The organism is Burkholderia sp. MSMB1078WGS (assembly GCF_001528895.1).
GTDB lineage: Bacteria > Pseudomonadota > Gammaproteobacteria > Burkholderiales > Burkholderiaceae > Burkholderia.
In genome coordinates this window covers 1-110447 of the sequence record NZ_LPDI01000006.1, presented here as the reverse complement: position 1 = coordinate 110447, position 110447 = coordinate 1, and the positions used below count along the sequence as shown (strand labels likewise).

Below are 110447 nucleotides of genomic sequence, written 5' to 3'. Positions count from 1 at the left end.
TCCTTCAACTGGCCAAGGTTCACCGCATCCTTGTCAGCCTTACCCGCCGCTACGTTCGACAGGATCGTGCCGCCCGCGCCCGCGAGCGTGGCCTTGCCGTGGTTCGGCGTGCCGTCCGCGTTCTTGTCGTACGTCACTGCCGCACGCGTGTGACCATCACCATCCACCAGGCCCGTGTTCGTGAACGCGTTCTTGATGTTCGTGATGTCACCCGTGTTGCCCGCAACCCGACCGTCCAGGTTTTCCAGTGCGTCGCCGACGTTGCGATACGCGACTTGCTTCGAGCCGTCCGCGGAATCGGTCAGGTTGTACGTCGGCGCGGATACCCCGCCGTTCGCATCCACCGACGAACCGCCGCCCAGCGCATTCGCCACGCTCTGCGCCGTGCCATGCAGTTGACCGCCGTTGATCGCGTCCTTGCTGCCCGCGATGACCTGGCCGGCCTTCACGTTCGTGAGCGCCGTACCTTCCGTGCCCGCCAGCGTCACCTTGTCCTTCTGCGCGCTGTCGTAAGCCACCGCGTTCGGATCCGTGCCGCCCTGGCCTTGACCAGCTGCCGCGAGCGCATCGCCGACGTTGTTGTAGACCTTGTCCCCGACCTTGTACGACGGCGCCGTGATCGTGCCGTCGCCGGCGATGGTCGTGCCACCGCCCAGCGCGTCCGTCACGCCCTTGAGCTGACTCAGGTTCACCGCGTCGGTACCTTGCGTACCCTTCGCGACATTGACGATCTGACGCTGTACCTTGTTCGAACCGACCGAAAGCGCATTGCCGCGGTTCGCGACCGAGTCGGCACCCAGCGCCACACCGCCCGCGCCGGCCGCCGTCACGCTCGCGTTGGCGCCCAGTGCCATCGCATCGCTGACGTTCTGCATGACCGATGCGGACTTGCCCATCGCGATACTGTTTCGCGCGCCGACCATCGTCTTCGCGCCATCACCCACGGCTACCGAACTGTCGCCGATCGCCGAGACCTTGTTGTTGCCGAGCGCAACCGAATTGTCGCCGTTCGCTTTCGCTTCGGAGCCGACCGCGATCGCTCGCACACCGTTCGTCGTCACCATGCTGCCGATCGCGACCGAATATTCCTGATCGACCCCGGTCTGCGCGATGCTGCCGATGCCGACCGAATGGTCCGACCCCGCCACCGACTGCAAGCCGACCGCGACGGCGTTGACCCCGGCCGCAGCCGACGACACACCGACCGCCGCAGCCGTACCCGACAGCGGATCGCGGCCATTCATCGACGCGATGTTCGGCAAGCTGCCGTCGTCGCCGAGACCTTCGATCGCCACGAAGCTGCCGGGCTTCGAAGTGACGTCACGCGTCTGCTGCGACATGGCTCCGCGCGCGGATACCATGGCCCGATTGTCGGCAGCGTGAATCGCCTCGCTCAGTTGCTTCATGTTGACGGCGTCGTTATCGTCGATACCGTCACTGATGTTCACGATCCTGCGCGTCGCACCTTCGTCGCCCACCGACACGGTATTCGGCTGCATCGCAATCGAATTGACGCCGAGCGCGATCGAATTGATGCCCGACGCGCGCGCGCCGGAACCCACGGCCAGCGCATTGATGTTCGTCGCATTCGCGTTCGAACCAATCGCGATGGTGTTCTTGCCCAACGCATTCGCCTGCGTGCCGTTCGCCTTGACCTTGATGTACTTCATGTCGAACGACCCGTCGCCCAGGCTCGTCGCGATATCGCTCTTGACGTCGTTCAGACCGGTCGCGAGTTGCTTGACGTTGACGGCATCCGTGTCCGCGACGCCGGTCGCGACGTTCTTCAGCGCGACCGGGGCCGCACCGGCGCCGCCCAGCGTCACGCTGGTCTTGGCCGCGCCGTCATACTGCACGGCATTCGAATTCGCGCCGCCGCCGCTGCCGCCGGTCGATGCCGCGGCCTGAATCGCGTCCCCGACGTTGGTATACGTCTGATCGCCCACCTTGTATGCCGGCTTCGATACCGTGCCGTCCGCGTTGACAGCCGAGCCTCCGCCAAGCGCGGATGCGACGCTCGACGACACGCCATGGAGCTGCGCGCCATTGACGGCATCCATGCTCGACGCCGTCACCCGGCCGGCTTTCACATTACCGAGCGTCGTGCCGCCCGTGCCGGCCAGCGTGACACTTCCCTTCTGCGCGCTGTCGTACGCAACCGCCAGCGACGCACCGGTCGACGGATCGATCACGCCGCCGTCGGTCAGGGACTGCTGCAAGTCGCCGACGCTCTTGTTCGTCGCGAACAGTTGCGCGCCGTTGACCGCGTCCGTGCTTGTCGCGGTCAGCCGGCCGGCCTTCACGTTGGTGAGCGCGACGGGCTGCGCGCCCGCGTTCAACGTCACGCGATCCTTCTGCGCGCTGTCGTAAGTGACTGCCAGCGATTCGCCGGTGCCGGGATCGATCAGGCCACTTCCCGTCAGCGACTGCTCGATGTTGGTCACGCGATTGTTGGTGGCGAACAACTGCGCGCCGTTGACGGCATCCGTGCTGCCCGCGGCCAGCACGCCCGCACGCACGTTGGTCAGCTTGGTCGCCGTCGCGCCCGTGCCGCCGAGCGTGACCGTGCCTTTCGTTTCGTCGTCGTACTGCACGGCGTTGCCGGCTCCACCAGCCTGCGAAGCGGCTTGCAATGCCGAGCCAACGTCGTTGTAGACCTGATCGCCGATCCGATAGGACGGCTTCGTGATGCTGCCATCGGCCGCGACGCCGGCGTTACCGCCCAGTGCGACGGTCACGTCCTGCAATTGCGCGACGTTGACGGCATCGGTCGCCTGGCCGCCACGCGCCACATTGACGATCTGCCGTTCGAAACCGGCCGAGCCGACCGATACCGTCTGCTCCCGATCCGTTTCGGAATACGAGCCGATGGCCACGCTGTCCGCCGCCCGCGCAGCCGCATTCGTGCCGATCGACAGCGCACTCTCCGACGAAGCGGCCGCTTCCCGGCCGATCGCGATCGCACCGACTTGCGACGCCACGGTCGAATCGCCGATCGCGAGGCCCGACTCGGCCGTGGCCTGCGCCTTGCGGCCCAGCGCGAATGCGCCCCAGCCGGTCGCCTTGGCCTCGTTGCCCACCGCGATCGACGACTTGCCCGCCGCATTCGTGCCAGCCCCGAGCGCCACCGAGCCCTCATCGCCCAGCGCCGACGCTCGGGCGCCTACCGCGACGTTGTTGGCTGTCGCGCTCGCCGCGCTTCCCACCGCTACCGCGCCGCCGGCTCCGGTCGACGAAGGCCGCGTGCTCGCGTTGCTGCCGATCGCAATCGACTTTTCGCCGAGCGCCGACGCATTGTCCGTACCGTTGCCGTTCGCGTCGATCTTCACGTAGGGGCTGTTGTCGGTCACGATCGCCCGGGTGCCGGCCGCCGGACTCATGCGGGCCGCGAGCGCATCCTGCTCGTCCGCGCGCCGGGTTTCCGGCGATGCGCTATCCGACAGGCGCAACGGCGTATCGGCCGGCTCTTCCGGCGCGGCAAACGCGGAACTCATCGACGCGGCGACCAGTACGGTCGCCGCAGCGATACGCGCAGCGGACGACGACGATGTCTTCGAGCGCCCACGGGTAATTTCGGAGGCCGCGCACCAAGTGCTGGTGGAGTGGTTCCATACGACACGATATGTCTTGTTCATTCGAACACTTCCTCTGGTGATAGGCCGGCCCGCTGCGGCGTGTATGCGACGTCGATACCGATATGGCGGATCCGCGGCGGTGGCCCGTGATGACGAGATGCCAGCGCTTGCGATTACTCGGGAGAAATGGCGATGCGTCCGTTCAGACGCCCGTATGACCGAAGCGGCCGAATGTGCGTCAAGGCGGGAGGGGATGCGTCATTCGCAACCGGCAACTGAAAGCTGCTCGAAATTCTATTTACTCGTCTTCACCAAAAAAACGGGACGTGTACTAGATTGAGACGCCACCTAAATAGTACAGATACGAATTAATTTAGAGAAATAGCCAAATTCTTGCCAATTGACAAACTTGACAGTTGAACACTGAAATCTGTCACCTCAAATCACGGCGCGATCTATTTTTCAGATGGTCGCCGGCGGGAACCGTTCGCCACGCCATCGCCTCGACGGGCACGCTGCCGCGCGGCTCGGCGGCACATTGCGCACGCGTATCGCTACAACCGGAGCAGATTGGGCCATCCGGAGTCCCGGATATTTTCAACCCGTACAATCCCCCCCAAAAAAATATAAAAATCAATAGCCGACACTAACTGCATAAGTCGACCGAACCCTCATATCTTTAAAAATCTCGTTTGCGTTATGCGCATCAACGAATTCCAACCCGCCAATTAAGCGAGATAAACAATCGCAAAATATCGGCCCAACCAATATCGCGGTTTCATCCGTTTCCTGCTGTCGCAATATCCCCGCGGCGCGACCGCCGCCCGGCGGCCGTCCCCCAGCGACCGTCCAAACATCCCGGTGCGCCATCGTCCAGACTTCGCTATACTTTGCCGACTTGCCGCCCGTTGGCGGCAGGTCGGAAGCGCGCCGATTTGCTGACTCGATTGCGGGCGCGCGAACCGGCCGGGGCCTTGATGCATCGTGCGTCGTTCCCCGGCGGTTCACTACAAATGCGGCTAAAGAGGTCGTCAGCCGCGCATCTCCGACTCCGCGCCTCGCCGACACCGTTTAGCCGCCCAGTCATAAGGCGGAACGAATGGAATCGATCGGCATCGTCGCTCCACAGACCATGCATTTCGCCGAACCGCTGCGCTTGCAAAGCGGCAGCGCGCTCGGCAACTATCAACTCGTCGTCGAAACGTACGGCGAGCTCAATGCCGCGCGCTCGAACGCGGTGCTCGTCTGCCACGCGCTGAACGCGTCGCATCACGTCGCCGGCGTCTACGCGGACGATCCGCGCAGCACCGGCTGGTGGGACAACATGGTCGGCCCCGGCAAGCCGCTCGACACCAACCGCTTCTTCGTGATCGGCGTGAACAACCTCGGCTCGTGCTTCGGCTCGACCGGCCCGATGAGCATCGATCCGTCGACCGGCAAGCCGTACGGCGCGCGCTTCCCGGTCGTCACCGTCGAGGACTGGGTGCACGCGCAGGCGCGTGTCGCCGATGCGTTCGGCATCGAGCGCTTCGCCGCGGTGATGGGCGGCAGCCTCGGCGGGATGCAGGCGCTCGCATGGAGCCTGATGTATCCGGAGCGCGTCGCGCACTGCATCGACATCGCGTCGACGCCGAAGCTGTCCGCGCAGAACATCGCGTTCAACGAAGTCGCGCGCTCGGCGATCCTGTCCGATCCCGATTTCCACGGCGGCGACTACTACGCGCACGACGTGAAGCCGAAGCGCGGCCTGCGCGTCGCACGGATGATCGGTCACATCACCTACCTGTCGGACGACGACATGGCCGAGAAATTCGGCCGCGCGCTGCGCCGTGCGGACGGCGCGCTCGACGCGTACAACTTCAGCTTCGACGTCGAATTCGAGGTCGAGTCGTACCTGCGCTACCAGGGCGACAAGTTCGCCGACTACTTCGACGCGAACACCTACCTGCTGATCACGCGCGCGCTCGATTACTTCGACCCGGCGAAGGCGTTCGACGGCAACCTGACGGCCGCGCTCGCGCACACGCAGGCGAAATACCTGATCGCGAGCTTCTCGACCGACTGGCGCTTCGCGCCGGCGCGCTCGCGCGAGATCGTGAAGGCGCTGCTCGACAACAAGCGCACGGTCAGCTACGCGGAAATCGACGCGCCGCACGGCCACGACGCGTTCCTGCTCGACGACGCGCGCTATCACAACCTGATCCGTGCGTATTACGAACGAATCGCCATCGAGGTGGGAGCATGAACCAGCAAGCGCTGAATTCCCTGTCCGCGCGCGCGGACTTCCGCACGATCGCCCGCTGGGTCGAGCCGCGCTCGACCGTGCTCGACCTCGGCTGCGGCGACGGCTCGCTGCTCGCGTTGCTGATGGAGGAGTTGGACGTCACCGGCTACGGGATCGAGCTGAACGACGCGGGCGTGCTCGCGAGCGCGAAGAACGGCATCAACGTGATCCAGCAGAACCTCGAGGACGGCCTGCGCCTGTTCGAGGATCACAGCTTCGACATCGCGATCCTGTCGCAGACGCTGCAGACGATCCACCAGACGGCCGCGATCCTGCGCGAAACGGCGCGCGTCGGCCGCGAGTGCATCGTGTCGTTCCCGAACTTCGGCTACTGGTCGCACCGGCTGTCGGTGCTGCAGGGCCGCATGCCGGTGTCGAAATCGCTGCCGTACCAGTGGCACAACACGCCGAACGTGCGCGTGCTGACGATCAAGGATTTCGAGGCGCTCGCGCCCGAGGTCGGCGTCACGATCCTCGACCGCGTCGTGCTGCACGAAGGCCAGCCGATTCGATGGGGAGCGAACTGGCGTGGTAGTCTTGCTGTCTATCGCGTCAAGCGCAGCTGAGCCGGGGAGCCGTTGACGGAAGATCCGGCCGGCCCGCGTGCGCGGCCGCCCCTCCTGTGCCGTCCGCGCCGCCTGCGCTGCCGCCGCCATCAGTCAACGCTACCCAGTTCCATTCCATGTCGAAAACGCCACACGAGGCGCCCGCACTCACCGCTCACGAGGATCACCCCGGCTGGCGCGCCTATCTGAACACGCACATGCTGATCTGCGTGTTCCTGGGCTTCACGTCGGGGCTGCCCCTGTTCACGCTCGTCTACCTCGTGCAGGCATGGCTGCGCTCCGAGGGCGTGAACCTGAAGGAAATCGGCCTGTTCGCGCTGATCCAGTTCCCGTATACGTGGAAGTTCCTGTGGGCGCCGCTGATGGACCGCTACGTCCCGCACCTGCCGGGCTGGCGGCCGGGCCGCCGGCGCGGTTGGCTGCTGCTCACGCAGCTGCTGGTCGCGGGCGCGATCGCCGCGCTCGGCTTCGTGTCGCCGCGCGACTCGATCTGGACGGTCGCCGCGCTCACGACGCTCGTCGCGTTCTTCGGCGCGAGCGCCGACATCGTGATCGACGCGTATCGCCGCGAGCTGCTGCGCGACACCGAGCAGGGGCTCGGCAACGCGGTGCACGTGAACGCGTACAAGCTCGCCGCGCTGATCCCCGGCTCGCTGGCGCTGATCCTGTCGGACCACCTGCCGTGGGACGCCGTCTTCGCGATCACCGGCGCGTTCATGCTGCCGGGCATCCTGATGACGCTCGTCGTGCGCGAGCCGGAAGTGGCCGGCGCGCCGCCGCGCAATCTGCGCGACGCGATCGTGCTGCCGTTCCGCGAATTCATCCAGCGCGACGGCTGGGCCGGCGCGCTGCTCGTCATCGCGTTCATCTTCCTGTTCAAGATCGGCGACACGATGGCCACCACGCTATCGACGTCGTTCTTCCTCGACATCGGCTTCACGCGCACCGAGATCGGCATCGTCGCGAAGACCACCGCGCTCGTCGCGAGCGTCGCCGGCGGCATCATCGGCGGCATCTGGCTCGTGAAGATCGGCATCGGCCGCGGGCTGTGGATCTTCGGCGCACTGCAGATGGTGTCGACACTCGGCTTCGCGTGGCTCGCGCAGTTGGGCCCCGGCTCGCCGGTGCTCGCGGTGCTGTACGACTTCACCGTATCGACGAGCCATGCGATCGCGGCCGCGCTGTCGGTGTTCGGCATCGCCGTCGCGCCGCAATTCAGCCCGATGACGGTCGCGCTCGCGCTCGTCTACGGCTTCGAAACCTTCACGACCGGCCTGACGATGGCCGCGTTCGTCGCGTACATCGCGAGCACGACCGACCCGCGCTATACGGCCACGCAGTTCGCGCTGTTCACCAGCCTCGCGTCGGTGCCGCGCACGCTCGCGTCGGCCGCGAGCGGCTTCGTCGTCGCGAAGATCGGCTGGTACGACTACTTCATCGTGTGTACCGCGCTTGCGATTCCCGGCATGTTGCTGCTGTTCAGGATCGCGCCGTGGAACGGTACCGCACGCAACGGCGAGGCCAGCCGTGCGCGGTAACCGCCTGCATCGTCTCGCCCACGTGGCGGCTTCGCTGAGCGTCGGCGCCGCGGCACTCGCCGCGCACGCGACCGACACCGGCGCGACGGCAGCGGGCTCCGCACCGGCCGCGGCGCAGGCGGCGCCTCCCGGCCCTGCCACGTCCGCCGCGCCCGTCCCGCCGTCCGCCGCGGAAGGCGCGCAGCCGACCGGCGCCGCGGCGCCGGCGAAGGCCTATACGCCGACGCCGCAGCAGGTCCGCTACGGCAACGCGATCGCGTTCCGCACGCTGATCCCGTCGCCGCTGCTCGAGCAGCTCACCGCGAACGAATACGCGCAGATCGTGCAGACGGCCGCCGACAGCAATCGCCTGCTGCCCGCGAACCAGCCGCGCGTGAAGCGGCTGCGCGCGATCGTCGCGAAGCTCGCGCCGTATTCGGTGAAGTGGAACGACCGCGTGAAAAGCTGGGCGTGGGACGTCAACGCGATCCGCTCGCGCGACATCCGCCTGACCTGCCTGCCGGGCGGCAAGGTGCTCGTGTACGGCGGCATGCTCGAGCGCGTGCGCCTGAACGACGACGAGCTCGGCGTGCTGCTCGCGCACGGCATCGCGCATGCGCTGCGCGAACACGCGCGCAGCAATTTCAGCATGACCTCGCAGACGTCGCTGCGCGCGGCCGCGCTGCCGCCGCTGTTCGGCGTCGGCGATCCGCTGCCGCAGGCGCTGAACTTCGGCGAGCGCCTGCAGTCGCTCCACTACGATCCGACCGACGAGACCGAGGCCGACGTGATCGGCGGCGACATCGCCGCACGCGCGGGCTTCGATCCGCGCGCGGCGATCACGCTGTGGGACAAGCTCGCGGTCGCGACGCGCGCGAACAAGGCGTCGGGCTTCATCTACACGCACCCGTACAGCAGCGCGCGCCGCCAGGATCTGCTGAACCGGCTGCCGGACCTGATGCCGCTGTACGCGAAAGCGACCGGCAAACGCGTCGAATCGCTGCCCGACTACGCGGGCATCAGCGCACAGCGGCGCAAGATCGTGCGGCGCTGAGCCGCCGAGCGAAACGGCGGACGCTACGCGTCCACGTCGGCCATCGCCGGGCGCACCCCGCTGTCGCGCATCCAGCGCACTTCGTCTCCGGGGCTGCGGCCGAACAGCCGCTTGAACTCGCGGCTGAACTGCGACGCGCTCGCATAGCCGACCCGCGCGGCCGCCGCGCCCGCACCGACACCGTCCTGCACCATCATCAGCCGCGCCTGGTGCAGCCGCGCGGCCTTCACGTACTGCATCGGCGACGTCGCCGTCACGTGCTTGAACTGCGCGTGGAACACCGCGACGCTCATCCCGGCTTCGCGCGCGAGCGTCTCGACATCGAGATCGGCCCTCAGGTCCGCATGGATGCGGCGCAGCGCCTTCGCGACGCGGCCGAAATGATGCTGCTGGACGAGCGCCGCACGAATCGCGTCGCCCTGCGCGCCGGTCAGCACGCGGTACGCGATCTCGCGCATGATCGCGGGCCCGAGCACGCGCGTGTCGTGCGGCGACGCGAGTGTTTCGAGCAGGCGCACCACCGCGTCGGCGAGCGGCGCATCGAGCGGCGTCGAATAGACGCCGTGCGGCTCGCTGACAGCGGCACCGAGCGTCTCGTCGAGCAGGATCGCGAGCTCGGCGATCACCGCGAGATCGACGCGGATCGAGATCGCGAGAAACGGCTCGTCCATGGTCGCGAAGGTTTCGCATTCGAACGGCAGCGGTACCGACAGCACCAGATACTGCTGCGCGTCGTAGACGAACGAGCGATCGCCGAGATAACCGAGCTTGCGGCCCTGGCACACGACGATGATGCTCGGTTCATACAGCACCGGCATGCGCGGCACCGGACGGCTCACGCGAATGAAGCGCACGCCGTCGAGCGCCGCCAGCGTATCGCCTTCATTCGGCGCGAGACGTGAATGCAGCTCGATCATGCGGCGCCGCACACGGTCGCCCGAGTCGTCGAAAAGGGGCTGGAAGCTCATCGGCTTGGTCCTGTCCGGCAAGAGAATCTGGCTCGCAATGTAGCACCGCTAACGCATTTTGACGGCTGTTCGCGGGCAATTCGAGAGGAATAGGCAAATCTTCCAGACCTTCGGGTATTTCACCGCGGCGGTGCGCTCCTTACGATAGGCACCTGTCTCGCCGCATCGCCACACGATGCGACGGCAGTCTGTTTCGCCGGATCTTTTCCGGACAAGGAGCCCACCGCATGAGCACAACCTATGCCTACGCGGCGACGGATTCGCAGTCGCCGCTCGCCCCGTTCGAATTCCAGCGTCGCGCACTGCGCGACCTCGACGTCCAGATCGACGTCCTCTATTGCGGCGTCTGCCACTCGGATCTTCATCAGGCGCGCAACGAATGGCGCAACACGATCTATCCGGTGGTACCGGGCCATGAAATCGTCGGCCGCGTGACCGCGACCGGCCCGCAGGTGTCGCGTTTCAAGGTCGGCGAACTGGTCGGCGTCGGCTGCCTCGTCGATTCGTGCCGCACGTGCGCAAGCTGCGCGGAAGGTCTCGAACAGTATTGCGAGAACGGCTTCGTCGGCACCTACAACGGCCAGGATCGCGTCACCGGCGACATCACGTACGGCGGCTATTCGACGCAGCTCGTCGTCGACGAGGCGTTCGTGCTGCGCGTGCCGGACACGCTCGACCCGGCCGGCGCCGCGCCGCTGCTGTGCGCGGGGATCACGACCTACTCGCCGCTGCGGCAGTGGAACGTCGGCCCCGGCAAGAAAGTCGGGATCGTCGGTCTCGGCGGCCTCGGCCACATGGGCGTGAAGCTGGCGCGCGCGATGGGCGCGCACGTCGTGCTGTTCACGACGTCGCCGTCGAAGATCGAGGACGGCAAGCGGCTCGGCGCGCACGAAGTGGTGATCTCGAAGGACGAAGCGCAGATGAACGCGCACCTGAACAGCTTCGACTTCATCCTGAACACGGTCGCCGCGCAGCACGATCTGAATCCGTTCCTGCACCTGCTGAAGCGCGACGGCACGATGACGCTGGTCGGCGCGCCGGAGCATGACCACCCGTCGCCGCAGGTGTTCAACCTGATCTTCAAGCGGCGCCGCCTCGCGGGCTCGCTGATCGGCGGCATCGCGGAAACGCAGGAAATGCTCGACTTCTGCGCGGAGCACGGGATCACGTCCGACATCGAAACGATTCCGATGCAGCAGATCAACGCGGCCTACGAGCGGATGCTGAAGAGCGACGTGAAGTACCGGTTCGTGATCGACATGGCGTCGTTGAAGCAGTAAGCGTCGCCCCATGCGAAACGGGCCGCCTGTCGGAACAGGCGGCCCGTCTTTCATCCGGCGACCGGGATGACTCGCCCGGCGGCTGCGCGCGCGGCGCAGCGCCGACCATCACTTCTTGTAGTCGTAGTCGACCGTCAGCGGCGCATGATCGCTGAACTTGATGTCCTTGAAGATCGACGTGCTTTTCGCGGTACCGGCCACACCCGGGGTCGCGATCTGGTAATCGATCCGCCACCCGACGTTCTTCGCGTACGCCTGGCCGCGGTTGCTCCACCACGTGTACTGCTCGGGACGCGGGTCGAGCGTGCGGAACACGTCGACGTAGCCGACATCGTCGAACAGCTTCGTGAGCCACTCGCGCTCTTCCGGCAAGCAGCCCGAGTTCTTCTGGTTGCTCTTCCAGTTCTTGATGTCGATTTCCTTGTGGACGATGTTCACGTCGCCGCACAGGATCACCTCGCGCCTCTTCTTCAGCGCGGCGAGATGCGGCATGAATTCGGCCATGAAGCGGTACTTCGCCTGCTGGCGCTCTTCGCCGCTCGATCCGGACGGCACGTACACCGACACGATCGACAGCTTGCCGTAGCGCGCCTCGACGTAGCGCCCTTCGGCATCGAATTCGCTGCTGCCGAAACCGATGATCACGTCATCGGGCTCGCGGCGGCTGTACACGCCCGCGCCGCTGTAACCCTTCTTCTCGGCGTGGTGGAAATAGCTCTTGAAGCCGTGCGGCTCGACGAATTCGGCCGGCAGGTCGTCGGCCGATACCTTGATTTCCTGCACGCACACGCAATCGGCGTTCTGCTCGCCGAGCCAGTCGAAGAAGCCCTTCTTCGCGGCGGAGCGGATGCCGTTCAGGTTGGCGGTAATCACTCGCATCATGTCGGGTTCCGTTCAGTTCGATGTTTTTACAGGGTGGCAGCTTAACGGATCTTCACGCCTTCGAGCTCGGGCTTCGGCGGCGGGAATTCCAGCTTCATGTCGGTCATCGTGCGCAGCAGCAGCTCGGCGATCATCACGTTGCGGTGCGTCTTCGAATTCGCGGGGATCACGTACCACGGCGCGTGCTCGGCCGACGTCGCGGCGAGCGCGTCGCGGTACGCGGACTGGTAAGCGTCCCAGTGCTTGCGCGCGTCGAGATCGGAAATGTCGAATTTCCAGTGCTTGGTCGGGTCGTCGATGCGCGCCTGCAACCGCGCGCGCTGCTCGTCCTTCGAGATGTGCAGGAAGCACTTGACGATGGTCGTGCCGTTCTCGAACAGCATCGTCTCGAAATCGCGGATCTGCCGGTAGCGGCGCTCGCACTCCTTGTCGCCGATCGTGCCGAGCACGCGCGGCACCAGGACGTCTTCGTAGTGGCTGCGGTTGAAGATCGCGAGTTCGCCCGCCGCCGGCACCTGCGCATGCACGCGCCACAGGAAATCGTGCGCGGCCTCGATCGGCGTCGGCGCCTTGAACGGCACGATGCGCAGGCCGAGCGGATCGACCTCGCGAAACACCGCGCGCACGGTGCCGTCCTTGCCGCTCGTGTCCATCCCCTGCAGCACGAGCAACACGCGCTTCTTCTGCTGCGTGTGCAGGCGCTCCTGCTGAACGTCGAGCTCGGTCGACACGACCGACAGCCGTTCGCGATCGGCCTCCTTCGAGCCGGACGAAAACGGCTTCGCGGCCGGGTCGAACGCGTCGAGCTTGAATGCGGCGGCTTCCTTCTCGCGCGTGCTGTAGGGCACGCGAAAATCGTCGAGCGACGGTTGTTTCGCCATTCGTTCCTCCGTTGGACGGTGCGATGCATACGATAACGCATCCACCAAACGCAACGGGCCGCCCCGAACTGGTCCGGAGCGGCCCGTCGTCAAGCGCGGTTCAGGCGCGCGCGCATGCTCAGCCGAGCTTCTTCTTCAGCAGTTCGTTGACCTGCTGCGGATTGGCCTTGCCCTTCGTCGCCTTCATCGCCTGGCCGATCAGCGCGTTGAACGCCTTTTCCTTGCCCGCGCGGAACTCCTCGACCGACTTCGCGTTCGCCGCGAGCACTTCGTCGATGATCGCTTCCAGCGCGCCGGTGTCGGAGATCTGCTTGAGCCCCTTCGCGTCGATGATGCGATCGGCCGCGCCTTCGTCGGTCGCCTTCTCGTCCCAGATCGTCGCGAAGATTTCCTTCGCGATCTTGTTCGAGATCGTGCCGTCGGCAATGCGCTGCAGCAACAGCGCGAGCTGTGCGGCCGACACCGGAATCGCGTCGATCTCGATGCCGTCGCGGTTCAGTTGCGACGACACGTCGCCCATCAGCCAGTTCGCGGCGATCTTCGCGTTCGCCGCGCCGGCCTTCGCGACCACCGCTTCGAAGTACGCGGCCATCGCCTTGCTCGACGTCAGCACGCCCGCGTCGTACGCGGACACGCCGTACTCGTCGACGAAGCGCTGCTGCATCGCAGCCGGCAGCTCCGGCATGCCGGACTGCACGCGCTCGACCCAGTCCCGGCCGATCACGAGCGGCATCAGGTCGGGATCGGGGAAGTAGCGGTAATCGTGCGCGTCTTCCTTGCTGCGCATCGAACGCGTCTCGCGCTTGTCCGGATCGTACAGGCGCGTTTCCTGCACGACCTCGCCGCCGTCCTCGATCAGCTCGATCTGGCGGCGCACTTCGTAGTTGATCGCTTCCTCGAGGAACCGGAACGAGTTGAGGTTCTTGATTTCCGCGCGCGTGCCGAACTTCTCCTGGCCGACCGGGCGCACCGACACGTTCGCGTCGCAGCGGAACGAGCCTTCCTGCATGTTGCCGTCGCAAATGCCGAGCCACACGACGAGCCCGTGCAGCGCCTTCGCGTACGCGACGGCCTCGGCCGCGCTGCGCATTTCCGGCTCGGTGACGATCTCGAGCAGCGGCGTGCCTGCGCGGTTCAGGTCGATCCCGGTCATCCCGGCGAAGTCTTCATGCAGCGACTTGCCTGCGTCTTCCTCGAGGTGCGCACGGGTCAGGTTGACCGTCTTCTCGTACGCGGGCTTGCCGGCCTTTTCGTTGGCGGGCACCTGGATCGTGATCGAGCCGCCCTGCACGACCGGAATCTCGTACTGGCTGATCTGATAGCCCTTCGGCAGATCGGGGTAGAAATAATTCTTGCGCGCGAAGATGCTGCGCGGCGCGATGGTCGAGCCGATCGCGAGGCCGAAGCGGATCGCCCGCTCGACCGCGCCGCGGTTCAGCACCGGCAGCACGCCCGGCAGCGCCAGGTCGACCGGGCACGCCTGCGTGTTCGGCTCGGCGCCGAACTGCGTCGACGCGCCCGAGAAAATCTTCGAGACGGTCGACAGTTGCGCGTGCGTCTCGAGACCGATAACGACTTCCCATTGAGTCATGCTTACACCCCCGCCGGAACTTGCTTGTGCCAGTCGGTCGCGCGCTGGAACGCGTCGGCGACCTGCAGCATCCGGGCTTCGTTGAAATAGTTGCCGATGATCTGCAGACCGACCGGGCGCTTCGCGTTCGCGCCGGCGCCGAAGCCGCACGGCACGCTCATGCCGGGCAGGCCGGCGAGGCTCACCGACAGCGTGTAGATATCGGCGAGATACATCGCCACCGGATCGTCGCCCTTCGCGCCGAGATCCCATGCGACCGTCGGCGACGCCGGGCCCATGATCACGTCGCAGGACTTGAACGCTTCCTGGAAATCGTTCGCGATGATGCGGCGGATCTTCTGCGCCTGCAGGTAGTACGCGTCGTAGTAGCCGTGCGACAGCACGTAGGTGCCGACCAGGATCCGGCGCTTCACTTCAGGCCCGAAGCCTTCGGCGCGCGACTTCTTGTACATGTCGAGCAAATCGCCGTATTGCGCGGCGCGGTGGCCGAAGCGCACGCCGTCGAAACGCGACAGGTTCGACGACGCCTCGGCCGGCGCGATCACGTAGTACACGGGGATCGACAGTTCCGTCTTCGGCAGCGACACCGGCACGAGCGTCGCGCCGAGCGCTTCGTATTGCTTGAGCGCCGCGTCGATCGCCGCGCGCACGTCGTCGGCGAGGCCGTCGCCGAAATACTCGTTCGGCAGCCCGATGCGCAGCCCCGCAAGCGGCTTCGCGGCGTCGTTGCCCGGCGCCCACGGTTGGCCGAGGTGGCGCGTGAAATCCTCGTCGTCGCGCTCGAGGCTCGTCGAGTCGCGCTCGTCGAAGCCGGCCATCGCGTTCAGCAGCAGCGCGCAGTCGGACGCGCTCTGCGCCATCGGGCCGCCCTGGTCGAGCGACGACGCGAACGCGATCATCCCGTAGCGCGACACGCGGCCGTAGGTCGGCTTGATGCCCGTCACGCCCGCGAACGACGCGGGCTGGCGGATCGAGCCGCCGGTGTCGGTGCCGGTCGCGGCCGGCGCGAGGCGCGCGGCAACGGCGGCCGAGCTGCCGCCCGAACTGCCGCCCGGCACCGCGTTCGTGTCCCACGGGTTCTTCACCGCGCCGAACGCGGAATTCTCGTTCGACGAGCCCATCGCGAACTCGTCCATGTTGGTCTTGCCGAGCGTGACCATGCCGGCCGCCTGCAGGCGGGCGACCACGGTCGCGTCGAACGGGCTCTCGTAATTCGCGAGCATCTTCGAGCCGGCGGTCGAGCGCCAGCCGCGCGTGACGAAGACGTCCTTGTGCGCGATCGGCAGGCCGGTCAGCGCGCCGCCCGCGCCGCGCGCGAGTTCGGCGTCGGCGGCTTTCGCCTGCGCGAGGGTGAGGTCGGCGTCGACATGGACGAACGCGTTCAGGTCGCGCGCGGCGTCGATCCGTTTCAGATAGTGCTGCGCGAGCTCGACGGCCGAGCATTCCTTGGCGGCGAGCGCGGCGCGCAGTTCGGTCAGGCTTTTTGCGTGCATTGAGTGGTTTTCCTGGGAATTCTGGGTGGCGCGCGGCGCCGGACGGCCGGCGCGCTTGTCATCGAATGCTTACTCGATCACCTTCGGCACGAGATAGAGGCCGTCCTGGACGGCCGGCGCCGGACGCTGGTTGTCGTCGCGATCGACGACTTCCGTCACGGCGTCGTCGCGCAGGCGCTGCGCGACTTCCTGGATCTGTTCGATCGGGTGGGCGAGCGGCGCGATGCCGGCGGTGTCGACCGCCTGCATCTGCTCGACGAGGCCGAAGAATTCGTTGAGCTGGCCGAGCATGTGCTCGGCGTCGGCGTCGGCCATTTCGAGTCGCGCCAGGTGCGCGATGCGTTTCACATCGGTCAGGGTCAGGGCCATGCGATCACCGGAAAAACAAGACTGCGCAGTGCGTCGAAAGCAGCACTGCGGCGGGGGGTTGGAGGGTGCGATCCCACCCTCAAAAATCGGGGCCGAAGCGGCAAAAATACCGCCCGTTTCGATTCAAATACCGAGAAATTATAAGGTATCATTACGCGTTCGACCCAAACCCGGCAGCCTTTTCCCGCACCGTTTCGCCCCTCTTCGGCAAGCCGTGCGTGCTTCGTGCGATCCCCGGTAGACATCACTCGCAGCTTCGTGCGCCGCGGCGGCCGCTTCCGCCACGCTTCCCGAGGCTGTTATTTTTTCCGCTGCCGCCCTCAGCGCTCGCTATGCAGGGCCGGCCCAGAGCGAAACAGGATTCTGAATGTTCGGTTTTTTGCGCAGCTACTTCTCCAACGATCTCGCGATCGACCTCGGCACCGCAAACACCCTGATCTACATGCGCGGCAAGGGCATCGTGCTCGATGAGCCGTCCGTCGTGTCGATCCGCCAGGAAGGCGGCCCCAACGGCAAGAAGACGATCCAGGCGGTCGGCAAGGAAGCCAAGCAGATGCTCGGCAAGGTGCCGGGCAACATCGAGGCGATCCGCCCGATGAAGGACGGCGTGATCGCCGACTTCACCGTCACCGAGCAGATGATCAAGCAGTTCATCAAGACGGCACACGAGTCGCGCATGTTCTCGCCGTCGCCGCGCATCATCATCTGCGTGCCGTGCGGCTCGACCCAGGTCGAGCGCCGCGCGATCAAGGAAGCCGCACACGGCGCCGGCGCATCGCAGGTCTACCTGATCGAGGAGCCGATGGCGGCCGCGATCGGCGCGGGCCTGCCGGTGTCGGAAGCCACCGGCTCGATGGTCGTCGACATCGGCGGCGGCACGACCGAAGTCGGCGTGATCTCGCTCGGCGGCATCGTCTACAAGGGTTCGGTGCGCGTCGGCGGCGACAAGTTCGACGAGGCGATCGTCAACTACATCCGCCGCAACTACGGGATGCTGATCGGCGAGCAAACCGCCGAGGCGATCAAGAAGGAAATCGGCTCCGCGTTCCCGGGCTCCGAAGTCAAGGAAATGGAAGTGAAGGGCCGCAACCTCTCGGAAGGCATCCCGCGCAGCTTCACGATCTCCAGCAACGAAATTCTCGAAGCGCTGACCGATCCGCTGAACCAGATCGTGTCGTCGGTGAAGATCGCGCTCGAACAGACGCCGCCGGAACTCGGCGCCGACATCGCCGAACGCGGGATGATGCTGACGGGCGGCGGCGCGCTGCTGCGCGACCTCGATCGCCTGCTCGCGGAAGAAACCGGCCTGCCGGTGCTCGTCGCGGAAGATCCGCTGACCTGCGTCGTGCGCGGCTCCGGCATGGCGCTCGAGCGCATGGACAAGCTGGGCAGCATCTTCTCGTACGAGTGATCGCCCAGTGATCGCCTAGGCAGTCCCGTTTGATATGACGCACCCGCGGCGTGGCCGGATCGCTCGTTCAGAACGAACCGCCGCGCCGTTTGCGCGTCTGAGCATTATTTAACCGATCACACGCGCCCGGCGCCGACCATGGAATACAGTCCGCCGCCCCTCTTCAAGCAAGGTCCGCCCGCGCTCGCGCGGCTCATCTTCTTCGTCGCCCTCGCCATCGCGCTCCTCGTGTCGGACGCGCGCTTCAGCACGCTCGAAATCGTCCGCGGCGTGCTCGGCACCGTGCTCTATCCGCTGCAACGCGCGGCGCTCGTCCCGCGCGACCTGTTCATGGGCGCGGCCGACATCGCCGTCACCGGCGCGTCGCTGCGCCACGAGAACGACGACCTGCGCAAGCGCAACCTGCAGCTGTCCACGCAGGCCAACCAGGCCGCCGTGCTCGCGCAGGAAAACGCGCACCTGCGCGCGGTGCTCGAGCTGCGCCAGCACATCGCGACGCAATCGACGCCGGTCGAGATCCAGTACGACACGAGCGATCCGTTCACGCAGAAGATCGTGGTCGGGCAAGGCTCGCAGCAAGGCATCCAGGACGGCTCGCCCGTCGTCAGCGAGGACGGCGTGGTCGGCCAGGTCACGCGCGTGTTCCCGCTGCAATCCGAAGTCACGCTGGTCACCGACCGCGATCTCGCGATTCCCGTGCAGGTGCTGCGCACCGGCCTGCGCAGCGTGATCTACGGCACGCCGAAGGGCGATTCGCTCGACCTGCGCTTCGTGCCGACGAGCGCGGATCTCGTCGCCGGCGACGAGCTCGTCACGAGTGGCCTCGACGGCGTCTATCCGCCCGGCCTGCCGGTCGCGAAGGTCGTGCGCGTCGACAAGCTCGCCGATACCGCGTTCGCCCGCGTGACGTGCGCACCGGTCGCGGCCGTGCGCGGCGCGCGCCAGATGCTCGTGCTGCATTACCGGAACGACATCCCGCCGCGCCCGGCCGAGCCCGATCCCGCCGCCGACAAGAACGCGAAGGGCAAGAAGGGCGCGAAAGCCGCCGCGAAGGCCGAGAAAGCCGAGAAGGCCGACGCGAATGCGAAACCGGCCGCCGCGGCCCAGCCCGCCGTTGCGAAACCGGCGCCGGCCGCCCCCGCCGCGCCGGCCAAGCCCGCCGCCGGGCAATCGGGAGCCCAGCGATGAACCGCCCGCAATACATCCTGCAGCCGGTCAATCCGTACTTCATCGTCTTCAGCCTCGCCGCCGCGTTCCTGCTGAACCTGATGCCGTGGGGCCGCCTGCCCGGCGTGCCCGATTTCGTCGCGCTCGTGCTGCTGTTCTGGAACGTCCACCAGCCGCGCAAGGTCGGGATGGGCGTCGCGTTCGCGCTCGGCATCCTGATGGACGTGCATGACGCGGGGCTGCTCGGCGAGCACGCGCTCGCCTATACGCTGCTGTCGTACGGCGCGATCACGATCCACCGCCGCGTGCTGTGGATGCCGATCGGCGTGCAGGTGCTGTACGTCACGCCGCTGCTGGTCGGCGCGCAGCTCGTCCCGTTCGTGATCCGCCTGATGATGGGCGCCGCGTTCCCCGGTTGGCGCTATCTGGTCGACGGTTTCGTCGAAGCCGCGCTGTGGCCGATCGCGAGCCATCTGCTGCTGATGCCGCAACGCCGCCCGGTCGACCCGGACGATACGCGCCCGATCTGAGCCGGACCGACCTTGAATACCCGCCGCCCCCACGCCCGCCGCGCGCCGCGCTCCGGGGCGGCACCTCGCCTGCGCCTGCGCGCGGGCCAGATTGCCCTTAAATGACCGAATTCAACGACACCCAACAGCAGCTCTCGAGGTTCCGCCTGCGCGTCGCGGCGGCGGGCGTGTTCGTGTTCGTCTGCTTCGGGCTGCTCGCGAGCCGCTTCTTCTACCTGCAGCTGATGCAGCACGGCAAATACGCGCTGCAGGCCGAGGAAAACCGTATCTCGGTCGCGCCGATCGTGCCGAACCGCGGGATCATCACCGATCGCAACGGCGTGATCCTCGCGAAGAACTACTCGGCGTACACGCTCGAGATCACGCCGTCGAAGCTCGACGACACGCTCGACAACACGATCGACAAGCTGTCCGAGATCGTCCCGATCGACGCACGCGACCGCCGCCGCTTCAAGAAGCTGCAGGAAGACTCGAAGAACTTCGAGAGCCTGCCGATCCGTACGCGCCTCACCGACGCGGAAGTCGCGCGCTTCACCGCGCAGCGTTTCCGGTTCCCCGGCGTCGACGTGCGCGCGCGGCTGTTCCGCCAGTACCCGCTCGGCATGACGGCCGCGCACGTGATCGGCTACATCGGCCGGATCTCGAAGCGCGACCAGGATCGCATCGACGCGATGAGCGACGACAACGACAGCGACCAGGAACACTACGATCCGCGCCGCGACGCGAACAACTACAAGGGCACCGATTACATCGGCAAGATCGGCGTCGAGCAGAGCTACGAAACCGAGCTGCACGGGCTGACCGGCTTCGAGGAAGTCGAGGTGACGGCCGGCGGCCGGCCGGTGCGCACGCTGTCGCGCACGCAGGCGACGCCCGGCAACAACCTCGTGCTGTCGCTCGACATCGGGCTGCAGCAGGTTGCCGAGCAGGCGTTCGCGGGCAAGCGCGGCGCACTCGTCGCGATCGAGCCGAAGACGGGCGACGTGCTCGCATTCGTGTCGTCGCCGAGCTTCGACCCGAATTCGTTTGTCGACGGCATCGACCAGCAGACCTGGGACGAGCTGAACAACTCGCCCGACAAGCCGCTGCTGAACCGCCCGCTGCACGGCACCTACCCGCCCGGCTCGACGTACAAGCCGTTCATGGCGCTCGCCGGCCTGACGCTCGGCAAGCGCACGCCGGGCTGGGGCTTCCAGGATCCCGGCTACTTCACGTTCGGCGGCCACACGTTCCGCAACGACGTGCGCTCGGGCCAGGGCTGGGTCGACATGAACAAGGCGATCATGGTGTCGAACGACACCTACTTCTACATGCTCGCGCGCGACCTCGGCGTGAACGCGATCGCGAACTTCATGAAGCCGTTCGGCTTCGGCCAGATCACCGGTATCGACATCCAGGGCGAGGCGCGCGGGATCCTGCCGTCGACCGACTGGAAGAAGAAGGCATTCAAGAAGGCCGCGCAGCAGAAGTGGTTCGACGGCGAGACGATCAGCCTCGGGATCGGCCAGGGCTACAACTCGTTCACGATCCTGCAGCTCGCGCACGCGACCGCGACGCTCGCGAACAACGGCGTCGTGATGAAGCCTCACCTCGTGAAGGAAGTCGAGGATCCGATCTCGCGCGCGCGCCACCTGACCGTGCCGAAGGAAAGCGACGTGATCCCGCTGAAGGCGGCCGACATCGACGTCGTGAAGCGCGGGATGGAGAACGTGATCGAAAACCCGTCCGGCACCGCGTACAAGGTGTTCCGCGGCGCGCCGTACCTCGCTGCCGGCAAGACCGGCACCGCGCAGGTGTTCTCGCTGCAGGGCTCGAACTACAAGGGCCACCTGCTCGCCGAACACCTGCGCGACCACGCGCTGTTCATCGCGTACGCGCCGGTCGACCACCCGCAGATCGCCGTCGCGCTGGTCGTCGAAAACGGCGGCTGGGGCGCCCAGGCCGCCGGCCCGATCGCGCGTCGCGTGCTCGACTACTATCTCGTCGAGCGCCAGAACCCGAAAAACGAAGCTGCGGCCGTGGCCGCCGCGGCGTCGGCCACCGAGCCGGTGAGCGCGCCCGTGGTCGGCGACACCTCGAAGCCCGCCACCATCGCGGCCGGCTTCACCGCGCTGCCGCAGCCGGTCGTGCCGTCGGCGGCCAGCGCGGCCGAGGCGGCATCGGCCGCATCGGCGGCCTCCGGTACGGCCGGCGCCGGCGCCACTGCCACGCCGCCGGCCGACGCGAGCGCCGCGGCGCCAATGGCCGCAAGCCTGCCGCCGATCCGGCGCCCGCACCGGCCGCGCCGGCCCGCGAGCGACGCGCAACCGCTCGTCGCCGCGCCGCGGGACGACAACCACCGTGCGACGGCCCCCGCGAAAGCGGCGGACGCCGGCACCGCTCATTGACGGAGAAAGGCATGCAATTCGACAAGCGCGCCTGGCTCGACAAGATCAAGCAGATGTTCGCGGGGTTCGACCGCCCGCTCGCGCTCATCGTGTTCCTGCTGCTGTGCGTCGGCATCGTCACGCTGTACAGCGCGTCGATCGACGTGCCGGGCCGCGTCGAGGACCAGCTGCGCAACATCCTGCTGACGTTCGTGCTGATGTGGGTGATCGCCAACATCCCGCCAACCACGCTGATGCGCTTCGCGGTCCCGCTCTACACGTTCGGGGTCACGCTGCTGATCGCCGTCGCGCTGTTCGGGATGACCAAGAAGGGCGCGAAGCGCTGGCTGAACGTCGGCGTCGTGATCCAGCCGTCGGAAATCCTCAAGATCGCGACGCCGCTGATGCTCGCGTGGTACTACCAGCGTCGCGAAGGCGGGCTGCGCTGGTACGACTTCGTCGCCGCGTTCGGGATCCTGCTGGTGCCGGTCGGGCTGATCGCGAAGCAGCCCGACCTCGGCACGGGCCTGCTCGTGTTCGCGGCCGGCTTCTTCGTGATCTACCTCGCCGGCCTGTCGTTCAAGCTGATCGTGCCGGTGCTCGTCGCGGGCGTGATCGCGGTCGGCTCGATCGCCGTGTTCGAAGAGCGCATCTGCCAGCCCGAAGTGCAGTGGCCGCTGATGCACGATTACCAGAAGCACCGTGTGTGCACGCTGCTCGATCCGACGTCCGACCCGCTCGGCAAGGGCTTCCACACGATCCAGGCCGTGATCGCGATCGGCTCGGGCGGCGTGCTCGGCAAGGGCTACCTGAAAGGCACGCAGGCGCACCTCGAATTCATTCCGGAGAAACACACCGACTTCATCTTCGCGGTGTTCTCGGAGGAATGGGGGCTCGCCGGCGGCCTCGTGCTGCTGACGCTGTACATGGCGCTGATCGCGCGCGGGCTCTACATCGCCGCGCAGGGCGCGACGCTGTTCGGCCGGCTGCTCGCGGGCTCGCTCACGCTCGCATTCTTCGTCTACGCATTCGTCAACATCGGGATGGTGAGCGGCGTGCTGCCGGTCGTCGGCGTGCCGCTGCCGTTCATGAGTTACGGCGGCACCGCGCTCACGACGCTCGGCATCGCGATCGGGATGATCATGAGCGTCGGGCGGCAGCGGCGGCTGATGAAGAGCTGAGCGCGCGGCCCGCACCGCGGCACACGAAAACGGCGCTCCGGCGCCGTTTTCATTGGGCGCGGGTACTTACTGCGTCGGCGCGTGCGGCTTGCCTTGTTCCGCGCCGGCACCCGACGCCGGCATCGGCGCCTTCAGCCGCGCGCTCAACTCCTTGAATTTCAGCTCGGCCGTCTCGTCGCCCTGCGCGGCTGCCGCCGCGTAATACGCGCGTGCGATGTTCAGGTTCTGCGCGACGCCGTCGCCGCCGCGCTCGTAGAACGACGCGGTCACGTACTGCGCGATGGGCTCGCCCGCGTCGGCGGCCTGCTTGTACCACGCGAACGCCTGCCGGTTGTCGCGCGGCGTGCCGCGCCCGTCGAGGAACTGGTTCGCGAGCGACAGCTCGGCCTGCACGTGCCCCTGCTTCGCGGCCCGCAGGAACCAGCGATGCGCTTCGGCCGGGTTGCGCGCGACGAACTCGCCGTCGTCGAACATCCGGCCGTATACGTACTGCGCATGCGACATGTTCGCGTCCGCCGCGCGCTTCAACCAGCGCAGCCCTTCGTCGACGTTCGCCGTCACGCCTTCCCCCGTCAGCAGCATCATCGCGTAGTTGAACTGCGCGAGGCGATCGCCGCGCTCGGCCGCATCGTGGAATTGCACCAGCGCCGCGCGATAGTCGCCGGCGTTGTAGTCGGCGACCGCCGATTGCGTCTCGTGCGACGGATCGGGCTTCGCTTGCGGTGCGCCCTGTGCGACGGCCGCCGCACACACGGCCCACAGGCCGACCATCGCCCCGAGCCGCGCGCGCCGGCGGCACCCACCGTCTGCGCCGTTCATGACCGCACCTCCTGCAACGCCTGCCGCGTCGCGCGCAGCAGCCAGCTCACGTCGGCCGACACCGTGATCATCCGGTAACCGGCCTCGCGATACTGGCGCGCGGCCGCCGTGTCGCCGGCGAAGATGCCGACCGCGACGCCGGCCTGCTTGCCGGCCGCGAGCACGCGCGCCATCGCGGTTTCGACGTCCGGGTGACGGATATCGCCGAGATGCCCGAGGCTCGCCGCGAGATCGGCCGGGCCGACGAACAGGCAATCGACACCGGGCGTCGCCGCGATCCGCTCGACTTCGTCGACGCCGCGTGCCGATTCGACCTGCACGATCACCGCGACCTGCGCATTCGCCGTCTGCAGGTAGTCGCGGCGCATGCCGAACGCCGCCGCGCGCACCATGCCTGCGACCCCGCGCAGCCCGTCGGGCGATTCGGGCGACGGAAAGCGCGTGAGCCGCACCGCGTGCGCGGCGTCGTCGGGCGTCTCGATACACGGGAACATCAGCGTGCGCGCGCCGGCGTCGAGCGCGCGCTTCACGAGCCACGGCTCCCGCGCCGGCACGCGCACGACCGGTTCGCTCGGCAGGTGCGCCGCGGCGAGCGCGCGCAGTTGCGACGCCACGTCGCGACTGTCGTTCGGCGCATGCTCCATGTCGATGCAGAGCCAGTCGTAACCGGCATGCGCGAGCGCTTCCGCGGCCGAGTCGCTACCGAGCGACAGCCACAGGCCGTACAGCGGCTCGTCGCCGTCGCGCAGGCGTTGTTTGAGGGAATTGGTGAGCGTGCTCATCGATACGGCCTCCGGAACGGAACGGCAATCGAACGGGACAAGCAACAGGCGAAGCGAAACGCGCGCCGCCGGGCAATCGAAGCATGGCGGCGGCGGATCGCGCGCCGGAGAACGTGAGTCGGATCGGGCCGGCCGATCTGACAGCGCGGGCCGCGAAATCGCTCACGCGAGCGTTTTCCGGTGCCGCACGACGATCATAGCGCGGCGGGGTGCTCGATGCGGGAACTGACGGGGAAGCCGTACCGGCACGGCGCGGAGGAAGGCGAGCCGGCGGCGGCAGCGACGAGGCGGCCCACGCTGGACGGCGGGGCTGCCTCGCGGGAGGGCAGGGTCAGCGGCCGGGCTGGCGCTCGACGTCGGCCCAGCAGTTCGGCGTCTCGTACAGGCGCACGCGCTCGAGGCGCAGGTTCACGCCGTAGTGCGCGTCGTACACGTTCGCGAGGAGGTCGAACGCGATCGCCGCGAGGTTCTCGACGGTCGGGATCCGGTCGAGCACGACGGTCTTGTGGTCGGCCATCTGCTCGAGGAACGAGCGCACGACCTCGTCGCGCGCATAGACCAGGAACGCGTGGTCCCACTTGCTGACGAGATGCTCGACCGCGAGCGCCTTCACGTCGGCGAAATCCATCACCATGCCGCGGTCGGGCGCCCCCTCGGTATCGACGAGATCGCCGCGCAGCGTGATTTCGAGCACGTAGCGATGGCCGTGCAGGTTCCTGCACTGGCTGCGGTGATCGGGAATGCGGTGGCCCGCGTCGAATTCGAGTTTTCGGGTAATCAGCACGATGTCAAAAGCCGTGGCTCAGGGAATGTTCAGATATTTATGGGTCTGCATCGACAGCCGCCACTGCGGATGACGCTTGCACCAGTCGATCGCGAGCTTCGTGTTGAGGTCGCGCGACGGGCCGTCCATCGGCTGCACGAGAAAATACTCGAAATCGAGCTTCGCGTAGTCGGCCAGCCGCTGGTTGTCCTGCGGAACGACGACCTTCAGTTCGTTGCCCTTCGTGACGACGAGCGGCGCGTCGGCCTTCGGGCTCACGCAGATCCAGTCGATCGATTCGAGCACCGGCAGCGAACCGTTGGTCTCGATCGCGATCTCGAAGCCCGCCGCATGCAGCGCGTCGACGAGCGGCTGGTCGAGCTGCAGCATCGGCTCGCCGCCCGTGCAGACGACGAAGCGGTGCGCTTCGTCCTCCGGCCACCGGCCGGCGATCGTCGCGACGAGCGCCGCGGCGTCCTTGAACTTGCCGCCGTTCTCGCCGTCGGTGCCGACGAAGTCCGTATCGCAGAAGCGGCACACGGCCTCCGCACGATCCTCTTCGCGGCCCGACCACAGGTTGCAGCCGGCGAACCGGCAGAACACGGCCGGCCGGCCCGCATTCGCGCCCTCGCCCTGCAACGTGTAGAAAATTTCCTTGACCGCGTAAGTCATCGTGCTTCGTCCGGCTTGCGCCGCTCGTTGTCGATCAGAATCTGTTAGTCCATCAAGCGCTGCCCGCGCAGCCGCGTCACAGCGGCGCTTCGGTCACCCGCTCGCCCTTCAGGTAAGCCTCGTAGCCGCGCTTGCGCAGCTTGCAGGCCGGGCATTCGCCGCAGCCGAAGCCCCAGTCGTGCAGTTCCGCGCGCTCGCCCACGTAGCACGTGTGCGTCTCGACGCGGATCAGTTCGACGAGCGCCTCGCCGCCGAGCTGTTCGGCGAGCTGCCAGGTCTGCGCCTTGTCGAGCCACATCAGCGGCGTCTCGAGCACCATGCGCGTATCCATCCCGAGATTCAGCGCGACCTGCAGCGCCTTCATCGTGTCGTCGCGGCAGTCCGGATAGCCCGAAAAGTCGGTCTCGCACATCCCGCCGACCAGCACGCGCAGCCCGCGGCGATAGGCGATCGCGGCGGCGATCGTCATGAACATCAGGTTGCGGCCCGGCACGAACGTGTTCGGCAGGCCGTTTGCCGCCGTCTCGATCTCGATCGTGCGCGTCATCGCGGTATCGCTGATCGCGCCGAGCACCGACAGGTCGATCATGTGATCGTCGCCGAGCCGGTCCGACCACGCGGGAAACTTGCGCTTCAGCGCTTCGCGCACGCCTTCGCGACACTCGAGTTCGACGCGATGGCGCTGACCGTAATCGAAGCCGAGCGTCTCGACTGTCTGGTAGCGTTCGAGGGCCCATGCCACGCACGTGGCCGAGTCCTGCCCGCCGGAAAACAACACGAGCGCGCCGTCTTTAGCGTCTGTCCGAATCACCGTGATACTCCGTGAATGTGTAGGCTCGCGTCGCACTGCGCCCCGAGGCCGGCTGCCGCCGGGCGGCCCGACGCGGCCGGCCTGCGCCGGCTCGACCAGTATAGGCAGCGCGGTCGGCCGCGAATGCGGCGGCGCGCTTATACCGCTCATCGCGCGGCATCGTTGCCGCGCGCCACGGCAGGCGCACTGCGGGCGGCCTACCATGCGCATGAAGCGATGCGCTAAGTCATTGAGCGGGCACGGATTTTATCATGCTCCGGCGAATGCTGCCGGGCCCACCGCCCACGGCACGCAATACCCACCACAAACGAAAAACCCCAAGAACCTTCCGATTCTTGGGGTTTTAAATGCTGGTGGCCTGGGACGGAATCGAACCATCGACACGCGGATTTTCAATCCGCTGCTCTACCAACTGAGCTACCGGGCCAACGAAGAATGAAAGTATATCGAGCTATTCGCCCCCGAGCAAGTGCTTTCGCAAAATATTTTACAGCGCGCCTTCGGACGGCTTCTTGCCGAGCTCGACGCCGAGCTGCTTGAGCTTGCGATACAGGTGCGTGCGCTCGAGGCCCGTCTTCTCCGCGACGCGCGTCATGCTGCCGTTCTCGCGCGCGAGGTGATATTCGAAGTACGCGCGCTCGAACGCATCGCGCGCTTCGCGCAACGGGATGTCGAACGGGATCGCGGCCGTCTGGCCTGCGAGGCCGAGCGCCGACGCCATGTCGTCGCCGAGCGTCGGCAGCGCCGCCGCCGACGCGACCGCCGCCGGCCCCGCGGCCTGCCCGCCGCCCGCCTTCGCCGCCGCGTTCGCGGACACCGGCGCCGCGCCGCGTGCGAGGCCGTGCTCGACGGACTTCAGCAACTTCTGCAGCGCGATCGGTTTCTCGAGGAAATCGAGCGCGCCGATCTTGGTCGCCTCGACGGCGGTATCGATCGTCGCGTGCCCGGACATCATGATCACGGGCATCGTCAGCAGCCCCTGCGCCGCCCATTCCTTGAGCAGCGTGACGCCGTCGGTATCGGGCATCCAGATATCGAGCAGCACGAGATCGGGCGCCTGATTCAGCCGGTATTCCCGCGCGGCCTGCGCGTTCTCCGCCGCCTCGACGACATGTCCTTCATCGCTGAGGATCTCCGAGAGCAATTCCCGGATGCCCATTTCATCATCTACCACCAGGATGGTTGCCATTTACGCTGCCTTTGTCTGCTCACTTGCTTTTGTCTTGGCGGGAGTCGCCCCGTCCTGTGCACCGGATTCGGCGCCTGGCGTATCGCTCGCCATCTGCAGGAAGAGGATCGACACCTGCGCACCCTCGACGGTCTCGCCGTGCATGCGATTGCGCAGATCGATCCGCGCGCCGTGCTCGTCAACGATTTTCTTGACCGTGGCCAGCCCGAGCCCCGTGCCCTTCGCCTTCGTCGTCACGTAAGGCTCGAACGCGCGCGTCAGGATGCGTGCCGGAAAACCGGGCCCGTTGTCGGACACGGTCAGACGTACCGCGACGCGCGTTTTGCCCTCGGCGTCGGGGTCGCCATATTCTACTGTCTTGGTTTCGATCAACACACGCGGATGCGCGGACTCCGCGACCGAATCCTGCGCATTCTGCAGCAGGTTGTGAATCACCTGGCGCAATTGCGTCGCGTCGCCGCGAATCACCGGCAGCGACGGCGCGAGCTCGGCGACGATCGCGCTCTTGCCTTCGCCGACGCCGTAGAGCCCGAGCACCTCGCTCGCCAGTTCGTTCAACTGCAGGTTCGCGAGCACCGCCGGCGGCGTGCGCGCGTATTCGCGGAAATCGTCGACCATCCGCTTCATCGCGGCCACCTGGTTCACGATCATCGTCGCGCCGCGCTTGAGCACGTCCGCGTCGTGCGGTGCGAGCTTGTCGGACAGCTTCATCTGCAGCCGCTCGGCCGACAGCTGGATCGGCGTCAGCGGATTCTTGATCTCGTGCGCGAGCCGCCGCGCGACCTCGCCCCACGCGACCGAACGCTGCGCGGAAATCACGTCGGAGATGTCGTCGAACACGACGACGTAACCGGACGTCTGCGGATCGTCGGCCTGCCCCTCGACCGTCGACACGAGACGCGTGCCGCGCACGAGCAGCGTCAGCGGCTCGGTTTCGCCCGGCACCTCGATCGCGAACTGCTGCTGCCAGTGGCCGCGATCGCCGCTGCCGCCGTCGGACGCCGCCTCGCGATCGGCGAACGCCTTGCGCACCATCGCGCCGAACCCGGCGGCCACGCCGATCCGGTCGAGCGTCGTACCGATCAGCGAGTTGAACGGCTGCCGGAAGATCCGCTCGGCGCCGCGATTGGCCGTCGTCAGCCGGAACTGGCGGTCGAGCACGAACACGCCGGCCGTCAGGTTCGCGAGGATGCTCTCGAGATACGTCTTCGAATGCTCGAGCGCGATGCGGTTCTTCTCGACCGCGAGCCGCGCCTCGGACAACTGGCGCGTCATCGCGTTGAACGACTGCGTGAGGAAGCCGAGCTCGTCGCGCGTCTTGATCTCGCGCTTCGGCGTGTAGTCGCCTTCCGTGATCTCCTTCGTGCCCTGCGCGAGCAGGAACAGCGGCCGCGCGAGCTGCTGGCCGAGCGCGAGCGCGAGCATCATCGCGATGAAGGTCGCGAGGAACAGCGCGAGCGTCAGCGTGCCGATGTACATCTTGCGCAGGCCCGTGCGGCCGAGCGACTTTTCCTGGTACTCGCGGTACGCGCGCTGCACGGCGTCCGCGTTGTGCGCGAGCGTCGGCGGCACCGGCTGCGTGAGCTGCAGGAACCGCTCCGCCGGCTGCAGCAGCGACGTCGTCGCATCGGGAATCGGCCGCACGACGCGCAGCCGCAGCGCGCCCTTCGCGCCATGCGCGCGCGGGTCGCCGTCGACTTCGCCCTCGATCGCCGCATACGCGCCGTGTTCGCGCGCCTGGCTCAGCATCAGCGGCGTCGGCAGGTCGTCCGGAATCAGCGCCGCGAAATTGCCCGACGCCTGCGCGACGATGTGAAGGTCGGGCGCCGCGCCCGAGCCGCCGCGGCTCGGCTCGACGATCGTCGCGTCCTGCACGCCGAACTGGTCGCGCAGCCGCAGCAGCGTGAGCGTCGTGCCGTTCGTGTTCGCATCGACGCTCGCGAGCTGGTCGGACATCAGCCGCGCCTTCGTCTGCAGATCGGACAGCGACGCATCGAGCATCCCGCGGCCGAGGTTCAGCCCGGCCGTCAGCGCCGTCTCGACGTTCACGTCGAACCACGATTCGATACTGCGCGACACGAACTGGTACGACACGACGTAGATGATCCCGCCCGGCACCACGCCGACGAGCGCGAAGAACACCGCGAGCTTCGCGAGCAGCCGCGTGCCGAACTTGCCCTTCCTCAGGCGCACGACGATCATCCCGATCAGCCCGAGCACCACGAGCAGGAACACGAGCGCGACGACGATGTTCGTCGCGTACAGCCACGAGTAGTAGCGGTCGAAGAATTCGGTGTTCGCACTCGCAGCCGCGAGCAGCACGAGCAACAGCAGCGCGGTCAGCGCGACGGTCGAGACGATCACGCGGATGAGGAGGCTCTTCCCGCTGGCCGCGCGGCGTACTTTATTTAGCACGTTCGGTCACCGTGAAGTTGAAGCGCTTCCAGTCCGACCCGAGCGTCCAGTCGCGATTGTTCACGGCATCGACCTGGAACGGCTTCGGCATCAGCGCCGTATCGAGCTGCATCCGCACCGACGCCGTGTAGGTTTCGCCCGCGCGCACCTGGTTGCGGTCGATCACGTGCCACGACGTGATGTGACGAACCACCGCGAGCGCATCCTTCAGCGACGGGAAGCCAAGCTGCAGGCCGCCCGTCGACACGCGGTACTCGCGCGTGAGCGGCTGGAACGACAGGCGGATCGTCTGCGTGACCGCCACCGGCTGCTCGTCGAACCAGTACCAGCGCGCGCGGCTCAGTTCGAAGTCGGTCGTGAAGTAAAGCGGGATGCCCTTGTTGACGGCATCCTCGAGGCTCGGATTCAGCTCGAAGTCGAAACGCGCGTCCAGGCTCCAGCCGCTTCCGTCCGACTGAAGCGACGCGCGCTGCACGGCGATCGATTCGGCATGCGCCGGCCGGACGACGACCAGGCACAGCGTCAACGCGACCAGCAAGACGGCCGCGAGCCGAAATGGAAAAAGGTGTTTGATCGTCACCGTTTCTGAAACCGCGCGTAGAAAAATCCGTCGTGATCGATGTTCTGGTCGAGTGCGCCGGCGGCCGCCCGCCCCTGCACGCCGCCCGGCAGCAGTTGGCCAGGGGCGTCCAATCGTACCGCATCTTCGCAGGCCGCTTCAAACCAGCGGGCCTGCCATTCGCCTTCCTCAGGAAAGATCGAACAGGTCACGTAAAGCAGTTCGCCGCCCGGCTTCACGAGCGGCCACAGCGCCGACAGGATGCGACGCTGCTCCGCGACGAGCGCCGGGATGTCGGCCTCGCGGCGCAGCCAACGGATGTCGGGATGCCGCCGCACGATGCCGGACGCCGAGCACGGCACGTCAGCCAGGATGCGATCGAACGGGCGCCCGTCGTACCACGCGTCCGGCGTGCCCGCGTCGCCGACGCACACGCTCGCTGCGAGCGACAGGCGAACGAGATTCTCGCCGATGCGCGCCGCGCGCGTCGCGTCGCTTTCGAGCGCCACGACGTCCGCATCGGCGAGCTCGAGAATATGGCCGGTCTTGCCGCCGGGCGCCGCGCACGCGTCGAGCACGCGCATGCCGTCACGCGCGCCGAGCCATTCGGCCGCGAGTTGCGCACCGGCGTCCTGCACCGACACCACGCCGTCGGCAAATCCCGGAATGCGATCCACCGGCAGCGCCGATGCAAGCCGCACGGCATGCCGGCCGATCGTGGTCGCGTCGATCCCGCTTGCGCGCAACGTGTCGAGATACGCATCGACGCTCGCACGACGCGCGTTCACGCGCAGCGTCAACGGCCCCTGACGCTCGCCGGCCGCGAGGATCGCCTGCCACGCGTCCGGCCATGCGCGCTTCACCGCATCGACCCACCACGCGCGGTAGTTCCAGTGCGCGACCGGATCGTCCTGCATCGCCGCGGCGAGTGCGTCGCGCTCCCGCAGGAAACGGCGCAGCACCGCGTTGACCATCCCTTTCGCGAACGCGAATTCGCGCCGAGCACCGATGACGGTGACGGCCTGGTCGACCACCGTGAACGCCGGGTACGCGGCCTCGTCCGCCGGGTCGAGCAGCAGCGCGAACGCGCCGGCGAGCACCGCGTGCACGTGCGCGGGCGGCGCCTTGCCGACGAACTTGCCGATCAGCCAGTCCGCGCTGCCAAGGCGGCGCATCGTCCGGTAGGCGACGTCCTGGGCCGCACCGCGCGCGAGCGCCTGCGCACCGGGCGGCATCTGCGCGAACACCGCCGACAGCGCCGCCGGCAACGCGGTGCCGCGTCGCACCGCATCGACCGCCTGCGCGGCCGCGTCGAGCGCGAAGCCGAGCGAATCGGGCGACAGGTGCAGCGCAGACAGGCGCGCCGGGCGGCCGGAAGAAGTCGGAGCGGAAAAACGGGGTCGTGTCATCGGTGCGGAATCGGCAAACAAGCGCCGCAATCGGGTGCGGCAAACAAATGCGGCAAGCGGCGGCGGCAAACGGCGGGATCGCGGCCGCCACATGGCCCTGCGATCCCAAACCGCGCATTGTAGCGTGCGGTCATGCCGCCCCCTTTGGCCCCTTTACGGCGCGCGCAAATGAAACACCCCGCAGCGCGAAGCATGCGGGGTGGCGGAGCGGCCCGCGCACGGCAACGGCCGCGCGCGGTACGCCGGGGCATCAATCGAAGCGGCCGGTGCGCGCCATCTCCATCAGGCGCGCGATGCGCTCCTCGGTGGCCGGGTGCGTCGAGAACAGGTTCTGCAGGCCACCGCCGTGCAGCGGGTTCATGATCATCATCTGCGCGGTGGCCGGATGCGCTTCGGCTGCCTGGAACGGGATGCCCGCCGCATAGCGATGGATCTTGTCGAGTGCGGTGGCCAGCGACTGCGGATCGCCGGAAATCTGCGCGCCGCCTCGGTCGGCCTCGAACTCGCGGGCCCGCGAAATCGCCATCTGGATCAAGGCGCCCGCAATCGGGGCGAGCAACGCGACCGCGATACCCGCGATCGGGTTGGCCGGCCGGCCGTTCTCGTCGCGTCCGCCAAAGAACATCGCGAAGTTCGCGAGCGCCGAAATCGCGCCCGCCATCGTCGCGGTGATCGTCGAGATCAGGATGTCGCGGTGCTTCACGTGCGCGAGCTCGTGCGCCATCACGCCGCGCATCTCGCGCTCCGACAGCACGCGCAGGATGCCCGTCGTCGCGGCAACCGCCGCGTGCTCGGGATTGCGACCCGTCGCGAACGCGTTCGGTGCGTCCTCGTTGATCAGGTAGACGCGCGGCATCGGCAGATTCGCGCGCGTGGCCAGCTCGCGCACCATCCGGTAGAACTGCGGCGCCGTGTTCTCGTCGACTTCCTGCGCGTTGTACATGCGCAGCACCATCTTGTCGGAGAACCAGTACGAGAAGAAATTCATGCCGAGCGCGAACAGCAGCGCGATCGTCATGCCGCGCGAGCCGCCGATCATCCCGCCGATCACGATGAACAGGGCCGTGATCGCGGCCATCAGCATCGCCGTTTTGACCCAATTGAACATACCCACTCCTTATCCGTCAGGGGACCCGCCGCGCATCACAGCGCACAGCGGAAAATTGTAAGCGATTTGTTAGATAAGGTCTCGCCGGAAAAATTCAATCTCAGCGTTGCGAACTCGCAAGCCGAAGGCCGAGGCCGACGAAAGCGCTGCCGACCGTGCGGTCGAGCCACTTCTTGACGCCCGGCTTGCCGGCAAAGCGCTGCGTGACGCTGCCCGCCACCCACGCGACGAGGCTCGTCCAGACCGTGCTCATCGCGACGAACACCGCGCCGAGGGTCAGGAATGCCCAAGCCTTGTGCGGACTGTCGGCCGACACGAACTGCGGGAAGAACGACACGAAGAACAGCACGACCTTCGGATTCAGCACGTTGGTCCAGAAACCCTGCATGAACAGCTGGCGCAGCGGCTTGGCGGCCGCGGCCTGCGTGGCTTCGGCGCCCGACGGCGCGGCGGCCTGCTTCGCGACGATCATCCGCACGCCGAGATAGATCAGATATGCGGCGCCGGCCAGCTTGATCACCGTGAACGCGGTTGCCGACGCCGCCAGCAGCGCGGTCAGGCCGAATGCACATGCGAGCGCGTGGACGCAGCAGCCGGCCGAAATACCGAACGCCGATATCAACCCCGCGCCGCGCCCCTGCGCGACGCTGCGGCCGATGATGTAGGCCGTATCGGGGCCGGGCGTGATGTTCAGCAGGAAAACCGCGAGCACGAAGAAGCCGAAATGGACGATGCCGAACATGAAAACCTCGAAACCGGAAAGCGCAGGGAAATTCTACGCGTGCCTGCGGCCCCGCGCGACTCGGCCGTCCGGCCAGTTGCGCGGGGCCGGCGAATCCGGTCGAATGACGCTGAGGCCGTGTCAGTCGACGTCGGGCAGCGCGAAACGCTGGCCTGCGACGAGCGGCGAACCGGCGAGGAATTCGCGCGCGGGCAGCCGCTTGCCGCCCGGCTTCTGCAACTGCGTGACGCGCAGCGCGCCGCTGCCGCATGCGACCACCACGCCTTCCGGCGCGACCTCGACGATCGTGCCGGGCGCCGCATCGCCGCGCGCCGCCACGGGCTCGGCCGCCCACAGCTTGATGGCCGCACCGTCGAGCGTCGCGACGCCGCCCGGGAACGGATCGAACGCACGCACCTGGCGCGCGAGTACGTCGGCGGGCTTGCGCCAGTCGAGCGCCGCTTCGTGCTTGCCGATCTTTTCCGCGTAGCTCACGCCGTCGGCCGGCTGCGGCGTCGCCGGCAGCGTGCCGTCGCGCTCGAGCCGCACGAGCGCGTCGACGATCAGCCGCGCGCCGTCGGCGGCGAGCCGGTCGTGCAGCGTCGCGGTCGTATCGTCGGGCGCGATCGCGATGCGCGCCTCCTCGATCATCGCACCGGTGTCGAGGCCGGCATCCATCTGCATCAGCGTGACGCCGGTCTCGGCGTCGCCGGCTTCGATCGCGCGATGGATCGGTGCGGCGCCGCGCCAGCGCGGCAGCAGCGACGCGTGGATGTTGATACAGCCGGCGCGCGGGATGTCGAGCACCTCCTGCGGTAGCAGCAGTCCGTACGCGGCCACCACCATCACGTCGTGCGGCGTCGTGCGCAGCAGCCCGATCGCGTCGGCCGCCTCCGCCGGATACTTGCCCGCGCGGCGCAGCGACGGCGGCTGCGCGACGGTCATCCCGTGCTCGACCGCGTAGCGCTTCACGGCGCTCGCCTGGAGTTTCATCCCGCGGCCGGCCGGGCGATCGGGCTGGGTGAGCACGAGCGGCACCGGGAAACCGGCCTCGTGGATCGCGGCAAGGGCAGCCGCGGCGAATTCCGGCGTGCCGGCAAAAATCACGCGCAACGTATGGGTCATGACAGCGTTCGGGGTCGGGCTGGGAGTACGCGCATCACATCGCGCGTTCGAGTTTCTTCATCTTCGTCTTGATACGCGTCTGCTTGAGCGGCGACAGGTATTCGACGAATACGCGACCCATCAGGTGATCCATCTCGTGCTGGACGCACACGGCGAGCAGGCCTTCGCAGTCGAGCTCGAAGGTCTCGCCCTGCTCGTTGAGCGCGCGCACGCGCACGTGGTCGGGGCGTTCGACTTCGTCGTAGATGCCCGGCACCGACAGGCACCCCTCTTCATAGATCTGCTTCGCGTCGCTCGACCACACGATCTCCGGGTTGATGAACGCGCGCAGCTCGTTCTTCTCCTCGGAGACGTCGATCACGATCACGCGCTCGTGCACGTCGACCTGCGTGGCCGCCAGGCCGATGCCCGGCGCCGCGTACATGGTCTCGGCCATGTCGGCGACGAGCTTGCGGATCCGGTCGTCGACCTTGTCGACGGGTTTGGCGACCTTGTGCAGCCGCTTGTCGGGGTAATGAAGAATATTGAGCAAAGCCATGGCGTTCGGTATTCGGTGAAGCGGCGTGCCGCATCGGCCATCCGGCCGGCTGGCGCCGCCGCCGGGATGCAATGAAGATGAGGCGGATGCGTGGCATATCAATGCCGCGGATCGCGCCTCCTGCAATCGGCCGGGCGCCTGCGCGCACGGCCCTGTCGAGTATTTCGGATGATGAAAATTTTATCATGGCGCCACGCGCTGCGCTGGCCGCCGCATTCGAGGGCCCCCTCATGTCGCCGCAAGCGCTGACGCCCTCCGCGCTGCGCGCATGGCTGCAGCTCGCGCATGCGCCCGGCCTCTCGCCCGCCGTCTTGCAGGCGCTGCTCGCGGCATTCGGTTCGCCGGCGGCGGTGCTGTGCGCGTCCGACCAGGCCATCGCCGCCGTGAGCAGCCCCGCCGCCGCGCAAGCCGTGCGCGCGAGCGAGCGCGACGATCTCGATACGCGCACCGACGCCGCGCTCGCCTGGCTCGACGGGCCGGGCAACGTGCTCGTCACGCTGAGCGATCCGGCCTACCCGCCGCGGCTGCGCGATCTGCATGATCCGCCGCCGCTGCTATATGTAAAGGGGCGGCTCGATCTGCTGCACGCACGCGGCCTCGCCGTGGTCGGCAGCCGCCATGCGACGCCGCAGGGGCTCGCCGACGCAACGCATTTCGCCCACGCGTTGTCCGACGCGGGTCTCGCGATCGTCTCGGGCCTTGCGCTCGGAATCGACGGCGCCGCCCATCGCGGCGGGCTCGACGGCCGGTCGGGCACCGTCGCGGTGATCGCGACGGGCGCCGATCTCGTCTATCCGGCGCGCCACCGCGCGCTCGCCCACGAGATCGCCGCGCACGGCGCGATCGTGTCGGAATGGCCGCTCGGCACGCCGGCCCGTGCCGCGCATTTTCCACAGCGCAACCGGCTGATCGCCGCGGTCGCGATCGGCGTGCTCGTCGTCGAAGCGGCCCCGCGCTCGGGCTCGCTGATCACCGCGCGGCTCGCGAACGAACTGGGGCGCGATGTGTTCGCGGTGCCCGGCTCGATCCACGCGCCGCTCGCGCAGGGTTGCCACGCGCTGATCCGCGACGGCGCAAAGCTCACCGCGGCGCCGCTCGACGTGCTCGAGGAATACGGGCTCGGCGAGCCGGCGGTGCGCACAACGGGCGGCGCGGCGCGCGCCGGCAACCCGCGCGCGAACGCTGGCGAAATCCGCGCGCCCGCCACTGCCGACGTCGCGCAAGCGGATCGCGCCGTCGCGGCCGCCGCGCCGCCCCGATCCGAAGCCCCGCCACCGGGCGATCCGTCGGAACAAGCGGTGCTCGCCGCACTCGGATACGGCCCCGTTACTTACGAATGGCTCGCCGAGCACAGTGGCCTGCCCGACGACGTACTGCATGGCGCGCTGCTCGCGCTGGAACTGGCCGGCCGCATCGCGAGCGTCGCCGGCGGACGCTTCGCGCGGCTCGACGCGGCGCCCACCCCGTCCGCGCGGGGCATGCTACATTCCCCGCCATAGGGGCGGCCCGGCCGCCGACGATATCCAAGGAATTCCATGCCCGCGCTGAATCTCGACACCGATGCGGATCGGATCGCCGAGCGCCTCGCCGATCCCGGCACGTTGCTGGTGGCCTGCCTGTGCGCCGAGTGGTGCGGCACGTGCCGCGACTACCGGAGCGCCTTCGACCAGCTCGCCGATGCGCATCCGGACGCCTGCTTCGCCTGGATCGACATCGAAACCCATGCCGACCGGCTCGACGATCTCGACGTCGAGAACTTCCCGACCATCCTGATCGAGGACGCCCATACCGCGCGCTTCTTCGGCACGGTGCTGCCGCACGCGGCGATCGTCGAGCGCATGCTGTCCGACTTGAGCGCGGTGCCCGGTGCGCCGCACGCACCGAAATTGCGCAACCTCCTGAACGTCGAAGCCTGAATTCGCGGGCCCGGAGCGGCAGTTTTTGCGCATGTTTGCGCGCCCCGCGGCGCCGGGCGCTTGCCGCCGTTGCGGCCCCCCTCTATGATGAGCCGCTTTTTACACGCCGAGCCGCCGTCGCTGCGGCGTGTGCTATAAAGCGGTCGTAAAAGGGACCCACAACCGGCGAACCCGGTCTACCAACACACACCTGTCATGTCCAAAGCACTGATCATTGCGGAAAAGCCTTCTGTCGCGAACGACATCGCACGCGCTTTGGGCGGTTTTACCAAGCATGACGAGTATTACGAGAGCGACGATTTCGTCCTTTCGTCCGCTGTCGGCCACCTGCTGGAAATCGCAGCCCCGGAGGAGTACGAGGTCAAGCGCGGGAAATGGAGCTTCGCGCATCTGCCCGTCATTCCCCCGCATTTCGACCTGAACCCGATCGCAAAAAGCGAGTCGCGCCTCAAGGTGCTCACGAAACTGATGAAGCGCAAGGACGTCGACCGCCTGATCAACGCATGTGACGCGGGGCGCGAAGGCGAGCTGATTTTCCGCCTGATCGCGCAGCACGCGAAGGCGAAACAGCCGGTCCAGCGTCTGTGGCTGCAATCGATGACGCCGCAGGCGATCCGCGACGGGTTCGCGAACCTGCGCAGCGACTCGGACATGCAACCGCTCGCCGACGCCGCCCGCTGCCGCTCGGAAGCCGACTGGCTCGTCGGGATCAACGGCACCCGCGCGATGACCGCGTTCAACAGCAAGGGCGGCGGCTTCTTCCTGACCACTGTCGGCCGGGTTCAGACGCCAACGTTGTCGATCGTCGTCGAACGTGAAGAGAAAATCCGTCGCTTCGTCCCGCGCGACTACTGGGAGGTAAAGGCCGAATTCGCGTGCGCGGCCGGCTTCTACGAAGGCAAGTGGTTCGACCCGAAATTCAAGCGCGACGAATTCGATCCGGAAAAGCGCGACTCCCGCCTGTGGAGCCTGCCGGCCGCCGAAACGATCGTCGCCGCCTGCCGCGACCAGGTCGGCACGGTGTCCGAGGAATCGAAGCCGTCGACGCAACTGTCGCCGCTGCTGTTCGACCTGACGAGCCTGCAGCGCGAGGCGAACAGCCGCTTCGGCTTCTCCGCGAAGAACACGCTCGGCCTCGCCCAGGCGCTGTATGAAAAGCACAAGGTGCTGACCTACCCGCGTACCGATGCGCGCGCGCTGCCGGAAGACTATCTGTCGACGGTCCAGTCCACGCTCGAGATGCTCAAGGAGAGCCACAACTACCTGCCGCATGCGAAGCAGGTGCTCGACAAGGGCTGGGTGAAGCCGAACAAGCGGATCTTCGACAACTCGAAGATCAGCGACCACTTCGCCATCATCCCGACGCTGCAGGCGCCGAAGTCGCTGTCCGAGCCGGAGCAGAAGCTGTACGACATGGTCGTGAAGCGCTTCCTCGCGGTGTTCTTCCCGGCAGCCGAATTCCGCGTGACGACCCGGATCACCGAAGTCGCCGGCCATCACTTCAAGACCGAAGGCAAGGTGCTCGTCGAGCCGGGCTGGCTGCAGGTGTACGGCCGCGACGCCGAAGGCGCGGACGCGAACCTCGTGCCGGTGCAGAAGGACGAGAAGGTGAAGACGGACGAGATCGCCGCCGTCGCGCTGGTGACGAAGCCGCCCGCACGCTACTCGGAAGCGACGCTGCTGTCGGCGATGGAAGGCGCGGGCAAGCTGGTCGAGGACGACGAGCTGCGCGAGGCGATGGCCGCGAAGGGCCTCGGCACGCCGGCCACGCGCGCGGCGATCATCGAAGGCCTGCTCGGCGAGAAGTATCTGCTGCGCGAAGGCCGCGAACTGATCCCGACCGCGAAGGCATTCCAGCTGATGACGCTGCTGCGCGGCCTCGGCGTGAAGGAACTCACGGCGCCCGAGCTCACCGGCGAATGGGAATACAAGCTGTCGCAGATGGAGCGCGGCAATCTCGGCCGCGACGCGTTCATGCAGGAAATCGCCCGCATGACGCAGCAGATCGTCAAGCGCGCGAAGGAATACGATTCGGACACGATCCCCGGCGACTATGCGACCCTCGAGACACCGTGCCCGAACTGCGGTGGCCAGGTGAAGGAAAACTACCGCCGCTTTGCGTGCACGAAGTGCGAGTTCTCGATCTCGAAGATTCCGGGCAGCCGGCAATTCGAGATCCCGGAAGTCGAGGAGCTGCTGCAGAAGAAGGAAATCGGGCCGCTGTCGGGGTTCCGCAGCAAGATGGGCCGCCCGTTCTCGGCGATCCTCAAGCTGTCGTTCGACGACGAGACGAAGAACTACAAGCTCGAGTTCGATTTCGGCCAGGACCAGGGCGGCGAGGAAGGCGAAGCGCCCGACTTCTCCGCGCAGGAACCGGTCGGCGCGTGCCCGAAGTGCAAGGGCCGCGTGTTCGAGCACGGGATGAGCTACGTGTGCGAGCACTCGGTGGCGAACCCGAAGACCTGCGACTTCCGCTCGGGCAAGGTGATCCTGCAGCAGGAAATCACGCGCGAGCAGATGGGCAAGCTGCTTGCCGACGGTCGCACGGATCTGCTGCCGAACTTCAAGTCGTCGCGTACCGGCCGCAACTTCAAGGCGTTCCTCGTGAAGCAGCCGGACGGCAAGATCGGCTTCGAGTTCGAGAAGAAGGAGCCGAAGGCCGCCGCCGCGAAGAAAACGGCTAAATCGGCGGCAAAGGATGCCGAAACCGTGACCGAAGGCGCCGAAGAGAAACCGGCACCGGCACGCAAGACCGCCGCTCGCAAGACGGCGGCGCGCAAGACGGGTTCGTGACGCCCCGGCCGCAGGGCGCCGCTCGCGGCGCGTCCGGCACCGGCACGCAGCCATAAAAAAACGCGGATCGATCGATCCGCGTTTTTTTTCGTGCCGCCCGCCGAGCCGTTACAGCGGCGACGGCACCGCCACGCGCGTGCGCGGCGAGCGTGCAAGACGCGGCTGCAGGTTCGGATCGGTCGACTCGGGCTGCTCGGCCCGCATCTCCACACCGATCGGCGGCGGCGTCGCGCCCTGCGCGGCCCACTGCTCGCCCATCAACGCGTCGGTCGAGTGGCTGAAATGTTCGACGAGGTGGTCGATGAACGTGCGCACCTTGGCCGGCAGGTGGCGCCGGCTCGGGTAGGCGATGTTGATCTCGACCTGCGGCAGCCGGAATTCCGGCAGCAGCCGCACGAGCGCGCCGCGCGCGATGTCGCTGCCGATCAGGTAGCTCGGCAGGATCGCGACGCCCATTCCGAGCAACGCGAACTGGCGCAGCATCGCGGTGTTGTTCGCGACGATCACGTTGGTCGGGCGCACGCGCACTTCGCCGTCCGGCCCCGTGAACACGCGTTCGTCGCCCCAGTATTCGGTCGGCAGGCTCAAGGCCGGGTGCTCGGCGAGCTGTTCCGGATGAATCGGCACGCCGTGCTTCTCCAGATAGCTCGGCGTCGCGCACACGGTCATGCAACCGGTGGTGAGACGCCGCGTGACGATGCTCGCGCTGCGCATCTGGCGCGTGACGACGATGCCGACGTCGAAGCCTTCCTCGACGAGATCGACCTGCCGGTCGACCAGCGTGAGATCCGGCACCACCTTGGGGAAATTCTCCGTGTACGACTGCAGCACGGGAGCGAGGTTGTGCAGGCCGAATACGACCGGCGCAACGATGCGCAGCGTGCCGACCGGCTCGTGATTGCGTGCGACGACCATCTGCTCGACGTCCTCGAGCTCGTCGAGGATCTGGCGGGCACGCTCCAGATAGACCTGACCCGACTCCGTCAGGGAGAGGCTGCGCGTGGTGCGGTTGAGCAAACGCGTGCCGAGCCGGCCTTCCAGATCGGCGACGTGGCGCGTCGCGACCGCGTTGGAGATATCCATTGCGCTCGCGGCCCGCGCGAAACTGCCGAGATCTGCAACCTTGACGAACACGCGCATCGACTGCAAATGATCCATAAACGACTCCTGCCGCTGTTACAACTTCAAAAAGATGAAGCAAATGCGTAATTCTCCTACGACAGCGGAAAAGATGCAGAGTTGCTCAACAAGGGGCCGGTTGACGATAAAAATAGTCAAAAATCCTCGGCTTCCGCGGATAGTTGATCCAATTATTCTGCTTGGAGCAACAATTGGGTGAACCTCGTCGAGGAAGCGGCCGAATCAGAAAAGACGTGTTTGATGCGACACAACAGCGCACCCGTTCGCATGGCGCGCGAGTGGCGCCGGGGATGGCCGGCGCCGATTGCGGCGGAGCGTAACAACCTGTTAAAAAGACACCACGAAAGCGGCCGACGTTGCATCATGTCGGCCCCGGCCGGGCAGAGCGGGTGCGCAAGGTGCGCCGCCGCCCGTGCCGCTTTCAACGCGCGACACCCCGTTCACCATGAAAATTGCCATCCTCGACGATTACCAGGACGCCGTCCGCAAGCTGAACTGCTTCGAGATGCTCGCCGGCCACGACGTAAAGGTCTTCAACAATACGGTGCGCGGCCTGGGACAACTCGCCAGCCGTCTGGCGGAAGTCGAGGCGCTCGTGCTGATTCGTGAACGGACCCCGATTACTTCGCAGTTGCTGTCGAAGCTGCCGAACCTGCGCATGATCAGCCAGACCGGCCGCGTGTCGAGCCACATCGATCTCGACGCGTGTACCGACCGCGGCATCGCGGTGCTCGAAGGCACCGGTTCGCCGGTCGCGCCGGCCGAGCTGACCTGGGCGCTCGTGATGGCCGCCCAGCGCCGCATCCCGCAGTACGTCGCGAACCTGAAGCAGGGCGCGTGGCAGCAGTCGGGCCTGAAGACGTCGGCGCTGCCGCCGAACTTCGGCCTCGGCCAGGTGCTGCGCGGCCAGACGCTCGGCATCTGGGGCTACGGCAAGATCGGCCGGCTCGTCGCCGGTTACGGCAAGGCGTTCGGGATGAACGTGCTGATCTGGGGCCGCGAGCATTCGCTCGAAGCCGCGCGCGCCGACGGCTACACGGCCGCCGAGAGCCGCGAAGCGCTGTTCGAGCAGAGCGACGTGCTGTCGCTGCACCTGCGCCTGCACGACGACACGCGCGGGATCGTGAAGCAGGAAGACCTGATGCGGATGAAGCCGACGTCGCTGCTCGTCAACACGAGCCGCGCCGAGTTGCTCGAGGACAACGCGCTCGTCAACGCGCTGTCGCACAACCGTCCGGGGATGGTCGCGATCGACGTGTTCGAAAGCGAGCCGATCCTGCAGGGCTACAGCCTGCTGCGGATGGAAAACGTGATCTGCACGCCGCACATCGGCTACGTCGAACGCGAAAGCTACGAGCTGTATTTCAGTGCCGCCTTCCGCAACATTCTCGCGTTCGACGACGGCGACATGTCGAGCGTCGCGAACCCGGAAGCGCTGACGCCGATCCGCAAGCGCTGATCGCACGGGCTGCGCACGCCGCGCGGCCCCGCTGCTCCATTCCCGATCGTCAGGCGGCCACGCGGCCGCCCGTCATCGCGCCGACACGCGTGAGGAAGTGCTCGCCGTCGCGCCGCCCGAGATCGTACGCATGCCGCATCTGCGACGGGCTCGTGTAATCCCAGCTCGAAATCGGCACCTTGCTCGACGGCTGCACGTACAGCCGCCGCTGGTCGCCATGCGCGACCGTGAACATCTGCGGACGCGGATACAGCCGCGTGACGAGCACCAGCACGTCGCCCGGCGCAGGGTCGAGCGCATCGACCGGCACGTTGTCGACCATCCCGCCGTCGAGCACCGGCCGGCCGCCGCGTCGCAGCACCGGCGTGAACGGCGGCGTGCAAGACGACTGCAGGATCAGGTCGGCGAGTTCGTCGACTTGCGTGCAGGCCTGCGCGCACACGAATTCGGGCCGGAAACCGAGCGTGCGCCCGAGCGTCGGATGCAGCGTCTTGCGCACGTACTTTTCGATGTTGTACGCGACGAGGCCGGCGGCGACCGCGCTGCGCGCGCCGAGCCAGCGCGGCACGTGCGACACGCCGATGCGGATCTCCGGCGCCGCGGCGAGCTTCGCGAACGGCTCGCCGTAGATGTCGAGCAATGCCTGGCGGTAGATCCGGTAGTGCGGAAACACCGGCTCGCGCCCGAACAGGTTGCCCCAGTACGCGTTCTTCCGGTTGTGGCGCAGCGCCTCTTCGTAATAGCGCATCACCCACGCGGCGTCGCGCGTATACAGCATGCACGCGGTGGCCGCGCCGGCCGAGATGCCGGTGATCACGCGCGGGTGCAGGCCGAGGGCCGGCTGCGCGACGTCCCAGAAGCCAGCCTGCCACCAGCACCGATTGCCGCCGCCCGCAAAGACGATCTGGTCGAACATCGCGCCGCTCAGCTGACAAGCGCGTAGGTCGACGTCGCATGGACGGCCATCTTGCCGTCCTCGTCGAACAGCTCGACTTCGCCGAACACGAGGTTGCGGCCCATCCGCAGCACGCGCGCGGTGACGAGCACGTCGCCCTTGCGCACGGGACGCATGAAGTTCGTGTTCAGCGACACCGTCGTCATCGGCCGGAATTCGCCGAGCGCGGCCGAGATCGCGACCACCATCGCGGTGTCGGCGGCCGCCGTGAACACCTGGCCGCAGATCACGCCGCCCGAATGGCGGAATTCGCCGGAAAACGGCAGGCGCAGCGTGACGCTGTCGTCGCCGATCGACACGGGGACCAGACCCAGCGAGCGGACCCACGGGGCCAGCAGGCGATCCAGCAATTCGCGGACTGCGTTTTCGTCCATCTTCGAATGTCCAGAAAACGTCGCGCGACCGCCGCGCAACGCGTGTGGCGTCATCATACCGGGAGCGCGCAAACTGCGACCGCTCGTTACCGCGCCGACGGCCGCCGTCGTCTCGACGAAATATTTTCGGGATATTTGCAGAAAGGGCTTGCCAAGCCCGAAATACTCACGCATAATCTTTCTTCTGTTGGGGGCGTTAGCTCAGTTGGTAGAGCAGCGGACTCTTAATCCGTAGGTCGAGTGTTCGAGTCACTCACGCCCCACCACCGAATTTTGCAGTAGAAAATCAAGCACTTGCGCGAAAGCGTCGGTGCTTTTTTTTCGTCTATAGCCCGCGTGGGTAGGCGTCAAAAACTGGCCTTTGCCGGAAATCTGCCGGAACGGAAAAATCCAGACCAAGCGATCTCAACCTTTCGCATGGAGTCTGGAATGGCATACATCAGTCAGCGCGGCGAGTATTGGCGAGCCGAAGTCCGTCGGCGCGGATACAAACCGGTCTATCGATCATTCGACACCAAGCAGCAAGCCCAGCAATGGGCTCGACGCGTGGAGTCCGAGATGGATAGCGGCGCATACGTCGATCGCACCGAAGCCGAGCGCACTACGCTCCGTGAGGCACTGGAGCGGTACCGTCGCGAGATCGTCCCAGAAAAGCGCCACCCCTATCAGGAAAATCGGCGCATCGAGCGCTGGATCGACAACCCTCTGTCGTATCGAACTCTCGCCAACTTGCGTGGCGCAGATTTCGCAAAGTACCGAGACGAACGCCGGGCAGCCGGGCGCGCAGAAAATACCATTCGCCTCGAACTCCAGCTCGTCAGCCACCTCTTTGAGATTGCCCGGAAGGAATGGGGGCTGGAAAGCCTCCCAAATCCGCTCAAGAACATCCGGAAGCCGTCAGGCAGCCGCGCCCGTGACCGGCGCTTGAACCCGGGGGAATTCGAAGCCTTGCACGCGCAACTTGCCGCATCAAACAACGTATGGGCCGCCCCGGCCTTCGAGCTGGCAATCGAAACCAGCTTGAGGCAGGGCACGTTGTTCAGCCTTCAGTGGCCATGGATCGACCTCAAATCCCGCCTCATCACATTCCCTGCAGAGGCTCGCGGAAGCGACAACAAGGGCGTTCCGAGTGTTCTGCCCCTTTCAAGTCGGGCAGTGACGGTACTGCGCCATCTCGCCGCGCTCGCCGAAGCACCCATGCGACTTGAAGATCCTCGCGCCAATTTCGGTCCAGTGAATGTCGATCCGAGCAGGCTCAAAGGGCCGGTCTTTCAAACCACGGCCAATGCCGTGCTCTGCGTCTGGAAGCGAAGCCTTCAGAAAGTGAGCAAGTCCCTTCCCAACGTCAAAGAGCTTCGATGGCATGACTTACGTCACGAGGCAGCGTCCAGATTGTTTGAGAAGGGCCTGCATCCCATGGAAGTTGCGAGCATCACGGGACACAAGAGCATGCAGATGCTCAAGCGCTATACGCATCTGCGGCCGGAAAGCCTCCTCGAAAGACTCGGCTGACCTGTAGCAGCCCTCGAACCACGGCGACATTCGATTCTCATTTCTAAGTAGTTCTAATTTATAGGCGTTAGAAAATGGAAAGACTACTGACTTTTGGCCCCCTTCTTATCGCGATCGCTTTGACTGGCTGCGGCAAGAGCGATGAACGCAGGCTCTCTGATGCAGTGGCGGCAGACATGGCAGCAAAAGCCGATGCGATCCAGAAAGACAAAGAGCGGTCGACGCGGCGTGCGCACATCGCGGAACACCTGAAACCGCTCGTCTACGACCCGAAGACAGGCAAGTACGTCGAGCAGAAGTAGCAGCAGAGCGGCCCGACGTGGTGCTACCAACACCGCGCCAGGCCTGACCACAACCCACCTATATGAGAGGTGAATCATGGCTGAGATCAATTTTAACGAAGCTGAACCAGCATCCATAGGAAGGGACAGCGTACTCGCGCTCCGTGACTGGATTGACGACCTGCAGCTGACGCACGACGGCATGAAGATGCTGCTCAGTCTCGAGACCGGCCTGGACCAGCACGGCGTTCTGCTGAACACGGTCAAACTGCTGGCGGCAACGATCGATCGGAAACTCGACGACGGCCGCCGCCTGCTGCCTTCAGCCGACTAACCGACCCGAACTAACGAATTGAGGAATGCAGCATGGCAGATATCTACACCTACGTCGGAACCTCGATAGACAACGCTACAGCCACATGGGTCACGAGCGTTTCTTCGCGCCTGGTCGGAGGCATAACGCCGATTGTGCTTCTTGTTTTAACGGTTTGGGTCATGTGGTACGGCTACCGAGTGATGACCGGACTCACCGAATCGCCCGTGATGAACTTTTTACTGACGGCCATCAAAATCAGCCTAGTACTCGGTATCGCACTCGGCGTCGGCAACTATCAATCGATGATTGTTAGCGGCGTCCAAGACTTCATCAACGGCATGGCTCAGATCTTCTGGCCCAGTTCTACATCGCTCTATAGCGCCCTGGACACCTTTAACCAGACGGGAGCGAATCTTGGCATGGCCCTTTGGGATCGTGGCAGCCAGTCCTTACCTTGGGGTGGCTGGAGCGATGTGTTCGCCGGAAGCGTCGTATTGATTTCCGGCGGGCTCGTCGCGGTATTCACGCTGGTTGTTATGCTCGTCGCAAAAATGGCTTTGGTGTTTCTGCTCGCTGTCGGACCGGCGTTCATTGCGTGCTTGGCGTTCCCCACGGTTGCACCTTACTTCGACAAGTGGGTTTCGAAGGTACTCAACTATGCCTTCCTACAAGCCATGCTCGTAGGCGCCTGTGGCTGTTCATGCAAATCGCTCAGTACTTCACCGACCACATGTCGACCAGCATGACGAGCGGCAACACAAGCCAGTTGGGTGATGCTTTTGACCTGCTGGCCGTCTGCGCCGTACTCGCAGTGGTGATCTGGCAACTGCCACATATCACGTCGGGCTTGGTAGGCGGCATGGCGCTTGATCACGGCCTCGGCATGGCTCGTCAGGCGATGGGAAACTGGAGCGCTGGCATTCCACAAGTACAACCCAGCAAGCAGTCGTCATCGGGCGGGGGCCGCGGCGGTGCAGTCGTCGGAAGCAATTCTTCGTCTGACAGTTCCGGAGGAGTGCCGGCCTACCGGCGCGCGAGCACTTTGGCACATCAGCAAAGCACCGATCGAACGACGAGCGCCGCTTCGACAGGGAGCGGCCAGTCCTCGGCGTATCGTCGCAAACCCGGTAGTAACGCCTAACGCTCCTTGCCATTTTGACCGGATCGACGCGGACCCTGCGTCGTTCGCTCGGACTGCTCGTCGCCCTTCGACTGGCCCACTTGCCGGGCCAGTCGCTCATTAAAGGCCGCACGCAGCTTTTCCTGATCCGCCGGCGGATTGTTCGCTATCCTGCGCTCAAATGCATCTCGTTGGAGGGCCGCGACACGTTGCTCGAATATCTGGCGCGCCGCATCCTGCACCGCCGCAGATTGCCCACCGACATGCTCTTCAAACTGCTCTCGTAGCATTTGCGCCGTCGCTGCTTTGCTTCTTCGCTGCGCTCGCTCGGTTTCCAGATCGATTACTTCGGCACGCACATTCGGCACCAGTGCACTCAGCTCTCGTCGCGCTTGCCGCAAATCCGCGCGCGCCGCTCGTAGCTCAAGAACCTTCGCACGACCGTCGCCGCGCCACTGACTGGGTAGCTGCTTAGCTTCCGGCTCCATCGCTAGCCCGCGCTCGGCATAGCTGCGCATGTCGATCCGCGCATCGTGTCCGGCGCGATGCAGGTGAGCATTTGCCGTTTCCTGCCAGCGGCCACGTAGTGCCTTGAGGTCGGCGGCCCGCTCACCGCGCGTCAAAGTCTGCCCTGCATGCGGACCATAGCCTTTGCGCGCCCCACCCTTCTCCGGGGCCTTGGCGTTGTAGCGCTTGAAGTATTGATCGGGATCGCGCTCGATCCCGTCACGCTGACGCTCGCTGAACATCAAATGCACATGAGGCTGCTCTTTGCCGTCCGCAGCGGTTGGAGAGTGAATCGCCCACTGATATGCGTGATGATTGCCAATCTCTTGCCGCACGAACTCACGCACCAGGTCGGCGCGCTGCTCTGGTGTCAACTCGCGCGGCAGCGCAATCTCCATTTCGCGGTACGTTGTGCCGTTGCTCCGTTCGTTTGCGTCTGCGGCGAGCCAGAACTGCTGCGGGTCGTGCGTGGCCCAAACGGGCATATTGCCTGCCTCGGTCGCTTCGAGCACCTCGCCACGGTCGAGCCGGTTCGCATACCGGCCCACCCGTGAAATATAGGCGGCATGAGGCGCAGCCTTGCCCGCCTTTCCAACTTTCACACTCAGACGACCTATTGCCACGAAGACACCTTTTCCGAAAGCACCGCGCCCAAAAGGAAGCCAAACGGCACATCGATGGAACAAAACAGGAACATCAACGGAACACCGGAGGAACACCGGAGGAACACCGGAGGAACACCGGAGGAACACATTGGGTACATCAGTTGAACATTGATAGAACCTCGATAGCAGTTACCATTTTCGCGTACGCGAAAATCCGCCCGGAGGGCCGCGCGTTTCTCGGCTTGCCGAGAAACAACTAAGCGCGCCTTCTGCTCTGCAGAAGGATACGACGCCGCACTATGTTGCGCCATATAATTAGGATTACGGCATATAGAGGAGTGACCATGACCACCGAATGGATAGAGCATCGCGTCGCCTATATTCGCGGCTTGAAAAAACCAACTGATCGACAACGCATGCTGTTGCTACTGACCGAGAAGCGGTTTCGCTCCGCAGACGAACAACGAAAGTTGGATACGCTGATCAAGGCAGAAAAAGCGGAAGAGCGTATGCAGAAGGCACGTGCCAAGGCAGCACGTGTCGTAACGGCCGTGAAGCAGGCGGAGCGCAAAGCACGGAATCACGAACTGTATAAGGCAGCGGGCCTACTGATACTCGCCGGGCTCGTCGATAGTGCCACTGGTAAGCCATTACGCGATCGCGGTGAACTTCTGGGCGCACTACTCGACATGGCCAATAGGGAGCACGACGAGAAGACCATCAACAAGTGGAAGCGCGCCGGCGACGCTCGGCTCGAGGAACGCGCCGTAACCGGAAAGGCTGCGACGATGCTTTACGTTGACGCCGCGTTCGAGCAGTTCGGACATGCACTTAATGAACAATCCAACCATATGAATCGAGCCAAGACTACGTGAACAGCCACCACGTCCGCCTGATTTGCCGCGTACTGTCGACGTTAGTTCGATCAATATCGCGGCCGAACACGAGCGCACCGACCATCCGAAACGATCTCCTCGTTCTACCGAACAAGCGATCAGTTCGCCCTGTCACTCCTGAATTGGTCAATCAACTACGAGACGAGACGCCCCTATGACGGACTTACTTGACGTCACGTGCTCGCCTTCCATTGCTTGTCACATTCAGCTTGCAATGTCTTCCACATGCTAATGTCGATGCAGCCTTGGTCGAGCGAGACACGCGAGCGCCGAAGACTCACTGACATTACAAGCAGCAGTTCGTGAGCGCACATTCAGCACGAAACGGCACCGCAACCCCTTCGTGCCCTGGACAGTAACCGGTGCGAACGCAGCCGCTCGACCTCCGTCGCACGATCGTCGATAATGAGGCAAATTTTCTGAGTTAGTCCGGCGCGGATAGGAATCTCAGGCGTGCTGAAATCCAACTATAGTGGATAAACGATGGCAACAAAGCAAACAGGCGAACAACTAGCCGACATTCTTTTCCCGGAAGCGAAGGAACAGCAAGATTTCGCCGATGGCATTCTCTCCATTCCGCCCGAACAACGTAAATTGCATACTGAAACGTATGATTTTACCGTTGACACGATCGTTGAAAAATTAGCTGATAAATCGATTTTCATTCCACATTTTCAGCGTCGCTACGTATGGACTGAGCCGCAGGCCTCGCGCTTGATTGAATCACTGATCATTCAATGCCCCATTCCCGTTATTTATCTCAACCAAGAGAACGACGAGAGTCTTTCTGTAATCGATGGAAACCAGCGACTAACTTCGATTCAGAAATACATGGAAAATCAATTTTCACTTAAAGGCCTGACCGCATACCCGGAACTGGAGGGAAGCCGCCTTTTTGAACTCGATCCTCGATTCCAACGTCACATTAGAAACAGAACATTGCGCTGCATTGTGATTCTCAAAGACACACACCCTCAAGTTAAATTTGATGTCTTTGAGCGCCTCAATACTGGAGCAACGAAGCTAACGCCTCAAGAATTACGCCACGGCCTCTATTTTGGCGACCTGATGTCACTCTCGACAAAAATAGTCAAGGACAGCAACTTTCTTGCAACCCTCGACATTAAAAACGATAAGAGAATGAAAGCCGAGGAATTGGTTCTTCGATTTCTTGCGCTTCGAGCAGATTTCGGAAAATATAGAAAGCCGCTAGCGACATTCATCAACGATTTTTCAGAGAAAAGCCGCCACCTGACCGATGTCCAAAAAGACGCAATGCAGGCGGATTTTACAAATACACTTCACTCGGTGAATTCGCTTCTTGGCAATCTTTCGTTCAGAATCTTTGACCGAGCACTGCGAGTAGAGAGTTCCTTTAACTCAGCACTTTACGATGCGCTAATGGTCGGCATCGCCCAGCTTAAAGATAACGACAATCTTAAGTCGATGCCCATCAAGACCGCGCAACTCTTACTTGCCAGCCTTCTCGAAAACGACGAACGATTCCGTAGATCCATCAGCATTGCGACAAGCGATGAAAGTCAGGTACAGTACCGAGTATCAACTATTCGGAAAGTTTTCTCAAAATAGGGCGAGCTTAAAATGGCATATAAAAAAAGCCGCCCCCGAGTGGAACTCGACAACGCCTTCAATGACATCAAATCTCGCCTGAAATTGGTTGAAGGGCGGTCGACAAATCCCGCCATACGCGATTACGTAATCGCCGCCTCTATTTTTCTCGCACATGCGGAAATAGAGAATTTCGTCGAGGACGTGCTTTCTTCATTTGCAATCGGAATACAGGCCGCCGTATCGAAGGGGTCGAAACTGCCCGGCTACCTCCAATCACATCTCTTTTTAACAAAATCTAACGCAATAAAAATTTATAGTGGATTTCTTTCTCAAAATTCAGAAAAAGATCTTTTGAAGGCATTTTCCGTCGCAATAAAAGGAGTGCCTGGAAATATGATTGACGATAGCAGAAACATAAGCCCATTTACGGGACACGATATTTACGGAAAGCTTAAATATCCATCCCGCGAGAATTTAAAAAAGATATTCACGCGCCTAGGCGTTGAGAATTTATTCGATGAACTGAGCAGAATTTTGAAAAAAGATTCGAAGTCAATACTCGAATCTCTTGGTAGCCTGCGAACTCAACTTGCTCATACCGGCACTTTGCCTGGCGTCTCGTGTCGAGATGTTCGCGATCGTATTGACGATGCTGGCCGCTTTGTTGGCGCCCTCGATCGAGTCGTCTTCTCTATAACTGCCAAGCAATTAGGCAGCAACATCTGGACCGCGCACCTCTGCTAACGCTACAGATCAATCACTCAGCTGATTGCAAAACCCTACCTTGCAGTAACCGAACTACTGGCCGATGACGTCGGAACGCCCGGTGCGCTGCTGTGCCGTTGGAGCAGCCTACCGGCCCGTTGGCAGCCCTCTAGTCCATCCACTGAGGCAACAATCAAGGCAGAAGCCCCATCTGGTAAAAGCATCTTGGGGGCATGTCGAACGATGACGTGGTTCCGCGTGCTGCTGTCCCGAAGCCCTGAGCCGTCCGTAGACGGCTCAGGGGGCGGCGGTAGGGGCCGGGTCGGTAGACTTCGGTCGGCTTGGCCGACCGACCCCGTATCCCGCCGCAGGGCAGCACGCGGGCAGCGAGATCTGGCGTGCGGGTGGTTTGAACAACGTCAATGCGCTTACGCGGCGCCTGATCCGAACCAATTCGCTTGGTGAGATGGGAAGCCACCATATCCGAGAGCGTATCTGACAAATTTCGGGGTAGTCTGACAGCTTTCGGGGTGGGGATTCATCCTCCACGCGGTATTGCCAACGCTCTGCCCTCTTTAGATAAAGGCTCTCTCTATTTAGTAGCTCATGGGTGAGCCACTTCCCCACGAATACAGCTCGCGTGTGAACCCTTTCGCTCGCGATGTAGCTCACTCCTGATCCCGACCATCCACGATCTGTGTATAACTTTGCGCCGACGCCTCCCTCGGGACATTGACGCGGTTGACCAGGAGTGCATTGAGTGCGTTACGCAACGCCGGATGAGCAATTTTCCCTGCCGCCTCAGCCTGCTCCCCTTCCTGAACGTTTATCACGACGGCACCAGGAGCAACATGGTTGATGTTGACTTGCAGACGTTCGATATGAACGTCCGGAGGCAGGCGCCCGGCCAGCAGTGCCGCCCGTAGCTCGTCCGCCGTCGGCTTCACCAAGGAAGGAACGTATTCCCACGACGCTATCGCCGTCTGTCGCCCATCCTTGTCCTGGACCCGCCATTTCTCCTTGAAGCGATACTCGTGTGAGCGCCCACGCGGCGACTTCGACAAATATCCAAGCGATTCGAGTTCTTTGATCGCGCGCTTAACGGACGACTGGTGCAAGCCGGACTTCGATGCGATCGTCTTGTGCCCGATCGGGCCAGCGATCCCGGTTTCGATGTTTGTATGGGTCTTGATGACCAAGTACACCTTCAGGGTCGCTCCATCCATATCGGCCAACGCTCCACTGTCGACAAACGACCTGAAGACGTGAAACCAGCCAGTCTCGGCCTTGAAGAGCTCACCTTGTACCGGTAGTTGCGCAGCCATCACTCCCCCGTCGCATGTCGCGGGCGACCGATGCGCGGCCGAGTCATATCCGAGCTCGCCTCAACAGGCACCGGTGCGCCACGGCCTGTTCTCCGTGCAGCGACGTCATTCAACCAATCGCGAATATCGGCTGCAAACCAACATGCCCTCCGTTTATCTGGAAAGGCAGTCTGCGGCAGCTCGCCCCTGTAGGTCATTTGCGCGATCGCACCAACGGTAGTCGCCAACAGCGCAGCAAGCTCATCGCGCGTAACGATCGCTTGCGGAGCCATCCGCGCGAATGTCTGTCGGAAATCAGTGTCTGCCTTCTTCATTTGCAATCACCAGTGACTAGCAGTGAACATGGCGGCAGTCTAGAATTGGCTTGGAACTTCGTATAAGGCCAGTTTTTTCGAACCGCTCAGGATGACAACTCAAGGTACAAACCGGGCTCGCTGGCTGCGTCCTGCGCTTACACGCTTTGCGTCGATGCTTGTATGTGAAGCGCGCGACTTCACTGGACTCAATGACGAAGGTCTCGACAGAGCACTCCGCCTAAGCTTTCCTGCCCAAGATGAAGCAGAAGGAGTTCCTAAGGCAAAGTCGGGCAACAACACAAGTAGTTACCGGTATTTGTCTGCGCGCAGGGCACCTCCTGCGGGCAAACTCCAATCTTTGGAAAACTGCGTCGCCAAGCTGCTGCGTCGCCCAGCTCACCTTGTAGTAGTCAGGGAAGCGGTCGAGCGCGATCCAGCGATCCCGCTTCTATACCTTGCCCCCGCTCCGGGTCTTAAGCGATATGCAGATCCCGACGAGATCGAGCTTGGTTACGACAATGGATGGCCCACGTACTCCGACCTGTCGCAATTTGGAAAATACGACCTCAACGGCCCCTGGGAGGAACAGCCCGAACTGATCAAGGCGTTCGGGTGGCAATGGGGCTGTCTCTGGGACAGAGCTCCGGACGACTATCGACAAAGGTGGTGCCGTCAATTCAGGCAGATTCCCCGCCACTGGCTCTCGTACTGGTGCGAGCAAGCCAACATATCTGAGGACCTGCCTACGGAAGCTCTGCTGCCGTTGCTTGTCCGGAAGATGAGCGAGCAGCCTAGTTTGATAGACAGATGGACTTCAAAGAGGTCGTTGATTGTTGGTGAACCAGGCCGCGTCAAATCCATTGAAGCGACCGTCCCTGACGGCAGCCTTGTTGGCCCTTCTGGCTGGGACAGCATCGCGGAAGTTTTTACCGATATTTTCCTGGATGGAATAGAGTTGCCGGACCGCCCTCTGCCGGAAATCTGCCGGAGCAGTGGTGTAACGGCGAATCAACTGTAGGAACCGAGAGTCAACAAATTCCTTGTAAACTCAAGGAATTAGCTGTAACCTACAAGCAGCTTGGTTTAGCTCTTAATCCGTAGGTCGAGTGTTCGAGTCACTCACGCCCCACCAGGAATTCCAAAGGCCGGTCAGCGAAAGCTGACCGGCCTTTTTCGTTTTGGCCGACGCACACGCGGCGCGCGCCTTTCGCGGTACGCCACCGCACGCCCATCGCGCATCGTTTCCGCTAGAATCGTCCGACAAAATCACACGACCGGCGCACGTATCGTCGTCTGCCGCCGGCACTGAGAGAACACGGGACGTCAGACATGGAAGCATGTGAACGAGACGCGACCATTCGGAGGGCGTGGTCGCGCCAATATCGGCCTGTCCGTCGCGACGGGCCGCTCCCCCGGGCACACCCGAATCCGCGCGACGCACGCACCGGGTCGCGTCATGCCGGGTAAGAACGCGCTGGTCGCGCTGACGATCGGTGTCGTCCTGTCCGTGCTGACCGGCGCACTCGCCATCACGGCAAGCCGGGAACCCGGCCACCTGGTCCGCGCGCCGGGCACGGTCGTGCGCATCGTCCAGGACAGCGATGCGATGCGCGCGTACCGGCCGATCGTCGCGTACCTCGCGAACGACGGCCAGCGCCGCGAAGTCGCCGGCAATACCGCATCGGCGGTCCCCGCCTACGACATCGGCGAAAACGTCGACGTCCTGCTCGACCCCGACCACCCCGAGCGCCCGGCGCTGATCGACGATTTCACGCAACGCTGGTTTCCGGTGGCCGTGCCGGCGCTGCTCGCCGTCGCGTCGTTCGCGATCGGCAGCCTGCTGCTTGCCGACGAGCGTCGCCGCCGGCAAGCGGAGCCGGCGCGGCCCCGCGTTGCACGCAAGCTGGCACGGCGCCGCCGGGATGTCGCGATCGTGCTGATTCCGATCGCGATCGGCACGGGCTTCCTCGCCGGCGCCGGCGCGGCCGGCCTGCGTCAGTGGCAGATCGTCCACCACTATGCGCGCTCGACCGGCCATGTGGTCGAGATCGCGAAAAACGGGCGGTCGTCGCGGTCGCGCACGTCGCTGTATTCGGCCATCGTCGCGTTCACGACCGACAGCGGACGGCTGATCACGTTCGCCCAGGGCTCGGCGTCGTCGCAACCGGGCCTGCGCGAGGGCGACGCGGTCAGCGTGCTGTACGATCCCGTCACCCCCGAGCGGGCGCTCGTCGACCGCTTCTGGGATCGCTGGGGCCTCACGGCCATCCTGTTCGCGGTCGGCGCGCCGTTCCTCGCAGCGGGGCTGTTCGTCGCCGCAACGTTATGGCCCGACCACCGGCCGCACGAAGCCACCCGATGACGCACACGCGGTGCTGCAACCGTCGCGACGCACGCGTCACCGCTCCCTGAACGCCTCCACCTTCGCGCGATTCCCGCACGTGCGCATGTCGCACCACCGCCGCCCGACACCGCGGCCGCGATCGACGAAGAACCACGTACACCGGCCGCACTGCCGCACGCGCACGAAATCGTCGCTGCGCATCAGATGCTCGAAACCGAGCGCGACCGCATCGATCCAGCGCGACGCCGCGCGCGCGTCGGGCCGCCACGCGAAGCGGCCGCCGACCGCGTCGAACGCGCTGCGCCCGATCGCGTCGCGGATCGCCACCGCGAGCCGGTCCGCCGCGCGCGCCCCCGCACTGCCACCGCCTTCGGCCGTCAGATGCGCGATCGCGACGTACGCGTCGTCGCGAAAGCGGTGCAGCGCCGCCAGCTCGTCCGGGCCGTCCTGGCGCGGATGACGCAGCAGCCGCGCCAGATCGTCGGGCGCCAGCAACCCGGCTTTCGCGGCCCATGCGCGCACGGCCGGCCAGTCGACGAGCTTGTCCTCGTCGCGCGTCTTGCCGGTGTCGGCCACCGTGTTCAGAAAATCGAGCGCCGGATGGCCGCCGACGAAATCGGCCGCACGCCATTCATGCCCGTGTCGCGCCAGGTCGGATCGGGTAACCATTTATTCTCGCCTATCGGTTTCACATCCGGACAATCCGGCGTAACCTGTTAACAACCAAAACAGGTTATCACGGAGAAGCCGATGCTCGAACTCCCGAACCGCTTCGATTTCGAAGGCCACCGGATTGCATGGGGCACGCTCGGCGAAGGCCCGCCGCTCGTGCTCGTACACGGCACGCCGTTTTCGTCGCAGGTATGGCGCCGGATCGCGCCGTGGCTCGCGCGACGCCATCGCGTGTATTTCTACGACCTGCTCGGCTACGGCCAGTCCGACATGCCGGACGCGGACGTGTCGCTGGGCCGTCAGAACGCGCTGTTCGGCGCGCTGCTGAATGAATGGCAACTCGCGCGGCCGCGCGTGCTCGCGCACGATTACGGCGGCGCAACCGTGCTGCGCGCGCACTTTCTCGACGGCATCGCGTATGCGGATCTCACGCTCGTGAACCCGGTCGCGATCGCGCCGCAAGGTTCGCCGTTCGTGCGTCACGTCGCGCAGCACGAAGCCGCGTTCACCGGCTTGCCCGCGTACGCGCATCGCGCGCTCCTGTCGGCCTATCTCGGCAATGCGGTCGCGCAACCGTTGAGCGACGACGTGCTGTCGATCTACCGTGCGCCGTGGCTCACGCCGGCCGGCCAGGCCGCGTTCTATCGCCAGATCGCGCAGATGCGCCAGCGCTACATCGAGGAAGCGGAGGCCCGCTACGCGCCGCCGGACTTTCCGGTGCGCATCGTGTGGGGCGAGGCCGACGCGTGGATTCCGCTCGAGCAAGGACAGGCCCTGGCCGATCGCATCGCGAACGGCCAGCTGATCCGGGTCCCGCGCGCGGGGCATCTGGTTCAGGAAGATGCGCCGGAAGCGATCGTCGCGGCGGTGCTCGACGGGTATGCGCCGGGCTGAGCCGGCACCGGACCGGCGAAAATGCAAATCGGCCGACGATACGAGCCGATCGAACGACGCCCGTGCCGGCTGCGATGCCGACGCGGGCGCGTGACACGTCGCTTACCAAGGCAGCGAATACGTCTTCGTATTCGTGAAGCTCTTCATCGCCTCCTGCACGCCCTCCTTGTACCCGAGCCCCGAATCCTTCACGCCGCCGAACGGCGTCAGTTCGAGTCGATAGCCCGGCACCTCGCGCACGTTTACGCTGCCGACTTCCAGCTCGGTGATGAAGCGCGTGATGTGATCGAAGCGATTCGTGCATACCGACGACGACAGCGCGTAGTCGGTGCTGTTCGACATCCGGATGGCTTCGTCGATGTCGCGAAAGCGCATGATCGGCGACACCGGGCCGAAGGTTTCATGCTTCACCAGCGGCATGTCGGGCGTCACGCGATCGACGACGGTCGGCGAATACAGCGCGCCGTCGCGCACGTTGCCGACCAGCAGCCGCGCACCGCGCGCGATCGCGTCGTTCACTTGCTGCTCGCAGAACTTCGCAGCCGCTTCGTCGATCACGGTGCCCATGTCGACCGACGGATCGGATGGATTGCCGTACGACCACGCGCGCGTTTTCTCGACGACCAGCTCCGTGAAGCGATCGGCCACCGACTCGTGCACGAGCATCCGCTTGATCGCCGTGCAGCGTTGCCCCGAATTCCTGTACGAGCCCGACACCGCGAGCGTGCTCGCTTCGTCGAGATCGGCGTCTTCCATCACGATGATCGGATCGTTGCCGCCGAGCTCGAGCACCGCGCGCCGGTAGCCCATCCGCGCGGCGATCGACTTGCCGATCGACACGCCGCCGGTGAACGTGATGAGATCGATCGCCGGGTTCGTGATCAGCTCGTCGGCGATCTCTTTCGGGTCGCCGGTGACCACCTGCAGCATCTGCGGCGGCAGGCCGGCTTCGTACAGGATGTCCGCGAACAGGTAGCACGACAGCGGCACCTTCTCGGACGGCTTCACGACGATCCGGTTGTTGGTCGCCACCGAAGGCACGATCTTGTGCGCGACCTGGTTCATCGGGTGATTGAACGGCGTGATCGCCGAAATCACGCCGAGCAGCGGGTCGCGCTGCGTGTACACGCGGCGCTTCTTGCCGTGCGGCGTCAGATCGCACGAGAAGATCTGCCCGTCGTCCTTCAGCACTTCGCCGGCGCCGAACGTCAGCACGTCGGCCACGCGGCCGGCTTCGTACGTCGAATCCTTGATGCACAACCCGGCCTCGGCCGTGATCAGCGCCGCGATCTCCGCGGTGCGCGCACGCACGATGTCGGCCGCGCGGCGAAGGATCGCCGCGCGATCGTGGCGCGTGAGCGTCGGCCGGTACGCACGTGCGACCGCGAACGCGCGGCGCACGTCGTCGAGCGTCGCCTTCGGCACGGTGCCGACCAGCGCGCCGTCGTACGGATTGCGCACGTCGATCACCGCGTCGCGGTAGATCCTTTCACCATCGATTCGCAGTGCTTCACGACGAAGCGTGCGGACATCCGACGATTCTGCAATGGCGTTCATGAGTGTCTCCTGGCGGATGCGTCCGCGTCACTGCAGATGGTTGAGCGCGATGTCGATGATGTCGAAGTTGCGCAGCCGCGCGCGGCCCGCGACGTCGGTCGCGACCGGCTTGCTGAAGATCAGCGGCACGATCTGCTCGGAGATCCCGCCGTGCGAGCGCAGCGGCACGTCGAGGCCCGACAGGTCGTGCTTGATGCGGCGCGTACCGAGCACGACGTCCTGCTTCGAGATCACGATCAGGTCACCCATCCGCGCAGGCGGCAACTCGAAGCGCGCGCAGCCTTCCGCGCCCGTCAGCACGACCTCGATGCCGTCGACCGCGGCGAGCCGCGCGCGCAACGCATCGGCATCGGCCGTCGCCGGCACGTAGACGGTCGCGAACGAACCGAGCGCACCGTGGTGCACGACGTACGGATCGGTGATCGGCAGGATCACGCGCGCCGCATCGTGGCCGAGCCATTCGTCGAACAGCTCCTGCAGGTAGATCACGTTCGGCTCGCCGGTCGCGTCGTCGTGCTTCGCGTTCATCCCGTGGTCGGCCGTGATCGCGACGATCGCGCCGAGTTCGTCGAGGCGCTGCAGGTACGTGTCCATCATCGCGTAGAACGCGTTCGCGCCGGGCGTGCCGGGTGCGCACTTGTGCTGCACGTAGTCGGTGGTCGACAAGTACATCAGGTCGATCGGGCGCGTCTCGAGCAGGCGCACGCCGGCGGCGAACACGAACTCCGACAGGTCCGCGCTGTACACGCTCGGTACCGGCTTGCCGACCAGTTCGAGCACGTTGTCGATGCCGTTTTCCTCGATGCTCGCTTCGTCGGCCTTCTCCGACGAGAAGCAGATGCCCTTCAGCCCCTTGCCGAGCAGGCGGCGCAGCTTGTCCTTCGCGGTGACGACCGCGACGCGCGCGCCCTGTTCGGCGAAGGTCGCGAGCACGGTGGGCGCGATCAGGTATTTCGGATCGTTCATCAACACCTCGGCGCCGGTGTCGCGATCGTAGAAGTAATTGCCGCTTATCCCGTGGATCGCCGGCGGCACGCCGGTGACAATCGACAGGTTGTTCGGATTCGTGAAGCTCGGCACCACGCACTCGCCCTTGAGCGCCGTGCCCGGCTTCAGCAGCGTGCGCAGGAACGGCGCGACGCCGGCCTCGGCGGCCTCTTCCAGATATTCGTATGCGCAGCCATCGACGCAGACGACCACCACGGGCCGGCTCATCCAGTTGTAGCGGCGGCCGTTCACTTCCACGGATACAGGCGTTTCAGTCATGACGTTCATTCCTTTCAGGTCGAAGGGGTGAGCCGTCGGCGCCCGCGCCGCGCCGAAGGGAGGTGTTTTCCATGCTTGACATTAAAATTGAGGATTTGTAGATTGTCAACAACATGCAGAGAACAGAAAGCAAAACAACGGTGCAGCAAGAGGGCTGGTCTCCACTCATCCGCCGCGTGCCGCGGCGCCACAGTCAAGGGGTCTGAAGATGAACGAAGTGCCGGTACACAAGCGTTTCCATGCATGGAGGGGCGCGGCCCGTGTCGCGCTGGCGGTGGCCGTCGCGCTCGGCGCCGCCCAGGCCGCGCACGCGAAGACGTCGCTGCTCGTCTACACCGCGCTGGAAGACGAGGCGATGAAGCCCTACAAGGACGCGTTCGAGAAGGCGAACCCCGATATCGAGATCCGCTGGGTGCGCGACTCGACCGGCTCGGTCACCGCGAAGCTGCTCGCGGAAAAGAGCAACCCGCGCGCGGACGTCGTGCTCGGTCTCGCCGCGTCGAGCCTCACGCTGCTCGACCTGCAAGGCATGCTGATGCCGTACGCGCCGAAGGGCTTCGACCAGCTCACGCGCAAGTACAGCGACGCCAACACGCCGCCGCACTGGGTCGGCATGGACGTGTGGGGCGCGACGATCTGCTACAACCGCGTCGCCGCGCAAGCGAAGAACATCCCGAAGCCGACGTCGTGGGAAGACCTGACGAAGCCGGTCTACAAAGGCGCGATCGTGATGCCGAGCCCGGTGTCGTCGGGCACCGGCTACCTCGACGTGACCGCGTGGCTGCAGACCTTCGGCGACGACAAAGGCTGGAAATTCATGGATGCGCTCGACAAGAACGTCGCGCAGTACGTGCACTCGGGTTCGAAGCCGTGCACGCTCGCCGGCACCGGCGAATTCCCGATCGGCATCTCGTTCGAATTCCGCGGCCACGAACTGCAGGCGCAGGGCGCGCCGATCGATCTCGTGTTCCCGAAGGAAGGGCTCGGCTGGGACATGGAAGGCACGGCGATCATGAAAACGACGAAACAGCCCGACGCCGCGAAGAAGCTCGCCGATTTCATGGCGAGCAAGGAAGCGAACCAGATCACCGCGCGCTGGTGGGCGATCGTCGCGTATCCGGGCGTGGCGCGAAAGCTGGCCGGCATCCCCGACAACTACCCGGACCTGCTCGTGAAGAACGACTTCGTGTGGTCGGCGAAGAACCGCCAGTCGATCCTCGATACGTGGCAGAAGCGTTACGGGGCGAAAGCGCAGCAATGACGCTGCCCGCGGCGGGGTCGCGCCGCGCGCCGCCCCGCGTCACCCTTTCCGTCGTCGAACCCGGCCCCCGGGCCGCCCCTCCATGGAGGCGCGCATGGCACCTTATCTGAGCGTAGAACGCATCGAGAAGCGGTACAACGACACGCAGGTCCTCACCGACATCGACCTGAACGTGATGAAGGGCGAGATGATCTGCTTCCTCGGGCCGTCCGGCTGCGGGAAGACCACGCTGCTGCGGATCATCGCGGGGCTCGAGACGCAGAACGCCGGCCACATCATGCAGGACGGTCGCGACATCTCGCGGCTGCCGCCGCAACTGCGCGACTACGGGATCGTGTTCCAGTCGTATGCGCTGTTCCCGAACCTCACCGTGTACGACAACGTCGCGTACGGGCTCGTGAACCGCAAGATGAAGCGCGACGCGATCCACGAGCGCGTGCACACGCTGCTCGCGCTGGTCGGCCTGCCCGACAGCCATCGCAAGCATCCGGGCCAGTTGTCCGGCGGCCAGCAGCAGCGCATCGCGCTGGCGCGCGCGCTCGCGACGTCGCCGGGCCTGCTGCTGCTCGACGAGCCGCTGTCCGCGCTCGACGCGCGCGTGCGCGTGCGGCTGCGCCAGGAAATTCGCGCGCTGCAGCAGCGGCTCGGCGTGACGACGATCATGGTCACGCACGACCAGGAAGAAGCGCTGTCGATGGCCGATCGCATCGTCGTGATGAACCACGGCGTAATCGAACAGATCGGCACCCCGCTCGAAATCTACCGGCAGCCGGCATCGCCGTTCGTCGCGGATTTCATCGGCCGCGTCAACACGATTCCCGCCGAAGTCGCGCAGGACGGCACGCTGCGCGCGGGCGCGGTCGGCCTCGATTGCCGCCATGGTGCGGCCCGCCCCGCGCAGGGCGCGGCGGTATCGGTCTACGTGCGGCCCGAGGACCTGCGCATCCGCGTGCCGGGCGAGACGGCCGACAACGTGCTGGCCGGCTGCGTCGAGAAGCTCGAATTCCTCGGCGCGTTCTGCCGCGTGAGCTTCCGGATCGACGGGCTCGACGGCCAGGAGATTGTCGCCGACCTGTCGTATCGCGACGTCGACCGCACCGGCGTGCAGGCCGGCGCGCGCATCGACCTCGCGCTCGATCGCGAGCATGTCCGCATGTTCCCGTGCGCGAAGGAGCGACTGCAATGAGCACCGTCCTGACCGAGCGCCGCCGCGGCGCGTCCGCCCCCGCCGAGGTGCGACAGATCACGCACTGGCACGACCGCATCGCCCAGCTCGCGCTCGTCGCGATAGCCGCGCTGATGTCGCTGTTCCTGCTGCTGCCGCTCGCGCTCGTCGTGCAGAAATGCTTCGTCGACGCCGACGGCCGCTTCGTCGGCGCGCACAACTTCGTCGAGTATCTGGAGGACAGCGGCGTGCTGCGCTCGATGCTGCATTCGCTGACGGTCGGCGCGCTCGTCACGGCGATCGTCGTGCCGATGGCGTTCACGTTCGCGTATGCGCTCACGCGCTCGTGCATGCCGCTGAAGAACGCCGCGCGCACGATCGCGCTGCTGCCGCTGCTCGCGCCGACGCTGCTGTCGGCCGTGTCGTTCATCTACTGGTTCGGCAACGCGGGGCTGCTCAAGCCGCTGCTGCACGGCCATTCGATCTACGGGCTGCCGGGCATCGTGCTGAGCATGGTGTACGCATCGTTCCCGCACGTGCTGATGATCCTCGTCACCGCGCTGTCGCTCGCCGACGGTCGGCTCTACGAGGCCGCCGACGCGATGGGCACGCGCCGCCTGCGCAAGTTCTTCACGATCACGCTGCCCGGCGCGAAGTACGGGCTGATCAGCGCGACGATGGTCGCGTTCACGATGTGCATCAACGACTTCGGCGTGCCGGTCGTGATCGGCGGCTCGTACAACGTGCTGTCGACCGACATCTACAAGCTGATCATCGGGTTGCAGGACTTCAACCGCAGCGCGGTGGTGAGCCTGATGCTGCTGTGCCCGGCGCTCGTCGCGTTCGGCATCGACTTCTTCGTCCGCCGTCGCCAGCAGTCGCAGCTCGGCGCGCGCTCGACGCCGTACCAGCCGAAGCCGTCGCGCGGCTTCGACGCCGCGATGCTCGCGTACTGCGCGCTCGTGTGCGCATTCTTCATCGCGGTGGTCGGCATCTCGGTGTTTGCGTCGTTCGTGAAGTTCTGGCCGTACCAGATGAGTCTCGGGCTGCAGCACTACCGGATGGGATTGATCGCGGCCGGCATCTTCGACGCGTACAAGAACAGCTTGCGGATGGCCGCGACGGTGGCGCTCGGCGGCACGATCGTCGTGTTCGGGGGTGCCTACCTGATCGAGAAGACCCGCGGCGCGCGCTGGCTGCGCGGCTTCATCAGCCTGTGCGCGATCTTGCCGATGGGCGTGCCGGGGCTCGTGCTCGGCATCAGCTACATCTTCCTGTTCAACGCGCCCGGCAATCCGCTGAACGGGCTGTACGGATCGCTGTGGCTGCTCGCGATCGTCACGGTCGTCCACTACTACGCGTCCAGCCACCTCACCGCCGTCACCGCGCTCAGGCAGATCGACGGCGAGTTCGAGGCCGTATCCGCGTCGCTGAAGGTGCCGTTCTACAAGACCTTCCTGCGCGTGACGGTGCCCGTGTGCCTGCCCGCGATCCTGCTGATCGCGCGCTATCTGTTCGTCAACGGGATGACGACGGTGTCGGCCGTCGCGTTCCTGTACTCGCCGGACACGCAGCCCGCATCGGTCGCGATCCTGAACCTCGACGACGCGGGCCAGATGGGTCCGGCCGCCGCGATGGCCACGCTCGTGCTCGCGACCTCGTCGTTCGCATGCGTGCTGTTCGCGTGCATCTCGCATCGCCTGCTGCGCCGTACGCAGGCGTGGCGCCATCCGCATCGCCGTTGAGTTCCTGCCGCATTCCCGTGACGTCCCGACTTCATCAAGGAGACACCATGACGCTCGCCGCCCAGCCCATCCTGCTCACCCCCGGCCCTCTGACGACCTCCGCCCGCACGCGCGATGCGATGCTGCGCGACTGGGGCTCGTGGGACGGCGATTTCAACGCGATCACCGCGCGACTGCGCGAACGGCTGCTGCAGATCGTGCACGGCGAGGGCACGCACGAATGCGTGCCGCTGCAAGGCAGCGGCACGTTCTCGGTCGAGGCGGCGATCGGCACGCTCGTGCCGCGCGACGGCCACGTGCTCGTGCCGAACAACGGCGCGTACTGCCAGCGCATCGCGAAGATCTGCCGCGTGCTCGGCCGCACGTTCACGACGATCGACTACCGCGAGGATCGCCGTGTCGATCCGATCGACGTCGAGCGCGCGCTCGCCGCCGATCCGACCATCACGCACGTCGCGCTCGTCCACTGCGAAACCGGCGCCGGCGTGCTGAACCCGTTGCACGACGTCGCGCAGGCCGTCGCGAAGCACGGGCGGGCGCTGATCGTCGATGCGATGAGCTCGTTCGGCGCGATCGACATCGACGCGCGCACGACGCCGTTCGACGCGGTGATCGCCGCATCCGGCAAGTGTCTCGAAGGCGTGCCGGGGCTCGGCTTCGTGATCGCGAAGCGCAGCGCGCTCGAACGCAGCGAAGGCAACAGCCATTCGCTCGCGATGGACCTGTACGACCAGTGGGTCTACATGCAGCGCACGACGCAGTGGCGCTTCACGCCGCCGACGCACGTGGTCGCCGCGCTCGACGCGGCCGTCGCGCAATACGTCGACGAAGGCGGGCTCGCCGCGCGCGGCGGCCGCTACCAGCGCAACACTCGCGCGCTGATCGACGGGATGCGCGCGCTCGGCTTCCGGCCATTCCTCGATCCGGCGATCCAGGCGCCGATCATCGTCACGTTCCATGCGCCGGACGATCCGAACTACGATTTCAAGCGGTTTTATCAGGAGGTCAAAAAGCGCGGCTACATTCTGTATCCGGGCAAGCTCACCGAAGTGGAGACGTTCCGCGTCGGCTGCATCGGCCATTTCGGCGAAGCCGGGATTCCGGGCGCCGTCGCGGCCATTGCCGACTCGCTGAAAGCGATGGGCGTGCGCCGCGTATCGGCCGAAGCGGCGGCATGACGAGGTGACGCGAGGCACCCGGCCGCGTGCGCACGAGCATGCGGCCGCCCGTTTTTCCCGGCCGTGCGTCGCGCGGCCCCTTACCTTATCGACGAGCCTTCCGATGCGCCCCTTCTGGATCGAACAAGCGCTGTTCAACGACGGCGATCTCGCCCCCGCGCTGCAAGGCGCGACGCAGGCCGACGTGTGCATCGTCGGCGGCGGCTTCACGGGACTCTGGAGCGCGATCCAGGCGAAGCAGCAGCACCCCGCGCTCGACATCGCGATCCTCGAAGCCGACCTCTGCGGCGCCGGCGCGAGCGGGCGCAACGGCGGCTGCCTGCTCACCTGGTCCGCGAAATTCCTGACGCTGCGGCGTCTGTTCGGCGAAGCCGAGGCGATCCGGCTCGTGAAGGCGTCGGAAGCGGCCGTGCAGCACATCGCCGATTTCTGCCGCGCGCACGGCATCGACGCCGAATTGCGGCTCGACGGCACGTTGTACACCGCGACGTCGCGCGCGCAGGTCGGCACGCTCGCGCCGGTGCTCGACGCGCTCGCCGCGTGCGGCATCCACAGCTACGAGCCGCTGCCGCCCGCCGAAGTCGCGCGCCGCTCGGGCTCCGCGCGCAATCTCGACGGCGTCTACTCGCCGGTCGCCGCGACCGTGCATCCCGGCAAGCTCGTACGCGGGCTGCGCCGCGTTGCGCTCGACATGGGCATCCGGATCTACGAGCGCACGCCGATGCTCGACTTCACGCCCGGCCAGCCGGCCGTCGTACGCACGCCGTCGGGCAGCGTCACGGCCGGCAAGCTGGTGTTCGCGATCAATGCGTGGATGGCGAGCCGCTTCCCGCAGTTCGAACGCACGATCGCGGTCGTGTCGAGCGACATGGTGATCACCGAGAAATGTCCGGCGTTGCTGGAACAGACCGGGCTCGTGGACGGCGTGTCGGTGCTCGATTCGCGGATCTTCGTCTACTACTACCGCACGACGGCCGACGGGCGGCTGATGCTCGGCAAGGGCGGCAACACGTTCTCGTGGCGCAGCCGCATCGCGCCGGTGTTCGACCGCCGCTCGCCGTACGAGGCGCAGCTCACACGGAGCCTGCGCGCGTTCTTCCCGTCGCTGGCGGACGTGCCGATCACCGCGAGCTGGAACGGGCCGTCGGATCGTTCGGTCACGGGCTTCCCGTTCTTCGGCCGCCTCGACGGCGCGCCGAACGTGTTCTACGGGTTCGGTTATTCGGGCAACGGCGTCGGGCCGACCTACATGGGCGGGCAGATCCTGTCGTCGCTCGTGCTCGGCCTCGACAACGCGTGGACGCGCAGCCCGATCGTACGCGGCCCGCTCGGCCATTTTCCGCCGGAGCCGATCCGCTACGTCGGCGCGCACGTCGTGCGCAACGCGATTCGCCGCAAGGAACGCGCGGAAGACGAGAACCGGCAGCCGTCGGTCGTCGATACGTGGCTCGCGAAATTTGCGAGCGCGGCGGGGAAAGCCGACAAGGCGTGACGATGTGTTGACCGGCTGAACTGAAGCGCAACGAAAAAGGGACGCGACGACGCGTCCCTTTGCCGATGCGCGGCAGCCCGCGCGACCGTCGCCGGCGCTTATGCGCCGGCCTTCTCCCGCGCCGCCTTGCCCGCCGCAGGCAACCCCTGCTCGTGCGTGCGGCGCATCCGCGCGAGGCCGTGCGCGACGTGCTCGCGCACGAGCGCGACGGCCTTTTCCTCGTCGCCGGCCGCGAGCGCCTGCACGATCTTGTCGTGCTCGGCCGCCGACACGGCGATCGCATCCTCCTCGGCCTCGATCGCCGCCTGACGCAGCAGGCCGAGCTGGCGCACGAGCCGCCGGTAGGTATCGGTGAGATGCGTATTGCCGACGCCGACGACCATCGCGTCGTGGAACTGCACGTTCAGCTCGGTGTAGCGCGTGACGTCGTGCGCCTTCGCGGCGTCCTTCATCGACTGGATGATGCCCTTCAGCACCTTCAGCGTCTCGGGCGAGATACGCTTCGCGAGCGCGCGCGCGACCGATTCGTCGAGCATCGCGCGCACTTCGTAGATCTCCTCGGCCTCGCGCAGCGGCACGACGCGCACGGTCACGCCGCGGTTCTTCTCGTTGCGCAGCAGGCCGGCCTGCTCGAGCGCGCGGAACGCTTCGCGCACCGGGCCGCGCGACACGTTCAGCCTGGTCGCGATCTCGACTTCGTTGAGCTTCTCGCCCGGCGCGTATTCACCGGAGACGATCGCGCGCTCGAGCATGTCCTGGACGATCATCGCGAGCGACTGGCTTTGCAGGAGTTCGATGGCGCTGAGCGCGTTCGGGGCAGTCATGGTCGGGCAGCGGGCTGGGGGTGAAAACGACGGCGCCATATCGGCGAATGATCCCTGTATACCCTCGCCCCGACATATTGTCAACAGTTTTCAGTTTCCAAAAGCCAATCCCACGTGCCCGCACGTGGGCAGACCCCAGCCGGCATGCAACCGGCACGCGGCGCTCGCGCGATGCGGGGAACCGCCCCGCTTCGCGCGACGCCGGCGCAGCCGTCAGGCCGTGCGCTTCACCGGCCCCGGATCGCTGTGGCTCGGCCGGCCCGTCTCGACGTGGCCCGCGAAGCGGCGCACGACCTTGTCGTCGCCGCCGCGCAGCGTGGTCGCGGTGATCGTCAGATCGTACCAGCCGTGGCTCGACGACAGCTCGAAGTGCCCTTCGACGCGCTCGCCCGGCTCAAGCGTGTAGGTGCGCGCCGGCGCATGGCTGTACGCGTTGTCGACCGTCACGCGGCAGGTCGCGCGCCCGCTGTTGCGCAGTTGCAGATACACGTGACGGTTGCGCACGTCGTAGCCGATCTTCGCTTCGGGGTTCGCGTGGCGGCCGTCCGCGGCGAGCCGCGTGTTGCCCTGGAACTCGCACAGATAGCCGTTCGGGCCGTAGGCGGCCAGATGGTACTCGCCGCGCGCGGCCGACGTGCTCCACGTATCGACGAAGCGGTCGTGCGCGGACACTGCGTAGCGGCGCGGCGGCGTCGCCGGGTTGCGCCGGTCGTACACGTAGAACGCGGCACCGGCGTCGCCGGTGTTCGCGAAGTCGAGCGACACGGTATCGTCATGCACGCCCACGCGGCTGTGCACGAACAGCTCGTACGGCAGCGCACGCGCCGGACGCGTGCCGGGTTCCTGCGTCGGCATCGACTGCTGCGCGGGCACCTGGTACGCCTGGCCGGCCGTCGCGATGTGCTGCGGCACCGTGAAGCTCACCGTGCGCGTGTCGGGGCGCGCGGAGAAATCGAACGCCGACGTGAGGTCGCCGCAGATCGACCGGCGCCACGCGCTGATGTTCGGCTCCTTCACGCCGAAACGCGCTTCGAGGAAACGCAGCACCGACGTATGGTCGAACGTCTCCGAGCAGACCCAGCCGCCCTTCGTCCACGGCGAGATGATGATCAGCGGCACGCGCGGCCCGAGGCCGATCGGCTGGATGCCGCCCGGATCGGCGCCCGGCACGAGCGGGCTCATCTCGCCCGGGTACTTGTTCAGGTCGAGCAGCTCGTCGCCGAGGTTCGACAGCAGGTTCGACGACACGATGCCCTGGCCGCCCACGCCGCTCGTGACCGGCGGCACCGGCGGCACGACGTGGTCGAACAGCCCGTCGTTCTCGTCGTAGTTGAGGATGAACACCGTCTTCGCCCACACCTCGGGGTTCGACGTCAGCGCCTCGAGCACCATGTTGATGTAGAACGCGCCGTCGGTCGGCGACGCCTGCGGGTGCTCGCTGTACTTGTACGGCGACACGATCCACGACACCTGCGGCAAGCGGTTGGCCTGCACGTCGGCCTTCAGTTCGGCGAGCGTGTGGTTCGACGCGCCCTTGTCGACCAGCGGGCCACTCGCGCCCTCCTTCACCTGGAACTTCTTGAAGAACATCAGCGAGTTGTCGGTGTAGTTGTCGGTCGGGTCGCCCGGGATGCCGGTGCCGCCCTGGTACACCTTCCAGCTGATCTTCGCGTCCTCCAGGCGTTCGGCGTAGGTCGTCCACGTGTAGCCGTTCACGTCGTTGCGCTCGCCGATGCCCGGGCCGTTCGGCGCGCTGCCGTAGACGTTGCGCGAGTCGACCGTGCCGGTCCACAGGTAGATGCGGTTCGGCGCGGTGTCCGCGTGCGCGGAGCAGAAGTACGAATCGCAGATCGTGAACGCATCGGCGAGCGCGTAGTGGTACGTGAGATCCTGGCGCTTCAGGTAGCCCATCGTCAGCACGTCCTGCTTCTGGTTCACCCACTGATCCCACTGGCCGTTGTTCCAGGACAGGTGGCCGCTGCTCCAGCCATGGTTCGTGCCCGGCTGGAATTCGGTCGTCTGCTTCGGATCGAGATAGAACGGCAGCACGTACGGCGCCGACGGATCGAGCCCGCGCGAATGGTAGTTCTTCGTGAACACCGACGCCGGCGGTTGCTGCCACACCGGCGCGCCGTTCGGCAGCAGGTGCGGGCGCGGATCGTCGAAGCCGCGCACGCCGCGCAGCCCGCCGAAGTAATGGTCGAACGAACGGTTTTCCTGCATGAAGATCACGACGTGCTCGACGTCGCGGATCGTGCCGGTGCGATAGGCGGCCGGCATCGCCAGCGCATTGCGGATCGCGGGCGGGAAGCCCGCATAGGCGGCCATCGCGCCGGCCGACTGCGCGGCGAGGCGCAGGAAATCGCGTCGATTGTTCGAGGACATGAAGAGAGCCTTGTGGTCGGGGGAGTGGGGGCGCCGGGCGAGCGGGGCCGGCGATCTGCGTCGCCGTTATTACCCCGCACCGGCATGTCCCGGCCGTGACCGGTTCCCGCAGGTTTCTTGCGCTCACCCCCAGCTTTTTTTCGAAGCCGCGCACGCCGCGCCTTTCATGCGGCCGACACATGCACGCGCTACGCTGACGCGCGATGAAGAGGGGGGAGAAGCCGACACGTGTTCGATCAGCTGAAGGCGTTCCACGCGACCGTCCGGCAGGGCAGCATCACGCGCGCCGCGCGCCACCTCGGCGTGAGCCAGCCGACGATTGCCGCGCAGATCCGGCAGGTCGAGCAGTTGTACGGCGTCGAGCTGTTCTACCGCAGCGGCCGCAAGCTCGAAGTGACCGAGACGGGCATCGAGCTGCTGCCGCTCGTCGAGAAGATGATCGCGCTCGAGGCGCAGGCCGACATCATGCTGCGCAACGTCGGCGGCCTGTTCGAAGGCCACCTGCGGATCGGCGCGACGGGCCCGTACTACATCATGGATGCGATCGGCCGCTTCTCGAGCGCGCATCCGTCGATCGCGCTGACGTGCCGGATCGGCAACTCCGAGGAAATCCTGCAGGCGCTGCAGGAGTTCCGCATCGATCTCGCGGTCTCGTCGCAGCGCAACGACGCCGACGGCCTCGAACGCAAGGTGATCTCGACCGATCCGCTGGTGCTCGTCGTGCACCGCCGTCATCCGCTCGCGCGGTTCGATTCGGTCGACCCGGCGCAACTCGCCGACGTGCGGCTGCTGATCCGCGAGGAAGGTTCGGTCACGCGCCGCTGCACGGAGACGATCCTCGCAGCGGCCGGCGTCGCGGCCGCCTCGGTCGCCGAGATCGGCAGCCGCGAAGCGATTCGCGAGGCGATCCTGCATGGGGTCGGCGGCAGCCTGTTTCCGCGCGGCGAGGCCGAGCGCCATCCCGACCTGCGCGTGATCGCGCTGCGTGGCGTCGATACGACGATCGACGAATACGTGTACTACCTGAAAGCGCGCCGCCAGAGCCCCGCGATCGACGCGTTCCTCGCGTGCATCCTGCCGGACGATGGCGAAGCCGCCGGCGCGGTCGATGCGGTTGAACCCGGACGAACGACGCGGCGGGCGAACGCGCGCTGAGCCGCCGCGCGTTCGCCGCTTCCGCACACTACGTGGCGCTTTTCCCGCGCCTTCCCTCGTTGCTTTCCTCGTGCCTTCCTTCTGTCGTGGCGCCGCGCGTCACTTCGGCAGCGCCGGAATCATCCAGGTCAGCACGTGCTGCTGCAGGAACACCAGCACGCCGAGCAACAGCGTGAGGATCACGCTGTGCCAGAAGGTGCGCGCGAACACGACGCCCTCCTGCCCTTTCAGGTCCGTCGTCGACACGCCCGTCGCGATGTTCTGCGGCGAGATCATCTTGCCCATCACGCCGCCCGACGAGTTGGTCGCGGCCATCAGCACCGGATCGAGGCCGAGCTGCCGGGCGGCGACGACCTGCAGGTTGCCGAACAGCGCGTTGCCCGACGTGTCGCTGCCGGACAGGAACACGGCGATCCAGCCGAGCGATGCGGACACCAGCGGGAACAGCGCGCCCGTCGACGCGACGCCGGTACCGAGCGTGTAGCTGATGCCCGAGTAGTTCAGCAGGTACGCGAGCCCGACGATCATCATCACCGTGACGATCGCGATCCACGTCTGGCGCCACGTCTTCACCACGCATTCGACAAACGCGCCGGGGCCGGTGCGCGTCAGCGCGGCCGTGACGATCGCCGACACGAGGATCGCGGTGCCCGTGCCGAGCGGCTGGAAATCCCAGATCGCCGCATACGGCTTGTGGTACAGCGACACGTACACGGCGTTGTGCAGCCCCGGCCACTTGATCTTCACGTCGCCGATCGCCGCGATGTTCGCGTGCACCCAGACGATCACGACCACCGACACGACGAGCCACGGCAACCAGCCGCCGAAGCCCGCGCGCGCGGCGCCGGCCGCGGCCGGCACGCTGCGCGCGAGCGCATATTGCGGATCGGGCTGCGGCTTCCACAACTGCAGGAAGCCGATCGTCACGATCAGCGACGAGAGCGACGACAGCACGTCGGTGAGCTGGTAGCCGAGGAAGTTCGACGTGACGAACTGCGCGATCGCGAAGCTGCCGCCGGACACGAGCAGCGCGGGCCACAGCTTCGCGATCGAGCGCAAGCCGCCGTATGCGCCGACCACGTAGAACGGCAGCAGCAGCGCGAAGAACGGCAACTGGCGGCCGACCATCTGCGCGAGCGTCGCGGGCGGCAGCGACGTGACCGCACCGAGCACGGTGATCGGCACGCCGAGCGCGCCGAACGCGACCGGCGCCGTGTTGAACAGCAGCGTATAGGTGAGCGCTTCGAGCGCGGGAAAGCCGAGCGCGATCAGCAGCGCGCTCGTGATCGCGACCGGCGTGCCGAACCCGGAGATCCCTTCGAGCAGACAGCCGAACGAGAACGCGACGACGAGCAGCACGAGGCGGCGATCGTCGGGCAGGTTGTCGAGCATCCACTGCCGGAACTGGTCGAAGCGGCCGGACTTCACCGCGATGTTGTACAGCAACAGCGCGTTGAAGACGATCCACATCACCGGCACGACCGCGAGCGCCATGCCGGCGCCGACCGCGTTGAACGCGAGCCCGGCCGGCATCCCCCACGCGCCGATCGCGACCGCGAGGCCCGCGACGAGCCCGGCGAGCGACGCCTGCCACGCGGGGCGGCGCAGCACGCCGAGCGCGACCAGCGCGACCGCGATCGGGATCGTCGCGACGAGGAACGACAGGAGCAGCGAGTGGGCGACCGGCGTCAACGGTTGCGCGAAGACGATGCCGGGCGGTAGGGCGTCGGTGGGATTCATCGTGTCTCCAGATGTCGACCCGAGTTGGCGCTTCAGCGCGTACTCGGGTCCCATGCCTTGTGCGGCCGGCCCGGGTTCGCATGTCGATGCGCCGGGCTCGGTACAAGTCGATGTCCTGCAGTCGCGACTACGATCGGGCGCTTGCGCACGCAACGACGTTGCGCGGCCAACCGATCGGTCGCTTAAAAGAGGTTAGGAGGCGCGACGCGCTTGTACAAGGGGGGAGAAGCCCGATGCGGGCGAGTCGATGCGGATCCGCCGCCGCACGATGGCCGGCAGATGGCGTGCCGCTGTCGCGTTCGACAGAAAACCCGTCGCGGCCGGCTCGAGCGTGGCCGCGCGATGCCGGTACCCGCGCAATGTTGCGCGACCGGAAAAGGTGACTGCCAGCCGCGAGGATGTTTCGTTTGGCGTCCGAAGCCTAGACTGGCTGCATCGTTTCCGGCCGCGCCGACGATGGCGCGGCACCGGAACCCCACGGAGCACACACGATGATGAAAATGAAACACGCGGCATGCGCGCTCGTGCTGATCGGCGCAGCGTTCGCCGCTCACGCGCAAGCCGCGTCGACGCTCACGCGCGCGCAAGTCCGCCAGGAACTCGCGGAACTGCAGGCCGCCGGCTACCGGACGCGCCTCGCAAGCAGTCCCGACTTTCCGCGGAACATGCAGGCGGTCATGCAACGTGCGGCGCAGGCGCGCGGCGAGGGCGAGGGCGACGCTGCCGGTTACGGCAGCGATGGCCAGGCCCACGCGGAATCGGCGAAGCCGGCGCTGCCGCACGCGGCCGATCGCGGCACGTACGCCCATCACTGATCGTCGACGGAACCGGATTGCAATCGCATCGCGGCGCGGCGCACCGTGCGCCGGCCGCATGCGCGATCGTCACACGCTGAAGCGGTTCAGCGTATAGGCGCGATAGGCGGCGACGAACGCGTCGAACGATCCGGCCTCCTTCGCTTCAAGCTCGGCCTGCTCGGCCAGCGACTTCGCGGCGAGCGCCTGCTCGGTGCGCAGCATCTCGGCCGAAGGCGGGTGCGCGCGGAAATGCGCGGCATGCGCTTCGCTTTGAGCGAGCGCGAAGGCGAGGAACGACTGACCGTTCTCGCGCATCGTGCGCAGCACGCGCGCGGACGGCGTGCGCTCCGGGTCGGCGAGCTTCTCGCGTTGCGCGGCAATCGCGCGCGCATGCTCGTCGCCGCCGCGAATGTCGTCGAGACGGCGGCCGACGATGTCGATATCGGCCATCAGCGCGTCCGCCCACGCCTGCAGCGCGACCGGCTGGCCGTCGCGCATCAGCGTGAGCCCCGGCTTGCGGCCATCCAGCGTCACGCTGCCGAAGTTCGCGTTCGCTTCCTTGTACGCGTCGCAGTCGAGCGGCGCGCTTTCGTCGAGCGCGCAGGCGAGCAGGAACGCGTCGAGGAAGCGCGCGGTCTCCAGTGCGATGCCGGTCGGTTCGAACGGATCGATGTCGAGACAGCGCACCTCGATGTACTGCACGCCGCGCGACGCGAGCGCATGCAGCGGCCGCTCGCCCGAATACGTGACGCGCTTCGGCCGGATCGTCGAGTAGAACTCGTTCTCGATCTGCAGCACGTTCGTGTTGATCTGGATCCACTCGCCGTCGCGATGCGTGCCGATCGCCTCGTACGCCGGATACGGCTCGCTGACGGCCTTCGACAGCGCGTCGAGATAGCCGGGCAGCGTGTTGTAGTCGACGTGCAGCGCGGCCTGGGCCGTCGTGTTCGAGTAGCCGAGATCGCTCATCCGCAGGCTGGTCGCATACGGCCGGTACAGCGTATCGGCGTCGAACGTGTCGAGCTTGTGCGGCTTGCCGCGCAGGAACTTCGTGTCGAGCACGGGCGACGCGCCGAACAGGTACATCAGCAGCCAGCTGCGGCGGCGGAAGTTGCGGATCAGCGCGAGATAGCGTTCCGACTGGTAATCGACGAGCGTCGCCGTCGATCCTTCTTCCGCATGCAGGCGCCGCCACACTTCCTCGTGCAGCGAGTAGTTGTAGTGGATGCCGGCGATGCATTGCATCGTGCGGCCGTAGCGATACGCGAGGCCGCGCCGGTACACCGTCTTCAGGCGGCCGATGTTCGACGTGCCGTAGTCGGCGATCGGGATCTGATCGTCGGCCGGCAGCAGGCCGGGCATCGAGTCGCTCCACAGCATCTCGTCGCCGAGCGATGCATAGACGTAGCGATGCAGATCGTCGAGGCGTTCGAGCGTGAGCGCGGCGTCGCGCTCCGCGGGCGTGATCAGTTCGATCAGCGCTTCGGAATAGTCGGTCGTCAGCGCCGGATGCGTGAGCGCCGAACCGAGCGCGCGCGGATGCGGCGTGAACGCGATCATCCCGTCGCGCGTCACGCGCAGGCTTTCCTTTTCGATGCCGCGCAGGCCGTCGGGCAGATGCTGCCGCGTCGGGCCCGAGCTCAGCGCGTCGAGGCGATTCAGCAGCAGTTCGGACTGGCGGTGAGTCATGGTGTTCGACATGGAGACGCAAGTGCGTGACGGCCGCGCGCAGAACGCCGCGCGCGGCCGGCTGGATTGTTGGTCGCTTCGTTGGTAGCGGGCACTTTAACATCTCGCCGGAACCCGCGCTTGAGGTGGCCTCGGGCACGGCGCGCGGGCCTGAGCGGGCCGTCGGACGGGCCGGGCGCGGCCGTCCCGGCCGGTATCGCCGGTTCCGGACGATGCCGATCGGCACGCCGGCCAGCGCCATTCGTCGGACGGAACGCGAACGGCGAACGAGCGGCGGCAAGTGCAACCTTGTCGGCGATTGGATCGCGAAACGACGCGTACGCACGCATCGCACGCGCGACGTCCGGCCGACGCCGGACGCGCGAACTCGCCATGACCCGCCGCGTCACGCCGGCGCTTGCCGCATGCCGACGCCGTGTGCGCAACGGGTTGCAACCCGGCCGCGTTGCGGTCGCGCCCGGTGGCGGGCCGCCGCGCTTACCCGCCGCGCGCGCCGCCCGCCCGGTCGGCCACTTCGTTCCACAGATGCAGCGCCGCATACGCACGCCACGGCCGCCAGCCTTCGGTGCGGCGCTTCTGGCTGGTGAGCCGGTCGAGCGCCGGGTCGCGCGCGGCGATCGACTGCATCAGCACGAGATCGGATGCCGGCCACGCGTCCGGGTCGCGCCACGCGCGCATCGCAATGTATTCGACGGTCCACGGGCCGATGCCGGGCAGCTCGAGCCATGCGCTGCGCAGCGTCGCGAGATCGGCATGCGCGCGGTCGACCGGCACGTCGCCCGCCGCCACCGCGCGCGCCACGCCGGTCAGCGCCGCCACGCGCTTGCCGGGCATCCCGATCTTGTCGAGATCGCACGCGGCCAGCGCGTCGGGTGTCGGGAAACGCCACGCGGGCGCGCCGTCGTCTTCATGAATCACGCGTTCGCCGGCCCGTTCGACGAGCCGGCCGACGATCGTCGTCGCGGCCTTCACGCTCACCTGCTGGCCGACGATCGCGCGCACGGCCAGCTCGAACCCCGACCACGCGCCCGGCACGCGCAGCCCCGGCGCGGCCTCGACGAGCGGCGCGAACCAAGGGTCGCGCGCGAGCCCGCCGCCGATCGCGGCCGGATCGGCGCCGAGGTCGAACATCGTCGCGACGCGTGCGGCGAATGCATCGTCGACGTGACGCGCGAGCGCCCCTTCGACGGTCGCGATCAGGCAATGCTTGCGCGGGTGTTTCGCGACGGTGAGCCGGCCTGCAATGCCGTGCAGGTCGACGATGCGGCGATACACGCCGTCGGCGACCTGCTCGACGCCCGGAATCGCGCGCCCGCTGAAGAAGCGCAGCACGCGCGCCCAGTCGTACGGCGCCTTGTAGCGCAGTTCCATCTGCGCGGACGGCGGCACTGGGCCGCCGTTCGCGAGGGACTTGATCGTCGTCGTCTCGATACTCAAACCGCACTGCCCTCCGTCTCGGCTTCGGCTTCATCGTTGTCGTGGATATGACGCGCCTCGGCCGCGAGCAGCGTCGCCTTGCGGCGCACGCCCCAGCGATAGCCGGCGAGCGCACCGCCCTTTTGCACGACGCGGTGGCACGGGATCGCGAGCGCGACCGGATTCGACGCGCACGCGGACGCGACCGCCCGCACCGCGCGCGGCGAGCCGAGCGCCTCGGCGATCTCCGAATAGCTGCGCGTTTCGCCGTACGGGATGTGCGTCAGCGCTTCCCACACGCGCTGCTGGAACGCGGTCGGCGCGATGTCGAGCGGCAGGTCGAATGCGTGCCGCGTGCCGTCGAGGTACGCGCGGATCTGCGTGACGAACGGCGCGAGCCGGGCCGGCGATTCGACCAGTTCGGCCCGCGCGAACGCCGCCTTCAGCTCGCCGACGAGCGACGCCGCGTCGTCGCCGAACGCGATCCGGCAGATGCCCTGTTCGGTGGCGGCGACGAGCACAGTGCCGAGCGACGTCGGCGCGGTCGCATAGTCGATCCGCAAGCCCGCGCCCTGGCGGCGGAAGGACGACGGCGCCATCCCCAATTCGCGCGGCACCGACGCATAGAGCCGCGACGGCGAATTGAAACCCGCGTCGACGGCCGCCTGCGTGACCGGCTGCCCGCTTTGCAGCGCCTGCCGCAGCGCAGCGCCGCGCTGCGCGGCCTGGTACTGCCGCGGCGACACGCCGACCACGCGCTTGAAGAGCCGCTGCAGGTGGAACGGGCTCACGTGCACGGCATCGCTCAACTGCTGCAGCGTGAGCCGCTCGGCGTGCGCGTCGAGCACCGCGCACGCGCGATTGACGATTTCCAGCTCGCGCGGCAGCCCTTCCGGCTGGCAACGCTTGCAGGGCCGGAAGCCGGCCGCGCGCGCGGCCGCCGGATCGGCGAAAAAGGACACGTTCTCGCGGCGCGGCTGGCGCGACGCGCAGGTCGGCCGGCAGAACACGCCGGTCGTGCTGACGGCATAGAAGAACGCGCCATCCGCATGCGGATCGCGTTCGGTCACGGCGGCCCAGCGGGCCTCGTCGGTCGGATAGGCGGTTTTCATTTGAACCTCGCACTCTCTAGTGTAGACGGTGCCTACTCTAGACATCGGCACATGCCGTCGCGCCCTGAATCTTGCTCTGTGATTCGTACCGATGAATCGGGGCCGCATCGCTAAAAATAAATCCGACGAAACGCGCGCGACAGCCGCTCCCGCATGGCTTTCGTCATCGTCGCGTCATCATTTTGCTGCAGTGCGGATGCGACAAATCGTCGTCCTGACGTTTTTTTGCAATCGGAATATTGCGTCGCACCATCGCCGTGTGTATAGTTGGAACTGTCTCCTCCATGTCTCCTCCTGATATGGATTAAGCCCGTTCCGCTCTGCGTGAACGGGCTTTTTTTCGTCCGTCGATTGTGCCGCGCTCCGGCCGGCAGCGCAGGCGCGTTGCGTCTACACTCGATGCTCGTCGACTGCGAAGGAGTGCCCGCCCATGAAGCCCACCATCCGCGGAATCGATCACATCGTGCTGCGCGTGACCGACATGGCGGCAATGACACGTTTTTACTGCGACGCCGTCGGTTGCCATGTGGAGAAGGAGCAGCCCGACCTGGGCCTTGTGCAGCTGCGCGCCGGCGATGCACTGATCGACCTGCTCGCGGTCGGCGGCCCGATCGACCGCCCCGACAGCGGCCCGCCCGGCACCGGGCGCAACCTCGACCACCTGTGCCTGCGCGTCGAGCCGTTCGATCCCGACGCATTGATCGCCCATTTCGCCGCGCATGGCGCGCGGCCGGAAGCGCCGGCGCAACGCTACGGCGCAGGCGGCTACGGGCCGTCGATCTACCTGTTCGATCCCGAAGGGAACATGGTCGAATTCAAGGGGCCGCCGGCCGCGCTCGGCTGAACGCGGCCGGCGCGCGGGCCGTCACGCGTCGGCGCGCGCCTTCAGTACCGTCCACTCGACCGCGACCGGATCGTGATCGGCGCTCGAGATCCATGCGGCGCCGTCCTGCACCGTGCACTGCAGGCGCATCGTGCGCTCCGCGAGTCGCCCGAGCGCAGCCGCGACACCATCGGCGAGCGACAGCACCTGCACGTTGCGCAGCCGTTCGACCTTGCTGCGCACGCCCTGCCACCAGATCTCCGACGTCTTGCCGCCGTAGGCGATCACCGTGACCTGCCCGGCACGGCCGGCCGCCTTCGAGATGCGCCGTTCGTCCGGCTGGCCGGCCTCGATCCATACGTCGATCGCGCCCGTCAGGTCCTTCTGCCACAGATCGGGCTCGTCGACGTCCGACAGCCCCTTGCAGAATTCGAGTCGCTCGTGCGCGAACAGCGCGAACGCGACGATGCGCACCATCATCCGATCGTCGGTTTCCGACGGATGGCGCGCCACCGTCAGCGCGTGATCGGCGTAGTAATGCCGATCCATGTCGGCGATTTGCAGTTCGGCTTTGTAGATCGTGGATTTCAGCGCCATGCGGATGCGGCCCGGGCGGGCATTCGGTTCGGTCGGGCCGTGATGATACCGAATGCGCGCCGTCCGGCGTGCTTCATGCGCGATCCACAGTACAACGGCCCGGCATGGGCCGGGCCGTGTTCGATTCGCGCCGCCGACCCGACGGGCCGGCGCGCTCCGCGTCGTGCGACGGCGCGGTGAGTGGACGGTTACTGCTTGACGAAGCGCGAATCGGTCCAGAGGCCTTGCTGGTCGCTGTTGTCGGCGCTGACGAACTGCACGTCGCCCTGCTCGACCGATACCACGCGGAAGCGCTGGCCTTCCGGCACCGAAAGACAGCGGAAGTCGTCGAAGTACTGCTGCTTCGCCTGCGACTTGCCGTCACGTTCGTGACTCAGTACGGAGTCCAGATTGTCTTTCGACAGGCAGCCCCATGCGTTCTTCGTCAGCTGGATTTCCTGCTTCGGCTTGACGGCCGAATCGCCGCCGGCCTGGGCAATCGACATAGCGCAAAATGCGCCGACAAGGGCAAAAAGGACACCGGTACGCTTCATCATGTTCTGTCTCCAGGCTTGCGGGCACCAGGCTGGGTTAGCTATGTGTTTAAAGGTGATCGTGAACCCGCGTTTTTCACTTTAGAAGACCGGCAAACGATAGCAAGCACATTTGTTGTGCGACCGCAATAGCGGCGGATTGTCGCACCCCGTGCGCAGCCCGCTTTTGGCGCGACACGCGCGGGCGGCACGGGCTGCCGAACGATGCGCCGGCCCGCGCCGCCGGGCGGAAAGCGTTACCCGGCAAGGCTTTCAGCAAATTTACAATGCAACGATTGAACGGTTTGGATAATCCATTTCGCTATCCGGATCATTTTGATGCGTTGCACATAAAGTCATCCGAAACGATTCGACTTTACCGCAGCGCGGAATCGCTTTTACCTGAAACAAGAAAAATGCCAGATATAAGCGCATCCGTATTTATCCGTAGTTCCCCGCATCCGTTCGGCGCCTGCGAAGCCCCGTCGCAAGCGCCTTTTACCAGTGTGGTGTTTACCCTGCTTTATTCAGCCCGATTGGCTGACGCGCGAAATAATCGTGCTGGAAGATGCACATCCGATAAGCGTTGTGATACGCGCCATTCCCGAAAAATTCTTCCTTCAATTCGGCCTCGTGCTGGAATCCGCATTTCTCGTACACATGGATCGCCGCCGCGTTCGACGTATCCACGATCAGGTAAAGCTTGCGCATGTTCAGCACCTTGAACGCGTACTCGACCGCGAGACGCGTCGCCTGGCCCGCGTAGCCGCGCCCCTGGCAGTGCGGCGCGATGATGATCTGGAACTCGCCGCGACGGTGGATGTAGTCGAGCTCGATCAGCTCGACGAGGCCGACCAGTTCGTCTTGCGTATCGACCGCGACGAACCGGCGCTCGCGCTGGTCGTGCACGTGGCGGTCGTACAGTTGCGACAGTTCCGAGAAGGTTTCGTACGGCTCCTCGAACCAGTAGCGCATGATCTTCGCGTCGTTGTTCAGCTCGTGGACGAAGCGCAGGTCCTGGCGCTCCAGCGGCCGCAGCGCGAGCGTGTGGGTATCGTTCTGGAGTTGCATGTTCATTGTCCTTTTCGATGCCGGCGCACGTGCGGAACGCCGGCGCGGCACGGCCGCGTTCGGCGCCGTTGCGCACCGTAAGAAATTGAACGCCGGCGCAGTTCAGAGCCTAGAATGAGAGCAAGGGTTCCTGCCACCGCAAGGAGGCTATCGTGATCGAGCAAGTCATACTCGGCATTTTCCTCGTGCTGCCGCTGGTCATCGTGGCTGCGCTCTTTTCCGACGAACTCTGGCAGGAGCATCGCCGCCAGCATCCGCGCGACGAGAACGCACCGCACATCGACTGGAAGCATCCGTGGCGCCGCGTGCGACGCGGGCATTGACTTCGATCCTCGTCGATCCGCAGCACGCGTCGGCCGGGCCACCCTGGGCCGGATAACATGCGGTGCACGATTCTTGCGCTTCGATCCGATTCCCGCTCAACCCGCGAGACCCCGACGTGAACGACAAGCCCGCCCTTCCTCCGCACGATATCCCGAACGAAACGATCGACCTGCAGATCGCCGATGTGCTGGCGGCCGTCCGCTATCCGGCGAACAAGGATGCGATCGTCGATGCCGCACGCGATGCCGGCGCCAGTAACGAAGTGCTGTCGATGCTCGACGGTCTGCCCGAACAGGATTACGCGGACGTCGACGCCGTCACGCGCTGCGTCGCCGGCAACTTCGGCCCGGGGCTCGGCATTTGAGCGGATGCCAATAACGGGATAGGATCGGACCGCACCGGTCGCGCCGCGATCGGATGCGTGCCGCCCGGCGCAAGACCGGGCGCTCGAGCACGCATGCCCGGGGGAATCCATGGAAGGCATCCTGATCCAGCACACGACGCGACGTCAGCTGTGGTTCGGCGCGCTGACGGCACTCGTCATCCTGCTTGCGCTCGGGATCGCCGCGCCGCACGCGAACGTCGCGCTGCCGGCCGTCGAGCCATTCATGCCGATGTGCGCGCTCACCGTGTTCACGACCGCGAGCATCGCGGCGTTCTTCCTCGGCGCGCAGTTCACCGTGACGCGCCAGCCCGTGCTCGGTGCGCTCGGCGGCGCCTATGCGTTCACCGCGCTCGCCGTCGCGCTGCAACTGCTCACCTTTCCCGGCGTGTTCACGCCGCACGGCCTGCTCGGCGCGCGCCCGCAGAGCGCCGCATGGATGTGGATCTTCTGGCATGCCGGCTTTCCGTGCTTCGTGATGGCCGCGCTGTTCGCACGCGAGCGGCTCACGCGCGCCCCGGTCGGCGCGAAAGAGACGCGCCGCTGGACGATCGCGCTCGTCGGCGGCCCGGCCGTCGCGGCGGCACTCCTGTGCGCGCTCGCGCTGAACGTGTCGCTGCCGCCCGTGTTCCATCCGCCTCGCGACGCAGCCGTGCTGCCCGTCAACGGCATCGCGCTCGTCGTATGGATCCTCAACGTGCTCGCGCTCGCGGCCGTGCTCGTCGCGGGCCGGCTGCGCACGACGCTCGACCTGTGGCTCGCGATCGCGGTGCTCGCGTGCCTGACCGACACGACGCTGAACCTGCTGACCACGAACCGCTTCACGGTCGGCTGGTATGTCGCGCGCGTGTTCAGCATGTTCACGCCCGGCGTGCTCGTGTGCGTGCTCGCGTGGGAAGTGACGATGCTGTATCAGCAGTTGTTCGAAGCGCATGCGACGCTGATCCGTTCTTCCGCGCGCGACGGGCTCACGGGCGCGTTCAACCGCAGCCACTTCAACGACCATTTCCACGCGCTGTTCCTGCAGGCGCGACGGCAGGGCGAACCGCTGTCGCTGCTGATGGTCGACGTCGATCACTTCAAGGCGTACAACGACGCGTTCGGTCACGTGAAGGGCGATGCGTGCCTGATCGCCGTCGCGAACGCACTGGCCGGCGCCGTACGGCGGCCGGCCGATATCGTCGCGCGCTACGGCGGGGAGGAATTCGCGATCGTGCTGCCGAACACCGGCGCGCGCGGTGCGCGGGTGGTGGCCGACGAAGCGCGCGAAGCCGTGCTGCGGCTCGACCTCGCGATGCCCGATTCGCCGGCCGGACGCGTGAGCGTCAGCGTCGGCTGCGCGACCGTGGCGGCCGATGATCTGTCGACACCCGACGCGTTGATCGAAGCCGCCGATGCCGCGCTGTACCGGGCGAAGGATATGGGGCGAAACCGGGTCGTCGTCGCCTGAAAACGTCTGCTGTTTGGCTAATTGTTACGGTCATTGTGACCGGAATAATCCGCCGTTACGGATTGCGTGACCGGGATACCAACGCTTACAGCCGGTGTTGTGGGCGCTCGCTATGCTGGGTTCCATATCGAACCCGAGCAGGTGAACGCGATGAAGAAGACCCTTTTGCTGATTGCCGGCGTCGCCGTGTTGTTGAGCGGCTGTATCGTGGTGCCTGACGGTGGTGGGTATTACGGGGACGGCGGGTATTACCATCATCATCGTCATTGGGATTGAATGTCCGGACTCGTATCGACGGGCACCCAGGTTCATCGTGAGGCTTGAGACCCGACGCAGGATCTGCCTGACGACAGCGGGGATAAAAGCCCCTTCCGCCTGTGTTAACATGCCCCGCTGCATACCGATTCAAGGGCCCTTCACCGTGGCGAAATTTTCAAACGGCAATCAAACGCCTCGTATCGCAACACGCGATCGCGACGTTCGAACCGCCGTCATGAAAAAGGTCCTTGCAGAGCCGCTGTCGAACCCCAACGTGCTCGTCGTAGAAGAGCTTGGGCTTGAGCACGGTGCATGCAGGGTCGATATCGCGGTGATCAATGGCGTCATTCACGGGTATGAGCTCAAAAGTGACACCGACACACTGCACCGTCTTCCGCTGCAGATCGACGCCTACTCGCGAGCGCTCGACAAGGCGACGCTTGTCGTGAGCGAACGGCACTTCGTCGAAGCGGCGAATCTGCTTCCTCCGTGGTGGGGCATCAAGGTATCGCATGTCGGTCCTCGCGGAGCGGTTCACATCGAGACCGAGCGCGCCGCGTCGATGAACCCCGACATCTCCCCCTTCCATGTCGCCCACCTTTTGTGGCGTGACGAAGCGCTGGCTATTCTGGAAGCCCTCGAAACCGACAAGAAGGCGCTGCGCGGCAGCAGGCAAGCGCTGTATACGCTACTCACGCAACACCTTTCCCCTTCGTCGCTTCGCGCGCAGGTCAGGGAAGCGTTGAAACGCCGAACAAGGTGGCGACGTCCCTCACAACCTTCGTGACATGATGGTTGCTCCCCACCATCGGCCAGGTTGACGCACCGCCGGTACTTCCAGTGCCGCTCGCGCAGTCCTCGATGAATTGATCACCGTGTGAATAAGCGCCGCCCATGAAGATCGGCGGCTTGGCGGATACGATGCTCCTGCAAATGTCGGCGTACTGTGCGCGCCCATGTTTCTTGACCTGCACGCCCATCGCGATGAACCACTCATCGTCGATGGTGTACTTCACCCTTGCATTCGGATCGAGCATGCGCGGATCGATGAGCTCGGTCTCCGGATGCGCCACGGCGTAGTCGCCGAAAGTCGGCACACGCGTGCCGGCAGGCAGCATTCCGACAAGCGATTTGTAGCCAAGCCAATCGTGACGCTTGATCAGGCCCGACGGCCGATAAGACGCCGACGGCAACGTCTGCGGGAACGACGTCCCGGCAATCGTGACGGACCGCCAATCGTCGAGCTTGGGTAACTCGTCGAGCAACCCTTTCCACACCAATGCCTGCATCTTCGGGCTGGTTGCGATGTCGGCCGCGCAATCGAGTACGAGATCGCACGCGCCTTCTCTTATTCCGATCCCGTCCAGCAACGTATTCACTTCCGCACGCATCGAAATGCCGAAGTCGTCCGGTGTCAGCCGAAGGCAAGCTCCCCGCCCATCGCGATCGACAATCGCCGTTACTGCAGCCATGTAGGCTTCGGAACGCCCCAATCCAAACACCGGCACGGGCATGGCTCCAGCGGCCCGCGCGAGGTCGAAGATATGGGCCAGGTGATGCGCGCCGCTCTCGACACATGCGTCGCCGTCGATAAAAGGCGAATCGACAAAACAACGTCGCGTGTCCCATTTTTGTTTGAGTCGCACGCCAAACTTGCTCAAGTGCTCATCGAGGCTCTTGGCGGGCGCTTCAGCTTCAAAATCCCAAGCCTCCGTCGGTACCTCGAACAACGGTGTCACCCAATCCATGACGGTCGGCGTCAATCTGGACAGCGCAAGGTATTCCCCTTGACGCCATTTCAATACTGGAACGTAGTGGTTATGATCGAACATGCTTTCCTCAAAGTAGAACTCGCCAAAGTTGAGCACTCCCGCCACTCCGAGACGAATGGCGTCATTTGAGGATTCCAGTATCGATTCAATATCGCAAGAGCGCCCACGAAATTTGTCCATTTCGCACCGGATATCTCAATAAATCGACACTTCAAACTAATGCATATTTCGCATCATCCGATACATACATTGAGAAAAATTTGCGTCGTCGAAAAATCAGCTTCGCCGTCGCCCGTCCGACGGGTATTGCCCGTCAAGGAATACCGGGTACATCACGCGGATGCCGGGTAGCCGAAGACATCGATTGTTGTCTGATGAAGGATGACGAAAAATAGAGCAATCAACAGATTGCATCGGCAAATGTCATAAACCGTATATTTTTAGTGTCGACACACAGAAGCATTCTTCGCAATCGGCACAAGGAATCGCCGCTCGGGTGTTTTTTAGTTTCAAAAACAATTCGGCCTTTTATTTCCCGATACAAAACCTGCTGAAAATCACCCCCAGCAGGTCATCGGAAGTGAACTCCCCGGTAATCGAATTGAGCTGCTCCTGCGCGAGCCGAAGCTCTTCCGCAAACAGATCGAGCGACTGCGCGCGCTGCTCCGCATGATCGGCCGCCTGCGCAAGATGCGCCTGCGCAGCCCGCAGCGCGATCAAATGCCGCTCGCGCGCCAGATAAACGCCCTCGGCCCCCGCCTGCCATCCGGCGATCCGCAGCAGCTCCGCGCGCAGCATGTCGATCCCGTCGCCGCGCTTGGCCGACAGATGGATCTCGGTCAGGTCACCTTCCGCCGCCGGATGCTCGACGCACGCCGGCACGCCGGTCAGGTCCGTCTTGTTCAGCACGCGCACCACCGGCACGCCGGCCGGAAACCGCGCCGCGATCGTCCCGTCGTCCGGCGTCATCCCCGTGCGCGAATCGAGCAGATGCAGCACGACATCCGCGCGCTCGATCTCGCTCCACGTGCGCGCAATGCCGATCCGCTCGACTTCGTCCTCCGTCTCGCGCAGCCCGGCCGTATCGATGATGTGCAGCGGAATCCCTTCGACCTGGATCGTCTGCGCGACCTTGTCGCGCGTCGTTCCGGCGATCGGCGTGACGATCGCCAGCTCGGCGCCCGCCAGCGCATTCAGCAGCGACGACTTGCCGACGTTCGGCTGCCCCGCGAGCACGACCGACAGCCCTTCGCGCAACAGCGCGCCCTGCCGCGCATCGCCGAGCACGTGCGCGAGCTGCGCACGGATCTTCGCGAGCTTGCCGCGCGCGTCGGCCGCTTCGAGGAAGTCGATTTCCTCCTCCGGAAAATCGAGCGTCGCCTCGACCAGCATCCGCAGCGTGATCACGTCGTCGACGAGCGCATGGATCTGCCGCGAGAACGCGCCGTCGAGCGAACGCCCGGCCGAGCGCGCGGCCGCCTCGGTGCTCGCCTCGATCAGGTCGGCAACGGCCTCGGCCTGCGCGAGGTCGAGCTTGTCGTTCAGGAACGCGCGCCGCGTGAACTCGCCCGGCTCCGCGAGCCGCAGCCCGAAGCCGCGCCCCGCATCCAGGCAGCGCTGCAGCAGCAACTGCATCACGATCGGCCCGCCATGCCCCTGCAGTTCGAGCACGTGCTCGCCGGTATATGAATACGGCGCCGGGAAATACAGCGCGATCCCGCGGTCGAGTGGCGCGCCGTGCGCGTCGAGGAACGGCACGTAGCTCGCATGACGCGGCGCGAGCTTCTGTCCGCACAACGCGTCGATCAGCGGCAGCGCGGCCGCCTCGCCGCCGCGCCCGAACGATACGCGGACGACCCCGATGCCGCCCCGGCCGGCAGCAGTGGCAATGGCGACGATCGGATCGGAATCGGTAGCGAGCATGGGAATCGGAGAAATCGGGTAAGCAGCGAGTCAATGGCGCGCCCGCACAACAGTTCGGGCATCGGAACGCCGGCATTGTAGCGTGCCGGCTCGCCCGCCACCGGCCGCGGCGCCGGATTCGGACTCGCCCGAATTTATCCCGCCGGGGATAAGCCAAGTATTAGTCCGGCATCATCACACACCGGCCATTTCGGACGAGTATGCGTACCGGAGGGGCTCGGCACTGCGTCCCTCAATTTCATCGCCCATACTGATCAGGGCCGGGATTCGTCCGAACGAGATACGTTTATCTCATATGGTTGTCTGAGACGCGGCGATGGAATTGCACAATCTCCCCATGCCGACATCCGAAGAAAAAGCCGCGTTCTCGGAACGCCTGAAATTTGCCCTACGGCGCAGCCCGGAGAAGGTCACGGGCGCGACGGAACTGGCGAACCGATTCAATCTGCGCCATCGCGGAACGCATCCCGTTTCGCCGCAAACCGCGCACAAATGGTTGACGGGCCGCACGATCCCGACGTCGGACAAACTCGAAACGCTTGCCGAATGGTTGCGCGTCGAAGTGCACTGGCTGCATTACGGGCCGTCGCCGAGCGTGATCGAACATCCGACGCCGCAACCGCTGCCGCGCGACGAACGCTATCCGCCGACGCCCGAGACGATCGAACTCGCGTCGAAGATCGAAGCGCTATCTCCGCACCAGCGCTACCTCGTTCAGGAACTGGTCGAGCAGTTCTACGGCGATCCGAAACCCGAAGCGAAGAAAGCCTGAACGGCAGCAACCGCGCGCGCCGCCGTCGCCGGGAAACAAAAAGCCGCATGGTCACGAACCATGCGGCTTTTTTTGCGAGCATCACGGGCGGCTGGCCGCCCGCGAATGCAACGGGCGTCAGGCCGGCTTCTTCTTGACGCCGCCGAGCTTGCGCGTGATGTAGTACTGCTGCGCGATCGACAACACGTTGTTCACGACGTAGTACAGCACGAGACCGGCCGGGAAGAAGAAGAACATCACCGAGAACGCGATCGGCATGAACTTCATCATCTTCGCCTGGACCGGATCCGGCGGCGTCGGGTTCAGGCTCGTCTGCACGAACATCGACACGGCCATCAGCACCGGCAGGATGAAGAACGGATCGCGCTGCGACAGGTCGTGAATCCACAGAATCCACGGCGCGCCGCGCATTTCGACCGAGGCGAGCAGCACCCAGTACAGCGAAATGAACACCGGGATCTGGATCACGACCGGCAGGCAGCCGCCGAACGGATTGACCTTCTCGGTCTTGTACAGCTCCATCAGCGCGGCGTTCATCTTCTGCGGATCGCTCTTGAAGCGTTCGCGCAGCGCCTGCATGCGCGGCGTGATTTCCTTCATGCGCGCCATCGACTTGTAGCTCGCCGCCGACAACGGGAAGAACACGGCCTTGATCAGCACGGTCAGCAGCACGATCGCCCAACCCCAGTTGCCGACGTAGCTGTGGATCTTCTCGAGCAACCAGAACAGCGGCTTCGCGATGATCGTCACCCAACCGTAATCCTTCACGAGCTCCAGACCGGGCGCGATGCCTTCGAGCATGCGCTCTTCTTCCGGACCGGCGAACAGGCGCGCCTGCACGTCGGCCGACTGGCCCGGCGCGATCGCGGCGACCGGTTGCTCTACGCCGATGCGATAGAGCGACCCGTCCAACTTCTTCGCGTAGATCTCACGCTTCGCGCCTTGCTGCGGAATCCACGCCGACGCGAAGTAGTGCTGCACCATCGCGATCCAGCCATTGTCGGCAGAGGTCTCGAAGTTCGCCTTGTTCTTGTCGAGATCGCTGAAGTCAATCTTCTGAAAGTGCTTCGCATCCGTATAGACCGCCGGCCCGAGGAACGTATGCGAGAACATCGGCGTTTCGACCGGCGTGTTGTCGCGGACCAGCTCCATATAGAGCCTCGGCGTCACAGGCGCCGTACCGACGTTGTCGATCTTGGTGTCGACGCCGATCACGTAGCTGCCGCGCGTGAACGTGTAGGTCTTCACGACCTTCACGCCGCCCTTCACCGGCGATTCGAACGACAGCTTCAGCGTGTTCTGATCGCCCGTCAGCGACGTCGGGCCCGCATCGATCTGCGTGTAGACGTCCGTGTGATTCGGGAAATCGCCGCCGACGAGGCCCGTGCGTGCGAGATACGTGTGGCCGGCCGTGTGGTCGAACAGCGTGATGTACAGGTCGGGCTGCTTGCCGTCGCCCTGCTTCTTCAGCGTCAGCTTCGCGAGCGTGCCGCCGCGCGTGTCGATTTCGCCGTCGTACACGTCGGTCGAGAATTTCACGAGCTGCGCCTGCGCGGCCGGGGCCGTCGTCGACGGTGCGGCGCCGGCTGCGGCGGCAGGCACGTCACCTGCGTTCGTCGCGCCCGTGCCCGATGCGCCGCCGGCAGCGGCCGGGGCCGTGTGCGTGGCGCTCGGGAAGAACATCGACGGGCGTCCATGGTCCCGCTGCCAGTTGTCGTACAGCATGACAGCTGACATGAAAAAGATCACCCATAGGACGGTGCGTTTGATATCCATGCGTTGTCTCAGAGTCGATGGGACCGCGCGTCGGCTTCGCCGCGAGCGCGAGTGTCGGAGTTGGGCGGCGGGACGAGGTCGATGCCGCCCGCGGAAAACGGATGGCATCGGCACACGCGCCTGACGGCGAGATACGTGCCGCGCGCGGCGCCATGATACTGGATTGCCTCGCGCGCGTAATCCGAACAGGAAGGATAAAAACGGCAACGGTTGCCGAGCATCGGGCTCACGGCAACCTTGTAGAAGCGCAGCAAGGCGATCAATACCGTTTTCATACCTTGGGCGGCGCCGTACGACGCCGCGTCAAAACCGGCCGGGCGGGCGCGAACGCCGCACCGGGCACGGATGCGTCACTCGGACGCGGGCTTCGACGCGCGGCGGGCGATTTCCCGGGCTGCCCTGTCGAGCAGCTCGCGGATCTCGGCCGCACACATCGCCGCGAGCGGGGCGGAAGCCGCGCTCGGCAGCGCTTTCTTGTCGAAGCGCGTGTGCTGCCGCAGCAGCAGGTCGTAACCGGCGAATTCGGCCCGGCGCAAGCGAAACGCATCGCGCGCCAGCCGCTTCACGAGGTTACGGGTCACCGCTCGCGGCGCATACTTCTTGCCGATGACGAGCCCCAGACGCGCGGGCTGACCGGTCGGCTTGCCGTAAATCACGAAGTGCGCGGAACGCCGCCAGGGGCGCAAACGAAAAACGGATGAAAATTCATCCGTTTTCAGAAGTCGCGCAGCTTTCGGGAAGGCGGCTTTCGTCTGCGACGGATTCGCACCCGGCTCGACGGCACCTTCCGCAGGGCTGCGGACGGCGGACACAGCGCGCAACCTGCCTTAGATGGCGAGGCGCTTGCGGCCCTTCGCGCGGCGAGCGTTGATGACCTTGCGGCCGCCTGCCGTCTTCATGCGGACACGGAAGCCATGGGTGCGCTTGCGGCGCGTCACGGACGGTTGGTAAGTACGTTTCATGATGTTCTCACTTGTTCGAGAATGTCGAAATTCAGGGGACCGCGTGCCCTTAACCGGAGGCATTCGGGCGAACGCAATCGCCGGGAATACAGGATTGGTTTTCGCGGAACCCGCTATTTAAACCGTTTTTCTCTTGACGGTCAATACTTTAGGAGTCGTCCGCCTGTGCCGGCCCGCTCCGATCCGGCCCCGCGACCCACAATCCCAGCCTGTGGATAAGTCCCGCTGTGGCCGCGTTTGGCGTTAGAATCTCGCCTTATCTCCAAGAATCCCGCACGCCGCTTCGGCGCCCGCCTGCCCCTCCAGGACTGTGACGCAGGCGTCCGAGGCACGCTCGCACGACCGCTTCGGGCCTTGTTGCGCAACCGCGACAAGGGCGCCGGCGAGCCGCGCTGTGCATGCAAAAAACGACAGCTACTTGATGAACGATTTCTGGCAACACTGTTCCGCACTGCTGGAGCGCGAGCTGACGCCCCAGCAGTACGTGACGTGGATCAAACCCTTGGCCCCGGTGGCCTTCGATGCGTCGGCGAACACGCTGTCCATCGCCGCGCCGAACCGCTTCAAGCTGGACTGGGTCAAGAGCCAGTTTTCGGGCCGCATCTCCGATCTGGCCCGAGAATTCTGGAACACGCCGATCGAAGTCCAGTTCGTCCTCGATCCGAAGGCCGGCATGCGCAGCGCGCCCGCGGGCGCCGCACCGGCCGCCCCGCGTGCGCCGCAGGCCCCGAGCGGCCCGGCCGCGACGGTCGCCGCGATCGCAGCCAACCTGACCGCGCATGCCGCCGCGGCGCCCAGCGCGCCGGCCGACGTACCGATGACGCCGTCCGCGGCCGCCGCGCACCACCTGAACGCCGACGACGCCGACATCGACCTGCCGAGCCTGCCCGCGCACGAAGCGGCGGCCGGCCGCCGCACGTGGCGTCCGGGCCCGGGCGCCGCCCCCGCCAACGGCGGCGAAGCCGATTCGATGTACGAACGTTCGAAGCTGAACCCGGTGCTCACGTTCGACAACTTCGTGACCGGTAAAGCGAACCAGCTCGCGCGCGCCGCCGCGATCCAGGTCGCGGACAACCCCGGCATCTCGTACAACCCGCTGTTCCTGTACGGCGGCGTCGGCCTCGGCAAGACCCACCTGATCCACGCGATCGGCAATCAGCTGCTGCTCGACAAAGCCGGTGCGCGGATCCGCTACATCCACGCGGAACAGTACGTGTCGGACGTGGTGAAGGCGTACCAGCGCAAGGCGTTCGACGATTTCAAGCGCTACTATCACTCGCTCGACCTGCTGCTGATCGACGATATCCAGTTCTTCTCCGGCAAGTCGCGCACGCAAGAGGAATTCTTCTACGCGTTCGAGGCGCTCGTCGCGAACAAGGCGCAGGTGATCATCACCAGCGACACGTATCCGAAGGAGATCTCGGGCATCGACGATCGCCTGATCTCGCGCTTCGACTCCGGCCTCACCGTCGCGATCGAGCCGCCCGAGCTCGAGATGCGCGTGGCGATCCTGATGCGCAAGGCGCAATCGGAAGGCGTGAACCTGTCGGAAGACGTCGCGTTCTTCGTCGCGAAGCACCTGCGCTCGAACGTGCGCGAACTCGAAGGCGCGCTGCGCAAGATCCTCGCGTATTCCAAGTTCCATGGCCGCGAGATCTCGATCGAGCTGACCAAGGAAGCGCTGAAGGACCTGCTGACCGTGCAGAACCGGCAGATTTCGGTCGAGAACATTCAGAAGACCGTCGCCGACTTCTACAACATCAAGGTCGCTGACATGTACTCGAAGAAGCGCCCCGCGAACATCGCGCGGCCGCGGCAGATTGCGATGTACCTGGCGAAGGAACTCACGCAGAAGAGCCTGCCGGAGATCGGCGAGCTGTTCGGCGGGCGCGATCACACCACCGTGCTGCACGCGGTGCGCAAGATCGCCGACGAGCGCAGCAAGGACGCGCAGCTCAATCACGAGCTGCACGTGCTGGAACAGACACTGAAGGGCTGAACGGGCCGGCGCGCTTGATAATTCGGCCTCCGCCCCAATTTAAGGGGGGCGGTTCGGTTTTGAGGCACAATACTGGTTTGACCGCCCCGGTGGTGGCGGGCCAAGAGCCCGGCCGGCGGGGCGCTGCGTGGCTGCTGCGCTGCAGGCCGTTACTCAACGAAGGAACTCTATGCAACTGGTCAAGACCGAACGAGACACCCTCCTCAGGCCGCTGCAAACGGTCAGCGGCATCGTCGAACGCCGCCATACGTTGCCGATCCTCGCCAACCTGCTGATCACCAAGAACGGCCCGGACGTTTCATTCCTGTCGACCGACCTGGAGCTGCAGATCACCACGCGCGCCGATTTCGGCGTCGGCGGCGACCAGATCGCGACCACCGTCGCGGCCCGCAAGCTGCTCGACATCCTGCGCGCGATGCCTGACGGCCAGGTCACGCTGTCGCTCGCCGACAAGCGCCTCACCGTTCAATCGGGCAAGAGCCGTTTCGCACTGCAGACGCTGGCGGCCGACGAGTTTCCGACCGTCGCGCAGGCGAAGGATTTCGGCGCCACGCTCACCGTCCCGCAGAAGTCGTTCCGCCAGCTGCTCGGCATGGTGCACTTCGCGATGGCGCAGCAGGACATCCGCTACTACCTGAACGGCATGCTGCTCGTCGTCGACGGCGACCAGCTGATGGCCGTGGCCACCGACGGCCACCGCCTCGCGTTCTCGTCGATGAAGCTCGAAGGCGGCACGTTCGGCCGCCAGGAAGTCATCGTGCCGCGCAAGACGATTCTCGAGCTGCAGCGCCTGCTCGAGGACATCGACGACACCGTCACCATCGACATCGCGCAAACCCAGGCCAAGTTCACGTTCGGCCAGGTCGAGCTCGTGTCGAAACTCGTCGAGGGCAAGTTCCCCGACTTCCAGCGCGTGATCCCGAAGGCGCACAAGAACACGTTCGAGATCGGCCGTGAAGAACTGCAGCGTTCGCTGCAGCGCGCGGCGATCCTGACCTCGGACAAGTTCAAGGGCGTGCGCTGCATCGTCGCGCCGGGCCAGCTGAAGATCATGTCGACCAACGCCGATCAGGAAGAGGCGCAGGAAGAACTCGAAATCGCCTACCAGGGCGATACCGTCGACATCGGCTTCAACGTCACGTATCTGCTCGACGTGCTCGCGAACCTGAAGGTCGACACCGTGCAGGTGAGCCTCGGCGACGCCAGCTCGAGCGCACTGATCACCGTGCCCGAGAACGACGAGTTCAAGTATGTCGTGATGCCGATGCGCATCTGACGCGCTCGACATCGCGACACACACCAGGGGGCGGCAAGCCCCTTTGGCGTTTTTATGGCGAACCGACAACCCGCCCCTTCGGTGCCTTTTCGGCGCCCGGGGCGGGCCAGGAAACTCGAGCGGCCGGCGATTTCCCCCCGCTGAAACGCACCGCGCCGCCACGAGAGTGGCCCCGCAGAACCGGAAGATATCCATGAGTGAACAGCACAATTCGCAACCCGATAACAGCAGCTACGGCGCTTCGTCGATCCAGATCCTCGAGGGGCTGGAAGCGGTGCGCAAGCGCCCCGGGATGTACATCGGCGACACGTCGGACGGCACCGGTCTGCACCACCTCGTGTTCGAGGTGCTCGACAACTCGATCGACGAAGCGTTGGCCGGGTACTGCAACGACATCCACGTGACGATTCACGCCGACAACTCGATTTCCGTGACCGACAACGGCCGCGGGATTCCGACCGACGTGAAGATGAACGACAAGCACGAGCCGAAGCGCAGCGCCGCCGAGATCGTGATGACCGAGCTGCACGCCGGCGGCAAGTTCGACCAGAACAGCTACAAGGTGTCGGGCGGTCTGCACGGTGTGGGCGTATCCTGCGTGAACGCACTGTCGAGCTGGCTGCGCCTCACCGTGCGCCGCGACGGCAAGAAGCGCTTCATGGAGTTCCACCGCGGCGTCGCGCAGGATCGCGTGATCGAGGTGGTGGACGGCGTCGAAGTGTCGCCGATGCTCGTGACCGGCGACACCGAGAACCGCGGCACCGAAGTGCACTTCATGGCCGATCCGACCATTTTCGGCACGGTCGAGTATCACTACGACATCCTCGCGAAGCGGATGCGCGAGCTTTCGTTCCTGAACAACGGCGTGCGGATTCGTCTCACGGACCTGCGCTCGGGCAAGGAAGACGATTTCGCGTTCGCCGGCGGGGTGAAGGGCTTCGTCGAGTTCATCAACAAGACCAAGAGCACGCTGCACCCGACGGTGTTCTTCGCCAACGGCGAAAAGGACGGCGTGGGCGTCGAAGTCGCGATGCAGTGGAACGACAGCTACAACGAAAACGTGCTGTGCTTCACGAACAACATTCCGCAACGCGACGGCGGCACGCACCTGACCGGCCTGCGGGCCGCGATGACGCGCGTCATCAACAAGTACATCACCGACAACGAAATCGCGAAGAAGGCGAAGGTCGAGACGACCGGCGACGACATGCGCGAAGGGCTGTCGTGCGTGCTCTCCGTGAAGGTGCCGGAGCCGAAGTTCAGCTCGCAGACGAAGGACAAGCTGGTTTCTTCCGAGGTTCGTGCGCCGGTTGAGGAAGTTGTGGCGAAGGCGCTGGAAGAGTTCCTGCTCGAAACACCGATCGACGCGAAGATCATTTGCGGGAAGATCGTTGAGGCTGCTCGCGCGCGGGATGCTGCGCGGAAGGCGCGTGAGATGACGCGGCGCAAGGGTGTGCTCGACGGTGTTGGTCTGCCCGGCAAGCTCGCGGACTGCCAGGAGAAAGACCCGGCGAAGTGCGAAATCTACATCGTCGAGGGTGACTCGGCAGGTGGGTCGGCGAAGCAAGGGCGTGATCGGAAGTTCCAGGCGATCCTGCCGCTGCGCGGCAAGGTGCTGAACGTCGAGAAGGCGCGCTACGACAAGCTGCTGTCGTCGGAGCAGATCGTCACGCTCGTGACCGCGCTTGGGTGCGGCATCGGCAAGGACGATTACAACCTCGAGAAGCTCCGCTATCACCGCATCATCATCATGACCGACGCGGACGTCGACGGTGCACACATCCGGACGCTACTGCTCACGTTCCTCTATCGCCAGATGCCGGACATGATCGAGCGCGGGTACGTGTATATCGCACAGCCGCCGCTTTACAAGATCAAGGCGGGTAAGGACGAGCGGTATCTGAAGGATGATGTGGAGCTCAACGCGCATATGCTGCGGCTGGCGCTGCAAGGGTCGGAGCTGGTGCCGGGTGAGAATGCGGCGGCGATTTCGGGCGATGCGCTTGGGGAGCTGGCACGGTCGTATCTGCTGTCGCAGAGCGTGATCGAGCGGTTGAGCCGGTTGTATGACCCGGCCGCGCTGGAAGCGGTCATGGATGGGGTGGTGATCGATCTCTCCAGCGAAGCTTCGACCGAGGCTTCGGCTAAGGCGCTGCACGCGGCGTTGCATGATGACGCGCTGAAGAACGAAGTGCGGGTCGTGCCTTCGTATGACCCGGTTCGCGAACAGCGGGCGCTGCATGTCGAACGGACGCATCACGGTAATGTGCGCGTTTCGGTCATCGATCAGGAATTCCAGCACACGGCGGATTATCAGCAGCTCGTGACCACCGCGAATACGTTCAAGGGGCTTATTGGGGAAGGGGCGGTCATCAAGCGCGGGGAGCGCAGCATGGCTGTCGCGGACTTCAAGAGCGCGATGAAGTGGTTGCTGGCGGATGCTGAGCGGAACGTTTCGAAACAACGCTATAAGGGACTCGGCGAGATGAACCCCGAGCAGCTGTGGGAAACGACGATGGATCCGGCCGTGCGGCGTCTGCTGCGCGTGCAGATCGAAGACGCGATTGCGGCGGACGGGATCTTTACTACCCTCATGGGGGATGACGTCGAACCGCGGCGGGCGTTTATCGAGTCGAATGCGTTGCGGGCGGGGAATATTGATGTTTGATTTCTTCTCGTAACGTAGGGCGCCAGAGTAAGTGCGACTGGCGCCCCAGTTTTGCGACTGAGGGACGAAGTTGGTGCGATTGGCCTACATTGAACGGCGTGCGCCAGACACACCAGCAATCACCCTGATGCTGACAAAATTCTTACATCAAGGATGAATCTAGACGAGTGGCACCGTTTGTGAGACTAAATCTGTTCAATGCCCACCTCGGACTCGGTCCGAGCAAGACCAACAAGAAAACACGTGCTGCCCAAGCGTAACGGACGAGCGCATCAGATGTCCTGATGCGCTTAGCGCTCGGATAGCCAGTTGGCCACTATCCCGCCCAAAACAATGCTTCATAAATCTTGCTCGGGCGGAGACGCAGATTGACAAAAAATTTTATAGCGCGCCAAGGCAGCACGATCGCAGAAGGTCAGATCGAGAGAAATCGTCACCTTCGACCCGTTATGAAATCGACCAATTACTCTCTACGGTCTGTTACGCAGTGGGAAGCGATCGTTCGATACAACAATGTGCCTTCGCTGCCAGTGTCTCACATCACATCAACTGCTTAGTCCAGGAAGGCTGATGGCCCGCCAGCGGCCGTCGCAACGCCTGCCACGTCACCCCAACCCCATTCCAGTGCAACATTCGAGACCTACCGAATTCGCGCGCCTTGAACAAACTATGACCTGCAGGCAGCGTAGTCTTAGACAATTTCGCCATACGGTCATACGATTTTTGACCACCTGCCATCACTTCATATAAACTGCTTTTCATATCATCCCATTTGGCGAAGCAGAAGGCTCAAAGCGATCGCTTTGCCATGAAAAACATGGAAACCCCCAACGAGGAACAAGGAACCGTGCTCCTGCAGGAAGCGCCTCTACGCGAACTCATTTCGGCTCGGGTAATCTCTCGCGTAATCGCAGTAGGAAGCGCTGGCGGGTTCGTGCTAGAGGTTCATTTCGGTGAGCGCAAGGCGTTGCTTGCCAGTTCTCGAGGGGGCGCCAGAACATTCGCATCATTGTCGACTGTTGCGCTACTCATGCAACGGCTCGGGCAAGCTTGCTTCGAAGTGGATGCTTCGGCGTACGTTCCCGGGCGGGTGCGTGCACCACAGCCGGAACGTTCAGCGGCTATGCGGGCAGGCAATCTTCCAAAGGCCTCGCGCAGAATCACAAAGCCATCCAAGTAACTGGGAAAATTACAGGCGTGGTGCGACAACTAGGCCATGAATTCGATCTCTCTGCCAAAACAAAGAAGTACCGTGGAATTGACGCTTAACAAGACTTTGAAAGGAGACCTCGAGGCAACTGCGGAATCGGCGCATGATCACGACTGGCGCCTGCTACGTCCAGAGATCGGCGACGATGGAGCGGCGTACTCGTCGCTACGTCGCTTGGCACAATTGCCACGCTCCGATGCAATCCGCGGCCTAACCGAATTCGCTCAGTCGCAACTCAGCAAGACCGCACAGGCGCTCAAGGCCAGAGTTTCTGCCACGCTATTACGAGACCTGATGGAAATTGGCTGGGACATAAAGGTTACCGCTTCTCACATCTACGTTCGGCCGCAACGCCATACCGCAGTGGCTGAGCGAAAGAACCAGATCCGGAAGCAACTTCTCTACGGTCGAAACGACCAGTTGGGAGAGGCATCGCACCGGAAGTTCCTATTCGCTATGGAACGGCCGTCGAAGTATTCTTCGTGCCGCCCCATCACCGATCTAATCGCGGATGGTCGACGCTTGGCAGAACAACTAGCTCCGGTAGCCAAACTACCACGCGAGCAGCGACCTGCTGCATTGGGCGCAATCTGCAAACCGTACCTTCAACTTGTGAGCGACGAGCGAGATGCCTTCACGAACATTAGGTTAATCGATATCTGGAGGTACTTCCGACACAGTTGGAGCACTCGGTACAGGTCTTCGCCAGGCCGCAATCTGTTTTATCTTGTGCGTGATGCGGCCCAGCCGAATCATCCCATCATTGGTATCACAGCCCTTGGCAACACAGTCATGCAATTGACGCCACGAGATCAACGGCTTGGCTGGACCCTCGACGGACTACTCGCGCTGTGCCGCACTGGGGAGGTCAGCGAACAAGAAGTTCTTCGGGCGTTTCGTGAACGATTGGAAGAGGACTTCGATCAGATTTATCGAGAAGATCTCCCGGTCGAACGTCGAATTGACCATAGCGTCGACGACGAAACCCTCAGCCGGCTAGCTGTCATTGAGAAAGACGCGAATCAAGATCGTGAAGATGCTTTGCGTGCGGATGACGCTGCCGGTACGCGCAAGGTGGAAGATCTTACGTCGGAACAACTTCTTAAGTTCACGAAGACACCGCTCTACCGTGCGAAACGAGCAAGAGCGATTCGCGAGATTTTGCGGGCGTATCGCACCCTCGCCACTTGGCATTGCGGCATCGAAGAATTGGCCGCAACTGACTATGGTGTTTTGGCATTGAATACGGCCATCAAGCAGTTGAAGAAGCGCTTCTCCGCGACCAGCATGATGGAACTCACGGTGTGCGGAGCCGTGGCACCATACAATCATCTGCTAGGTGGCAAACTCGTTTGCCTGATGATGGCTAGTCCACGCGTCGTTAGAGACTACCGCGACCGCTATGCAGATACCGTCAGTGTTATCGCAAGCCAAATGGCGGGGAGACCCATCATAAAAGAGCCATCGCTGGCGTTCCTCGGAACCACTAGTCTCTATACCGATCACTCCTCGCAGTACAACAGGGTCAAACTTCCGCGAGGCACAGTCGAGGGGCAAGGCGCCGAAATTGAGTACCTGCACTTTGGGCGTACGGAGGGCTTCGGATCTCCAAACTTATCTGCTGAGACGGAACTCGGACTCGCAATGATTGCGGAGACGAGCAATGGCTTTCGCAACGTAAATTTCGTATTTGGAGAAGGACAGAGCCCAAAGCTTCGACAACTGCGTGAAGGGTTTGCCGCACTCGGCCTAAATCGGACAAATCTGCTGGAGCACGGTGCGCCACGTATCATCTACGGCGTACCATTAGCCCGTAACTTCAAACGGCACTTGCTCGGCATAGATGCGGCGCCGGACTATTCAATCGATCCGTCTTCTGAGCAGGCTGAAACCTCGATTGCTGACTATTGGGTTAGCCGATGGCTAGCGTCGCGGCTGGATCACTCACCGGCATTACAAGCCGTTTCACGATCTACACCACTAACAGAGAGAGTTAGTCGGCTGATTCCTGAGCGTGAGGCAGCAACGTCTCCACAACAAAATCTCGCCTTTAAGGCAACTACCGGAGAGGGGTACGACATGGCAGACGGGGTCAAGTCAGATGAGCGTTTAGAATTCATCCGGCTGCTCTATCGGAATGAGAGCGCCTTCAGCGACCACGTTCCACTCGCACGACTTAAAGAGCTCAATATCAAGACGGGCCTTGAGGACGTCGTGCGAAAAATTGTACGCACGGGGGGGTCAGTCGTGATCACCGGAAATGCTGGTGATGGGAAGACGCACGCCATCTCGCTCATGAAGAAGGAGTTGAAGGAGGCCGAGGTAATTAACGACGCTAGCGAGATATCATCCGATGAAATTACTGCTAGATGGCAATCTGCCCGGGATGCAGGCAAGCCATTTTGCATTGCCATTAACGAAGGCCCCCTTGTCGACTTGATTCGCGCACACCGCGGCCAGCATCCTTGGCTGGACGAGATCCGTGATCAACTCATGCGGTCAGTCGTTTACAAGCCCCTGGAGGCAGCACCGGACGATCGAGGCGAGAATTGGAAGCCACAGGCCAATCAGACTGTCGTGTTGGACTTAAGCTTACGACGTGTTCTGTCCGCTGACTTGATCGCAGCAATCATCGAAAAGCTGACGGACGAGCAATGGTACCAAGGGTGCTCAGCATGTGCTGCGCGTACGAAATGTGCAGTGACCTATAACCGGAAGATGTTGAGGTCCAATCAACCGAAGCGGCAAATGGTTCAAATGCTGTCTAGCCTGGGAACGGGTGGCGCGAAGGTGACGTTCCGCGAAGCTCTCGCCTATATCTCCTTCACGATCTTCGGTGGCAAGACATGTGCAGAACTTGTTGAGATTGGCACCGGCGAAAAAGCGCGGTACTACTGGAATGCATTCGAAGGGCAGGGGGCCATCTTTGAACTGCTCAACAAGGGTATCGACCCGATGAAGCAGACCAACCCTCGTGTAGACGAAGATCTTTGGCGGGGTCGATTCCAGCCTCAGGATTTCGTTGGAAATGATGTGTTGCCGGTGGAACAACGCAACCTCGACGAATTGGCCGAGCGAGAGCATCGCAACCTTGCTGACGACTTCACCGCTCTGAAGCGACGGTGGTACTTCGAGCACAGTGAAGGTGCACTTCTTGAGTTTTTAGACGCCAGTAAGTTGTTTACGGAATTGCAGAATACTTCGACTGCCATGGCAATTAGACTCGGCCGTCTGATCAGTTTGATCAATAGATGGTGGAATCGCAGCGGCGAAGCCAAACAAGAAACTCTACGACTCTGGACTCGACTTTCTTACCAACCAAGAGCCCGCAGCCACGCCATGGTCTCTGGACAAACAGTGAATCGGAACAAGTTGCGGCTGTATCGCCCAGAACTCGCGCCCGTTCTGAAGCGAGCGTACGGTGAGCAACCGCTGAACCATCTTCTGTTGGCGCCTAGCGAAGATCCAAGACTTGCGAGACTGACAATCGATACGGTTCTTCTGCAAGGCCTCCTCCACAGCTCCTTCGCGGACGGCCAGAGCGAAATCAGTCGGCGTCTGGGTCAGTTCAATGACGCCCTAGCGCCCTATGGCGACAACAACGCTGATGTCCGTACGATCGAGGTACTCGATCCGCAAAGCGAACTGCGAACCAGCGTCGTCGTCGACGTTGTTAATCGCCGATACGATTCGGCGGAGTGAGTTTCATGAGCAAGCAACTACGGAAGCCGATCACAGACGAACTCCACCGGCGCCATGGCTACAAGGTCATGGAAGTGAAGATCAAACCCGTGCACATTGCCAACGCGCTAATGCGGACCGAACATCAATGCGTCGGCCGCATGCCAGTTCTCGAGCAACTTTTTGCGGCAACGTTGCAAAAAAATAGCATCGACAAGCGGGTAGCTGCGGTCGAGTTAATGCTCGAATCACAACGTGATCGTTGGGGGGCGCTTGGTCAGACACGGGACATCAAATCATCACCGTTGATGACCAAGGTCCTCCCACTCATCCGTACGCTCCTGGGCGCGGATGGGGCTGCGTTCGGCTCATCACCTCAGTTTTCGTCGTTTTCGTCACCTACAGCGCTAACTGTGACCGGTGATCCGTCAGATGACGGCGCCGGCGCATTCATCCACACATTGTGGGGCGGCAGAGAAGGTATGGATCGGTTGCAAATTCTGGACCTCCTTGCCGAATTGACTTCTCCGAGCAAAGTGCCGGAGAAGATGGACGACCTCTCTGCTTTGCTCGTGCCACTCGTTGATTCGACTCGACCACGAACAACGCACGCATTTTCTGCGCAAGATATGTCCGATGACTTTTCGCCTATCGAGCAAGAGTTGCGGGCGGCAGCCCGGTCACTCTGTGCATATGAAATGAAGCTGAGGCCGAACCCAATCTCAAGCCTTCAACGAATCGTTGTTTTGGCTGCTCTGTCAGTTTTTAGGCACGGAGCGACTCGGGCACAAGAACGAGCTGGTGGGCCGCAGCGCCTGCTGCTGCTGGATGCCTCAAGCGACCACTATTCCGACATCGCTCGGGCAAGCACTGGATGCGTGACACGTCTCATTGGTGACGCGTGCCGTTACATGGCCTCTGTTATTAACGATCTGTTGGAGCAGCAACTGTCTGACTGGCCTAGGAATCCATTGGGCGCAATAAACGGGCTCCTTGAAAGCGCTCGACATGCACCTCTCGATGAACGCTCTCCGCTTGCGGAGCGTATTCGGGAGATTATTGCGGACTTTGAGGATTGGGAAGACATCCGTAGAGAAGTGACCGATGAACTACTTAGTCAAATCGAAGGTAATCAGCGTCAAGGACTTGACGGCTATCTGCGGCTGCTTGGTATTCGGTCTGGCTTCCTTTATCCCACACAGAAGAATCCCAACAAGCGCTTGAACCCTGCAGATAGAACTTTGGAAGTCCTCGTTGCCTCCACAGTTGACACCATGAACTCTCCGGTCGAATACCGCGATTTCCTAGAAATGTTGAAGAACCGCTGGGCAATCGTAGTTGGCGGCCGGGCTGAAGACGCATCTGACCTTGACACGTACATGGGGGTAAAGGTGCCGTTGCGATCTCTTCGCGATAACAGCGAACGCTTTCTCGACCGATTGGAATCTTTGGGCTTGGCACGTCGCCTAGCCGATAGTGTTGCAGTTGTTGGCCTTCTGGAGGCGACTCATGAGTGATATGAGCTATGAGGTGCAAAAGCGCGTTTCCGATTTGCTGTTGGCCGAATTCGACGCCGCAGTCGCCAAGGACGAATTTGGTGTCGTCGTGCAGGACACCGCGTCGTTTGATCACCAACATCTGCTAGCACGCTTACCGGATATTTTGGACCGTACTAAAGGGCGCCTCAGGCTAACTTTGGTCGGACGGCACGATGATGTGGCGGCCTTCTCAGAGATATATCCCAAGTATGGCGAGTTCGTCGCATCGGACGAAGAATCCGCTGTGCAGTGGCGCAATCAAAGAATGAGGACCATCATTGTCGTTGCCGATGGCCCTCTAAGTAAGCAAGGTTCTCTCAAAGACTTCACGACACTAGGGGAAAACAGACTGATTTCTCGCCTGTGCGAAGAGGAGAAGGAGAAAGCACAGGTTACCTCGCTGCGCACCCTTTGGGACGCGCTGAAGTCTGCTCGCGGCCCAGCTTTGTCATTGGATGCAATCGCAACATTTGCGGCGTCTCTCCAGCAAATCCCAACGCTCCAACGCTCGGTACAGGCATCGTCATTCCTATATGCGCTCGGTCTATTCCCGGACGCGCAACTCTCAGACGAGCTAACGGAGGCACGCGTCGCCAAACGCCTGAAGACCAACGCTGATAGCCTCAACATGATAATTAATGCGACGCCCGAGGACTGGGAACGCATGAAGACCTTTTGCCGCCACCTTCCGTCTAAAGAGAAAAGCCGATTCAACGCGATTCGGAAACGCTTGCAAGCAGTCAGCCAACGCACCTCCACGGATCTTCAGCATATCGAATTATCTGATGTTCTGACTCTATGGAAAGGAAAGATCGGATCGGATCGAGCCAATGTTGATGGCGGCGGCTCGACCATAAGCGGAGGAAAGGTTCCGGTCGAATCCCTTGTGGCTGAATTACTGCTTGATGGCAGCACCGAACAACTTGCGGATCTTGCCGAACGTGTTGAGCAACTCACAGACCAGGCTGAAAATGATCAGATAGATGGTGGTGACGAACCGCTGATGACATCCGATGTGGCAAGCAACGGGACAACATCAGGTGTTCAACCGGTGACGAGCGTCAGTTCTGCAGTCATTGCACTCGCTAAGTCTCGGTCCACCTCTACCGAATGGGGCGGCGTTATAGACATTGAGTCAGACAAAGTTGATGCAATGACGGAGGTATCTGCATTCAAGGCATGGGCTCCCTTCCTCCTTCAGGAGTTTAAGGAACTGCTGGCCCGGTTTGTCGAAGCAGATCTATCACCGGCCGTGTGTCTCGAGCATGCCAACCAACTTGCCGAGGCCAGATCTGCGCTTCTACGACACATCGCCGAGTTAACGGTATCACCGGTAACAGTGCTGGCCGGGAGACCTGAAGTCTTTGCTGCAGCTGAAAACTACCTGAAGGCATACGATCAACTGTTGCTGCAGTTGCAAGCCGCCTTTCAGGAAATGTACGCGCAAGCCGGTGACGAAGCAGAAACTCTCGTCCATTGGTTGCTTTCGATGGAACTGTACGTCTATCGTCGTGACGACTGCACGGAGGTTCTCCTCTCGCCTGTCCATCCCCTAAATCTGTGGCGCAGCGTTGCGATCGTCCGCGACCTGCAAACCCTGGGGAATAAACTGTCCGCGACCGAACGTCAAACTCTGGTAGCAGCCTCTGCGGAGGATCTTCAACTATTGAACGTGCTCGTTCTGCCGCACATTCCAGGACTTAATGGACAGGCATCGCTACTCGGGCATGCGGGCGCTATTGCTCACTTGCCGCTGTTCAAGGAAGCACCGCGCGGCGTACTAGAGCCAGACGGCCTCAAGAGCATCTCGGCTCTCGCGACGTTGGTAGCACATCTGCGACCTTTCGCCCGACCAGGTTTGCAGGTTGTGCTAGTAAACGCACCTCGTCCAGGACGGTTCCTCGAGGCCGTGCTGGACGAACTTGACCTCGACAATGAAAAGACAGAGGATCGATTCTGGGGCGTACATTTCCGGCTTCGATATACTTCCGACGACACACGTGGCTGGACCACGGAGATGGAAGATCTCGACGACCAGGTCAAAGACCGTATCAGGGCCGGACAGCAACGTGGACTTATCAGCGTATCCGTCGATCCTGAGATCAAAAAATGGCCCGAGTTGATCGACGAGGTCCGCACGCTACCTGCGCATCTGACAGTCGTTTTCGACCCCTTCGAAGTCAGAACCGCCTTGGTGTCACGCGCCGGCTTACATGCATTGAGCCCTTGGATGCCGAGCCGTGAATACCGCTACAACAAGTTGAAGAAGCAGATCATGATCGTCCCAGTCGCGGAAGAGGAAGTCTTCGCGACGTACTTCTCAACGGCAACACTCGTCCATCGAGAGTTAAAGCAAAGCACCGCGACACATCAACCGCAAGTGGCTTCTGTGAAAAGTTGGCTCGACCAACTCGCGGATCTGAGTACATGGACCGTTGTAGCAGACCCGCATCGCGTTCTTGTACCGCGGCTTGGGGAAGCAGAAGTAATCGATCGACGTGTCGAGAATGCTCGACAGATCACAACTTTCGGCCGAGACCTCAGTCCGTTTGTACGGCAACTCGATCAACAGCTTCGCAAGACGCACTTCGTCGCCGATCCCAATACTCTGGAAGGATTGATCCGCGATCTTGTTGCGATGGAGCCAAATGGCATCTTGGGATTGGTAGGCGGCGATAAGAGCAAGCACGTGAAAGGAGCGCTGGGGAAACTCATCGCCATGCGCTGGTACCGGCACATGGAGCCTAGCGGACTCGCTGTAAGTCTTGATACTCAAAATGCGCGTCGATGGTTGAGTGCTGGCACCCACTCAAGCGAGAAGGCCGACCTAATTGGCTTACGTGAAGAGGCCGGGGAATTGGTCATCGATGTAATCGAGGTGAAAACCCACGATGAGAACGTTCCGTACTCGATTCAAGGAGACCTCGTAACGGGACACGCGGTAGATCAAGTGCTCGCGACTATGCACGCACTATCAGAGATCTTTGGAGGAGCGAATCTCACACCACTGGCAAAGCCACGTCGCGAGGTGGTGCGTGAACATCTGTACACGGCATTGCTACGCGATCTAGACCCACAATACATTGAGCGCTGGCATGCTTTACTACAGGATCTGTTCGCTGGGGCAATCAGAGTTCGCCTTAGTGGGCGCCTGGTTCACGTGCAACTTGCTAGTGTGGCAACAACGCCACCCGTGGTGAAGAAAAGCACATCGGGCGTTCCGATTCAAATCAACACTCTCGCAGCAACAGATGTCGGCCTTGTTCTTACCGCAAGCAAGAAGATGAACGAGGTGGTTCCGTTTGCAGGATCAAAGAGTGTTGCTGGTTCACACATGCTTGAACCCGCACGCGTATTCGAATTGCTTAGTTCGGTTGGAAATTCTGATCTCCTCGAGGACCTCACTGTCGAAGTACGGGAAGAGTCACCAGTGACTACTAGCGCGGTTTCGAGCGCGAATTCGCGTTCAAGTACGCGAAAAAGTACCAAATTGGCTAATGCCCCAAAATCTGTTGCCGAGTCCAACGGAGAGCAGATAGCTACCGGACTGTTAGAGATCAACCTGGGGCAAGAAACGAACACCAATCAAAACGTAGCGTGGGCGCCGGGAAAGCAGAGCAACGGCTTCTTTCTCGTCCTCGGCGCCTCCGGATCGGGCAAGACCGAGACCCTCAAAGTGCTAGGTAAAGGCATCTCAGACTATGGAGTACCGGTGCTTGTGCTCGACTTCCACGGGGATGTTCAGTTTCCAGGCCTGCAGTCCGTTTTGCTATCGTCCGGAACATCGAGCACGATCGGCGTGAACCCAATGGAGCTTGATTCACAGAGCGCGGAGGAAACAGGTCTATACGATCAGCGCAAAGTAATTCGAGACATGATCCGCAATGCCGTGCCGGCACTGGGGCATCGCCAAGGCGCGATCCTACGAGACGCTATCGAAGAAGCCTATGTCACGGCAGGCTTTAGCGACGCCGATCCGACAACTTGGAGAAACACTCCTCCAACGTTTTCCGACGTACAAAGAATTCTGGCGGATTGGGCCGATGACGACTCTCGGAAAAGTCAGCGCACGTCTATCGAGGGTTGCCTAGCAGCTGTTCAAGAGATTTTCGAGCACCCGATTTTTCAGCGGCGAAAGCATGTATCGGTCGAAGAAATTTTGAGGAGCAACGTGAGGCTGGATCTGAGCAAACTTCCGGACGAGGTACGCTACATTGTTGCAGAGACATTGCTCCGAAAGATTTTCCGCGTGCTGCGTCTCATGGGGCCGATTCCCGTACAGCCCGTTGACGATCGCCAGCGTTTCCGCCTATTCGTTGTTATCGACGAAGCGAAAATTCTAAGCACTGGTGGGGGTGACCCAGATTCTCCAGAACGAATTCTCAATCAACTCTTTACTGAGGCGCGGAAGTTCGGTTTGGGCATGGTACTGGCATCTCAGATGAGTGACCATTTCGGGTCTGAGGTGAAAGCCAATGCGGCAAGTTGGCTTGTACTGAAACCCATGGACGTAAAGGAAGCGAAAAAGAACGCTCCAAACGTGCACATGGAACCTGATGCCCTCACGTCATTGCGAGGAAAGGGAGACGGCTACCTCCGGGATCGTTCGTCGACGAAAGCCAGGCGCATACAGGTTCAGGCACTCGCCCCTGATAACCCAAAGTAGCGAATGCACTGGGGCGACTCGATAGCCAAGATGCTCGTTCGTCTCTCGATCTGTTCGTAAGACGAACGCTCACTATGAGTGCGTCCCGCAGCCGGCACGCCCTGCGATTTCGGCTGTACCTATGGGCCCGAACATCCTTTTTTCTCCCCGAGGCGAGGAACGAAGTCGCAGAGCATCCAACGACCAGTGACCGCATGCCCGTGCTCGTGGCGTCTCGCTGCACAAATACGTTGACCGACTTTTTCTCTCGAGGGTCAGCCTTGATGCCCGTTCCTGCCCGCACTGTGGCTTGCAGCGCATCACCACGTGCAATCCTCCAGTGACCTGCCCCCGGTTTTAGTCCGAACTACAGTTAGAGTCCGAGGTTAAAAACTGCTGCTTCGCGTCGTGCGCGCGGGCGAACTGCGCAGGCGTCAGATAGCCGAGCGAACTATGAGGCCGCTCGGTGTTGTACTCGATACGCCATTCCTCAATCAGCTGCTTGGCGTGGCGCATCGAGACGAACCAGTGCTCGTTCAGGCATTCGTCGCGGAAGCGCCCGTTGAAGCTCTCGATATAGGCATTTTCCACCGGCTTGCCAGGCCGAATGAACGACAGCGTGACGCCGGCTTCGTAGGCCCATGCATCCAGCACCTTACCAGCGAACTCCGGCCCGTTGTCGACCGTGATGGATGCGGGCAAGCCTCGCATCTCCTTGAGCCGCTCGAGCACTTGCTGCACTCGTAGGCCCGGCAGCGAAGTATCGACCTCGATGGCCAAGCACTCGCGCGTGTAGTCGTCGACCACGTTCAGGCATCGAAACCGCCGACCATAGGCCAACCCGTCAGAAACGAAGTCCATCGACCAGTTCTGATTCGGGCCTGTTGGCAACGGCAGCGGCGTGCGCTCGACAGCCGCAATACGCTTGCGTCGCCGCTTGCGCACGCTCAGTCCCGCCTTGTTGTACAGGCGCCAGATGCGCTTGTGGTTGGCGAAGCAGCCATCCCGCTGCAACAACACGTGAATCCGGCGATAGCCGTAACGACGCTTCTGCGCGGCGATGGCCATCATCCGGCCAGTCAGCGCTTCGTCGTCAACTCGGCGGCGTGATTCGTAATAGAACAGCGAGCGCGAAATCCCTACCAGTTCGCAGGCCCGGGTAACACCCATGGCGCGTTCGGTCATCAAGATTCGGACCGCTTCGCGCTTGGCCTGCGGGCTTGCTACTTTCGGGCCAACAGGTCCTTCAGCGCGGCATTGTCGAGCATTGATTCGGCCAACAGACGCTTGAGCTTGCTGTTCTCCTGCTCCAGTTCCTTCAGGCGCTGCGCTTCGGAGACCGTCATCCCGCCGAACTTCGCTTTCCAGTTGTAGTAGGTCGCTTCCGAGATGCCGTACTTGCGACAAAGCTCCGCCGGCTTCAGGCCAGCCTCGGCTTCCTTCAAGATGCCGATGATCTGTTCTTCGGTGAATCGCTTTTTCATTGCCGTTCCTCTCTGGAACGGACTCTACACCGTCACCGTACTAAACGCCGGGAGCAGGTCAGGTGAGCTTAGTAAGAATACCGAAATAGTCCAAACTCCCTAAGACTCTTCGATGAAACCTATTATCCGCAAAGGCGACACAACGGATCACGGCGGCACAGTGCTCGACGGCTTCGGCCTTTCGAACTTGAACGGCCGACCGGCATCCGGTGTCGGCCATATGGTCCTGTGCCCGAAATGCCAAGGTACCTACCCGATCGTTCAGGGCTCCAGCCAGTACACGATTGAAAGCCGCGCCGTTGCGCTGGACGGGATGAAGACTGCATGTGGCGCCTCGCTGACCGCCAGCCAACAAGAATTCCTGGCAAGCGAGTGACGCCATCGGCCTTTAATTGAATCGAACCTTGTCTCTCCGCGCACATTTCGCGCCGCGCCAATGCAAAAACCCCCGCCTGATCGGGCGGGGGTTCTTGGCTTAGGGAGCCTGACGATTACCTACTTTCACACGGGAATCCGCACTATCATCGGCGTAGAGTCGTTTCACGGTCCTGTTCGGGATGGGAAGGGGTGGGACCGACTCGCTATGGTCATCAGGCAAAGAGGGTTGTTGCGTTGCTTCGCAGCGCAACCAATCTTGGAAGAAGCAGTAATTAGGTTGTGTGTATCGCACACGTACGCGGTACTTCAACCGTCGTACGTCGAGTGCCTTGCACTCGACGCTCGATGTCCGTAAGCGCTAAAGCGCTAACGGGCATCGAGACAGACTTGTTATAGGATCAAGCCTTACGGGCAATTAGTATCGGTTAGCTGAACGCATTACTGCGCTTACACACC

General features: G+C 64.2%; 89 protein-coding genes, 2 tRNA genes, 1 rRNA gene and 2 pseudogenes. 47 read left to right on the top strand and 47 right to left on the bottom strand.

What is annotated here, in order from left to right:
* Both WT24_RS02045 and WT24_RS35695 read right to left on the bottom strand, forming a co-directional pair.
* A pseudogene (locus WT24_RS02045) lies at positions 1-3494 on the bottom strand (hypothetical protein); the annotation flags it as partial.
* A 57-nt stretch (positions 3495-3551) separates the two neighbouring features.
* Positions 3552-3635 (bottom strand): annotated as a pseudogene (locus WT24_RS35695) (ESPR domain-containing protein); the annotation flags it as partial.
* Between the two features lie 1039 nt (positions 3636-4674).
* Between WT24_RS35695 and WT24_RS02040 the strand changes: the two are divergent.
* From WT24_RS02040 to WT24_RS02025, 4 genes are all read left to right on the top strand, one after another.
* The gene (locus tag WT24_RS02040; RefSeq protein WP_059501407.1) at positions 4675-5820 is read left to right on the top strand and encodes a homoserine O-acetyltransferase; all 1146 of its coding nucleotides are present in this window, start codon (positions 4675-4677) and stop codon (positions 5818-5820) included.
* Positions 5817-6425, top strand: a complete 609-nt coding sequence (metW, locus tag WT24_RS02035) for a methionine biosynthesis protein MetW (RefSeq protein WP_034208677.1) — start codon at positions 5817-5819, stop codon at positions 6423-6425. The genes WT24_RS02040 and metW overlap by 4 nt, the downstream gene beginning before the upstream one ends.
* Positions 6426-6541: 116 nt before the next feature.
* The gene (locus WT24_RS02030; RefSeq protein WP_059501409.1) at positions 6542-7963 is read left to right on the top strand and encodes an AmpG family muropeptide MFS transporter; all 1422 of its coding nucleotides are present in this window, start codon (positions 6542-6544) and stop codon (positions 7961-7963) included.
* The gene (locus WT24_RS02025; RefSeq protein WP_060030796.1) at positions 7953-8996 is read left to right on the top strand and encodes a M48 family metallopeptidase; all 1044 of its coding nucleotides are present in this window, start codon (positions 7953-7955) and stop codon (positions 8994-8996) included. The genes WT24_RS02030 and WT24_RS02025 overlap by 11 nt, the downstream gene beginning before the upstream one ends.
* A gap of 23 nt (positions 8997-9019) precedes the next feature.
* Here the strand turns inward: WT24_RS02025 and WT24_RS02020 are convergent, their stop codons facing one another.
* Positions 9020-9964 (bottom strand): AraC family transcriptional regulator, encoded by a 945-nt coding sequence (locus WT24_RS02020; protein WP_060030794.1) that lies wholly within the window; start codon positions 9962-9964, stop codon positions 9020-9022.
* 227 nt (positions 9965-10191) lie between these two features.
* On the opposite strand from WT24_RS02020, the gene WT24_RS02015 reads away from it, so the two are divergent.
* Positions 10192-11244: an NAD(P)-dependent alcohol dehydrogenase gene (locus tag WT24_RS02015; RefSeq protein WP_059501413.1), complete on the top strand. Its 1053-nt coding sequence runs from the start codon at positions 10192-10194 to the stop codon at positions 11242-11244.
* A gap of 108 nt (positions 11245-11352) precedes the next feature.
* Here the strand turns inward: WT24_RS02015 and WT24_RS02010 are convergent, their stop codons facing one another.
* The 5 genes from WT24_RS02010 to gatC all read right to left on the bottom strand — a co-directional run bounded on the left by WT24_RS02010 (position 11353) and on the right by gatC (position 16460).
* Positions 11353-12126, bottom strand: a complete 774-nt coding sequence (locus tag WT24_RS02010; protein WP_060030791.1) for an exodeoxyribonuclease III — start codon at positions 12124-12126, stop codon at positions 11353-11355.
* Positions 12127-12167: 41 nt separating this feature from the next.
* Positions 12168-13007: a polyphosphate kinase 2 family protein gene (locus tag WT24_RS02005; RefSeq protein WP_059501417.1), complete on the bottom strand. Its 840-nt coding sequence runs from the start codon at positions 13005-13007 to the stop codon at positions 12168-12170.
* A gap of 118 nt (positions 13008-13125) precedes the next feature.
* The gene (gene gatB / locus WT24_RS02000) at positions 13126-14598 is read right to left on the bottom strand and encodes an Asp-tRNA(Asn)/Glu-tRNA(Gln) amidotransferase subunit GatB (RefSeq protein ID WP_059501418.1); all 1473 of its coding nucleotides are present in this window, start codon (positions 14596-14598) and stop codon (positions 13126-13128) included.
* A 2-nt stretch (positions 14599-14600) separates the two neighbouring features.
* Complete coding sequence (gene gatA, locus WT24_RS01995) at positions 14601-16091, bottom strand: Asp-tRNA(Asn)/Glu-tRNA(Gln) amidotransferase subunit GatA (protein ID WP_059791080.1); 1491 nt, start codon at positions 16089-16091, stop codon at positions 14601-14603.
* A gap of 69 nt (positions 16092-16160) precedes the next feature.
* Positions 16161-16460: an Asp-tRNA(Asn)/Glu-tRNA(Gln) amidotransferase subunit GatC gene (gene gatC, locus WT24_RS01990; protein ID WP_006485929.1), complete on the bottom strand. Its 300-nt coding sequence runs from the start codon at positions 16458-16460 to the stop codon at positions 16161-16163.
* 367 nt (positions 16461-16827) lie between these two features.
* On the opposite strand from gatC, the gene WT24_RS01985 reads away from it, so the two are divergent.
* The 5 genes from WT24_RS01985 to rodA all read left to right on the top strand — a co-directional run bounded on the left by WT24_RS01985 (position 16828) and on the right by rodA (position 23115).
* Positions 16828-17871, top strand: coding sequence for a rod shape-determining protein (locus WT24_RS01985; protein WP_004189550.1), 1044 nt, complete (start codon positions 16828-16830; stop codon positions 17869-17871).
* Positions 17872-18009: 138 nt separating this feature from the next.
* Positions 18010-19059, top strand: a complete 1050-nt coding sequence (mreC, locus tag WT24_RS01980; protein ID WP_060030787.1) for a rod shape-determining protein MreC — start codon at positions 18010-18012, stop codon at positions 19057-19059.
* Positions 19056-19568: a rod shape-determining protein MreD gene (mreD, locus tag WT24_RS01975; protein ID WP_059501424.1), complete on the top strand. Its 513-nt coding sequence runs from the start codon at positions 19056-19058 to the stop codon at positions 19566-19568. Before mreC ends, mreD begins: the two co-directional genes overlap by 4 nt.
* 101 nt (positions 19569-19669) lie before the next feature.
* On the top strand, positions 19670-21955 hold the full coding sequence (mrdA, locus tag WT24_RS01970; protein WP_059501426.1) for a penicillin-binding protein 2: 2286 nt from the start codon (positions 19670-19672) through the stop codon (positions 21953-21955).
* 11 nt (positions 21956-21966) lie between these two features.
* On the top strand, positions 21967-23115 hold the full coding sequence (gene rodA / locus WT24_RS01965; RefSeq protein ID WP_034208688.1) for a rod shape-determining protein RodA: 1149 nt from the start codon (positions 21967-21969) through the stop codon (positions 23113-23115).
* Positions 23116-23181: 66 nt separating this feature from the next.
* Here the strand turns inward: rodA and WT24_RS01960 are convergent, their stop codons facing one another.
* From WT24_RS01960 to def, 14 genes are all read right to left on the bottom strand, one after another.
* Positions 23182-23934: a tetratricopeptide repeat protein gene (locus WT24_RS01960; protein WP_060030783.1), complete on the bottom strand. Its 753-nt coding sequence runs from the start codon at positions 23932-23934 to the stop codon at positions 23182-23184.
* Positions 23931-24716 carry an HpcH/HpaI aldolase/citrate lyase family protein gene (locus tag WT24_RS01955; RefSeq protein ID WP_060030780.1) on the bottom strand — a complete coding sequence of 262 codons (786 nt, stop codon included), beginning with the start codon at positions 24714-24716 and terminating at the stop codon, positions 23931-23933. Before WT24_RS01955 ends, WT24_RS01960 begins: the two co-directional genes overlap by 4 nt.
* A gap of 331 nt (positions 24717-25047) precedes the next feature.
* Positions 25048-25500: a 6-carboxytetrahydropterin synthase QueD gene (gene queD / locus WT24_RS01950; protein ID WP_027785754.1), complete on the bottom strand. Its 453-nt coding sequence runs from the start codon at positions 25498-25500 to the stop codon at positions 25048-25050.
* A gap of 18 nt (positions 25501-25518) precedes the next feature.
* On the bottom strand, positions 25519-26151 hold the full coding sequence (queE, locus tag WT24_RS01945; protein ID WP_060030777.1) for a 7-carboxy-7-deazaguanine synthase: 633 nt from the start codon (positions 26149-26151) through the stop codon (positions 25519-25521).
* A gap of 76 nt (positions 26152-26227) precedes the next feature.
* Positions 26228-26962 (bottom strand): 7-cyano-7-deazaguanine synthase QueC, encoded by a 735-nt coding sequence (gene queC / locus WT24_RS01940; protein WP_059501429.1) that lies wholly within the window; start codon positions 26960-26962, stop codon positions 26228-26230.
* Between the two features lie 351 nt (positions 26963-27313).
* Positions 27314-27389, bottom strand: a tRNA-Phe gene (locus tag WT24_RS01935).
* A 60-nt stretch (positions 27390-27449) separates the two neighbouring features.
* The gene (gene esaR, locus WT24_RS01930; RefSeq protein ID WP_006495385.1) at positions 27450-28151 is read right to left on the bottom strand and encodes a response regulator transcription factor EsaR; all 702 of its coding nucleotides are present in this window, start codon (positions 28149-28151) and stop codon (positions 27450-27452) included.
* Positions 28152-30566: a sensor histidine kinase EsaS gene (gene esaS, locus WT24_RS01925; protein WP_059501431.1), complete on the bottom strand. Its 2415-nt coding sequence runs from the start codon at positions 30564-30566 to the stop codon at positions 28152-28154.
* Positions 30556-31146 (bottom strand): DUF4390 domain-containing protein, encoded by a 591-nt coding sequence (locus WT24_RS01920; RefSeq protein ID WP_059501434.1) that lies wholly within the window; start codon positions 31144-31146, stop codon positions 30556-30558. Before WT24_RS01920 ends, esaS begins: the two co-directional genes overlap by 11 nt.
* A complete protein-coding gene (rsmB, locus tag WT24_RS01915; RefSeq protein WP_060030814.1) occupies positions 31143-32534 on the bottom strand; it encodes a 16S rRNA (cytosine(967)-C(5))-methyltransferase RsmB in 1392 nt (463 codons plus the stop codon). The genes WT24_RS01920 and rsmB overlap by 4 nt, the downstream gene beginning before the upstream one ends.
* Before the next feature lie 250 nt (positions 32535-32784).
* Entirely contained in the window at positions 32785-33642 is an 858-nt protein-coding gene (gene htpX / locus WT24_RS01910) for a zinc metalloprotease HtpX (RefSeq protein WP_006485774.1), read from the bottom strand.
* A 100-nt stretch (positions 33643-33742) separates the two neighbouring features.
* Complete coding sequence (locus WT24_RS01905; protein ID WP_060030774.1) at positions 33743-34384, bottom strand: LysE family translocator; 642 nt, start codon at positions 34382-34384, stop codon at positions 33743-33745.
* Positions 34385-34504: 120 nt separating this feature from the next.
* A complete protein-coding gene (gene fmt, locus WT24_RS01900; protein WP_060030771.1) occupies positions 34505-35488 on the bottom strand; it encodes a methionyl-tRNA formyltransferase in 984 nt (327 codons plus the stop codon).
* A 34-nt stretch (positions 35489-35522) separates the two neighbouring features.
* Positions 35523-36026 carry a peptide deformylase gene (gene def / locus WT24_RS01895; protein WP_006477461.1) on the bottom strand — a complete coding sequence of 168 codons (504 nt, stop codon included), beginning with the start codon at positions 36024-36026 and terminating at the stop codon, positions 35523-35525.
* Between the two features lie 185 nt (positions 36027-36211).
* Between def and dprA the strand changes: the two genes are divergently transcribed.
* The 3 genes from dprA to WT24_RS01880 all read left to right on the top strand — a co-directional run bounded on the left by dprA (position 36212) and on the right by WT24_RS01880 (position 40735).
* Positions 36212-37525 carry a DNA-processing protein DprA gene (gene dprA / locus WT24_RS01890; protein WP_060030768.1) on the top strand — a complete coding sequence of 438 codons (1314 nt, stop codon included), beginning with the start codon at positions 36212-36214 and terminating at the stop codon, positions 37523-37525.
* Between the two features lie 36 nt (positions 37526-37561).
* Positions 37562-37942, top strand: coding sequence for a thioredoxin family protein (locus tag WT24_RS01885; RefSeq protein WP_060030765.1), 381 nt, complete (start codon positions 37562-37564; stop codon positions 37940-37942).
* 195 nt (positions 37943-38137) lie between these two features.
* Entirely contained in the window at positions 38138-40735 is a 2598-nt protein-coding gene (locus WT24_RS01880) for a DNA topoisomerase III (protein ID WP_059501444.1), read from the top strand.
* 108 nt (positions 40736-40843) lie between these two features.
* Here the strand turns inward: WT24_RS01880 and WT24_RS01875 are convergent, their stop codons facing one another.
* Positions 40844-41893 (bottom strand): LysR family transcriptional regulator, encoded by a 1050-nt coding sequence (locus WT24_RS01875; RefSeq protein ID WP_060030762.1) that lies wholly within the window; start codon positions 41891-41893, stop codon positions 40844-40846.
* 427 nt (positions 41894-42320) lie between these two features.
* Between WT24_RS01875 and WT24_RS01870 the strand changes: the two genes are divergently transcribed.
* Complete coding sequence (locus tag WT24_RS01870) at positions 42321-43334, top strand: D-2-hydroxyacid dehydrogenase family protein (protein ID WP_034208703.1); 1014 nt, start codon at positions 42321-42323, stop codon at positions 43332-43334.
* Positions 43335-43383: 49 nt separating this feature from the next.
* Here WT24_RS01870 and WT24_RS01865 read toward each other — a convergent pair whose 3' ends face one another.
* Together WT24_RS01865 and WT24_RS01860 are read right to left on the bottom strand one after the other, a co-directional pair.
* Positions 43384-44250, bottom strand: a complete 867-nt coding sequence (locus tag WT24_RS01865) for a patatin-like phospholipase family protein (protein ID WP_060030759.1) — start codon at positions 44248-44250, stop codon at positions 43384-43386.
* An 8-nt stretch (positions 44251-44258) separates the two neighbouring features.
* Positions 44259-44663, bottom strand: coding sequence for a PaaI family thioesterase (locus WT24_RS01860; RefSeq protein ID WP_027785770.1), 405 nt, complete (start codon positions 44661-44663; stop codon positions 44259-44261).
* Between the two features lie 190 nt (positions 44664-44853).
* Between WT24_RS01860 and WT24_RS01855 the strand changes: the two genes are divergently transcribed.
* From WT24_RS01855 to WT24_RS34080, 6 genes are all read left to right on the top strand, one after another.
* Positions 44854-44929 (top strand) — tRNA-Lys (locus WT24_RS01855).
* Between the two features lie 163 nt (positions 44930-45092).
* Complete coding sequence (locus WT24_RS01850; protein ID WP_034195841.1) at positions 45093-46175, top strand: site-specific integrase; 1083 nt, start codon at positions 45093-45095, stop codon at positions 46173-46175.
* Positions 46176-46249: 74 nt separating this feature from the next.
* Complete coding sequence (locus WT24_RS01845; RefSeq protein ID WP_049098122.1) at positions 46250-46477, top strand: hypothetical protein; 228 nt, start codon at positions 46250-46252, stop codon at positions 46475-46477.
* Between the two features lie 76 nt (positions 46478-46553).
* The gene (locus WT24_RS34085; RefSeq protein ID WP_156441726.1) at positions 46554-46790 is read left to right on the top strand and encodes a hypothetical protein; all 237 of its coding nucleotides are present in this window, start codon (positions 46554-46556) and stop codon (positions 46788-46790) included.
* 32 nt (positions 46791-46822) lie between these two features.
* Positions 46823-47518 carry a type IV secretion system protein gene (locus tag WT24_RS01840; protein WP_060030756.1) on the top strand — a complete coding sequence of 232 codons (696 nt, stop codon included), beginning with the start codon at positions 46823-46825 and terminating at the stop codon, positions 47516-47518.
* Positions 47473-47913: a hypothetical protein gene (locus WT24_RS34080; RefSeq protein WP_156441725.1), complete on the top strand. Its 441-nt coding sequence runs from the start codon at positions 47473-47475 to the stop codon at positions 47911-47913. The genes WT24_RS01840 and WT24_RS34080 overlap by 46 nt, the downstream gene beginning before the upstream one ends.
* Here the strand turns inward: WT24_RS34080 and WT24_RS01835 are convergent.
* The gene (locus WT24_RS01835; RefSeq protein WP_082742056.1) at positions 47910-49022 is read right to left on the bottom strand and encodes a MobA/MobL family protein; all 1113 of its coding nucleotides are present in this window, start codon (positions 49020-49022) and stop codon (positions 47910-47912) included. The two genes, WT24_RS34080 and WT24_RS01835, sit on opposite strands and share 4 nt — an antisense overlap.
* 326 nt (positions 49023-49348) lie before the next feature.
* On the opposite strand from WT24_RS01835, the gene WT24_RS01830 reads away from it, so the two are divergent.
* From WT24_RS01830 to WT24_RS34075, 3 genes are all read left to right on the top strand, one after another.
* A complete protein-coding gene (locus WT24_RS01830; protein ID WP_082742055.1) occupies positions 49349-49879 on the top strand; it encodes a conjugal transfer protein TraD in 531 nt (176 codons plus the stop codon).
* Positions 49880-50383: 504 nt separating this feature from the next.
* Positions 50384-51490, top strand: a complete 1107-nt coding sequence (locus WT24_RS31925) for a DUF262 domain-containing protein (protein ID WP_082742054.1) — start codon at positions 50384-50386, stop codon at positions 51488-51490.
* Positions 51491-51502: 12 nt separating this feature from the next.
* A complete protein-coding gene (locus tag WT24_RS34075) occupies positions 51503-52216 on the top strand; it encodes a HEPN domain-containing protein (protein WP_156441724.1) in 714 nt (237 codons plus the stop codon).
* Between the two features lie 629 nt (positions 52217-52845).
* Here WT24_RS34075 and WT24_RS01825 read toward each other — a convergent pair.
* Entirely contained in the window at positions 52846-53502 is a 657-nt protein-coding gene (locus WT24_RS01825; protein WP_060030751.1) for a helix-turn-helix domain-containing protein, read from the bottom strand.
* 405 nt (positions 53503-53907) lie between these two features.
* On the opposite strand from WT24_RS01825, the gene WT24_RS34070 reads away from it, so the two are divergent.
* Positions 53908-54816 (top strand): hypothetical protein, encoded by a 909-nt coding sequence (locus WT24_RS34070; RefSeq protein ID WP_156441723.1) that lies wholly within the window; start codon positions 53908-53910, stop codon positions 54814-54816.
* 438 nt (positions 54817-55254) lie between these two features.
* On the top strand, positions 55255-56160 hold the full coding sequence (locus WT24_RS01820) for a DUF3592 domain-containing protein (protein WP_060030748.1): 906 nt from the start codon (positions 55255-55257) through the stop codon (positions 56158-56160).
* Positions 56161-56196: 36 nt separating this feature from the next.
* On the opposite strand, the gene WT24_RS01815 is transcribed toward WT24_RS01820, so the two are convergent.
* Positions 56197-56811 (bottom strand): CGNR zinc finger domain-containing protein, encoded by a 615-nt coding sequence (locus WT24_RS01815; protein ID WP_060030745.1) that lies wholly within the window; start codon positions 56809-56811, stop codon positions 56197-56199.
* A gap of 81 nt (positions 56812-56892) precedes the next feature.
* Here WT24_RS01815 and WT24_RS01810 point away from each other — a divergent pair, with 81 nt between their 5' ends.
* Complete coding sequence (locus WT24_RS01810; RefSeq protein WP_060030742.1) at positions 56893-57708, top strand: alpha/beta fold hydrolase; 816 nt, start codon at positions 56893-56895, stop codon at positions 57706-57708.
* Positions 57709-57810: 102 nt separating this feature from the next.
* Here the strand turns inward: WT24_RS01810 and phnY are convergent, their stop codons facing one another.
* Complete coding sequence (phnY, locus tag WT24_RS01805; protein ID WP_060030740.1) at positions 57811-59265, bottom strand: phosphonoacetaldehyde dehydrogenase; 1455 nt, start codon at positions 59263-59265, stop codon at positions 57811-57813.
* Between the two features lie 27 nt (positions 59266-59292).
* On the bottom strand, positions 59293-60531 hold the full coding sequence (phnA, locus tag WT24_RS01800; protein WP_060030811.1) for a phosphonoacetate hydrolase: 1239 nt from the start codon (positions 60529-60531) through the stop codon (positions 59293-59295).
* 208 nt (positions 60532-60739) lie between these two features.
* On the opposite strand from phnA, the gene WT24_RS01795 reads away from it, so the two are divergent.
* The 5 genes from WT24_RS01795 to WT24_RS01775 all read left to right on the top strand — a co-directional run bounded on the left by WT24_RS01795 (position 60740) and on the right by WT24_RS01775 (position 67372).
* Positions 60740-61792 (top strand): putative 2-aminoethylphosphonate ABC transporter substrate-binding protein, encoded by a 1053-nt coding sequence (locus tag WT24_RS01795; RefSeq protein ID WP_060030736.1) that lies wholly within the window; start codon positions 60740-60742, stop codon positions 61790-61792.
* Between the two features lie 94 nt (positions 61793-61886).
* Complete coding sequence (locus tag WT24_RS01790) at positions 61887-62978, top strand: putative 2-aminoethylphosphonate ABC transporter ATP-binding protein (RefSeq protein ID WP_060030809.1); 1092 nt, start codon at positions 61887-61889, stop codon at positions 62976-62978.
* Positions 62975-64702, top strand: coding sequence for a putative 2-aminoethylphosphonate ABC transporter permease subunit (locus tag WT24_RS01785; protein WP_060030733.1), 1728 nt, complete (start codon positions 62975-62977; stop codon positions 64700-64702). Before WT24_RS01790 ends, WT24_RS01785 begins: the two co-directional genes overlap by 4 nt.
* Positions 64703-64749: 47 nt before the next feature.
* The gene (locus WT24_RS01780; RefSeq protein ID WP_060030730.1) at positions 64750-65880 is read left to right on the top strand and encodes a 2-aminoethylphosphonate--pyruvate transaminase; all 1131 of its coding nucleotides are present in this window, start codon (positions 64750-64752) and stop codon (positions 65878-65880) included.
* Positions 65881-65983: 103 nt separating this feature from the next.
* The gene (locus WT24_RS01775; RefSeq protein WP_060030727.1) at positions 65984-67372 is read left to right on the top strand and encodes an FAD-dependent oxidoreductase; all 1389 of its coding nucleotides are present in this window, start codon (positions 65984-65986) and stop codon (positions 67370-67372) included.
* A 98-nt stretch (positions 67373-67470) separates the two neighbouring features.
* On the opposite strand, the gene WT24_RS01770 is transcribed toward WT24_RS01775, so the two are convergent.
* A complete protein-coding gene (locus WT24_RS01770; RefSeq protein ID WP_059791107.1) occupies positions 67471-68196 on the bottom strand; it encodes a phosphonate utilization associated transcriptional regulator in 726 nt (241 codons plus the stop codon).
* 213 nt (positions 68197-68409) lie between these two features.
* Positions 68410-70581, bottom strand: a complete 2172-nt coding sequence (locus tag WT24_RS01765; RefSeq protein ID WP_060030724.1) for a phosphocholine-specific phospholipase C — start codon at positions 70579-70581, stop codon at positions 68410-68412.
* Between the two features lie 228 nt (positions 70582-70809).
* Here WT24_RS01765 and WT24_RS01760 point away from each other — a divergent pair, with 228 nt between their 5' ends.
* Complete coding sequence (locus tag WT24_RS01760) at positions 70810-71736, top strand: LysR family transcriptional regulator (RefSeq protein ID WP_060030722.1); 927 nt, start codon at positions 70810-70812, stop codon at positions 71734-71736.
* A gap of 99 nt (positions 71737-71835) precedes the next feature.
* Here the strand turns inward: WT24_RS01760 and WT24_RS01755 are convergent, their stop codons facing one another.
* Complete coding sequence (locus WT24_RS01755; RefSeq protein ID WP_060030719.1) at positions 71836-73476, bottom strand: L-lactate permease; 1641 nt, start codon at positions 73474-73476, stop codon at positions 71836-71838.
* Between the two features lie 491 nt (positions 73477-73967).
* On the opposite strand from WT24_RS01755, the gene WT24_RS01750 reads away from it, so the two are divergent.
* Positions 73968-74291: a DUF4148 domain-containing protein gene (locus WT24_RS01750; protein ID WP_060030715.1), complete on the top strand. Its 324-nt coding sequence runs from the start codon at positions 73968-73970 to the stop codon at positions 74289-74291.
* Between the two features lie 69 nt (positions 74292-74360).
* On the opposite strand, the gene gshA is transcribed toward WT24_RS01750, so the two are convergent.
* The 3 genes from gshA to ada all read right to left on the bottom strand — a co-directional run bounded on the left by gshA (position 74361) and on the right by ada (position 78490).
* Entirely contained in the window at positions 74361-75974 is a 1614-nt protein-coding gene (gene gshA / locus WT24_RS01745) for a glutamate--cysteine ligase (protein WP_059791117.1), read from the bottom strand.
* Positions 75975-76439: 465 nt separating this feature from the next.
* Positions 76440-77399, bottom strand: a complete 960-nt coding sequence (locus WT24_RS01740; RefSeq protein WP_059501479.1) for a DNA-3-methyladenine glycosylase — start codon at positions 77397-77399, stop codon at positions 76440-76442.
* A complete protein-coding gene (ada, locus tag WT24_RS01735) occupies positions 77396-78490 on the bottom strand; it encodes a bifunctional DNA-binding transcriptional regulator/O6-methylguanine-DNA methyltransferase Ada (RefSeq protein WP_059501482.1) in 1095 nt (364 codons plus the stop codon). Before ada ends, WT24_RS01740 begins: the two co-directional genes overlap by 4 nt.
* A 430-nt stretch (positions 78491-78920) precedes the next feature.
* Here ada and WT24_RS01730 point away from each other — a divergent pair, with 430 nt between their 5' ends.
* Positions 78921-79334 (top strand): VOC family protein, encoded by a 414-nt coding sequence (locus WT24_RS01730; RefSeq protein ID WP_034208723.1) that lies wholly within the window; start codon positions 78921-78923, stop codon positions 79332-79334.
* A gap of 21 nt (positions 79335-79355) precedes the next feature.
* Here WT24_RS01730 and WT24_RS01725 read toward each other — a convergent pair whose 3' ends face one another.
* The 3 genes from WT24_RS01725 to speG all read right to left on the bottom strand — a co-directional run bounded on the left by WT24_RS01725 (position 79356) and on the right by speG (position 81493).
* On the bottom strand, positions 79356-79910 hold the full coding sequence (locus WT24_RS01725) for a YaeQ family protein (protein WP_059501487.1): 555 nt from the start codon (positions 79908-79910) through the stop codon (positions 79356-79358).
* A gap of 188 nt (positions 79911-80098) precedes the next feature.
* The gene (sap1, locus tag WT24_RS01720; protein ID WP_060030712.1) at positions 80099-80446 is read right to left on the bottom strand and encodes a surface attachment protein Sap1; all 348 of its coding nucleotides are present in this window, start codon (positions 80444-80446) and stop codon (positions 80099-80101) included.
* 489 nt (positions 80447-80935) lie between these two features.
* Complete coding sequence (gene speG, locus WT24_RS01715; protein WP_060030805.1) at positions 80936-81493, bottom strand: spermidine N1-acetyltransferase; 558 nt, start codon at positions 81491-81493, stop codon at positions 80936-80938.
* A 152-nt stretch (positions 81494-81645) separates the two neighbouring features.
* Here speG and WT24_RS34785 point away from each other — a divergent pair, with 152 nt between their 5' ends.
* The 5 genes from WT24_RS34785 to WT24_RS31910 all read left to right on the top strand — a co-directional run bounded on the left by WT24_RS34785 (position 81646) and on the right by WT24_RS31910 (position 84694).
* The gene (locus tag WT24_RS34785; protein WP_006489933.1) at positions 81646-81816 is read left to right on the top strand and encodes a hypothetical protein; all 171 of its coding nucleotides are present in this window, start codon (positions 81646-81648) and stop codon (positions 81814-81816) included.
* A 116-nt stretch (positions 81817-81932) separates the two neighbouring features.
* The gene (locus tag WT24_RS01710; protein ID WP_059501490.1) at positions 81933-82181 is read left to right on the top strand and encodes a DUF2795 domain-containing protein; all 249 of its coding nucleotides are present in this window, start codon (positions 81933-81935) and stop codon (positions 82179-82181) included.
* 109 nt (positions 82182-82290) lie between these two features.
* Positions 82291-83649: a sensor domain-containing diguanylate cyclase gene (locus tag WT24_RS01705; protein WP_060030711.1), complete on the top strand. Its 1359-nt coding sequence runs from the start codon at positions 82291-82293 to the stop codon at positions 83647-83649.
* Positions 83650-83799: 150 nt separating this feature from the next.
* On the top strand, positions 83800-83925 hold the full coding sequence (locus tag WT24_RS35155) for a hypothetical protein (RefSeq protein ID WP_256980637.1): 126 nt from the start codon (positions 83800-83802) through the stop codon (positions 83923-83925).
* Positions 83926-84142: 217 nt separating this feature from the next.
* On the top strand, positions 84143-84694 hold the full coding sequence (locus WT24_RS31910; RefSeq protein ID WP_082742052.1) for a sce7726 family protein: 552 nt from the start codon (positions 84143-84145) through the stop codon (positions 84692-84694).
* On the opposite strand, the gene WT24_RS01695 is transcribed toward WT24_RS31910, so the two are convergent.
* Both WT24_RS01695 and mnmE read right to left on the bottom strand, forming a co-directional pair.
* On the bottom strand, positions 84639-85775 hold the full coding sequence (locus tag WT24_RS01695) for a beta family protein (RefSeq protein ID WP_257127409.1): 1137 nt from the start codon (positions 85773-85775) through the stop codon (positions 84639-84641). The genes WT24_RS31910 and WT24_RS01695 overlap by 56 nt on opposite strands.
* Positions 85776-86207: 432 nt before the next feature.
* A complete protein-coding gene (mnmE, locus tag WT24_RS01690; protein ID WP_060030705.1) occupies positions 86208-87602 on the bottom strand; it encodes a tRNA uridine-5-carboxymethylaminomethyl(34) synthesis GTPase MnmE in 1395 nt (464 codons plus the stop codon).
* A gap of 337 nt (positions 87603-87939) precedes the next feature.
* Here mnmE and WT24_RS01685 point away from each other — a divergent pair, with 337 nt between their 5' ends.
* Positions 87940-88374: a transcriptional regulator gene (locus WT24_RS01685; protein WP_059501495.1), complete on the top strand. Its 435-nt coding sequence runs from the start codon at positions 87940-87942 to the stop codon at positions 88372-88374.
* A gap of 117 nt (positions 88375-88491) precedes the next feature.
* On the opposite strand, the gene yidC is transcribed toward WT24_RS01685, so the two are convergent.
* The 4 genes from yidC to rpmH all read right to left on the bottom strand — a co-directional run bounded on the left by yidC (position 88492) and on the right by rpmH (position 91112).
* Positions 88492-90150 (bottom strand): membrane protein insertase YidC, encoded by a 1659-nt coding sequence (gene yidC / locus WT24_RS01680; protein ID WP_060030703.1) that lies wholly within the window; start codon positions 90148-90150, stop codon positions 88492-88494.
* 8 nt (positions 90151-90158) lie between these two features.
* The gene (gene yidD, locus WT24_RS01675) at positions 90159-90425 is read right to left on the bottom strand and encodes a membrane protein insertion efficiency factor YidD (RefSeq protein WP_006489939.1); all 267 of its coding nucleotides are present in this window, start codon (positions 90423-90425) and stop codon (positions 90159-90161) included.
* Between the two features lie 75 nt (positions 90426-90500).
* Entirely contained in the window at positions 90501-90962 is a 462-nt protein-coding gene (rnpA, locus tag WT24_RS01670; protein WP_034208729.1) for a ribonuclease P protein component, read from the bottom strand.
* A gap of 15 nt (positions 90963-90977) precedes the next feature.
* A complete protein-coding gene (rpmH, locus tag WT24_RS01665) occupies positions 90978-91112 on the bottom strand; it encodes a 50S ribosomal protein L34 (RefSeq protein ID WP_004198824.1) in 135 nt (44 codons plus the stop codon).
* A 421-nt stretch (positions 91113-91533) separates the two neighbouring features.
* Between rpmH and dnaA the strand changes: the two genes are divergently transcribed.
* From dnaA to WT24_RS31895, 6 genes are all read left to right on the top strand, one after another.
* Entirely contained in the window at positions 91534-93111 is a 1578-nt protein-coding gene (gene dnaA, locus WT24_RS01660; protein WP_060030700.1) for a chromosomal replication initiator protein DnaA, read from the top strand.
* Positions 93112-93280: 169 nt separating this feature from the next.
* Positions 93281-94387 carry a DNA polymerase III subunit beta gene (dnaN, locus tag WT24_RS01655; protein ID WP_034208731.1) on the top strand — a complete coding sequence of 369 codons (1107 nt, stop codon included), beginning with the start codon at positions 93281-93283 and terminating at the stop codon, positions 94385-94387.
* 193 nt (positions 94388-94580) lie between these two features.
* Positions 94581-97055 carry a DNA topoisomerase (ATP-hydrolyzing) subunit B gene (gene gyrB, locus WT24_RS01650; protein WP_060030799.1) on the top strand — a complete coding sequence of 825 codons (2475 nt, stop codon included), beginning with the start codon at positions 94581-94583 and terminating at the stop codon, positions 97053-97055.
* Between the two features lie 1216 nt (positions 97056-98271).
* Entirely contained in the window at positions 98272-101967 is a 3696-nt protein-coding gene (locus WT24_RS31900; RefSeq protein ID WP_082742051.1) for a Druantia anti-phage system protein DruA, read from the top strand.
* Between the two features lie 5 nt (positions 101968-101972).
* A complete protein-coding gene (locus WT24_RS34065) occupies positions 101973-103463 on the top strand; it encodes a hypothetical protein (RefSeq protein WP_156441720.1) in 1491 nt (496 codons plus the stop codon).
* A complete protein-coding gene (locus tag WT24_RS31895; RefSeq protein WP_156441719.1) occupies positions 103456-108150 on the top strand; it encodes an ATP-binding protein in 4695 nt (1564 codons plus the stop codon). Before WT24_RS34065 ends, WT24_RS31895 begins: the two co-directional genes overlap by 8 nt.
* Positions 108151-108486: 336 nt before the next feature.
* Here WT24_RS31895 and WT24_RS01630 read toward each other — a convergent pair.
* Positions 108487-109613, bottom strand: a protein-coding gene (locus WT24_RS01630; protein WP_156441718.1) for an IS3 family transposase whose coding sequence is annotated in 2 segments (ribosomal slippage) — positions 108487-109355 and positions 109355-109613 — 1128 coding nt in all. Because the reading frame shifts where the segments join, the coding sequence is not laid out codon by codon here.
* Positions 109614-109725: 112 nt separating this feature from the next.
* On the opposite strand from WT24_RS01630, the gene WT24_RS01620 reads away from it, so the two are divergent.
* Positions 109726-109989, top strand: a complete 264-nt coding sequence (locus tag WT24_RS01620) for a PAAR domain-containing protein (RefSeq protein WP_060030684.1) — start codon at positions 109726-109728, stop codon at positions 109987-109989.
* Positions 109990-110095: 106 nt separating this feature from the next.
* On the opposite strand, the gene rrf is transcribed toward WT24_RS01620, so the two are convergent.
* Positions 110096-110208 (bottom strand): 5S ribosomal RNA (rrf, locus tag WT24_RS01615).
* Positions 110209-110447 lie beyond the last annotated feature (239 nt).

What these genes read in the sequence shown, in the direction of transcription:
- WT24_RS02040 (WP_059501407.1), top strand. Translation starts at nt 4,675, where the DNA reads ATGGAATCGATCGGCATCGTCGCTCCACAGACCATGCATTTCGCCGAA.
- metW (WP_034208677.1), top strand. Translation starts at nt 5,817, where the DNA reads ATGAACCAGCAAGCGCTGAATTCCCTGTCCGCGCGCGCGGACTTCCGC.
- WT24_RS02030 (WP_059501409.1), top strand. Translation starts at nt 6,542, where the DNA reads ATGTCGAAAACGCCACACGAGGCGCCCGCACTCACCGCTCACGAGGAT.
- WT24_RS02020 (WP_060030794.1), bottom strand. Translation starts at nt 9,964, where the DNA reads ATGAGCTTCCAGCCCCTTTTCGACGACTCGGGCGACCGTGTGCGGCGC.
- WT24_RS02015 (WP_059501413.1), top strand. Translation starts at nt 10,192, where the DNA reads ATGAGCACAACCTATGCCTACGCGGCGACGGATTCGCAGTCGCCGCTC.
- WT24_RS02010 (WP_060030791.1), bottom strand. Translation starts at nt 12,126, where the DNA reads ATGATGCGAGTGATTACCGCCAACCTGAACGGCATCCGCTCCGCCGCG.
- WT24_RS02005 (WP_059501417.1), bottom strand. Translation starts at nt 13,007, where the DNA reads ATGGCGAAACAACCGTCGCTCGACGATTTTCGCGTGCCCTACAGCACG.
- gatB (WP_059501418.1), bottom strand. Translation starts at nt 14,598, where the DNA reads ATGACTCAATGGGAAGTCGTTATCGGTCTCGAGACGCACGCGCAACTG.
- gatA (WP_059791080.1), bottom strand. Translation starts at nt 16,091, where the DNA reads ATGCACGCAAAAAGCCTGACCGAACTGCGCGCCGCGCTCGCCGCCAAG.
- gatC (WP_006485929.1), bottom strand. Translation starts at nt 16,460, where the DNA reads ATGGCCCTGACCCTGACCGATGTGAAACGCATCGCGCACCTGGCGCGA.
- WT24_RS01985 (WP_004189550.1), top strand. Translation starts at nt 16,828, where the DNA reads ATGTTCGGTTTTTTGCGCAGCTACTTCTCCAACGATCTCGCGATCGAC.
- mreC (WP_060030787.1), top strand. Translation starts at nt 18,010, where the DNA reads ATGGAATACAGTCCGCCGCCCCTCTTCAAGCAAGGTCCGCCCGCGCTC.
- mreD (WP_059501424.1), top strand. Translation starts at nt 19,056, where the DNA reads ATGAACCGCCCGCAATACATCCTGCAGCCGGTCAATCCGTACTTCATC.
- mrdA (WP_059501426.1), top strand. Translation starts at nt 19,670, where the DNA reads ATGACCGAATTCAACGACACCCAACAGCAGCTCTCGAGGTTCCGCCTG.
- rodA (WP_034208688.1), top strand. Translation starts at nt 21,967, where the DNA reads ATGCAATTCGACAAGCGCGCCTGGCTCGACAAGATCAAGCAGATGTTC.
- WT24_RS01960 (WP_060030783.1), bottom strand. Translation starts at nt 23,934, where the DNA reads ATGAACGGCGCAGACGGTGGGTGCCGCCGGCGCGCGCGGCTCGGGGCG.
- WT24_RS01955 (WP_060030780.1), bottom strand. Translation starts at nt 24,716, where the DNA reads ATGAGCACGCTCACCAATTCCCTCAAACAACGCCTGCGCGACGGCGAC.
- queE (WP_060030777.1), bottom strand. Translation starts at nt 26,151, where the DNA reads ATGACTTACGCGGTCAAGGAAATTTTCTACACGTTGCAGGGCGAGGGC.
- esaR (WP_006495385.1), bottom strand. Translation starts at nt 28,151, where the DNA reads ATGGCAACCATCCTGGTGGTAGATGATGAAATGGGCATCCGGGAATTG.
- rsmB (WP_060030814.1), bottom strand. Translation starts at nt 32,534, where the DNA reads ATGACACGACCCCGTTTTTCCGCTCCGACTTCTTCCGGCCGCCCGGCG.
- htpX (WP_006485774.1), bottom strand. Translation starts at nt 33,642, where the DNA reads ATGTTCAATTGGGTCAAAACGGCGATGCTGATGGCCGCGATCACGGCC.
- WT24_RS01905 (WP_060030774.1), bottom strand. Translation starts at nt 34,384, where the DNA reads ATGTTCGGCATCGTCCATTTCGGCTTCTTCGTGCTCGCGGTTTTCCTG.
- fmt (WP_060030771.1), bottom strand. Translation starts at nt 35,488, where the DNA reads ATGACCCATACGTTGCGCGTGATTTTTGCCGGCACGCCGGAATTCGCC.
- def (WP_006477461.1), bottom strand. Translation starts at nt 36,026, where the DNA reads ATGGCTTTGCTCAATATTCTTCATTACCCCGACAAGCGGCTGCACAAG.
- dprA (WP_060030768.1), top strand. Translation starts at nt 36,212, where the DNA reads ATGGCGCCACGCGCTGCGCTGGCCGCCGCATTCGAGGGCCCCCTCATG.
- WT24_RS01885 (WP_060030765.1), top strand. Translation starts at nt 37,562, where the DNA reads ATGCCCGCGCTGAATCTCGACACCGATGCGGATCGGATCGCCGAGCGC.
- WT24_RS01880 (WP_059501444.1), top strand. Translation starts at nt 38,138, where the DNA reads ATGTCCAAAGCACTGATCATTGCGGAAAAGCCTTCTGTCGCGAACGAC.
- WT24_RS01875 (WP_060030762.1), bottom strand. Translation starts at nt 41,893, where the DNA reads ATGGATCATTTGCAGTCGATGCGCGTGTTCGTCAAGGTTGCAGATCTC.
- WT24_RS01870 (WP_034208703.1), top strand. Translation starts at nt 42,321, where the DNA reads ATGAAAATTGCCATCCTCGACGATTACCAGGACGCCGTCCGCAAGCTG.
- WT24_RS01865 (WP_060030759.1), bottom strand. Translation starts at nt 44,250, where the DNA reads ATGTTCGACCAGATCGTCTTTGCGGGCGGCGGCAATCGGTGCTGGTGG.
- WT24_RS01860 (WP_027785770.1), bottom strand. Translation starts at nt 44,663, where the DNA reads ATGGACGAAAACGCAGTCCGCGAATTGCTGGATCGCCTGCTGGCCCCG.
- WT24_RS01850 (WP_034195841.1), top strand. Translation starts at nt 45,093, where the DNA reads ATGGCATACATCAGTCAGCGCGGCGAGTATTGGCGAGCCGAAGTCCGT.
- WT24_RS01845 (WP_049098122.1), top strand. Translation starts at nt 46,250, where the DNA reads ATGGAAAGACTACTGACTTTTGGCCCCCTTCTTATCGCGATCGCTTTG.
- WT24_RS34085 (WP_156441726.1), top strand. Translation starts at nt 46,554, where the DNA reads ATGGCTGAGATCAATTTTAACGAAGCTGAACCAGCATCCATAGGAAGG.
- WT24_RS01840 (WP_060030756.1), top strand. Translation starts at nt 46,823, where the DNA reads ATGGCAGATATCTACACCTACGTCGGAACCTCGATAGACAACGCTACA.
- WT24_RS34080 (WP_156441725.1), top strand. Translation starts at nt 47,473, where the DNA reads ATGCAAATCGCTCAGTACTTCACCGACCACATGTCGACCAGCATGACG.
- WT24_RS01830 (WP_082742055.1), top strand. Translation starts at nt 49,349, where the DNA reads ATGACCACCGAATGGATAGAGCATCGCGTCGCCTATATTCGCGGCTTG.
- WT24_RS31925 (WP_082742054.1), top strand. Translation starts at nt 50,384, where the DNA reads ATGGCAACAAAGCAAACAGGCGAACAACTAGCCGACATTCTTTTCCCG.
- WT24_RS34075 (WP_156441724.1), top strand. Translation starts at nt 51,503, where the DNA reads ATGGCATATAAAAAAAGCCGCCCCCGAGTGGAACTCGACAACGCCTTC.
- WT24_RS01825 (WP_060030751.1), bottom strand. Translation starts at nt 53,502, where the DNA reads ATGGCTGCGCAACTACCGGTACAAGGTGAGCTCTTCAAGGCCGAGACT.
- WT24_RS34070 (WP_156441723.1), top strand. Translation starts at nt 53,908, where the DNA reads ATGACAACTCAAGGTACAAACCGGGCTCGCTGGCTGCGTCCTGCGCTT.
- WT24_RS01820 (WP_060030748.1), top strand. Translation starts at nt 55,255, where the DNA reads ATGCCGGGTAAGAACGCGCTGGTCGCGCTGACGATCGGTGTCGTCCTG.
- WT24_RS01815 (WP_060030745.1), bottom strand. Translation starts at nt 56,811, where the DNA reads ATGGTTACCCGATCCGACCTGGCGCGACACGGGCATGAATGGCGTGCG.
- WT24_RS01810 (WP_060030742.1), top strand. Translation starts at nt 56,893, where the DNA reads ATGCTCGAACTCCCGAACCGCTTCGATTTCGAAGGCCACCGGATTGCA.
- phnY (WP_060030740.1), bottom strand. Translation starts at nt 59,265, where the DNA reads ATGAACGCCATTGCAGAATCGTCGGATGTCCGCACGCTTCGTCGTGAA.
- phnA (WP_060030811.1), bottom strand. Translation starts at nt 60,531, where the DNA reads ATGACTGAAACGCCTGTATCCGTGGAAGTGAACGGCCGCCGCTACAAC.
- WT24_RS01795 (WP_060030736.1), top strand. Translation starts at nt 60,740, where the DNA reads ATGAACGAAGTGCCGGTACACAAGCGTTTCCATGCATGGAGGGGCGCG.
- WT24_RS01790 (WP_060030809.1), top strand. Translation starts at nt 61,887, where the DNA reads ATGGCACCTTATCTGAGCGTAGAACGCATCGAGAAGCGGTACAACGAC.
- WT24_RS01785 (WP_060030733.1), top strand. Translation starts at nt 62,975, where the DNA reads ATGAGCACCGTCCTGACCGAGCGCCGCCGCGGCGCGTCCGCCCCCGCC.
- WT24_RS01780 (WP_060030730.1), top strand. Translation starts at nt 64,750, where the DNA reads ATGACGCTCGCCGCCCAGCCCATCCTGCTCACCCCCGGCCCTCTGACG.
- WT24_RS01775 (WP_060030727.1), top strand. Translation starts at nt 65,984, where the DNA reads ATGCGCCCCTTCTGGATCGAACAAGCGCTGTTCAACGACGGCGATCTC.
- WT24_RS01770 (WP_059791107.1), bottom strand. Translation starts at nt 68,196, where the DNA reads ATGACTGCCCCGAACGCGCTCAGCGCCATCGAACTCCTGCAAAGCCAG.
- WT24_RS01765 (WP_060030724.1), bottom strand. Translation starts at nt 70,581, where the DNA reads ATGTCCTCGAACAATCGACGCGATTTCCTGCGCCTCGCCGCGCAGTCG.
- WT24_RS01755 (WP_060030719.1), bottom strand. Translation starts at nt 73,476, where the DNA reads ATGAATCCCACCGACGCCCTACCGCCCGGCATCGTCTTCGCGCAACCG.
- WT24_RS01750 (WP_060030715.1), top strand. Translation starts at nt 73,968, where the DNA reads ATGATGAAAATGAAACACGCGGCATGCGCGCTCGTGCTGATCGGCGCA.
- gshA (WP_059791117.1), bottom strand. Translation starts at nt 75,974, where the DNA reads ATGTCGAACACCATGACTCACCGCCAGTCCGAACTGCTGCTGAATCGC.
- ada (WP_059501482.1), bottom strand. Translation starts at nt 78,490, where the DNA reads ATGAAAACCGCCTATCCGACCGACGAGGCCCGCTGGGCCGCCGTGACC.
- WT24_RS01730 (WP_034208723.1), top strand. Translation starts at nt 78,921, where the DNA reads ATGAAGCCCACCATCCGCGGAATCGATCACATCGTGCTGCGCGTGACC.
- WT24_RS01725 (WP_059501487.1), bottom strand. Translation starts at nt 79,910, where the DNA reads ATGGCGCTGAAATCCACGATCTACAAAGCCGAACTGCAAATCGCCGAC.
- sap1 (WP_060030712.1), bottom strand. Translation starts at nt 80,446, where the DNA reads ATGATGAAGCGTACCGGTGTCCTTTTTGCCCTTGTCGGCGCATTTTGC.
- speG (WP_060030805.1), bottom strand. Translation starts at nt 81,493, where the DNA reads ATGCAACTCCAGAACGATACCCACACGCTCGCGCTGCGGCCGCTGGAG.
- WT24_RS01705 (WP_060030711.1), top strand. Translation starts at nt 82,291, where the DNA reads ATGGAAGGCATCCTGATCCAGCACACGACGCGACGTCAGCTGTGGTTC.
- WT24_RS35155 (WP_256980637.1), top strand. Translation starts at nt 83,800, where the DNA reads ATGAAGAAGACCCTTTTGCTGATTGCCGGCGTCGCCGTGTTGTTGAGC.
- WT24_RS31910 (WP_082742052.1), top strand. Translation starts at nt 84,143, where the DNA reads ATGAAAAAGGTCCTTGCAGAGCCGCTGTCGAACCCCAACGTGCTCGTC.
- mnmE (WP_060030705.1), bottom strand. Translation starts at nt 87,602, where the DNA reads ATGCTCGCTACCGATTCCGATCCGATCGTCGCCATTGCCACTGCTGCC.
- WT24_RS01685 (WP_059501495.1), top strand. Translation starts at nt 87,940, where the DNA reads ATGCCGACATCCGAAGAAAAAGCCGCGTTCTCGGAACGCCTGAAATTT.
- yidC (WP_060030703.1), bottom strand. Translation starts at nt 90,150, where the DNA reads ATGGATATCAAACGCACCGTCCTATGGGTGATCTTTTTCATGTCAGCT.
- yidD (WP_006489939.1), bottom strand. Translation starts at nt 90,425, where the DNA reads ATGAAAACGGTATTGATCGCCTTGCTGCGCTTCTACAAGGTTGCCGTG.
- rpmH (WP_004198824.1), bottom strand. Translation starts at nt 91,112, where the DNA reads ATGAAACGTACTTACCAACCGTCCGTGACGCGCCGCAAGCGCACCCAT.
- dnaA (WP_060030700.1), top strand. Translation starts at nt 91,534, where the DNA reads ATGAACGATTTCTGGCAACACTGTTCCGCACTGCTGGAGCGCGAGCTG.
- dnaN (WP_034208731.1), top strand. Translation starts at nt 93,281, where the DNA reads ATGCAACTGGTCAAGACCGAACGAGACACCCTCCTCAGGCCGCTGCAA.
- gyrB (WP_060030799.1), top strand. Translation starts at nt 94,581, where the DNA reads ATGAGTGAACAGCACAATTCGCAACCCGATAACAGCAGCTACGGCGCT.
- WT24_RS31900 (WP_082742051.1), top strand. Translation starts at nt 98,272, where the DNA reads ATGAATTCGATCTCTCTGCCAAAACAAAGAAGTACCGTGGAATTGACG.
- WT24_RS34065 (WP_156441720.1), top strand. Translation starts at nt 101,973, where the DNA reads ATGAGCAAGCAACTACGGAAGCCGATCACAGACGAACTCCACCGGCGC.
- WT24_RS31895 (WP_156441719.1), top strand. Translation starts at nt 103,456, where the DNA reads ATGAGTGATATGAGCTATGAGGTGCAAAAGCGCGTTTCCGATTTGCTG.
- WT24_RS01620 (WP_060030684.1), top strand. Translation starts at nt 109,726, where the DNA reads ATGAAACCTATTATCCGCAAAGGCGACACAACGGATCACGGCGGCACA.